The following is a 115,343-nucleotide window of genomic DNA, read 5'->3' as shown; positions in this document are numbered from 1 at the left end:
AGTAAAAATACAAAAACCGTGCCTTTTGCAAGACACGGTTTTATACTATAATAATCAATGTATTATTTCAGCCTTATGTGCAGTTCATCCAGCTGCTTGTCGTCAATAACGCTTGGTGCATCAATCATTACATCGCGGCCGCTGTTGTTTTTAGGGAACGCAATAAAGTCGCGAATGGTTTCCTGACCGCCCAGTATGGCTACAAGCCTGTCGAAACCAAAGGCAAGGCCACCGTGTGGCGGCGCGCCATACTGAAACGCATCCATAAGGAAACCAAACTGCGCCTTAGCCTGCTCTTCGCTAAAGCCAAGGTATTTAAACATAAGCGCCTGAGTGGCCTTGTCGTGTATACGTATAGAACCGCCGCCAATCTCGTTGCCGTTAAGTACAAGGTCGTAAGCATTAGCACGCACGGCAGCCGGGTCGGTCTCCAGCAGGGCAATATCGCCGGGCTTAGGAGAGGTAAACGGGTGGTGCATGGCGTGGAACCTCTGGCTGTCTTCATCCCACTCTAAAAGCGGGAAGTCTACCACCCATAGCGGTGCAAACACCTCTGGGTTGCGCAGGCCGAGGCGTGTAGCCAGCTCCATACGCAGGGCGCTAAGGCGTGTACGGGTTTTATATGCCTCGCCGCTTAGCACCAATATAAGGTCGCCCGGCTGGGCACCGGTAACTTCGGCCCATTTTTTAAGGTCTTCGGCATCATAAAATTTATCTACCGATGATTTAAGCGAACCATCAAGCTCATACTTAACATATACCATTCCGGTAGCGCCTACCTGCGGGCGTTTTACCCACTCAATAAGCTCATCTATCTGCTTACGGGTGTAGGCAGCAGCGCCCGGTACGGCAATACCCACTACAAGCTCGCTGTTGTTAAACACGGCAAATTCTTTGTGCTGTGCAACGGCATTAAGCTCGCCAAACTCCATACCGAAACGGATATCGGGCTTGTCGTTACCGTATTTTTTCATGGCCTCATCATAGATCATACGCGGGAACTTGCCTGTTTCAACACCTTTAAGTTCTTTAAGAAGGTGGCTGGCAAGGCCTTCAAACATTTGTATAATGTCTTCCTGCTCCACAAAGCTCATTTCGCAGTCTATTTGTGTAAACTCCGGCTGGCGGTCGGCACGAAGGTCTTCGTCTCGGAAACACTTTACAATCTGGAAGTATTTATCCATACCGCCCACCATAAGCAGCTGCTTAAAGGTTTGTGGCGATTGCGGCAGGGCATAGAACTGGCCTTCGTTCATGCGGCTTGGCACTACAAAGTCACGCGCACCTTCGGGTGTACTCTTAATAAGCACCGGGGTTTCTACCTCTATAAAGCCATTACCACTAAGGTAGTTGCGTACTTCCATAGCTACTTTATGGCGGAACAGCAGGCTGTTTTTAACCGGGTTGCGGCGAATATCAAGGTAACGGTACTTCATACGGATGTCTTCGCCACCATCAGTCTCATCTTCAATGGTAAACGGAGGCAGCTGTGCCGCATTTAGTATGGTAAGCTCTGTAACAAGAATTTCCACATCGCCGGTAGCCATGTTAGGGTTCTTGCTTTCGCGCTCTATAACGGTGCCTTTAACCTGTATAACAAACTCACGGCCCAGTGTGGCGGCAAGGTCAAACACGGCTTTATCTGTACGGCTTTCGTCAAAAATAAGCTGTGTTATACCATAGCGGTCGCGTAGGTCTACCCATATAAGAAAACCCTTGTTGCGCGATTTTTGCACCCATCCGGCGAGTGTTACTTCCTGGTTAATATGCGAGGCATTAAGCTGCCCGCAGTTATGGCTCCTGTACATTATTATGTTATTTGTAAAATTTTGGTGCTGCAAATGTACAAAAAGAGTTTATAGTTTAGGGCGGTATACCGGTTATGTACAGGCACAAAAAGAACCAAACAATAATCTTAATGTTATTAAGTTTAATACAGTATCTTTACACTAAATAACCATTAAGAGAAAAAATGAAAAAATTACTTCTGCTTTTACTGGCTTCTGCCGGTGCATGGGCACAGGGAACTGCAAAGTTTACCGCCGAAATAAAAAACCCAAACAGCGATGAGCTGACAATAAATTCTGAAGGTATAAAAAACAGCATTAAGGCTACTGCCCCAGGTAAATTTAGCGGTTCTGTTGATGTTAAGGAGGCCGGTTTTTATGAACTAAACGATGGTGCAGAGTATGCCGTGCTGTACCTTAAGGATGGTTTTGACCTTAAAATGACACTGGATGCCAAAGAGTTTGACGAAACCATTACGTTTACAGGCAAAGGCGCTAAAGAAAACAACCTGCTGGCACAAAGGATGATGAGCAACGAGGCGCTGCAAACCTATTTTGACAATATTAAAACAGCCGATGAGGCCACCGCTAAAATAGACGAGTCTTACAAGAAGCTTGTTGCTGCTGCCAACGACCCTGAAGTTGACCCGGGCTTTAAGGACATTATAGTAAAGCAACTTGAGGTTGACAAACAGCAGCTTGCCGCCGTAGCCCAGACTACAGTAGCCGCTAACCAAATGAAAGGCAAGCCATCGCCTAAATTTAACCTTGAAAACCACAAAGGCGGCACTACCAGCCTTGACAGCTTTAAAGGCAAGTATGTTTACATAGATGTATGGGCTACGTGGTGTGGGCCATGCCGCAGGGAAATACCTTTCCTTAAACAGATTGAGGAAAAATACCACGGCAAAAACATTGAGTTTGTAAGCATTAGCATAGACGAGAAAAAAGACCATGAAAAATGGAAGAAATTTGTTGAAACCCAGCAACTGGGCGGTGTGCAGCTTTTTGCCGAAAACGCATGGCAAAGCGCCTTTACACAGGCTTATGGCATAGATTCTATTCCGCGCTTTATACTAATTGACCCTACAGGAAATGTGGTAGACAGCAATGCCAAAAGGCCAAGCGACCCTGCCCTACAGGAACAATTAGACAAATTAGTAAAATAAAAAAGTAAAAAACGGCAAAAAACCGTTTTCGCTTAAAACACCAATAAATCCTGCCCTTGCGCAGGATTTTTTAATTTTCCAATGTTAAGTTTTCATTCAATGTTACCAAATTGTTAAGTCAACGTATCCTTTGTGTAAAATAATCGTTATCTTTGTTTAAGAAGTTTAAGTAACAACCCTAAAAATAGACAGATATGAAAAAGATAATGTTTGCAGCCGCACTGTTGTTTACCGGAGTGATGACTGCACAAAGCGCTAAAGCAAAACACGAAATACAGGACAAAATGGTTAAATCTACCTATTATTATGATAACGGGCAGGTAAAGCAAACCGGGTTTTATAACAACGGCAAGCTGCACGGCACGTGGGTAGGATATAATGCCGATGGCACCAAGCAGTCTATGGGCCAGTATGAAAACGGCCAAAAGGTGGGTAAATGGTTCTTTTGGACCGGCAGCACACTTAGCGAAGTTGACTACAGCAACAGCAAAATCAAAGATGTAAAAACCTGGAACCAGGGCGCTGTAGCCGTTAACAAATAAAATCAGTTATTGTTTTATCCAAAGACAAAACGCCCCAATTGGGGCGTTTTTTTATGTACGTATTTTACTACAGTAACACATAGAAAAGTGCTTAATATTTCACTTTCGGAACTTGGATTCACGGTGTGAAACATAAAAAACAGAACCCCGTCTTCCACCGGGGTTCTGTTTTCTTATTTAGGTGGGTTTAGCACATCAAACCTTGCCTTTATCACTTCCGGCCCGCCGATAGCCATATCGGTACTGTGCAGGTAGGTAATCTCGGTTTTACCGGCCTCAAGGTCATTAAACACGCTGTCTACAAAACCGCTAACCGGCGGAAACTGGCTGTGTATGCCCGTGCCACCAAGGTCGGTATCAAGCGCAGGCGGTATAAGCTCTATTACCTCTATACCCCTGTCCTGAAGCACATAGCGCGTAGTAAGCGTAAACGAGTGCAAAAAGGCTTTGGTAGCGCTGTACACACCTATTTTGCTGGCCGGCACGAAGGCAAGGCCTGATGTTACATTAACAAGTGTTTTAAGGCTTTTTAATTCAGAAAACAAGGCAGTAAGGTGCAGCGGCGCTTCAATATTGGTAACAATCTCGGCTTTTGCACGCTCTATAAAATCAGCATCGTGTATTGACATCCAGTTTTGTATGCCCGCATTGTTGATGAATGCCTCTAAATCAGGATGGTTTTGCTGTACCCAGTTAAACAGCCCCTGGCGGCCTGCGGAGTCAGAGAGGTCGGCCACAAAAGGGATTACGTTATCAAGGCGGGCAGCTACCTGGTTAAGCAGGCTTTCCCTGCGGCCTACAATTATAACGGTGTTACCCTGTTGCACAAAGCGTTCGGTTAAGCCCAGGCCAATGCCGCTGGCGCCGCCGGTTATTAAAATTTTACTGTTTGTAAGTTTCATAATACTATTGTTTTAATACTACAAAGTTATGACAGGTGTAGAGGGCCGGGTTTGCAAACATCAATCCATGATTTGCAAAAAGCAAATCATGTTCGTTTCACAAAACCGCATTTACCACTCATTCACAACACATTACCATTAAAACATCTGTATCTTAAAAATAACTATATTTGATTTTTGCAAGAATATTATGGACACAACATCGCTTGAGGATTTTTACAGCCACAAAACCGATTTTTATAAAGACAGCAATGCCGCGGGGATATTATTGCCTGAAGGCATTAGCAACGAAATAGGCCACTTTAATGTATTTGATGTGGCAAAGGCGCTGGCACAGTACAAAAACAAACCAACCATGCCCTATAACCGCCGGCAGTACTACAAGATAAGCTTTATAAAGGGCCGCAACCGGGCCGAGTATGCCGATAAGCAGATTGAGATAGAAAAGTATGCACTGCTGTTTGCATCGCCGCGTGTACCCTATAACTGGCTACCGCTGGACGAGAACCAGGGTGGGTTCTTTTGCATATTTACTGAGGAGTTCCTGGTAAAAAGCAAAAGCGGCATTGTGCCCGATGAGCTGCCTATATTCAGCCCCGGCAGCTACCCTGTTTTTGAACTGAATGATGCCCAGGCCGCCGAGATTGAACAGCTGTACAAAAAAATGTACACCGAGCTTGAAGGCACGTATGCCTATAAGTATGACCTGCTGCGCAACTACCTGCTGGAACTTATACACTACGGGCAAAAGCTGCAGCCCAGCACTGAGCTGTACACCTCTAACACGTCTTCGGCGCGGATTTCGTCGTTATTTATAGAGCTTTTGGAACGGCAGTTCCCTATAACGGCAAACAACCATAAAATTGCGCTGCGCACCGCGGCCGATTATGCCGGGCGGCTATCAGTACACGTAAACCACCTCAACAAGGCGCTTAAGGAGCACACCGGCAGCACCACAACCGAGCTTATACGCCGCCGCATATTGCAGGAAGCCAAGATATTGCTAAAGCAAACCACCCGCAGCGTAAGCGAAATTGCCTATGCCCTGGGATTTGAAGAGGTTGCCCATTTCTCTAACTTCTTTAAAAAGGAAACAGCACAGTCTCCGCTGGCGTTTAGGGGGTAAGGGTTTTTTATAAAAAAACAGAACCCCGGCTGCCACCGGGGTTCTGAGAGAAAAAACTAACGACTCAACAATTTACTTGCTATTGTTTTACAATTTTTATGTTTTGCGTAACACCGTTTTGCAGTACTACCTTAACTATATACACTCCGCTTTCAAGGCCCATAAGGTTTAGTGTTTTGCCTTTACCGGCAAGTACCCTTTGGCCTAATGTGCTGTATACTTCGGCAAGTGTTACTTCTTCGGTAGCTTCAATGTTCAATACATCTACAACCGGGTTAGGGTAAACACTTATGGCAGCCAGGTTAAAGTCTCCTGTGCCTGCCGCCTCTGTTACTGTAAGCGTGTAGTATTCAGTCTGGCCATACAGGTTGGCATTACAAGGCACTTCGCCCTCGGCACGTTTTTTAACAATGCGCAGTGTAGCGTTGCCCAGTGCAGCCGTTTCCGGTATGGTAATGGCCAGTGTTACCTCAGCAGCATCAGTACCTGTAGAGTTTTGCAGTGTGCCTACCTCAAAGGTTTCGCCTTCGTCTGAGAAGTTCATGTTCTGGTTCCAGTCTATGTAAGCGGTAACGGTGTTGGCAAAATCGCCGTTGGTGTTACCCTTAACAGTAAGTACATATTCTTCGCCCCTTGCAGCAGTACCGGTTACCGAAAGGAAGTTTTCAGTAAACGCACCGCCTATAGCAGCAGCCGACTCATTGTTAATACCCGCAAAGTTTACAAGCGTAACAGGCTCTGTAGCGCCAGGGTTTTGCTCTTCGCACGTAAGCTGGTTGCTTATAACAATGGTTATTTCGTCAAACACTTCAGGGTTAGAAACTGACGTGGCACGTACCACAACAGTACCGTCGCCCGTAGCGGTAACAACACCGTTAGCATTTACAGTTGCATATTCAGCACCCGAAACTATAGTCCACGTTACGTTCTGGTTGGTAGCATTATCAGGCGCAACGGTAGCTACAAGCTGTAGTGTGCCGTCTATTACCGTGATTTCTGCTGCCACGTTGTTTTGTGTGGTAACCTCAACGGTTTGTGCAGGCACAGCCGCCGCAATGTTTACGGTATAGTCTTCCACCTGGCCGTAGTATGCGTTAAGGCAGGCATCAAACTCACCTTCTTCATATATATTCCACTGGTCTTTTATAACCCTTAGCCTTGTGTTTCCGGCAAGTGCCGTGGCAGGGATTTCAATATCAATTGTAGCGGTTACGTTATCAGTACCGGTTGATGGCAGTAGCGAAGCCCAGTAGTACTCGGTTTCCATATCAAACTCAAGGTCCTGGTTCCAGTCTATAAACACACGGATATCGTGTTCAAACTGGCCTACGGTGTTACCTTTTACGGTAATGGTATAGGTTTCGCCCTGAATAACGTTTGCCACCATGCCTGTAAAGTCTTCATAAGCCGGGGTAGCATCTACCACTGCCGAAGTAGCGTTGTTAATGTTGGCAAACTGTACAAGAGATATAGGCTCTACATCATAATCTACCGATACATCGCAGTAGCCCGGAACGTCTACAATAATTTCGATATCGTCAAACTGGGTAGTATCTTCTACCGATGTGGCACGCACGGTAACCGTACCGTTTGCTGTAGCTGTTACAAGGCCTGTAGCGCTTACGGTAGCAGCTGTACCGGCAGTAATGCTCCAGGTTACCTCTTGCGAAGCCTCAGCAGGGTTTACGGTAGCCACAAGCTGTAGTGTGCCGTTTTCGGTTACTATGGTAGCCGGAACGTTGTTTTGTGTAGCCACGGTTACACCGGTAATAGCCACAGGCTCAACAACGGTAAAGGTATAGTCTTCAACCTCACCTATTGAGTTGTAGCCGCACGGGCCTGAACCCTCCCAGCCGTTAACCGCTTTTATACGTATGCGTGTTGCAGTAAGCTCGGCATCTTCAGGAACCGTTACAGCAAACGTTGTTGTACCTGTTGCCTCAGCATTTCCTGTAAAGTATTCCCTTTCATCGTCAGAGAAAATAAAGTCATGGTTCCAGTCAATCCATACCGATAGGTAAGCTGTATTGCCCGAGAAGTTTACGGTAAAGTTAACCGTATCTCCTGCGGCAGCCGTTACTGTTTGCTCGGTAAAGTCACCATAGCCGGTAAGTGAGTTATCATTACTACAGCCTGAAGACAGGTTGCTAATGTTAGTTGTACCACCGGTAGTGCTCACGCCGCTTATGGCAAGGCCTGAACATCCGTTTACAAAGTACGATTCGCAGTAGCCCTCAACCTGGTTGGTTATGGTAATGGTTATTTCGCCGTGCAGTTCAGGGTTTGTAGTGCTGGTAGCCCTTACAATCACGGTGCCGTTAGCCACAGCCGTTACCTTGCCATACATATCTACGGTTGCATGGCCTGTACCGCCTTCAACAATACTCCAGGTAATATCGGCCGTGTAGCTTCCGTTAAGGAAAGCATCAAGCTCCAGTACGCCCGAGTTTGTGGTAATAGTAGCCGGGGCGTTGTTTGTGGTAGCCACGGTAAGTACATCGTCTACCGCCTCGCCTGTTGTTACAGAAAGTATGGCGAAACGTATTTCATTACCATATTCAGCAGTAGAATCTCCTGTAAAGGCAAACGTAATGCCTGTTATAGTCTTGGTTTGGTTAGCCGCTGTTAGCGCTATAGTGTGCTCATACAGCCTTGGGTTTTCTGCATCGCCTTCAAGGTTGTTGTTTGTCCTGTTTACACGGCCTATGCCTTTTATGGCAAAGTTGGTGCCGTTGTACCAGTCTTTTGCATTTAATGATGCCTGCTGGTTTGTGCCGTCGCTAAAGTTTACGGTAGCCGTAAACGGAAGGTTGCTTGAACCACCGCCAGCAGCAGCAGAAAGTATATACACCACCTCGGCGTTTTGTGCCTGGAATGATAGTGTACCCGTGCTTGCCGTGTTAGCCGAACCGGTTACATAAGATGGTGTAAGGTACAGCGCGTTTGGCCCAGTATAGTTAGCCAGCTGGTAGCTAACACCTGCCGAAGCGGCACTGTTTATAACACCGTTTACCGGAAGGCCATACGTAGGCAGTGCGCTGGTAGCTGTAGCCTGGAAATCAAGCGATACAAGCGCCCTTGAGTTAACCTCGTCAAGGCCTATGCCCGATGATTGCGAGGCATTGCCCACACCGTTTGCAATAATATCAAAGTTATAGCCTGTTATACCGTTGCCTGTTGTAGGCGGTATTGGCTCATAATATACATCATCCCAATAAAAACCGGCCCATGATGTGCCCGGGTTCCTTATGGCAAGCCTTGCACCTGCCGGTACTGTTGTAGGTATTGCAATCGTCCTTTCGGCATCTGCACTTGTGTAGGTGCTGTTGCTTATGGTAAGCGCTTCTATAACCACAAATGTGTTTTCGTCTTCAATATCGGTAATATAACCAAAGTCTAACGCGCCGGGGCCGCTGTTAGCCCTTACCTTAAACCTGAACTGGTGTGTACCGGCACTTACATTGCTAAAGTGTGGCAATACTACAATAGCTATTTTGCCCTGGCCATAGCCATTCATATACACGTTGCTGGTGCCCGATGCAGGCGTAGTGCCCGATATAATCTGGTTACTGCCGTTTATCAGGATACTCTCCCAACAATCCGGCACAACGCCTAAATCGCAGCAGGTAAGGGTATCAAAGTTTTCATATAATTCGGTAAGTGACGGGCACTCTCCCGTAGCTGCTATGTTAACCGTAACGGTTATTTCACCAAACTTAGTAGTATCAGCTACTGATGTAGCACGAACCGTTACAGTACCGTTTGCAGCAGCTGTTACAACGCCTGTAGCGCTTACGGTAGCAAATTCGCTGCCTGTTGCAATGCTCCAGGTAACGTTTTGGCTTGCATCGGCCGGGGTAACCGCGGCTGCAAGCTGTAGTGTGCCGCCTGCTGTTGTTATGGTTGCAGGAACGCTGTTTTGTGTAGTAACCGTAACACCGGTAACTGCAACAGGTGTTTGCGGCGTTTCGCAAATACTAACACCTAAAACGGCTGTTGTGGTAGCTGCGTTTGCAGACGTTTCTTTAGCAAAGCTTACAGATGCAATAAGCTTGTTGTGGTTAGCAGCGCTAAGCTCAAACTCTTTTTGGAATAAGTACGTTTGTGTAAGCCCGCTAAAGCTATTTACCGGAGCCCAGCCTGCCGTAGTTATTACAGATACCCTTCCAAGAGGGCCATCGGCCTTAACGGTAGCCTGCGGTGCACCGTCAGACCACCAGTCGTTAGCCTGCTGTGCCGCAAATACCTGAGATGTACCATCGGCAAAGTTTACCGTTACATCTACATTGTTTGTGCCTTCTGCACTAACCCATGCCACATATACCTTTTCGGCTTTCTTTTGCTGTGTAAAGGTAAGTGTTCCGGTATTGGTTAAGCTGTTTCTTAAGATAAGCGCGTTATTAGCTGTATAGTCAGCCAGCTGAAACGTAAGGCCGGCTGTAGCATCGCTGCTTATAGTTCCGTTATTAGGAAGCCCGGCGCCATAGGCCGCCGCACTTGCCCCCGAAGAATGTGGGTTGGCAGGTACAAAATCCTGCGCATAATATCCGTTTGCACCGTCTATTGGTTGTGTAGCTTTGTTGTTAGCGTTGCCGCCTGTACCTTCTGCAATAACATCGGCATTAAAGCCCGTAACAGCTACAGCTGCAAATGAACAGGTTACAGGCACAACCTGGTTGGTAACCGTTACGGTTATTTCGCCAAACTTGGTAGTATCCGCCACACTTGTAGCACGTACGGTTACAGTTCCGTTTGCGGTAGCTGTAACAAGGCCTGTAGCGTTTACAGTAGCAAAATCACTACCTGTTGCAATGCTCCAGGTAACGTTTTGGCTTGCAGTAGTTGGGTTAACCGCTGCTACAAGCTGTAGTGTTCCGCCGTTTGTGGTAATGGTTGCCGGCACACTGTTTTGTGTAGTAACCGTAACCGATTGTATTTGCTGTGCTATTTTAAGGCAACGCACGGCAGCACCCTGTCCGCGCATTGCGCCGGCAGCCGGATTAGCTATGGTTGTACCCACATAAAGATATTTGGCGCCTATGCCTGTAGGCGTAGCGCTCCAGTAATAGCCCCTTTGGCCCACAAAGGTAAAACCACCGTCTGAAGACGACCTGTAGCCGTTTGCCGGAAGCTTAAGGTTACTGGCAAAAGCCGTAGCCGGGTTAGATATATCCTCTGCATCTACAAGGACAGTCCAGTTTTCCTGTGTAGGCATTACCCAGCCTTCGCCAAGTGCCTTACAAGGGTCGCAGCCGTTAATATCGGTAGCATCCTCTGGCGTTGCAGCTGCCCAGGTATCGGTAAGGGCGTTGCCGTTCCACCATCCTGAAGTTATATAAGTAGCCTGCCCTGAACCCAACCCGTCCGGGTTATTAGGGTTAGCTGCAGTACTTGTAGTAGCCGATGTACGTTTCTGGTGCCCGTCTTCCCAGCGTCCCCATTGGTAAAGGTCGCCATAAGCCGTGTCCTGGTCCATTGCCGTGGCTACGCCTTCGGCACCCAGGTTTTGCTGTAGCCACACGTTGCCGTCGGCACCGCGCACGGTAGTGTATGATACGGTTTGCCCGTTGTAGGTAAAGCTCACGCAGCCGGTATCGCCGGGGTTGTTGCCCGGTTCTGTATTGGCACACCCGGTAGAAGGCTCTTCGCCTGCTTCGGTAATGTTAAGGGTATAGTCTTCAACCTGCCCAAAAGTAAACGGGTTGCTGCACGGGTGGTTAGACGGTGCATTGTAATTCTTAACTACACGCATCCTTATAGCGCCTGTAACGGCATCGGTAGGTATAACAATGTTATGCACTACAGACAGGTTGTCAAGCCCGGTGCTGTTAACCAGTGCAGTAAGGTGCTGGTGTTTTTCAGGCTGGTTGGTAAGCACCTGTTGTGCAGCGGCATCATCGGGCGTAGCGTTGCCAAAAGTGCCATCGCCATTCCAGTCAAAATACACGGTAATGTAGTTTATATTATTACCATCTGTATTGCCTTTTACCACAAGGGTATAGGTTTGCCCCTTGGCAACATTCATAGAGGTTGAAGAAAAGTCTTCATACCTTGGTGTGGCCGATGACAACACTTCTGTAGAGGCATTATTAATGCCGTTAACCCCATTTTGCCCCAGCTGTACCAGGGTAATGGGTTCAGTGGGCTCGTTTGCTGCCCAGCCACCCCACGTGGGCACGCAATAGCTGTTCTGGGCCTGAGTGGCATAACCCAGCAAAAGCAGCAGTGCGGCGCACAGTGTTTTGAGTTTTTTGATTGTAAAGAATTTCATATTTGTATTTATTTATATGCGCGTAAGAATTAAGTGTATTTATTTACTTTAATTTTCAATTAAAATAGAATTAGTCTAAATAATAATAGTAATTTTGGCGCAAAAGTAGTACACCACTACAGCCTGTGGTGTTTGCTAAACGGATTTTGAAGTTTGAAAAACGGATAAATACTGATATGGAGACCAATACAATTCCCGAAGCCGTAGTGTGCCGCATAAGGCCCCTGCGCGAAGATACAGGCCCCATAGCCGAAAAAGAACTGGCTTTTGACTATGGTTATGGGCATACCAGCTTTAAGCGCACCGATTTTAGCGGTATGCGCCTGTTGTACAGCAGGGTGTGTTTTGATAAGCCTTTCCCGGTGCAAATGGAAAACACCAGCCCGTATATTGAGCTGTATTTTTCATTGGCCGGAAGCCGCAGTATTGTTTTTGGCCGCGACAGCAAAAACAGCGTGAGCGCCGGCACCCACAACCTGTTTTACATTCCGCAGGGCGAATTTTGGCTGGAGCCCGATGATATTGAGGGGGAAAACATAACCGTACAAATACAGTTTACCACTGCTTATTTTGAGCGCTTTATGCAGCTGGGCCACCCCGCATTTGAAGGGTTTGCCAAAAGCCTGGCGCAGCAACTCCCCGCTGCAATGGCACCCGCACAGCGTATAACTCCTGAGATGTTTGCTGTGCTGGACGACATTGTGCACTGCGAAAAGGAAGGTATTATAAAACAGCTGTTTATAGAAACCTGTGCGCTAAAACTGCTGCAATTGCAATTAGAGCAGTTTATTGCCGCCGCTACCCTGCCGCAACATAAAGTAAGCGATAAAGACACCGGGCGCCTGCACCTGGTGCGTACCCTGATAGACGAAAACCCCGCCGCCCACCACACCCTGGCCAGCCTGAGCCGCCACACCGGCCTTAATGAGTTTAAGCTGAAAAAAGGCTTTAAGGCGCTGTTTGGCAATACGGTTATGGGCTACCTGCACGCACAGCGCATGGCCATTGCCAAACGCCTGCTGTTGGAAACATCATTAACCGTTAGCGATATTGCCGAACAATGCGGCTATGCCTATGCGCAGTCGTTCAGTACGGCGTTTAAAAAGTATTTTGGGGTTACCCCCGAAGGAGTGCGCAGTGGGCAGTAGACAGATGGCATATAAATAAAAAATCCGCACTGTAATGCGGATTTGTGATACTGTAACGGCTACTTAAAACCGGTAACCTATATTAAAATCTCCCCTGAAAGAAGCATCAGGGCCTGTACCCTGCCCAAAGTTGCGGCCTCCACCGGCAAGTATTTCAAACACAAAACCGGCGTGGTTAACCCACTTCCAGCCTATGGCAAGGCCTATAGAGCCTGCGGTGTATTTTTCGTCCCTGTCATAACCATTCCAGTATTCGTTACCATTTTGGTCATAATACACCTCAGTTGTGTATGTATACTCCCGGCCTGCTATAAACTTACCAAAGCCTTCTACAAAAAATCCCTTGGCGCCATACTCCCTTGATTCGGTAAAGTAAAAACGGGCAAAGGGCGTAATAGAGAAGTCTTCCGGATAATCATTATTGGTGTCAAGGTTGCCTAAAATCGAGGCACCGTAAGTAAAGTACGGCGAATTGATGTACTCATACGTACCTTCAATAATTCCGCCGGCAAGCCCTTTAATGGCGCCAATCTTGATTTCGTGTTTCTTTGAGTTAATGCCCGTAGAATCTACCTGGGCATAGGTTGCCGTAACAGCGCCGGTAAGCAGCAGCAACAGCATGATAGGTTTTTTCATAGTGTGTGATTTGTTTTATATAGATACATATTAGCTAAAACGGTTGCGTACAGCTTTTTAGTATTTAATTAACAAATACTGCCTCACAATATTTATTGCACCATCTTAACCCTATACACCCTGAAAGGCCTTTCTACCCTGTCTTTACCGTTATTCCATTTGGGCAGACGGTTTAGCTGTGCACAGCTAAAATATACATAACCGTTGCTCCCTATACCAAAGCTGTCGGGCCATATAATACGGCTGTCTTTAACCAGTGTATGTACCTTACCATTTGGACTTACATATTTTATACTGTGGTTGGGCGAATCGCCAAAATAAATATTACCCTTTGCATCGCACTCCAGCCCGTGGGTAACGCCCACATCAGCCACCGTTTCTACCTTGCTGCCCAACGCTTCCGCAGATAGCGTAGCATCTGCCAGGTATTGCGTTTCAATACGGTACAGGTTGTTGTGGTTTATGGGTTTGTAGTAAAAATATTTATTGTCTTTAGTCAGTGCAATGCCGTTAACATCGCTTTTAAACGGGTTGCCCTTTTCATCTTTCATGTCTACACCGTCAATATTCAGTACATAGCCGGGTGTGGCCGTAGTACTGGCGTGGTTTTGAAGGGCAAGGCGCACCGTGTCGGTAGCCAGATCCAGTACTACAATGGCTTTTTGTGCCGGGTCGCTCAGGTAGGCCAGGTTGCGTTGTGTATCTACCCTTACATCATTTAGGCCGCTTTTAACCTTGTTGAGCCCGCCAAAACGGTACACCTTTTCTACTTTACTGTCAGACAGTTTTATTTTAACCAACTTAAACTTCCCTTCCTCCTGTTTACCGTCATCGCCAAAGACCGATGCCCCGCCAGACGGCTTGCTGTCCAGCACCCACAGGTAGCCCTTGTCATCGGCATACAAATCCTGCACGTTATAAAAATGGGCATCATCGTCGGCTCCGGTGTAATGGTTCCACTTCTCGTCAGGGTACGGTATTTCTATTTTACCCAGCTCTGCAAGCCCGTACTTAAAAGGCTCATTATGCGGAAACGAAACAAAAACGCGGTTCGATTCGGTGTCAACCGCCACACCTATGGGTTGCCTGCCTTCAAAAACACCTACAGCCTCCAGCTTGTTTTGGGCAAAAGCGCTTGTAGTTATAAGGATAGTTAGGATTATATTTTTCATTATCTGTTGATTACATTACTATTTTCAGGATTTGAGTGAAGTTCGGCCTTAAACTTCGTTGCGTTAAGCAAATTATATGTTTTGGCGTTAAGAACGATTTGCTGTTTGAGCGAAGCGAGTTCAAATCGTTTAGCTAAAACATATAATTTGTAGCATAAGAAGTTAGAGCCTTGAATTTTTGGTTCTTTTGTTTCAAGACAAAAGAACATTTACTTCTTAACTTTTATTGACACCGCCACCATAGCCACAACACACCACAACAGCAACTGCCAGGTTACCAGCTGCCACCCGCCGGTGCCCCAGCACTGTATGCCCGTAAAGCTACCCAATGCCCCACCTATAAAATAACTCGTCATATAGGCCGTGTTAATGCGGCTGTGCGCGGTTGCATCGAGCGAATAAATGGTAGCCACATTAGTTACCTGCATAGCCTGCACGCCCACATCAAGCAGCAGTACCGAAACTACAAAACCCGCAACCGAATGCGGAAAAACTTTTATTAAAACAATACTAATTAACACCATGCCGCCCGCCAGCAACTGTGCCCGTGTGGGGTTGCCCTTATCGGCCAGCTTGCCAAAAACGGGCGCCAGCAATGCCCCGCCTATGGCCAGGATGCCAAAAAGGCCTATAACATCGGGCCCGTAATTAAACGGTTCGCCGCTTAGGTGAAAGGTAAGCGTTGTCCAGAACGAGCAAAACACACCAAACATAAAGGCACCGGCTATGGCTACCCTTCTCAGCACCGGGAAACGCTTAAACTGGTGCAGCGATGAGCCCAGCAGCTTGCCATAATTGCCGTCGAAACCGGCTTTCATCCCCGGAAGGCTAAACTGCACCAGGGCCATAGCCACCAGTACAAGCCCCGCCGAAATGCCATATACATAGCGCCAGCCCAGCGCACCGGCTATAAGTCCGCTAAAAATGCGTGCAGAAAGGATCCCGACCAATATCCCTGTAAAGATAATGCCCACAGTACGCCCCCGGTTTACGGGATCCATACTGGCGGCCATGGGCAGTATAACCTGCGCGGCCACACTAAGCAGCCCTGTTAACAGGCTAAAAATGCACAGCCAGAAGAAGCTTTGCACAAAGGTTATACCTATCAACACCGCCACCAAAATGCCCATTAGCGACAGGATAAGCTTTTTGCGGTTTACCTTATCGCCCAGCGGCGTAAGAAAAAAAAGCCCCAGACCGTAGCCCGCCTGCGCAAGTACTGATATGGTTCCGGCCTGTTTTTCGGGCACGTTAAGCGATTGCGATATGTCTTTAAGTATGGGTTGGTTGTAGTAAATGTTTGCTACACAAATGCCTGCGGCCACGCTCATAACGGCAATTTGTGTTTTTGTAATCGATGTTTGCATAGCGCTAATTTCGGGAAAAGTTTGTTTACGGGCTTGCCAATTGAGGACATAAGCTTGTAAAAAGCCAACACAAAATGACGTATTTAATTTGTCAATGAATTGTTAATTGCAATTTAGTTGCAATAATGTAAATTTCTTTTTCTACATTTGCCCTCATGAAAAGAAAGTTCGCATTATTTAACCTGATGCTTATGGCCCTGGTACAGCTTACCATGGCCTACCAGTCTTTTCATTACGTTAAGCACGACCACAAGCACCATCATGAGGAAAAAGCCAAACACTTTGGCCACGCCTCACACGACCATAGCGATGACGATGATTGTGCGGTGTGCGATTTTCACTTCGACTTTTTTGTAGCCCCACAGGAGTTTTGCCTGTCGCTGCATTTTTTACATACCACTATTCCCTACAGCTTTAATGCAGTTGAAAGCACCGCCCACTACAGCGGTAGCCTGTTTGCATTACGCGCCCCGCCTGTATTAGTATAAACAGCCTTGTGCCATACCTTATGTTTTTTTAACACAAAGAACACTAAGGATGCACAAAGTACACCTGGAATTTTACTATTAAAGAACACAAAGCCTTGTGCACTTCAAGGGCTGACTTTGTGACCCTTGTGAAAAAACTTTGTGGACTTTGTGTTAAAAACAACGGCACACCATAGCCCAAAAGGGTATTGTTTACTACTGATTCACGATTTCACATGCGTATTTTTTATTTGCTTATGGCAGTATTTGCCACAAGCTGGTGCGCTTTTTCGCAGCATTCGCTTAGCGGAAAGGTGCTTACCAATACCGGCGTTCCGCTTGACGGCGCGCACATACATATTGAGAACGGTCACGCCCTCAGCCTGCCCGATGGTACTTATACCCTTACCGGAATTGCCACCGGCAGCCACCGCGTGGTTATATCTTATGTGGGCTATAAAAGCCTCGACACTATTGTGGATTTCCATAAAAATGAAGTGCTCAATGCCAACCTTAACCCCGATATTACCCAACTTAACGAAGTAGTACTTACCGAAAAACTGCTAAATAAAGACATTGCACCCATACAAAAACTATCAGTCCAAACGCTGGAAAAATACAGCAGCGGCTCCCTGGGCGATGCCCTTAAGGAACTGCCCGGCGTTAGCGCCCTGAAAACCGGCACTACCATAGTAAAGCCCGTTATAAACGGCCTGCACAGCAGCCGCGTGCCTGTAATTTCTAACAACGTACGGTTAGAAGACCAGCAATGGGGCACCGAACACGCCCCAAACCTCGATGTTAATGCCGCCGGTAAGGTAAGCGTTATAAAAGGCGCATCAGCCCTGCAATATGGGGGCGATGCCGTGGGCGGGCTGGTTGTGGTAGAACCGTTGCGTGTGCAGCAGGATACCCTTTTTGGCAAAACCGTACTAACAGCTGATAGCAACGGGCGCGGCGGCACCATAAGCAGCAGCCTGCACAAAGGCGCTGCACAGGGCTGGGCATGGAATGCGCAGGGCACCTTTAAATACTACGGCGACCGCGAAACCCCTGACTACATACTAAGCAACACCGGCAACCGCGAGGCTAACTTTTCGGGGGATTTTGGGTACATTGGCGAAAGCTATAAACTAACCGGTTTTTACAGCTTTTACAATGCCACAATAGGCATTGCCACTACTACGCACATAGGCAACGTGACCGACCTGGTTCGTGCTATAAACAGTGGGCAGCCCGTGGTTACAAACCCGTTTACCCACAGCATAAACAACCCCAGGCAGGAGGTACAGCACCATTTGGCAAAACTTAATTTTGAAAAAGATTTTGAAGATGGGTCGGCGCTAAATGTACAGTATGCCTTTCAGCAGAATTTGAGGAAAGAGTATGACCTGCGCCGTGGCAGTTTTGCCGATATCCCGGCACTTGACCTTACGCTGGTTACGCATTCGGTAAATGCCGACTGGAAACAGGAGACCGATGCCAACACGTTTAAGGCCGGTGTTAGCGGCGCGGCACAGCATAACGATGCCAGCCCCGATACCGGTGTGCGCCCCCTTATACCCACCTACCATAAGTATGACGCCGGCGCTTATGCCATAGCTTCGCACAGTTTTGGCAACAGCCTTACGGCAGAAGTAGGCGCGCGTTATGACTTTAGCCACATGGATGCCGATAAGTTTTACCAGAAAACCCGCTGGACTGCCCTGGGCTATGACGGCGTGTACGATCATTTCATTACACAGGATTTCGGTACGCAATGGCTAACCAACCCAAAGTTTACCTTCCATAACGTTTCGGCCAGTGCGGGTGTGCGTAAAGATTTCGGCGAAAGCCTGAGCCTGTTGGGCAATGTGGGCCTTGCCGTGCGCAACCCCAACCCTGGCGAGCTTTTTAGCGATGGCCTGCACCACAGCAACGCCACCATAGAACTGGGCAACCTGGGGCTTAAAAAAGAACAGGCGCTTAAGGCATCTGTAACGGTACAGGCTAATGCCAACAGCTTCAGGGCCGAGGTTACGCCTTATATAAACAGCATCCGTGATTTTATGTACCTGCGTCCTACGGGGGTGGAATACACCACGCGCGGGGCATTCCCCGTATACAGCTACAGACAGAATGATGCCCTTTTAGCAGGCGCCGACCTGCATACCGAATGGGATGTTACATCGTACCTAAAACACAGCCTGAACGCCGCCTATGTGCACGGCACAAATACCGATACTGATGAAGCTCTGATTGATATGCCGCCGCTAACCTTTAGCAATACATTCAGGTACACCAATGCAGGCTGGCATGGCTTTTTTGCCGAGGTGCGCAGCGAGGCGGTACTGCACCAAACGCGCTATCCCAACTATGATTTTTATGCCGATGTACCGATTAACGGCGAACTCGTGCCCACGCTGGTTAACATCAGCAGGCCGCCGAAAGGCTACCATTTGGTACACCTTTCTGCCGGAAGGCAGTTTAGCATTGGCAAAACACAGGCAAGTGTAAATGTTTCGGTATACAACCTGTTCAATACAAACTACCGCGATTACCTTAACCGCCAGCGCCTGTATGCCGATGAGGCGGGGCGCAACGTACAGATACAATTAAAGTTCAATTATTAATCATAAAACAATCCCTAAGATGAAGAGATTTAAAGTTTCAGTACTTACACTATTAACCGTTGGCATGCTTGCATCGTGCAGCGATGATGACACCGCTATTGCACCGGTAAACGAAGAAGAAGTAATAACCACCGTAACGGCCAGCTTTAGCCCGGTAGGCGGCGGCAGTGTGGTAACGCTAACCTCGCGCGACCTGGATGGCGACGGCCCTCAGGCACCCGTGGTTACCGTAAGCGGCAACTTTGCAGCAAATACCGTTTATAACGGCGCTATTACCTTTACCAATGAAATGGTAAACCCTGCCGAGGACATTACCGCCGAAATATTTGCTGAAGGCGACCACCACCAGATTTTCTATCAGCAAAACGGCCTTGGCACTTTTAGCTATACTGATGAAGATGAAGACGGCAACCCAATAGGCCTTACCGTAGCCTATACAACGGCAGCTATACCTGCTAACGGCACGCTAACGCTTACACTGGTACACCACCCCGAGAAAACAGCGGCAGGCGTTGCAGAGGGCAACATAGCCAACGCAGGCGGCAGTACCGATGCTCAGGTAAGCTTTCCTGTTATTGTACAGTAATTAATATTTCCCCCCTTAGACACGGCGCCTGAATTGTAAGAACATTCAGGCGCTTTTTTATTGTTAATTTTTTTGCCAAATAATTACAAATAATTTATTAACTTGTGATAAAGTTTATAAAATCATAATCCGTAAACATTTTCGCTTATGAAGTCACAATTTACTCAAATTGTTCGCATTGTTTTAGGCTTAATCCTTATTGCATTCGGAGCCAATAAATTATATTCTTTTATCCCCCTGCCCCAACCCCCTGTTGCCGCCTCAGAATTCATGACATCGCTTGCTGCCAGCGGATACGTATTACAGGTGGTAGCCGTTTTTGAAATCATCATAGGGCTTATGCTGGTCTTCCGCCTGTGGGTGCCGTTTGCACTGGCAGCACTGGTGCCGCTTTCGCTCAACATACTGCTGTTTCACCTGTTTCTTGATGTGCCTGCCATAGGTGCAGCCATTGTGGTTGTGGCGTTAAACGGCATTTTACTGTACAAACACCGCAGTAAATATGCCCCTCTGTTTACCAGCTAAAGCACTTTTCATTACATTTGTGTATTAACCCTACAGGCTATGAAACCAATATCCTTAGCCACAGCTATGCTTATTAGCTTTGGCGCAACTGCACAAATGAAAGACATTAAATACCCCGAAACGCGCAAAGACGCTACTACCGATAGTTATTTTGGCACCACCGTGCCCGACCCATACCGCTGGCTGGAAGACGACCGCTCTGCCGAAACCGCCGCATGGGTAAAAGCCGAGAACGAAGTTACGTTTAACTACCTCGACCAGATTCCGTTTCGCAATACCATAAAGGCACGTATGGAAAAGCTGTGGAATTATGAGCGTATATCAGCACCGTTTAAAGAGGGCGATTTTACCTACTACTACCGCAACAACGGCCTGCAAAACCAAAGCGTTTTATACCGTAAAGACAAAAATGGTAAGGAAGAGGTTTTCCTGGACCCCAACACCTTTAGCAAAGATGGCACTACATCGCTTAGCGGTATAAGCTTCAACAAAAAGGGCAACCTTGTGGCGTACATGATAAGCGAAGGCGGCAGCGACTGGGGCAAAATCATTATTATGGATGCTGTTAGTAAAAAACTTACCGGCGAAGTTATTGAGAATGTAAAATTCAGCGGTATGGCCTGGAGGGGCAGCGAAGGGTTTTACTACAGCACCTACGAAAAGCCCGAAGGCAGCCTGCTGAGTGCCAAGACCGACCACCACAAGCTGTATTTTCATAAACTGGGCACACCCCAGGAAAAAGACGAGGTTATTTACGGAAGGTCAACAGCTAAAAAGTGGCGCTACATAAGTGGTTATTTAACCGAAGACGAGCGTTTCCTTGTTATATCGGCATCTAACACTACATCCGGCAGGGCTTTATATATTATGGACCTGAGCAAACAACACACCGCTGTAGTACCTGTTGTAGACAATACTGATACCAACACCCGTATTATAGACAATAACGGCAGCACCCTATACATTGCAACCGATTATAAAGCGCCCAATAACCGCGTGGTTACGGTAGATGCATCAGCACCCGGGCAGGAAAACTGGAAAGACCTTATACCGGAAACCGATAACGTGCTTTCGGCCGGAACAGGCAGCGGTTATATTTTTGCGAGTTATATTAAAGATGCGGTTTCGGTTGTAAAGCAGTATGATTTTAAAGGCAAGCTGGTGCGCGAAGTACAGCTGCCGGGCATAGGCAGTGCAGGTGGTTTTGGCGGCAAGAAAGACGAAAAAACCATCTATTACTCGTTTACCAACTACATTACCCCCGGCACTATTTATGCGTTTGTCCCTAAGACGGGCGCATCTACACTATACGACAAGCCAAAGATTGACTTTAACAGCGATGATTATGAGTCGAAACAGGTATTTTACATCAGTAAAGACGGCACTAAGATACCCATGATTATTACACACAAAAAAGGCCTGAAGCTTGATGGGCATAACCCAACTATACTGTACGGTTACGGCGGGTTTAACATAAGCCTTACGCCGGCCTTTAGCATTAGCAACCTGGTGTGGATGGAAAACGGCGGTATTTATGCGGTGGCCAACCTGCGTGGCGGCGGCGAATATGGCCGCACCTGGCACGATGCGGGCACACAGCTTAAAAAGCAAAACGTATTTGACGATTTTATTGCCGCCGCAGAATACCTGATTAAAGAAAACTACACATCATCTGACTACCTTGCCGTGCGTGGGGGCAGTAACGGCGGCCTGCTTGTGGGCGCGGTTATGACACAAAGGCCGGAGCTGTTTAAAGTGGCGCTGCCTGCAGTGGGCGTGCTCGATATGCTGCGTTACCATACCTTTACATCAGGCGCAGGATGGGCATATGACTATGGCACCAGCCAGGACAATAAGGAAATGTTTGAGTACCTTAAGGGCTATTCGCCACTGCACAACATTAAAAAAGGCGTAAACTACCCGGCAACGCTTGTTACCACCGGCGACCATGACGACCGTGTTGTACCCGCCCACAGCTTTAAGTTTGCTGCCACACTACAGGAAATGCAAATGGGGCCAAACCCGGTACTGATACGCATAGACGTTAATGCAGGACATGGCGCAGGGAAATCGGTAGCGCAAACCATTAACGAAATTACCGACATACAGGCGTTTACACTGTATAATATGGGCGTGAAGAGTTTGTAATTGACAGCTTACAGTTAACGGTTTACAGTTATGGCAGAATTAACCACACATCAAAAAAGCGGGCTTATAAAATTTACGCATACAGCACTTGCAGTTGAGGCAGTTATTTTACTTGTCCCACTGATTTTGTCGTGGCTTGGCCTGTTTATAGATATTTTTGACTACTACCCTTTTGCCCTGTTTTGTACACTAATGGTCAATTTTATACTGGCTATAGGTTTTATAACAGACAGGCCAAGGTATTACCTGTTGTATTTATTATTAGTAATAGGTATCCCGTTAACCCCGGTAATTGTTGTACTTTCAATAGTAACCCGACAGGGATACTGATTGGTTTTCAGTTGCAGTTTACAGTTATGGCAGAACAAAATAAAAATAAGGCACAGCTTGTAAAATTTACGTGGATAGCACTGGCTATAGAGGTAGTTTTAATAGTGCTGCCTTTTATATTGGCAAATGTTGAGTTCCCGGGAGGCTTTTTCGGGTTTTGGCTTATTGGCACCGTGCTTGTAAACCTGGCGTTGGCCATATCGCATATTGTAACTAAACCTAAACTGTATTGGCTTTATGCTATAGTATTAATAGCCCTACCACTAACGCCCATACTTATACTATTTTCGGCTTTGACCGGAATAGAATGCTAACAGGGTTTGTAGTTTATAGTTTGTGGTTTATAGTTGCTACTCATACGTTTAAAGTGCAGTCAGGAAAACCACAAACTATAAACCATGAACCACAAACCTAAAGAAGATAGCTCAAGTGCAGGCTGCCGTAATAAAACCCTTCAATCACACGGTTTATGGCTTCTTTGCCCCGGTAGTTGAATACAAAACCATACGTCCAGTGGTTTTTGCGGTACTTAATACCTGCCTCACCGTTAAACCGCCAGTGGATGAGCGGCCACGTAACCGGGCTTTTATCGTTAAACATACTGCCTTCTATAGTGCCGTCATAGGCCATGTACTGTATGTTTGGGTTAATGTATAGAAAGAGTTCGCCGCGTTGGGCATATTCCGTTTTATCTTCTTCAAGGGCAGCGCCAAAGTGCATAGACTGGTATATGCTTTGCAATTCGCCTTTAAGGCTGATGCGTGCCATAGGGCCAAAGGTAGCAGAGTTCCAAATTGTACCCACATTGGCTTCTCCCTGCAAGAACATATCAAACCGTTTTGCAGGTGCCTCATAAATACCTTTGGCATAAAAAACGGCAGCCTGTGCGGCAGGTGTAGTGGTAATCTGGTACTGCCAGCCGTGCACCGTAGGCAGGTTGAGCAGCTTGTGCAACCCCTCCTGAAATGGCCGTCCCAAAGCTTCGGGGCCTACCACACCACCCTGGAATTTTAATTTCAGTACACGGTTGCGGGTATAAAATTTACTAAAGCGTGCTTCGGCAAAAAGGTAACCGGCAAACGGCCGGTCGTGCACATTGATGTCTTCGGCACGAACAGACTGTGGGTTATAAATGTATTGCCCGGCACGAAACTCGGTAATGCTTTTCAGTGCCCTTGTTTCTTCGGGGTTATTGAGGTAGCGGTAAAAGAATTCGATACCGTTAGTGTAATACTGGTCGTTTACGAAAGAAGTATAGGAGTCGTTATCAGACACAATGCCAATTTCGGCAGGCCTTTGCCCGAAGCACACAACCGTGCAAAACAACAGCAAAAACCTTAATTGTGGCATTAGTATTCTAATTTAACATGGCGCATGGCCCTTATAATGTTATTCTTGCGCCTTTGTATGTATGATGATGAATTGGCGGCCTTATACTTGCGTGGGTTGGGCAAAATGGCGGCAATACCGGCGGCTTCCATCTTGGTAAGGCTGGCGGCATCTTTTTCATACCAGTGCTGGCAGGCGGCCTGTGCACCATACACGCCATCGCCCATTTCAATACTGTTAAGGTATACCTCCATAATGCGCTCCTTGCTCCACAGCAACTCAATAAGCACGGTAAAATAAGCCTCAAGCCCTTTGCGCAGGTAGCTGCGGCCCTGCCATAAAAACACGTTTTTGGCGGTTTGCTGGCTTATGGTGCTGCCCCCTTTAAGGCGCTTGCCTTTAGCATTGTTTTTATAGGCCTTAAACATGGCGTTGAAGTCAAAGCCGTGGTGCTCAAAAAAAGTGGCATCTTCGCTGGCTATAACCGCTTTTTGAAGGTTTTGCGACAGGTCTTCTATAGGCACCCAGTCGTGCTCCCATTTGGTTTCCTTACCTTCAGCATTTTGCTCAAAATGGCGGGTAAACATTAGCGGCGTACAGGGTACGGGCACAAAACGGAACAACAGTACCGAGAATACCGAAACCACTATAAACCACAGGATAAGTTTGCCGATGAAACCAAATATTTTGCGAAGCATATTACGTAAGTTGACGCGGCGAAATTACGAATTTGTATGGTATGCCGGCCATTAAATTTTTGCTACAAATTAAACCCGCCTTACCGCATATCGCGTAGAGCGCTGCAAAGTGTATTGTAAATTTGGGTAGCTTTACATTAAAACCAAACAAATCCCTTATGAACCGGGAACTATGGCAAAAAATACAGGACTTTGATTTTGACGGCCCCGATGGCGATTACACCTTTACCACCCGCCTGGCAAAAGAAAATAACTGGACACGTCACTTCACGCATCAGGCCCTTTTGGAATACCGAAAGTTTATGTACCTGGCCGCCACATCTAACGTTATGGTGTCGCCATCTGAAATTGTAGATGTGGTATGGCACCAGCACCTTATCTTCTCGCAGTCGTATAACGAATTTTGCACCCTGCTGGCAAAGAACATACAGCACATACCCTCCACACACAGCCGGCAGGAACACGAAAAATTCCATAAGGCTAAGGAAAGTACCACCGTACAATACAATGCCGTATTTGGTAAACAACCTGCTGATATATGGGAATATCAGGATATATCCGGGCCGCTGCACCTGCAAAAGTCGCGCTTTACAACAGGCCACGTTATTATTGCAGCTATAATCGCAGTGTTGACATTATTAGCTCCTGCTTACTACTTGCTTAAGCCACTGTATATGCACATATACAACCCCTGGTTTATAATAGGCTATATAGGGCTGTCGGCAGCGGTATACACAGGGCTGGCACGTTACAACAACCGGAAACTACTGCAAATGCTGCCTGCAAAAGAAACGGCAGGCTTTTTACACCACCTTACACCTTACGAGCTTACCTATGCTAAAAACCAAGGGCTTGACCATGTGGTGCACGGCATTGCAAACGAGCTTATTGTAAACAACGTTATCATAATTAATGAAGATAACTCCGTAACCCTGGCCGAAAATGCCACGCCCGAAAACCGCGAACAGGCACAGGTAATATCTGTTTTAGATGAATTTAAATGGATACCCTACCACAGGCTGGTAAAGCTGTTGGTTAACAAACCTGTGTTCAATTCCATAAGCGGGGCTATGGATGCGCTGCAAAACCATGTGGCGAAGTCGCGGCATTTTGTACGGCTTTTTGCAATAAACGCTGTAGTAATGGCAGTATTGCTTTTAGTGGGCTATGCGCGGTTTTTTACCGGCATATCCGGCAACAGGCCTGTTATGTTTATATTTATTGTGTGCCTGGGTTTTACGGTTTATGCAGGCTACCATTTTTGGAAATTACCCAAATTGCTGCTTAAAGAAGTATTGCCACAATTGTATACCGATTACATCCTTACAAAAGAAGATTTTGACAACAACTGGCAATGGGTGTATTTTGCCGGGGGCACAGCAGTATTATATCCCGCATTTATACCCATTGTAAGGCACAACCCGGATAAAGCCGGTGGTGGCGATGGCGGTTCGGGAGGTTCATCGTGCGGATCTTCGTGCGGGAGCAGCTGTGGCGGAGGATGCGGTGGTTGTGGCGGAGGGGATTAAACCAAATCCCCCAGTTCCTGGCCTATCTTGCTGCCTATGGCAACACCCATACCACCCAGGCGGACGCCGCAGTATATGTGATTAGAGAGGTGCTCTACAATAGGGCGTTTTTGTGCGCCCATACCCATAATACCACTCCAGCGGTGGGCAATGGCAACATCAGTCCCCGGAAGGATAACCTCGCGCAGCAATTGCTCCAGGCGGTTTTGAATCAGGCCGGTTTCGCCGAATTGTGTGGTGGTTTCGCCCTCAAAGTCGAGGTTTCGGCCGCCGCCGAATAAAATCCTGTCGCCATAATTACGGAAGTAGTAATACCCCCTGTCTATATGGAACGTGCCTTTTATGTCAAGGTTAGGGATAGGCTCTGTAATAAGCACCTGTGCACGGGCGGGCTTTACAGCGTTGTTGGTCAGCTGGCCTGCAAAGGCATTGGTGGCAAACAGCAGCTTTTTGGTATGGAACGAAAAATCGGCCAGGGCTACTTCAACCCCGTCGGCTTTTTCGTGGAAAGCGGTAACGGCCTGGCTGTTTAATATAAGTATGTCATTGGCTACAGCCTCTTTCAATAACGCCTGCATCATGGCACCGGTATCTATCTGCCCTTCAAACGGATTAAAGATGAGATACTCCTTAGTGCCGGCAAAACCAAAGCGGTCGGTTTCCCTTGCAAATACATCGGCTTTAAACAACGGGCGCAGCACATCGTTTACAAACGGCAGGCGGCGCAGGCAGTTTTCATAGCCCAGGGTATCATTTTCAAGGAAAAGCTCATACCCGCCGTGCGGACGGAAATCAATTACGGCATCGCCCAGGCGTTTGCGCAGCAATTGAAGGCCTTCCCAACGCTTTTGAATGAGTGCGGTAACCTCTTCTTCGGTATGGTAGTTAAGGTCGTCTATAATTTCGCTCAGGCTGCCAAAACAGGCAAACCCGGCGTTCTTGGTGCTGGCGCCCTGCGGCAGCGGGTCACGTTCTATAACCAATATTTTACTTTGCGGGAAACGTTCGCGCAGGCGCAGGGCCGTGTGCAGCCCTACTATACCGCTGCCCACAATGGTGTAGTCAACGTTAGTAAACCAGCTGTTTATTTCCCACCAGCTAAGCTTCATGCTTATCTTGGGAAGATGTTGGTTTCGTCGTCGTTTGCCTCGTCTATAGCCTCCTGCTCGGTAACCTTGTTGCCTTTAATGGCGTTAAGGATAAGCGGCACAGTAGTAATAAATACTATGGCAAGGATAATGTATTCTATGTAGTGCTTAAGGTCTATGCCAAACTGCTCCCTGAACAGGTTAGAAAGGTAGTGGCCTGCAAGTATTAGTGCAAATGCCCATGCAAAAGAGCTTATTACGTTAAAGAACATAAACTTCTTTTTGTCCATTTTAACCACACCGGCAATAATAGGCGCAAACGTACGGATAACCGGCAGGAAACGCGCAAAGATAATGGCACGCCCACCGTGCTTGTGGAAAAACTCTTCTGATTGTATAAGGTATTTTTTCTTGAACCAGAATGAGTCTTTTCTTTTATACAGGTAGCCACCGCTGCGCGAACCAAACCAGTAGCCAAAGGTATTGCCCACAATACCCGAAAGCGCCACCATAATTGAAAGTGCTATAACATTTACGTGCTCGCTGCCAAAATCGATAACCGTAGCCATAAGTGCCTCGCTGTATATACCGGCAAGGAACAAAAGGCTGTCGCCCGGCAGGAAGAACCCCGCAAAAAGGCCGGTTTCGGCAAAAACAATAAACAGCACCACATAAATGCCAATAGGCACGCCTGCAAGCTGCAGGTTAATATAAAACTCCGGGTTTAAAAGCTGCGTCCAGTGAAACGGTTCGTTCATGATATTTTAAAAATTGCTGATTTGATGATTTAGTTTTTATGTTCCCACTTGTCTATAGCGGTTGTGGCCAATGCGTTGCCCAGGGCATTTGTGGCACTGCGCGCCATATCGCAAAAGTGGTCTATGGGTAAAATTAAGGCTATACCCTCTGCCGGAATATCAAACATGGCGCCCGTAGCCACAATAACTATAAGGGCGGCACGCGGCACACCGGCTATGCCCTTGCTGGTAAGCATAAGCACCAGCAGCATGAGCAGTTGTTTTTCAAGCGGCATATCTATGCCATATACCTGGGCTATAAACAGGCTGGCAAAGGTCATGTACATCATGCTGCCATCCAGGTTAAACGAGTAGCCTAACGGCAGGGTAAACGATACAATCTTCGGGTCGGCGCCAAAGCGTTCCAGTTCTTCTGTAAGTTTAGGGAACACCGCCTCGCTGCTGGTGGTACTAAACGCAATAAGCAGCGGGCTGGCCAGCCTTTTTAGTAACGTAAAAAGCCTGTTGCCAAGTATCATGTAGCCCACTAAAAGCAGCACTACCCAAAGCAATGCTATGCCCAGTATAAAGGCCAGCATATAATTGGCATAAATGCTAAACACATTTGGCCCGTACAGCGCCATAGCGGCCGATACTGCACCAAACACACCCAGAGGGGCTGTCCACATAACGTAAGACACCATTTTAAGTATAACGTGCGATACAGTTTCGAGTGTTTTTACAATGGGTTTTGCATACCTGCCTACAGATGAAAGTGCCACACCAAACAGTACTGAGAACACCACTATTTGCAGTATTTCGTTACCGGCCATGGCCTCAAATATACTTTTGGGTACTAAGTGCGTAATAAAGTTTTCTACAGAAAAACCCCTGTGTGCCTTTTACAAATTCATCAGCCGGTGTTACGGTAGAAAGGTCGAGCCCTGTGGCCTTGCCCGGCTGCAGCCAGTTAACCACCGTCATGCCCAGCAGCAACGATACTAATGACGCCGTTATAAACCACGCCATGGCCTTGCCGCCCACACGGCCCACCATTTTAATATCGCCCATTTTGGCAATGCCCACCACAAGGGTGCTAAATACCAGCGGCGCAATTATCATTTGCACCAGGCGTATAAAAATGGTTCCTAAAAGTTTAATGTTTTTTGCAAAAGCGGGAGCGTCTTCAAAGTAATTTACGTGCACAACATATCCTAATGCTGCACCCAATAAAAGCGCTATTAGTATTGCAATAAATAATTTTGTGTTGCTTTTCAAAACTGCCCGTTTTTAGAGTGGGGCAAATTAGGCATATTTTTTTAAACCGCCGCCCTTTTTATGGCTGGGGTTGGTGTATTTTTTTATACAACCATCCGCTGTTAAAAAATGATTACTTTTAGGGCTTTAAAAAATTCATTCAATAAATGAAACGCATACTAATTTTAACCGTAAGCCTTATGGGATTAACCGCATCGGCGCAAAAAACCATGACACCCGAAATGCTTTGGAACCTGGGCCGTGTAAGCACCCTGGGCATTACTAAAGACAGCAAAAGCATTGTTTACAAAGTGAGCGTGCCCAATATGGCCGAAAACAAATCAGACTCTAAATTTTACACCATTCCCGTTACGGGCGGCAACGCTACCGAAGTAAACGAATACAAGGAGCTGCTGAAGGACAAAAACCTTTCGCCGGACGGCACACTGCTGCTTACCAGCAAAGAAATAAAGGTAGACAAGGTAAACGGCGTAGATTTTTACCCTGAGCTTGACAAAAGCACCGCACAGGTGTACAACGGCCTTGACTACCGCCACTGGGATACCTGGAACGACGGCACACACAACCACGTGGGCTATACCCCGGCAGGTAAGGAAGAACCGTTTACCGATGTTATGCCCGGCGAACCGTTTGACTCGCCACAAAAGCCTTTTGGCGGCGATGAAGACTTTACCTGGAGCCCAGACGGCAAAAGCATTATATATGTAAGCAAGAAACTGGCCGGTACCAAGTATGCCACCAGCACCAATACTGACCTGTATCAATATGACCTTGCCTCTAAAAAGACTACTAACCTTACGCCAAACAACCCAGGGTATGATATGGCGCCGGCTTATTCGCCGCAGGGCGACCTTACCTGGCTGCAAATGAAGCACGACGGTTATGAGGCCGATAAGAACGATATTATTGTGCGCCACAAGGGTGTAGACCTTAACCTTACCGCCGGATGGGATGGTACTGTTGATGCCTTTACCTGGAGTGCAGATGGCAAGAAGGTGTACTTCCTTGCGCCGGTAGACGGTACCAAGCAGCTGTTTGAGGTTAACTTTCCGGGGGTGACAAAGATTGCCGTTACGGTTAAACAGGTAACTAAGGGTGACTGGGACATTAACACCATAGTAGGCTTTAGCGGTAACAATGTGATTGTAGAACGTGTAGACATGAACCACGCTACCGAAATTTACTGCTACGACCTTAAAAAAGCTTCATGGAAACAGCTTACCACCGTTAACGATGCCGTGTTTAAAAACATTGCGCTAAGCAAAACCGAACGCCGCTACGTAACCACTACCGATGGCAAGAAGATGCTGGTATGGGTGGTGCTTCCGCCTAACTTTGACCCGAAAAAAAAATACCCTACCCTTTTATACTGCCAGGGCGGCCCGCAAAGCGCGCTGAGCCAGTTTTACAGCTTCCGCTGGAATTTCCAGGTTATGGCGGCACAGGGCTATATTGTGGTGGCACCAAACCGCCGCGGTATGCCGGGCCATGGCGTGGAGTGGAACGAAGCCATAAGCAAAGACTGGGGCGGCCAGGTTATGGACGACTACCTGAGCGCTATTGACGATGTGGCCAAAGAACCGTATGTAGACCAAAAAAGGCTTGGGGCCGTGGGTGCCAGCTATGGCGGATACAGCGTGTTTTATCTTGCAGGCATACACAACAAAAGGTTTAAAACGTTTATAAGCCACTGCGGGGTGTTTAACCTGCAAAGTATGTATGGCACAACCGAAGAGGTTTTCTTTACCAACTGGGATGCCGGCGGCGCTTACTGGGAGCATGACAATGCAGTGGCACAAAAAACATACAGGGAATTTAACCCGGCCAATATGGTAGCCAAGTGGGATACCCCTATTATGATTATACAGGGTGGCAAGGATTTCCGTGTGCCGATTGGGCAGGGCCAGGAGGCCTTTCAGGCGGCACAGCTAAGGGGCATACAAAGCCGCTTTGTGCTTTTCCCCGATGAAAACCACTGGGTGGTAAAGCCACAAAACGGGCTGGTATGGCAGCGCGAGTTCTTTAAATGGCTATCTGAAACTTTGTAGTTGATGGTTGGGAGTTGGGGGTTGTTTTTAAAGTTGTTTGCTATTTGTTGTTTTGAATACAATTGCAATATATGGAGATATGCTCATCATAAACTGTAAAAACAACCCTCAACTCCCAACTTCTTCAACCAAACCAGTTACAGAATTTTCACAAATTCTTAACTATTTATAAATTTTACTTAATTTAGCAGCGTCGAAACGCTAACTAAACTCAATTTTATGGCACATTTTTCACTACGCCCCTATGTAGCCGCCTCGCTTTTATTAGCGGGTTTTCAGGGAGCACAAGCCCAGGATTACCTGGTAAATTCGCTTAGCAAAAACCAAAGCGCTAACAGTAAAGACTCTTTTGTATTTACTGATGTTATTAATATTGAAAACACTCCGGTAAAAAACCAGGGCTCAAGCGGCACGTGCTGGAGCTACTCGGCTAACTCATTCCTGGAGAGCGAAATGATTCGCCTGGGCAAGCAGCCGGTTGAAATTTCGCAAATTTACACGGCCCGCAACGCTTATATAGAAAAAGGCAAGAACTATGTGCGTATGCACGGTGCCATTACCCTGGGCGACGGCGGTGCACTGCACGATGTTATTAATATGTTCCGCCAGTATGGCGCTATACCGCAAAGCCTGTACACCGGCCTTAACTATGGCACTGCAAACAACAAGTTTGCCGAAATGCAGGAAATGGCTAAAGGTGTGCTTGAAGCCGCCGTTAAAAACCCTAACGGACAGCTTTCGCCTAACTGGATAAAGGCTTACACGGCTATTATAGATACTTACCTGGGCACTGTGCCTCAAAACTTTGAGTGGAAAGGCAAGAAATATACCCCGCAAACTTTTGCTAAAGAGGTGGTGGGCATTAACCCTGACGATTATGTAGAAATATCATCGTTTAAAGACCACCCTTACTACAGCCAGTTTGTGCTTATGGTACCGGATAACTGGAGCCTTGACCTGGTGTATAACGTAAAGATGAACGACCTTACCGATATTATAGACAACGCCCTTAAAAACGGTTATACCGTGGGCTGGGCCGGCGACGTGAGCGAGAAAGGCTTTAGCTGGAAAAACGGTGTGGCTTATGTGCCGGAAAAGGAGTTTGCCGCTATGACACCGCAGGAAAAAGAGGAAATATTTAAAGGCCCTAAAGCCGAAATGCAAATTACCGAAGACCTGCGCCAGGCTGAGTTTGACAACTACAATACTACCGATGACCACGGTATGCACATTGTGGGCCTTAGCAAAGACCAGAACGGTAAAGAATACTACATTATTAAAAACTCTTGGGGTGCTACAAACGACTATAAAGGCTACCTGTACATGACCAAGGCTTTTGTAAAATACAAGTCTACTGCCATATTGCTTAACAAAGGCGGCATACCAAAAGACCTTGCCAAGAAAATGAACATTAAGCAGTAAGTTTTTGAAATAACAAATTTCAAATTTCAAAATACAAAATACAAATATCAAACTCCCGGGGCATTGCTTCGGGAGTTTTTTTATAGTTTTACGCCCGAAACGCAAATCACCTTATGAAAAAATCCCTTACGCTGCTGCTGGGCCTTTTGGCTTTTGCCAATGCTTTTGCCCAGGAACCCGAAACCACAACCCCTGAAAATACTGCCGGAACGGTGGAAAAATCAATTTTTACCGTGCAAACCGGTGCCATAGGCTTTTGGGCCAGTAACGAACTGCGCCTTAGCAACCGCTGGGCACTGCGCACCGAAGCAGGCCTTGACTTGTGGTATTATGATACCTGGTGGGATGGCAGCGGCACGGCACTGGTGCCCAGCATTAGCGTAGAGCCACGCTGGTATTACAATATTGAAAAACGCGCCCGCAAAGGCAAACATACCGAAAATAACAGCGCAAGCTTTGTAACCCTTGCCGTAGAATATTACCCTGACCTGTTTGTGTTGGGCAACGTGCCTTCATACCTTTATGTGCCCGACCAGATAACGTTCATACCGAAGTGGGGTATCCGGAGGGCCATTGCAAAAAGCAATTTTAATTATGAGCTGGGTATAGGTTTAGGCTACCTTCTTGTTATAAACCATGATAATTTTATACAAAGCGCTACCGATGTGGGTGTTGATATACACATAAGGATAGGGTATACGTTTTAATTTTAGCTCAGTCGCAGTCTCAGTTTTCAGGCCGATAGCGCTGACTTTTAATCCGTGCTTAATTGCTTAGTAAGGTGCGGATTAAAAATCCGTACTATCGGGGTCGCAGTTTTCAGTCTGTGCTTATATACCTACAAGGCCTTCAAGACCTTGCAGTAGCTGTTTGCTATCTGAAAACTGAGACTGCGACTGCAAACTATCCTTTCCCGCCCAGTTTTACTTTTACCTTGCCATCATCGCCGTCTTTGGCGTTAAGGTGCACTACTATGCCGCGGTTGCGGCGTTTGGCAAGTTCTTCCTTATCAGTAATTTTACGGTCTTTTTTGGGGTTGCGCAGGGGTACGTCTATGTAAATTTCGGTACCGCGACCAAAGCTGTAGGTGCCTTCCACATCCATATTAAGCACGCTGCTGCTTATTTGCATGGGGTGTATTTTTACCTTTTCGCCCTTAACATCAAGCGTACCCTTAAGGTCATAAAACTCAATATTGCGCACATCGCGAAAGGGGAATGCAAATTTGCCCACATCTACCACCGGCTCAAAATTGAGCAGCTTTCCTTTTTTAAGGTTAAAGGTAACGCGGCCATCCATACTCTTTGGCACCAGCCCGCCGCTGCTGTTTATATAGCCCGATACATTTGCCTGGCTCGAAAAGTAGCCCTTAAGGTTATCTGACTGTAGCTTATCGAGCCCAAAATTATCGAACGCGGCAAAAAAGCGGCTCACGTTTACGTTGTTTATATTGGCATTAATACTGTAGCGGTTGGTGTTGCCCTGCTGCATGGTGCCGGTAAGCTGCACCGTGCCGCCGGCGTGGTTAAGCCCCAGCTTTTTAACCTGCACGCTGTTGTTGAGCAGCAGTATTATAGCGCGGGCATCGGTAGCGTAAAAGCTGTTGTAGTACAGCTTGTCTACCTTCATGCGCATATCAAAATTGGCTTTTTCAAACAGCAGGTCGAGCCCATCGGTAAAATTGCCCTTGTTGCTTTTAGGTATGTTGCGCTTGGCCTTTTGGCGGCTGCCCAGGAATGCCATAAACTCGCCCACGTGAAGCTGCGGGCTGTACATATTCCACTCCAACACCACCTTATCAGGGTTAGTGTAATACAGGTTGAGGAAGTTTTTAACACTACCCTCCATTTTAACGGTGCTCTTGCCTGTTTTCAGCTCTATCTCGCTTATAAAAAGGTCGTCTTTAGTAAAGTTAAGCCCTACCGATACATCTTTAAACTGTAGCTTTCGCGGCACGTAGGTAACCGTGGCATCTTTAATGGCAATTTTACCGTTTACCAGCGGCTTGGCCAGGCGGTAGTTAACCACATCTGCCCGAAAGGTAAGCTTCAGGTCGGCCGTGCCTTTACCAAATTTCAGCAGGTTGTCGTCAACCAGGTTTTTAAGGCGGTCCATTTTAAAGGATGATGAGAAATCGCCGGTGGCAATGGGCTTGTCAAGGTTAAGGATGGCTGCTTTTTTAATGGTAAAAGGCAGCTCAAAATATTCGCCGGTAAAATTAGTAAGCGTTATGGCCGAATTGGCATCGGTATAGCCCTTATCCTTAACGTGTTCGTTAATAAAGTGCCCGTTAAAATTACAGTGCGTAACATCCCCGCCGGGGGTAACCAGCACGTTGTCTTCAACCGTGGCGTGCACATCTATAAGCGGGTCATCGCTGCTGTTAAAGTCGCCATCGAGCAGGCAGGTAACAGCAATAGGCTTTTTGATGTCGAACATCATGAGCTTATCGGTAATGTTTTTAGACAGCAGGTAGGCGGCGTCTTTCCATAAAATATTGTCATTTTCAATATTAATACGGAATTTAGAGTTGGCCCCTACCCCCAGGCGCGCACTTATTATAAACTTTTCCTTGCCTATCATAAGCTTTTCAGGGGCAAAATCCAGTACGCCCTCTTCTTCATTATAGGTAATATCAAAAGTACCGTCGAGTTCTTTATTGCCCATAAAAGTGCCTCGGGTGGTGTTAAAGGCCATGCTTTCGGCCAATGCCTGCAAGCCTACATCTGCCTTAAATCCTGTAGATGTATAGTTGAGTGCCCCTTTAAGGCTGTGCACCTTAAACTTGTAGAGCTTATTCCTCATTTGGTTATCGGCAGTAAAGCTTACGTTATCGAGGCTAAATTTGCGGAGCTCGGGCAGGCTGCTGCCCCCGCCGCTGCCATCGGGCTGTTTGGGTTTCTTCTTAAAAACGGCGGTATTGCTGTATCCGTCTGGCGACACATATATATAAATGGCGGCATTACTTATGCCCACTTTTTTAATTTGCACCGTGCCGCGCAGCAGCGCCAGTACGTTGAGGCTAACCTGTGCATTGCCGGCGGTAAGCAGCGTGCGCTTGTGGGTATTGTACAAACTATCGCGCAATACTACATTTTGCAACTCTACCGATACGCCGGGAAAGCCCCCCAGGAATGTGGTTTCCATATCGCCTATGGAGAGGTTTCCGGTAATGCCCTCGTTAAGGTTTTTGGTAAGCGATGCCAGTACTTCCTCCTTATGGGTGTGCATGTACCAGGCCAGGCCGGTGTAGCCTGCCACTACCAGTATAACCAAAAACAGGAATATGCGCAGGGCAATGCGTTTCCATTTTTTGCGGGGTGGTGCCGGGTTTTCGGGGTTATTTTGGGTGGGTAGTGCCATAAAAAAGTAACGTGATGTTTAAAATTACAAAAGCGCCGGGCCATATTGCGTTTAGGCTATGTTAAATCTGTATTAGCCCCTAATTTACGAAAACGTTTTAGAAATGGTTTTATCGATAAAATGCATAGACAAAACATAGACAAACGCATAGACGGGTTATGGATAGGTTTGTAACGTAGCTAAAAAGAGTACTTTAGCCGTACCAAAAAAACGTCAATACTCTCTCCTCATTTTTATTGGCTCAACTAAAAAAACTATAAAAATGGCAGGGATTACCAACTGGCTAAACTTTCAGTACCACGTTACAAAACGTATGTTGGAAGTAGCGCCCAGGCGCAGCAAAAAGATAAAAATGCTGTATATAGAATATGCAGCACCGGCAGGAAGCGAACGCGTAATTAAGTACCGTTTTCGCAATGCACTGTGGTATACCTTTAACAACGAAGATATACTAAACACCCGTATTCCGTTGCCGGAAAGCAGCGAAGGTAATGAAGTTACCCTTACCGTACACGGATTTTTCAGGAAAAACATATACACGCTGCTTTTAAAGCCCGAGTACATTCATGTTATAAAGATAATACAAGCATAGTTTATCACGTTCTTTTATTTTTGTAGTAACCCACCCCGGCTGTAATCCTTACCGGCATTTTAACCATCGCCGAGCCCAGCGGTAATTATTGTTTATTTTTTGCACTTATAACAATATGCAAAGCCAAAACCTGTATTTTTTAGCTATAATACCAAATGGCAAAACCGCCGGGGAAGTTACTGCCCTTAAAGAACACATGGCCCTGCACTACAACAGCCGCAAAGCCCTTAGGGTAATGCCCCATATAACATTAAAAGCTCCTTTTACTGCTTTACAGGACAAAGTAGTGGGGTGGTTTGAACACCTAAACCTTAAAACCACCCCTTTTTTACAAACCCTTGACGGTTTTGGCGCCTTTGCCAACAAACACAACCCCGTGATTTATGTAAAGCCGGTAGCCTCGGCACATTTAACGGCCCTGCAAGGCGAAATCACGGCAAGCTTTAAACACACCTTCCCCGAGGTGGCACTTCAGCCCACAGAGGAACAATTTAGCCCGCACATGACCATTGGGTACCGCGACCTGAGTTTTGAGATGTTTGAAAAAGCATGGGCCGAATTTGAATCAAAAAACTACCATGCCGAATTTGAAGTAAACGAGGTTTTTTTACTGGAACACGACGGTAAAAAATGGAACAGTATTGCCCAAAAACCACTGCAATAAAAAACGGCCCCAAAATGGAGCCGCTTATATTGAATTTCAAAGTCCGAAAGTGAAATATTAACCCCTTTTTACAGGAACATACCCCCGGATACTTCTATGCGCTGGGCGGTAATCCACCGGGCATCATCGGTGCATAAAAAGGCCACTACCCCGCCAATATCGTCAGGCAGGCCCACACGGCCCAGGGCAGTTTGTGAAGCTATAAAGCTGTTAACCTGATCGTTATCGCGCACCACGCCACCACCAAAATCGGTCTCAATAGCGCCCGGGGCTACAATATTTACACGTATACCATTAGCGCCCAACTCTTTAGCCTGGTACTTGGTAAGGGTTTCCAGCGCGCCCTTCATGCTGGCATAGGCCGCATAGCCAGGGGTACTAAAGCGTGCCAGCCCTGTAGAGATGTTTATGATGCCCCCGCCGTTGTTAAGCAGTGGCAGTGCTTTCTGGGTCATAAAAAAGCCCCCTTTAAAATGTATATCTACCAGATTATCAAACTGTTCTATAGTAGTTTCGGCAAAAGAAGCATGTATGCCAATGCCTGCGTTGTTAACCAGGTAGTCGAATTTATCGGCATTAAACACCTCTTTCAAAACACTGCTAACCTGCTGATAGAAAGCATCAAAGGTAGTGGCATCGCCCACATTAAGCTGCAGGGCGGCGGCTTTTTGGCCCAGGGATTCGATTTCAGCCACAACGGCATCAGCCTCAGCCTTTTGGCTGTTGTAGGTAATAATAACGTTAAGGCCTTTTTTAGCTATGGCAAGCGCCATGTTTTTGCCCAACCCGCGGCTCCCGCCGGTTACAAGGGCTATATTTACTGACATAATGTATTGGTTTTTAAAATTATACTACAAAGTTAAGGCTACACCCCGGCCAAAAAATGGTGTACTCTTCAGAATTGCACTGTAGTGACGCCAACCATACGTTAAATTTTTCTTAATCAGCTACAGCTTCAAACAGAAGCATTACTTTTACCCCCAATCATCAATCAACCCTCTTATGCTTAGGTATTTATGGCTATTGTTGCCGCTGCTTGTATCGTGTTCAGACGAGAAGGAATACACCCCCGTTACCGAAAGCGGCTATGAATACCTGCTTAACCTGCCCCAAACGCCTTATAATTACAGCCTCAACCTGCCGGGCTACTTTACCACAAACGATAACGGCTTCTTGCCCAGCGCTATAAACGGCACAGACAACACACCCGATAACAACCCCATTACTGATTATGGCGCTACCCTGGGCCGTGTGCTGTTTTATGATGTAAACCTGAGCCTAAACCGCACAACCGCCTGTGGTTCCTGCCACCGCACCGAAAGGGCCTATGCCGACAACGGGGCGTTTAGCACCGGGCTGTATGGCGAGTCTACACGCCGCAACAGTATGACGCTGGTTAACAGCCGCTTTTATAAACGCGGGCACTTTTTTTATGATGAAAGGGCCAATACCCTTGAAGACCAGGCGCTTTTACCCATAGTAGATGTAAAGGAAATGGGGCTTACCCTTGACCAGATAAGCCTGCGTGTAGCGGCAGAACCGTATTATGCCAAACTGTTTAAGGATGCCTTTGGCGACAGCCATATAAGCAATATAAGGATTGCCGATGCGCTCTCGCAATTTATAAGGAGTATGGTTACGTATGATGCCAAGTATGACCGGGGAAGGGTTCAGGTGGCGAATATGGCCGATGATTTCCCTAACTTCAGCGCGCAGGAAAACCGGGGCAAGTTCCTGTTCCTGAAGCCTTTTAGCGAAGGTGGCCTGGCCTGCTACGGCTGCCATACTACCGAGGCTTTTGTAAGCCCCAACTCAGGCCCCATAAACAATGGGCTCGACCTTAATACAGCGGCAGACCAGGGTGCGTTTGAGCACTACCCCAACAATATAAACATGAAAGGCGCCTTTAAAATACCCACCCTGCGCAACATACAGCTTACCGGGCCGTATATGCACGACGGGCGTTTCCATACGCTTATGGAGGTTATTGACTTTTATGACAGCGGTGTGCAAAACCACCCGCAGCTATCGCCTTTCCTTAAAGATACAAACGGGCAGCCGCGCCAGCTGCACCTTAGCCAGGAAGACAAGGTGGCGCTGCTGCTGTTTTTAAACACCCTGACAGACCCGGCCATTTTTAGCGACCCCCGCTGGACAGACCCGTTTATCAACCAGCACCTTTAATTATGCCCTTAGCGCGTGCAGGCGTGCTACATACTTGCCCACTACATCAAACTCAAGGTTTACGGTAGTACCGGCTTTAATGGCGTTAAAGTTAGTATGCTCAAAAGTATACGGTATAATAGCTACGCTAAAGCGGTTATCCTGAGAGTTTACTACGGTAAGGCTCACACCGTTAACGCATATAGAACCTTTTTCTATGGTAATGTTGCCCGGGCCTGCTTCATATTCAAAGGTAAAATACCAGCTGCCGCCGGCTTCTTCTACACTTACGCATATGCCGGTCTGGTCTACGTGGCCCTGTACAATGTGCCCGTCGAGCCTGTCGCCCAGCTTCATGGCGCGCTCCAGGTTTACGGTGCCGCCTTCGGCCCAGCCCTTAAGGTTGGTTTTTTCAAGGGTTTCCTTAATGGCGGTTACGGTATAGCTTTCGGCATCTATAGCCACTACGGTAAGGCATACACCATCGTGCGCAAGGCTCTGGTCTATCTTAAGTTCGTGGGTAATAGGGCTTGTAAGGGTGTAGTGTATGTTGTCGTTGTCTTTAACTATTTGCTTTATGGTAGCGGCCGTTTCAATAATTCCTGTAAACATGCTGATTATTTGTGTAAATTTGTATCAACAAAATTAAGCATTAAAACACATCATGACAAAAAAGGCCGAAAATGTAATTGCAGGCATATCTATAGGCGACCTAAACGGCATAGGTGCCGAGGTATTGCTTAAAACTTTTGAAGACAGCCGCATGCTCGAGATGTGCACCCCCGTGATTTTTGCCAACGTAAAAATACTTTCCTTCATAAAAAAACAGCTTGAGCTTAATGAAATAGCCCTGCACGGCATAGACAGCCTTGACCAGATGGTTATTGGCAAGATAAATGTGCTAAACGTGTGGAAAGAAGGCGTAAACCTTGAGTTTGGCACTAACGACCCCGTTGTGGGCCAGTATGCCATAAAATCGTTTACAGCTGCGGTAGAAGCGCTTAAAAACAAGCAGGTAGATGTATTAGTTACTGCACCTATTAATAAGTACAACATACAAAGCGAAGAGTTTAAATTCCCCGGGCATACTGATTACCTTGACCAGCAGCTGGAGGGCGATGCCCTTATGCTTATGGTGCAGGACAAGTTGCGCGTAGGGTTGCTTACTGACCATATACCGGTTAATGAGGTATCGGCACATTTAACCGAAGAGCTTATCCGTAAAAAGATACTCACTATTAATAAGACGCTTAAGCAGGATTTCCGTATTACTAAACCAAAAATTGCCATACTGGGCGTAAACCCGCACAGCGGAGACAACGGCGTTATAGGCCATGAAGACGATGATGTGGTTAAACCCGCGCTTAAAACCCTTTTTGAAGAAGGCGTGCACGTTTTTGGCCCGTTTAGCGCCGACAGCTTTTTTGGCAGCGGCCAGTATGAAAAGTATGATGCCATTATAGCGGCCTATCATGACCAGGGGCTTATACCGTTTAAAACCCTGTCTTTTGGCAATGGCGTAAACTACACGGCAGGGCTTGACCGCATACGCACCAGCCCAGACCATGGCACGGCTTATGAAATAGCCGGCAAGGGCGTGGCCGACAACAACTCGTTTAAAGAAGCATTATACCTGGCGCTGGACGTGTTCCATAACCGGGCAGAATATAAAGAACTGACTAAGAATCCGCTAAAAATCAGGGAAAAGCAGGAAGAATCAAAAAAATTTCACTAACGGTTTTGGAATTGCAATAATTTTATATCTTTGCACGCTCAAAACTGTTGTGCTGAAACCACTTGCGGAAACATTAGCCACAAAAAGAAGTAAAAACAACAGCTAAAAACTGGATCATGAAAGCGAATAAGGATTATTTAATCCCGTTTGTGGGGTTAAAGTTAGGAAAGCACCAGTTTGAATTTGATATAAACAAGGCGTTCTTTGACGGCTTTAGCTTTGACGAATATAACAACGTTGATGTTAAAGTACAACTTACACTGGAAAAGAAAAGCACCCACATGGAGCTTGGCTTTAAGCACAAAGGCACTGTTAACGTTCCGTGCGATTTGAGCAATGAGGATTTTGACCTGCCTATAAAAGGAAAGCTTAACCTGATTGTAAAATTTGGCGACGAGTTTAACAATGACAATGACGAGATGCTTATTTTGCCCCACGGCGAATACCAGGTAGACGTAGCGCAGTATATATATGAAATGATTGTGCTTTCGGTACCCACAAAAAGGGTACACCCCGGCATAAAAGACGGCACGCTTGATGCAGGCATACTCAACAAACTTGAGGAACTGGCACCAAAAGCGCCCAAAAAAGAAGAAAAGAAACAAGAACAAGATACCGACCCGCGATGGGACGGCCTGAAGAAACTATTAACGGATAATAAATAATATTGTAAAATGGCACATCCTAAGAGAAAAACCTCGAAAACAAGAAGAGATAAAAGGAGGACGCACTATAAGGCATCTGTACCTCAAATCGCTACATGCGCAGTAACCGGTGAGGCTCACCTTTACCACAGGGCATACTGGCATGAAGGTAAAATGTACTACAGGGGCCAGGTTGTTATAGACAAGACTGAAGCTGTAGCTTAATTACTAAAAAGTATAGGGTAAAAAACTCTCACTACGTGGGAGTTTTTTTGTTAAATACCTTTTTTTAAATTTAGCAGCCCCGCAGGTACTGCCATATTATAATTTTTTTGTAATTTCCACCGCTTTTTCGGGCTATAATTGACCGAAACAGGTGATTATTAATAGACTATGACTAAAATAACAGCCGCCATTACCGCAATAGGTGCTTACGTTCCGGATTTTGTACTTTCTAACCAGGTGCTTGAAACAATGGTAGATACAAACGATGAATGGATTACCACCCGTACCGGAATAAAGGAAAGGCGTATATTGAAAGAAGAAGGCCAGGGCACTTCTTTTCTTGCTATTAAGGCAGCCGAAAACCTTCTTGCCAAATCTGGCACAAACCCCGCAGAAATAGACATGGTTATTGTGGCCACCGCCACACCCGATATGCCCGTTGCAGCCACTGCCGTTTATGTTGCCACGCAAATAGGCGCTGTAAACGCTTTTGGTTATGACCTGCAGGCGGCATGTTCAAGCTTTTTATATGGCATGAGCACCGCGGCAGCCTACATTCAAAGCGGACGTTATAAAAAGGTGTTGCTTATTGGGGCAGATAAAATGTCTTCTATTATAGATTATACTGACAGGGCTACCTGCATTATCTTTGGCGATGGTGCAGGTGCCGCGCTTTTTGAGCCTAACCATGAGGGCCTTGGCGTGCAGGACGAAATACTAAGGAGCGACGGCATAGGCCGCGAATACCTTAAGATTGATGCAGGCGGATCTATACTGCCGGCCAGCCACGAAACGGTAGACAACAAACAGCATTATGTGTTTCAGGATGGTAAAACCGTATTTAAATATGCGGTAAGCAACATGGCAGATGTTAGCGAAAAAATCATGAAACAAAACAACCTTACGCACGATGATGTAAACTGGCTTGTAGCCCACCAGGCTAACCGCCGCATTATAGACGCTACTGCGCAGCGCATGGGGGTAGACGAGAGCAAGGTGCTGGTAAACATACAAAGGTATGGCAACACCACATCGGCCACGCTGCCACTTGTACTGCACGACTTTGAACACCTGCTTAAAAAGGGAGACAACATAATCTTCGCATCATTTGGCGGAGGCTTTACATGGGGCTCTATTTATCTTAAGTGGGCATACGACAAAAACTAAAACAAAGACACACACAAATAACAAATAAGGAAAACTATGGATATCAGAGAAATTCAAAACCTAATCAAGTTTGTAGCCAAATCTGGCGCTACTGAGGTAAAGCTGGAGATGGATGATTTTAAGATCACCATAAAAACAACTACCGAAGGTGCTGCTGAAGCTGCTACTGCTTTTGTACAACACATTCCTGTACAACAGGCTGCCCCTGTGGCTGCCGCCCCGGTTGCCGCTGCTCCCGTAGCCGCTGCCCCTGCTGCTGCAGATGAAAACGCTAAATACATAACTATAAAGTCGCCAATTATAGGCACTCTATACAGGAAACCATCTCCGGATAAAGCTGCATTTGTAGAAGTAGGCAGCACTATATCTAAAGGTGATGTGGTATGTGTTATTGAGGCTATGAAGCTGTTTAACGAAATTGAGTCTGAAATATCGGGCAAAATTGTTAAGGTGCTTGTAGACGACGCATCTCCTGTAGAGTTTGACCAGCCGCTATTCCTGGTAGACCCGTCTTAATTATTTTAAATTTTGAATTTTAAATGCTGAATGATTTTCAGTGTTTAAAGAATTTAAAATTTACCATTTAAAATTTAAAATAAGAGAGCGCGATGTTTAAAAAAGTATTAATAGCAAACAGGGGCGAAATTGCACTTCGTGTAATAAGGACCTGTAAAGAGATGGGCATTAAGACCGTGGCCGTATACAGTACTGCCGACGCCGAGAGCCTTCACGTAAAATTTGCCGATGAGGCTGTATGTATAGGTCCGCCGCCAAGCAACCTGTCATACCTTAAAATATCTAACATTATAGCTGCGGCAGAAATTACAAATGCCGATGCTATTCACCCGGGCTATGGTTTCCTTAGCGAAAACGCACGTTTTAGCCGCATATGCCGCGAGCACGGTATTAAATTTATTGGTGCTTCGCCGGATATGATTGATAAAATGGGCGACAAGGCTACTGCAAAAGCTACCATGAAGGCAGCCGGTGTACCTTGTGTGCCGGGTTCTGACGGTATTATAGATTCTTATGAAACTGCCGAAGTACTGGCTGAAGAAGTAGGCTACCCTGTAATGCTTAAGGCTACCGCCGGTGGTGGTGGTAAAGGTATGCGTGCCGTTTGGAAAAAAGACGACCTGCTAAAAGCATGGGAAAGCGCCAAACAGGAAGCTGCCGCATCATTTGGTAACGACGGTATGTATATGGAAAAGCTTATTGAAGAGCCGCGCCATATTGAAATACAAATAGTAGGCGACTCTTTTGGTAAAGCCTGCCACCTTAGCGAGCGCGACTGTTCGGTACAGCGCCGCCACCAGAAGCTTACCGAAGAAACGCCATCGCCATTTATGACCGATGAGCTGCGCCACAAAATGGGCGAGGCTGCCATTAAAGCGGCCGAGTTTATTGCTTATGAAGGCGCCGGTACAGTAGAGTTCCTGGTAGACAAGCACCGCAACTTTTACTTTATGGAAATGAACACACGTATTCAGGTAGAGCACCCTATTACCGAGCAGGTAATAGACTATGACCTGATTCGTGAGCAAATACTTGTAGCAGCAGGTGTGCCTATCAGCGGTAAAAACTACCTGCCTGAGCTGCACTCTATAGAATGCCGTATTAATGCCGAAGACCCGTATAATGATTTCCGTCCGTCTCCGGGCAAAATCACCACCCTGCACATGCCGGGCGGCCACGGTGTAAGGCTTGATACCCACGTATACAGCGGCTATACAATTCCGCCAAACTACGACTCTATGATTGCCAAGCTTATAACAACGGCACAAACCCGTGAAGAGGCCATCAATAAAATGAAGCGCGCGCTTGATGAGTTTATCATTGAGGGTATTAAAACCACAATACCATTTCACCGCCAGCTTATGGACGAACCGGATTATGTAGCCGGTAACTATACTACAAAATTCATGGAATCTTTTAAAATGAAAGATCCTGCATAATACAAAAAAGGGCTGCTTACTTAAGCAGCCCTTTTTATTTAGCTGTAAATCAGCATGAAAATCCTACAAAAAACCTCTAAATATACTTTTACTAAACCGATAGAAATTATCAATGAGATAATTGTTAACGTTTATTAATATTTTGTTAAAGTTATCATAAAATTATTTAGCTTTGCATTGTAAACATCTAATTACTATGCTACTAAATTCAGACATCCTGATTGCTACAGGTGTAGTCCTATCCCCCCTGGGCTACATATTAGCACGCCATTTACTTGGCAAGATGCTGTTCATTAAAAAAGAACAGGTCATTACTAAACACGGCAAACTCCGCCAGCAGTCGCTGCATCTTATGGAATCGGTAAGCCAGCGCATGGTTAACAGCCATGATGACAGCGAAACCATTGGCAATGAGGTAACCTATGCCGATTTTTACAGGCAGCTTAAGGCAAACCACGTTTCTAACCTTTCAGACAAGCTTATTGTAAGGGTAAAAAGGAGCAACAACCCGCTAAAACTGGAAAAGGCAGCCCACAGGCTGGAACAACAGGAGCTAAGGCTTAAAGAAGCAGAAATGATGCTGCACTACGCCAGGGTATAAAGTTTGATTAATTGCCCCCATTGACAAACTAATTTAACAGCCCGGGTATACTACAGTAGAAATTATCGTATATTTTTGCAATAAGGCATAAGCCCCTAACCGCATAAAACAAAATTAGAGATGAAAAATTTTACTAATGCCTCTAAGGCATTTTTAGGCACCCTTGTGCTGTTCCTTATGTTTACTGTAAATGCTGCTGCGCAGGACAAGCTTAGCGAAGGCGCAAAGGCCGTAACCGCGCAAATGAAAACCCAATTGGGGCTTAACGATGGCCAGTACACAAAAGTGCTTGACATAAACAAAACCTTTTTAACCAAGGCTGTTGAGGCTAACAAAGCAGTAAACGCTACAGATAAGGCCAAAAAGCTTAAAACCCTTAACGACGAAAAGGAAGCCAAATTAAAATCTGTACTAACAGCAGACCAGTATAAAAAATTTGCCGCTTACCGCAATACCTACAGCAAGAAGCTTAAAGAGTATTATGAAGCTAAATAAGATACAAAACCACGCTTAGGCGTGGTTTTTTTATACAACCAAAATAACTAAAAAATACGCACAAAAAATTTTATAACATTTTCTTAAAATTTCGTTAATTTGAAATCTCCTCATTAGATTAATTTACGGGCTACTTTTGTCTCCCTTTAATTCAAAATGAGATGGTTAAAAAAATTACTATTTGTTTTTTCGTGTTTTTTGCTTTATGCTGTTATAACAGTTATTCACAGGCCTGTACCAACACGTTTATAACATCAGTCTTTCCTGTTAGCGGCCCGGCCAATACAGTTGTAACCCTTACCGGCACCGGCTTTGAATCCGGCAGCGGGGTAAGCGCAGTGTATTTTGACGGCCACCTGGCAGATTTTACCATCGTATCAGATACTAACATCAGTGCAGTAGTGCCCGAAGACGCTACTACAGGCACTGTGACCGTAACGGCAAACGGAGGCTGTACGGCAACATCTGCCACTACATTTACACCCCTTATAAGCGCGTGCGGGTATACCGAAATTTATATTTCTGAGGTATATGATGCCCAGGCATTGACGCCGGGTGCAATAGAGCTATACAACCCAAGCGGAAACACCGTAACCTTTAACGGAGAATATGTGCTGGAACGTTATGGCACCTACACCGATGCAAACCCTACATCCGGATATGTTTTAACATTACCTGGCTCTATAGCCCCATATTCTACCTACCTTGTAAGGAGTGGAACAGCACCCTGCGGTATAACCCCAGATGCGGTACTTAGTAATGGTATAAATGCACAGGATGCTATTAAGCTCAGAAAAAACGGTGCTATTATAGATGTGGTACATGCCCCTAACGAAGTGGGCTACTCCATTATCCGTAAACCGGAAGTAATAGCACCTGCTGCAACGTATGCAGCAGCCGACTGGAATACCTACAGCCAAGAGAGCTGCGATAACCTGGGTATACACACCGCTAACCCACCCTCTTTACCTACCCCATCTGTACTGAACCCTGACCCGGTTGAAATTTGCGCAGGCCAGGAAGCCGTGTTTTCAAGTGGCGTAAGCGGCTCCGGCTTTACCTACCAGTGGAAGACCTTTAATACATTGGGCACAGTTGTAAACGTTACCAACGGCGGTATATATGCCGGTGGCACTACCGATACTTTTGTAATAAGCAGCGCACCACAAACGTTAGACGGCGCACAATATTTTTGCGTAATTACATCGCCCACCTGCACGCTGTACAGCTATAGTGCACAGTTAACCATAGGCACGCTTGATGACCCTGAGAATATCGTTACCCAGCCTACCTGTACTACACCGGGTGTTATAACAATAACCGAGCCTGTTGGAACCGATTATGAATACAGTATAGACGGTGGCGACACCTGGCAAACCGGACCCGAGTTTGAAGTAGCCAGCGGCACATATACAATCATAGTCCAAAACAGTACAGGATGCAGCGCAGAGACTGACCCTATAGTTGTAGACCCGGTTCCGGGGGCACCGGCTGTAGCCAATACTATTGTTGGCCACCCTGACTGTGATACCGCTACAGGTATCATTACCATAAACAGCCCTACCGGGGCAGGCTACCAATACAGCATAGATGGCGGCGATACATGGCAAACCGAAACGGTATTTGAAGTACCGGCCGGAACGTATGTTGTTACTACACAAAACGCCGACGGGTGTACATCGGTTACACCAAATATTGTGGTAAACCCGCAACCCGCACAGCCTGATGTTGCCATTGTGCAAACCACCGACCCGGATTGTACCAACCCTAACGGCACCCTGACTGTAACCAGCCCTGTGGGTGCAGAATATCAATACAGTATAGATAATGGCGATACCTGGCAGACTGAAACAGTGTTTGAAGTAACGGTTGGCTTTTACACTCTTGTTACCAAAAATGCTGCCGGATGCACATCGGTTACATCAAATATTGTAGTAGCCCCGCAGCCGGGCGCACCGGCTCCCGCAACTGCTTTTGCAAGCCATCCTGACTGCGATAACACTAACGGCACTATTACCGTAACGGCACCTGTAGGCACAGGCTACCAATACAGCATAGACAATGGCGATACCTGGCAAACTGAAACGGTTTTTGAAGTACCTGCCGGAACCTATACCATTATAACCCAAAACGCAGACGGATGTACATCAATCAGTGCGAACATTGTGGTAAACCCACAACCTGTAACTCCTGCTGTTGCTACAACTAATGTAACCGACCCTGATTGTGATAACGTTAACGGTACTATTACTATAGAGGCCCCTACAGGTGCCGGATACCAGTACAGCATTAACGGCGGCGACACCTGGCAAACCACACCGGTATTTAACGTACCGGGCGGAACGTATGTTATTACCACCCAAAACGCGGGCGGGTGTACATCGGTTACACCGGATATTGTGGTGAACCCACAACCGGCGGTACCTGCCGTAGCAATTACATCAGTAAACCACCCCGACTGTGATAACGCAAACGGCACTATTAGCATAATATCGCCTACAGGCACAGGCTACCAATATAGCATAGACAATGGCGATACCTGGCAAACCGCAACCGAATTTGATGTTTTGGCAGGAACGTATGTTATTACCACGCAAAATGCTAACGGATGTACATCAGTTACCGGAAACATTGTGGTAAACCCACAGCCTACCGCACCGGCAGCACCTGCACTTAACTATACCCCTGCTACCTGCACTACCGCAGCAACCGTTACGGTAACTGCACCAACAGGAACAGGCTTTACCTACAGCAGCAACGGTACTACTTATGTGGCATCAGCTACGTTTACCCTTACCGAAGGCACCTATAACATAACCGTTAAAAACGCCGCCGGATGTATATCACCGGCTACAGAGCGGGTTGTTGGCGCTGCCCCACCGGTACCGGCTACACCGCAGGCCATAGTACAAAATCCCGGCTGTACTGATACTACCGGAACCATAACCGTAACAGCCCCAACAGGCACGGGCATTACCTATTCGGTTAACGGAACAGATTACCAGGCATCGCCTGTATTTACACTAACGCCGGGCACCTACCCTGTAACCGCCATGAATGTAGAAGGGTGTGTTTCTACCGTAAGCGTAAGGACCATAAATGCAGTACCTGCTGCCCCGGCCACGCCACAACTCACGGCACAGCAGCCGCTTTGCGGGCAAACCACGGGCAGTATAACCGTATCATTACCTACAGGTTCAGGGTTAACCTACAGTATAAACAATGGCCTTAACTGGCAGCCGGGCACTACCTTTGGCAACCTTGCCCCGGGCAGTTACTCCATAATTGTACGGAATGCCGCCGGATGTATTTCTGCGGCAGCAACACAGGTTGTAAACCAGCCACCGGCGGCAGTTCCGGCAGTAGTGCTTTCACACACCCAACCCGACTGTACTACAGCATTTGGCACCATAACCGTTACCGCACCTACCGGGACGGGCTACACCTATAGCATAGACAATGGGCCTGTGCAAACATCAGCCATATTTACTCCGGTGGCACAGGGCAACCACACCATAACGGTATTTAACAGCGGTGGCTGCCAGGCAGTAGCACAACAAATTATAAATGCTGCACCTGCACAGCCTGTTGTACCTGTAGCTAACATACAGCAGCCGGATTGCGACACCGCCACAGCAACCGTTACCGTTACAGCCCCCCTTGGCATGGGCCATACCTACAGCCTTGACGGGGTAAGCTTCCAGGGGTCGCCGGTATTTTTAAATGTAGCGCCGGGACCGTATACCCTAACGGTAAGGAACAACCCGGGCTGTACCAATACGCTTGCCATAACCGTTAACCCACAGCCTGCCCCTGCACCATCGCCGGGTGTTATCACAGGCAATAACGTGGTGTGTATAGACGATACCCTTCAGCTTGCCAATACCGCAACAGGCGGCACATGGGCCAGCAGCAATACCAACGTTGCCACGGTAGATGCCACCGGCCTTGTAACCCCGGTAAACCCCGGCAGCGTAACCATTAGCTACACCGTGGGGACTGTTTGTACTGATGTGGCAACTATGGCTATAGTGGTAACCCCGCTGCCCAACCCTGCTCCACCCGCAAAACTGTACCTTTGCGAAGACCTTACAGACGGCACTTACAGCCCTGCTATTATAGACAGCAACCTGCCCGATAACGGCACCTATACTTTTGCATGGGAAAAAGACGGCGATGCACTGCCCGATACCTCAGCGTTTATTACCGTTAACGAGCCGGGTACGTATACCGTTACGGCTACCAATGCCGCGAGCGGTTGCAGCAGCAGCGCGTCTACAACGGTAGGTACCTCATCACTGGCTATAGCCACAGCCGAAGTGGGCCAGGATTTTCATACCAACCAGACGATTAGCATAACCGTTACCGGCGGCAGTGGCGATTATGAATACAGCCTTGAGGGCGGCCCTTACCAGGATGAACCTTATTTTAGCGGTATTACCGATGGCTTTTATACCGTTACCGTGCGCGATAAAAACGGCTGTGGTGTTATAGAGCTTGAAGTGTTTGCGCTTAACTACCCGCATTATTTTACCCCTAACCACGACGGCACTAAAGACGTTTGGAACATAAAAGGGCTTATAGGCCAGTACAACGCCCGCGTGTTTATTTATGACCGCTACGGCAAGCTTATTTCTGCCTTCAGGCCGGGTGCCGGAGGGTGGGATGGTACTTATAACGGCTATGACCTGCCGGCTACCGATTACTGGTTTACGGTGTCATACCGCGCTACAAACGGACAAAACAGGGAGTTTAAGGCGCACTTTTCTTTAATACGATAAGCCATGAAAAAGCTATATGCACTGCTGTTTGTTCCGTTTTGTGCTTTTGCCCAGCTGCCTGACTATTTTGAGTATTATGAGGGCGTAGACCTTACCCTTACCGGCAATGCCCTTAAAGAGCAGCTGGCAACGCTTGTTACGCAAACGCATACCACCGAGCTTACCTACACGCCAGACGTTTGGACTGCCCTTGAGGCAGCCGACCTTGACCCCGATAACCCGGAAAATGTGTTCCTGATTTATGGGTATGATGATACCGATGCCGATACCAATAACGACCGTACACGCGATAAGGACGACAATTGCCACACACTGTCTTGCAGCGGGCTGTGGGTTAGGGAACACGTGTTCCCCAGGTCTTTGGGTAACCCTAATTTAGAATATGCAGGCCCGGGGGCCGATGCCCACCACCTGCGCGCCATAGATGCCAACATGAACAGCAGCCGCAGCAACCGCCGTTTTGCCGACGGCAGCGGGCATGCCACCACCATTACCGGTGGCTTTTTTTATCCGGGGGATGAGTGGCGCGGCGATATTGCCCGTATGATGATGTATATGTATGTGCGCTACGGCACACAATGCGAGGCCAATGTGGTGGGCAGCGGCAGCAGCTCTTACAGCCCCATGACCGATATGCCTAATATTTTCCTGGAGTGGAACCAGGAAGACCCGGTGAGCCAGTATGAAAAAAACCGCAACACCATACTACAGGATATGCAGGGCAACCGCAACCCTTTTATAGACAACCCCTACCTGGCAACCCTGATTTGGAACGGCCCCGCAGCAGAGGATACGTGGCAGGAATTGGGTCTTAACATTAAAGAAACATCACAAATTGTTATATATCCAACAATAAATACAGGCATTGTTAGTATTCAAAATGCAAATATTGAATATTCCATACGCGTTGTAAACCCTTTAGGGCAGCGGGTTTCACACAAATTGCAGGATAATGTTATAGATATAACAGGCAACGCACCGGGCATTTATCTAATAGAATTATCTGACAAGGCTCATATTGAGGTATTTAAGGTAATTTTACAGTAAACACTACATTTTTGCAACATTTTGTTAAAAAAACACAGGATATCTATGTTTTTTTTGACTATAATTAGCAAATAACCTCATCCTGAATGTGTTAACACAATCATAATAGTCTATTGATTGTATAGAGAACATTAGTTAATATTTGATTTCAAAATTTGTATCCATTTGAATGTCAAGTACTAAAATTCTTTATAAATCAATTTACTAATCAACTATTATGATGAAACTACTACATCAGAGAGTATTGAGGAGCCTCGCCCTACTGGCCCTCTTTTTAACAGCCTCCGTCTCCCAGGGGCAGCAATTGTTAATGTATGAATTTGAAGGTAATGCAACTGCATCAGATGTTGTAACCGGCATTACAGCATCATCAGTCAGTGTTTCGGCAAACAGCATTGCATACCAAAACGGAAATGACGGCGGTGGATCTTCTATAGGAAATGCATCTACCTGGAACACCGGAAACTTTTCTACTTCCGGCAAATACCTACAGTATACCATAACCCCTTCTACAGGTAAACAGGTATCCTATTCGTCACTGGTTTTCCGTTTAGGAAGAAGCGGTGCGGGCCCTACAAGGGTTACCATACAAATAAGTACAAACGGCTTTTCATCAGCCGGTACAACGGTAATAAGCAACCAGACTATTTCAAGTGAAAGTACCGGAAGCCTTGATTCATTTACGGCAAGCACAGGGCTTCCTTCAAACCTTACAGGTGCACTTACTGTAAGGATTTGGGGACACAATGCAAGCAGCACCGGAAACCTTAGATTTAATAACTTCCAGGTAAACGGTACGGTAAGTAGCACATCTGTAGCCCCAACACTTGGTGGCAGCAGCACCAGTGCAACCGTTACACACGGAACCGCAACCAGCCTGCCATTTACCTCAACAGGCACCCCTACACCTACATTCTCTCTTTCGGCAAATGCACCCACAACTGCCGTGCCTGCAGGCATAACTATAAGCTCTGGTGCTGTTGCAATAGCAAACACTACCCCGGCAGGAACATACAACCTTAAAATAACGGCAACTAATACTGCCGGAAGTGCAACACGTAATGTTATCATTACTGTAAACCCTAAAACAATCACACTTACAAACATAAACACCACAAAGGTGTATGACGGTACTAATACAGCCTCTTTAGGCACACCAACATTTGGCGGCCTTGTAACCGGCAGTACAAATGTAGCCCTTGGCGCTTATACCGCAACATATAACAATGCCGATGCTGCAACTAACAAGCCTGTAACCCTTGATGCCCCCCTTACGCTAACGGGTACACACGCAGCAAACTATACACTTACACAGCCTGCTAACCTTGCAGGTGCTATTACCCCTAAGCCTCTTACCCTAAGCGGCGGTACTGCAAACGGTAAGATATATGACGGCTCTACCATTGCAACCCTTAGTGCAGACCCTACCTTTACGGGCCTTGTAGAAGGCGACGCTACCACACTTAGCGGCACCCCCCAGGCTGCTTTTGCATCGGCTAATGCCGGTACACAACAGGTTATTATAAACGGTGGCTATAGTGTAGATAATACTAACTATACTATTGCATACCCGCAAAGCCCTGCCGGCCTTACAGCCGAAATTACGGCTGCCCCGCTAACCGTTAGCGGTATTAGCGCTGCCAACAAAGTATATGACGGTAACACTACTGCCGCCATAAGCGGCACTCCACAGCTTAACGGCCTTGTGTCGGGTGATGATGTAACGGTTTCGGGTACCCCTGTGGGTACTTTTGAAAATGCCGAAATAGGCGGTGGCAAAATTGTTACCGTTGCAGGCTACACACTTTCAGGTGCACAGGCCGCCAACTATACGCTGGCTCCTGTTACGGTATTTGCCGATATTACCGACCCGGCTAAAGAAGACCAGGTTATAACTTTTGCAGGCCCTGCCACATTTACTTATGGCGATGCGCCTTATGGCCTTACCGGATATGCCACCTCTAACAGCGGGCTTGCCATGACCAGCTACTATGTAACTGAGGCAGAGCAGGCTATTGCCAATGTGGTAAACAACACCCTTGAACTTTACAGCGCAGGTACTTTTACACTGTATGCTTACCAGGAAGGCGATGCCGACTACAACGGCGCTACACAAAGCGTGATTGTAACGGTAAACCCTAAAACCATTACCATTGTTAACGTAGTGGTAGATACCAAAGTGTATGACGGTACAGACAGCGCCGTTGCAACGGGCCAGCTTGATGGCGTTATAGCCGGGGATGAAGTGGTTCTTGTAACCGAGAATTCGGTTTTTGAAGCAGTTAATGCAGGTGAGGAAGTAGGAGTGGTAGCCGAGTTTATTTTAACCGGTAACAATGCTGCCAACTATGTACTTGCCGAAGATGCCATACTTACTACAGGTACTATTACGCCTAAGCCTATAACGGCAAGTGGCGCAACAGCAGCCAACAAGATATATGACGGTGCTACAACAGCAACCGTATCGGGCGGAAGCCTTAGCGGCGTTATTGCCCCGGATGCAGTTACGGTAAGCGCTACAGGTGTTTTTGAAACCCCTGCTGCAGGTAACGAAAAAACAGTTAACCTTACCTATACGCTGGGTGGTGCACAGGCCGGCAACTATATGCTACAGCCTGCAACAGGTACTGCTACTGCAAACATTACCCCCCTTGCCCTTACCATTACCGGTGTAACGGCTAACGATAAGGTTTATGACCGAAACGATACTGCCACATTAAGCGGCACAGCTACACTTAACGGCCTTATAGAAGGTGATGCTGTTGCCCCTGATGCTACAAATGCTACTGCGGTATTTAATAATGCTACTGCGGCTACAGGCAAACCGGTAACCGTTTCAGGCTTTGCACTTACAGGTGATGACGCGGCTAACTATACTGTGAGCCAGCCAACAGGTGTTACAGCTACTATAAGCCCTAAAACCATTACGGCTACAATTGCCGGTGTAAACCCTGCTAAAGTATATAACGGCAACACTACCGCTACCTTTACAGGTGTAGTGCTTGACGGTGTTATAGCTCCTGATGCGGTAACGGCAACAAGCGGTACATATGCTACCAGGAACGCAGGCGAAGGCAATGCCATAACCATAACCCTTGGCGGTGCGCAGGCGGCTAACTATACCCTTACACAACCGGGCCTTACCGGTGTTATTACCCCTAAAAACATTACGGCTACAGCCGATGCGGTTATAGGTACTGCTGCTGTAGATCCGTTTAATGTGAATATAGGTGCAGGACTACCTACATCATACACCATTAGGTATGACGGTATTGTGGGCAGCGATGCTACTGCACCGGGCACAGGCGCTACCTTTACAGCCCCTACGGCTACTACAACCGCTACAAGTACAGCTTCGGCAGGTGCTTACCCGGTAAACCTTAGCGGCGGAGAGGCCACAAACTATACGTTTACAGCACTAAATTCAGGCTGGCTTGTAGTGGGCAACCCTCCATCCGGAGAGACTGATGTTGTATACTGGAACACTGATGGCCAGTCTGACTTTGGTACTACTACATTTGCACCAGCATTTACCCATGCCAACATTGACAACGTAGCTGTACAAATGGTACGTGGCTCAAACATTTCGGGCTCTAACGGTACTCAGGCGGCCGCCAACTCATGGGGTGGCTCAGGAGGCTGGAGCACCGGTAACTCTACAGACAACAACAGTTTTACTTTTACTATTACTGTAGACACAGGGAACAACCTTAGCCTTACAACAATAAGCACCAACACAAGGAGGTCTAACAGCGGCCCTCAGAGCTACAGGTTGTCTTATTCTGTAAACGGTGGAGCTTTTGCTGAAATAGGCACGGCAAATACCGGAAGTACAAATACTACAGGTTCTGCCAACAGCCATAGTCTTTCCGGTATTACTGCACTTCAAAACCTAACCGGAGGCACTACTATTAAATTCAGGATGCAGCCTATAGGAGATGGCGGCAACTATTACCTTAACGGAAGTGAAAATGCATTCCGCGTTAAGGGTATGTTTGGCACGCCTACACAGGCCCCTGCTATAACCAGCGCTACTACAGACAACAGTATGCTTGGCGCTACAGACGAATATGTAATTACAGCTACGGGTACGCCGCAGCTTACCTACAGCGCTACTAACCTTCCGGCAGGTGCAACGTATGATGCGCCTAACCGCAAGATTGTTTTTGACGGCACAACCCCGGTTGGCGTGTACAACATTACACTTAATGTATCGAGCTACTACAGCCCATCGGGCGATACTAAAACGCTTGTATATACGGTAAGGAACTTTACCGTTGCGCCATCGCCGGTAACAGGGCTTCATGCTTATGCGGGCCAGGCTGCCACTAACCAGCCGGTACAGCTGCAAAGCATAGTGGGTGAAAACCTTACCAATGCTACTAACGGCAACATAACTGTTACGGCAAGCACAGGTTTCAGGATTAGTACTAACAACCAGGTTTCTTATGGCACAAGCGGCAGCATAAGCTACTCGGGTACTACAATAAACCTTGAAAACCCTAACATTTTTGTAAAACTTGCCGATGGCCTTGCCATAGGCGAATACAACGGTACGCTTACCTTTACAGGCGGCGGCATTACTAAAGTGGTAAACATTAACGGTGTGGTAGAAACCGCCCCAAGCGTTATCACTACAGCTGCGGCTTATGGTCCTTACTGCGCCGGTACTGCAAACGGCATTTCGGTAGCGTTTACTACAGAAGGCAACTTTGGTGCGGGTAACTTCTACGTGCAGCATTCTGATGCGGCGGGTGTGTTCCCAACGCTATTTGAAAACATAATAAGCAATGCCAGTACTACAAGCCCAATTGCCGCTACCCTGCCAAATACATTTGCAGCAGGCAACTACAGGGTAAGGGTTATACACCTTTCTTCGGGACTTGTAATTACCGGAAGCACTAACGATAACGGCAGCGATATTGTTATCAACGCCATACCTACTCTTACGGGTGTTAGCACCTCAGCGGTGTGTACAGATGGTACTGCTGAAATAATCCTTTCGGGACTTACGGCCAATACTGCCTTTACGGTAGATTATACTGTAAACGGCGGCGCTGCACAACAGGCGGCTGTTACGGCCAATGAAACCGGAAACGCCAGCTTTACACTACCGGTTACTTTTGCTAACAACGGCCAGCAGGTGGTGGTTACCGCCCTTACAAGGAGCGTAGCCCCTGCATGTGCCCAAACCTTTAGCACTAACAACAGTGCTACACTACAGGTTAACCCTGCCCCTACGGCGGTTATTGCGGGTACTCCTGCAACGGTATGCCAGGGTGGTGCATCTGTAATAAGCCTTGAAGGTATGATTGCCAACAGCTCGGCAAACGTTAGCTATACTATAGACGGCAATGAAGACATTGTGGTTGCCGTAACTGCCGATGCCGATGGTAAAGGCTCTTTCACAGTAACACTACCGGCAGGCAGCCACCTGCTTGAAATTATAACCATGGTACGTACAGATGTTACCCCTGCCTGTATGGGCGCGGTTAATGCCAGCACTACAGTAGTGGTTAACGAGGCACCTACTGCGGTTATATCTGCAACTGATGCAGCTATATGCTATGGCGCTACAACACAGGTTAGCATTGCCCTTACCGGCGCACAACCGTGGAATATTACCTACAACAACGGTACCGAAGACGTAGTGGTAAACAACGTTACCGCCAGCACTTATACTTTTGATGTTACACCACAGGCTAACGTTACCTACACCCTTGTGGCTGTAGAAGACGCTACCTGCCAGGCTGTACCTGCCGGCCTTACCGGTACTGCTGCCATAACCGTAAACCAAAACACCTGGACCGGCGCTGCCAATAACAACAACTGGAACGATGCCGGCAACTGGTCTTGCGGTGGTGTGCCTACTGCTGCTACCCCGGCTACAATAGGCGCATCTGCTTTTAACCCGCAGGTTACTACAACAAATGCACAGGCGCTTAGCCTTACGGTTGCTACCGGTGCGGTGCTTACCGTTAAAACGGGCGCTACGCTAACCGTGCAAAACGAAGTGGCTGCCAACGGTACCCTTACCGTAGAAAACAACGCCGCCCTTATACAGGTAAACGATGTGGCCAACACAGGCAGCGCAACAGTACTGCGCAACAGCAATGAGCTTTTCAGGCTTGATTATACACTATGGGGTTCGCCGGTGCACAACCAGATGCTGCTTGACTTTAGCCCTGAAACGGCACCAACCCGTTTTTATACATACGGACTTAACGCTGAAGGCGAAGAAAACTACCTTGCTGTAGAAAGCCCTGCCACTACACCATTTGCAGCCGGTACAGGATACCTTATCCGTATGCCGAATGACCTGCCTGATGTAAACGGCTACAACACCGGCGATACGGCTATTCCGTACAACGGTATATTTAACGGCGTGCTGAACAACGGTACTGTAGGCGTAGCCGCAGGCGAACTTGTAAACCATTACATAGCTGTGGCCAACCCTTATGCATCGCCCATAAGCGTTATAAACTTCTTTGACCAGAACAACGGCGTGCTTGAGGCCGGCGAAGGTATTTACTTCTGGAGGAAGAAAAATAACGCGCTTGAAACCAGCTATGCCCACCTTACCATGGCAGGCTTTACCGAAAACCAGGCCGAAGGCGGAGACATGGGCGGTGCTAACGACGGTGCTTTCTATTACGGTGGTAACGATGAAAACAGCGAAGACTTTAACGAGAACTGGATTATATCTCCGGGACAGGGCTTTGTGGTAAAACTGCGCGGCGATGTTAGCCCTGCTACCGAAATACAGTTTACCAACGCCATGAGGAAACCGGCCCCGGCTGCTAACGGCCAGCCGTTTTTCAGGACGCAGAACAACAACAATGCCCCGGCCGTATCGCGCTGGTGGATAAACCTTACCGGTACAGCTGCCTTTAGCCAGGCGCTGGTTAGCTACATGCCACAGGGCACAACAGGCCTTGACTATGGTTATGATGCACGCGCCTTTGCCGATGGTACTGCTACACTATACAGCAAGGCCGGACAGGACAACCTTAACATTCAGGCCAAACCTGTGTTTGATGTTACAGATGTGGTGCCTATGGGCTTTAGCGTTACAAACGCAGGCCAGTACACCCTTAGCCTTGACCATGTAGACGGTGCATTTGCACAGGTGGCCCAAAACATTTACCTGAAAGACAACCTTACAGGTACTGTACACAACCTTAAACAATCAGGTTACAGCTTTACAAGCGGCGCAGGTACTTTTGACACCAGGTTTGAAGTATTATACGAAACCGATGCCCTGGGTACTGATAAGCCGGAGCTTGACAACGCCATACTGGTGTACCGTGAAAACGGCGCCATAAACATTACATCGGGTGCAATAGAAATGACCGGCGTAACCCTTTATGACGTTCGCGGCACCAAGATTTATGAGCAGGGCAACATTAATGCCACGGAGGCTTCTATAAGCCGCCTGAGCGTTGCCCAGCAGGTTTTGATTGTAGAGATTGAAACCGTAAAAGGAACCGTTACAAAACGTATCGTTTACTAACGAACAGCCCCCCAAATTCAACAGAAACCCACGCAAAAGCGTGGGTTTTTTTATTGTTTTTACCCATAAGACCCTCATTTTTAATTTTTTGCATTTTGTCGATAAAAGAGCGAATTACAACGATAGAAATTTTAATTGGCTTTTTCTAAACGCCCGTCCCTAAGAATTTTGCTCTGATAAACAAAAATCGCATAAAGAATGAGAGCAAAATTCCCCCTAAAAATGACGTTGTTATTCTGCGTGTTCTGGCTGTCTGCCCAGGCACAGTTAACAACCGTAAGACCTGCAAGCGTTCAGTCGTCATCTGCATCAGTTACTGACGGAGCAAACGCTTTTGACGCATCAACAACCACAAAGGCAACCTTAGGATCTGTGTCTGGCACGCTGGTTAAATTCCTTGAAGTTCAATTTGCCAGTGATGTACCGGTTAACACCCCTCTGTACATTCAACTGGAAGCAGACCCCAGTACTAACTTTTTGGGCGGCCTTTTGGGCGGTGCACTGGGCAACTTCCTTAACGGTGTTATAAACTTTGCTACTATTGGTACCCAGACTGTTGGTGTACAGGCAAAGACCGACACAGGCACCAATGTTTACAACGCTACCGCATCGAGCAGTTATGGTACTGACGAATTAAGGGTAGTAACCAATGGACAGGGCAAGCATTTTATAAGGCTGACCCTTAACAACACTTACAGGCGCCTGAGAATTACCAACACTGTAACAACCGGCGTACTTGGCGGAGGTGCTGCAAAACTGCTTGACGTGTATGACATTCATTATGTTACAGGCGCCACTACCGGCTGTAGCACCGCGGCATTTACATCTTACGATGCATACAACGTGTTAGGCCTTGCCAACACTACTTTAGCAAACCCCCAAAATGCTATAGACAACAACCTTACAACCTATTCTAACCTTTCACTTGGCACATTAACTGTAGGAGAGTGGGTAGAGCAAACTATTTATTTTCAAGGCACTGCATCTGTAACAGATAAGTTTAACCTTAGGGTACAGGTACCACCTGCACTACTTGCCGCTAACCTTATACAAGGCATAACGGTTACCACTTATGGTGTAAACGGTGCTGCTACCTACACTACTAACTTAAATACATTACTGGGGCTTCCGGTTAATGCACAGGTACTTGGCCTGTTGCAAAACAACCAGATTGCTACACTGCAAATTGCGCCTAATGCCATAGTTAACAGGATTACCATAAGGTTTAATGCCCTTGTAGCCCTTAGCACCGCACCGGCACTAAGAATATATGAAGTAAACAAAAGTAATTTTGACCTGGCTGCAACCGGTGCAGGCACTTACTATGTGGGTAGTACTCCAACCCTTGGCACTACTATAACAAATACAACCTGTACAGGCTCAACGTACAGCTATGCATGGACACTTGATGGTGGCGATGGTACTGTTTTAGGCACCGGCGCTACTTTTACCCCACCTACAACCACTACGGGTACTTTTACCTACAACGTTACTGCAATTGACAATACCTGGGGCACCAGAAAAATGGCAAGCGTACAAATAATAGTGGTAGCGGTACCACCTACAGCAGGCTCGCTAAACAACATTGTGATTGAGTGTACAGATGTACCTGTAACCAACCTTACCCTTACAGGTAATGTAGGAGGTGTGGTACGTTGGGAAAAAGCAGATAACCCTGCATTTACTAACAAGACCAATATTAACGTTACCACAACGTTCTTAACCCCTGCACAAATGAATATTACCACAACACCTGCATACTTTAGGGCTGTGGTTACACAAAACGGGTATCCTGAAGTTGTTACTACAACAGGTGGTGTAGTATCTAAAAAAGAAACCACATGGGATGGTAGTGCATGGAGCAACGGCACGCCTGATATAGGTACTACAATTTACTTTACGGGCAACTACAGCGTGGCCGCCAACCTAAACGGATGCCGTGCCTATGTAAGTAACAATGCCGTGGTAACCATACCATCGGGCCACACACTGCACCTTAACAAATCGCTACACGTAGCGGCAGGCAGCAGCTTTAGCCTTGAAAACGAGGCACACCTGCTACAGGACACATCTGCCGAGGCTAACACCGGTAACATAACCGTAACACGCGCCAGCAGCAACCTTTTCAGGCTTGACTATACACTATGGTCGTCTCCGGTAACGGGCCAGAACCTTAAAGCGTTTTCACCCCTTACAGTTAACGACAGGTTTTATGAATATGGGTTTAACGCTACGGCTAACGAAGAGCAATACCTGCCTATAAACCCGCTAACTACCAGCTTTGCAAATGCAAAAGGCTACCTTATAAGGATGCCAAACGACCTGCCTGGCGTAACCGGCTATAACACCGGCACCGGCACAACACAACACATAGGTGTGTTTACCGGCGCAGTACACAACGGTACTGTTACCACCCCGCTAAGCACTATAAGCGAGCGCTATACAGCTGTGGGTAACCCATTCCCATCGGCTATAAACGTACACGACTTCTTTACGGCTAACTCAAGCGTAATACAAAGTGGTTCGGCACTGTACTTCTGGAGGAAGAAAAACAACTGGAACGCTACCAGCTATGCCACCCTTACATGGGATACCTATACCTACAACCACGCGCTTAACGGCAACGCCGGCGAGGAACAGTATGGCGGTATGCAGTGGGACAGCTATTTTAACGATAGCGATGAGGCCAACTGGACCATTAACATAGGCCAGGGATTCCTGATACAAACCAGTACCACCGCAGGTGCTAACCCTGTTGCAACCTTTAACACTGCCATGAGAAGAGGCAATGTGCACAACAACCAGTTCTTTAGGACTGCCCAGGACGAAGACCAGAAATCAAGGATATGGCTAAGCCTACAAGGTGCCGGCATGGCAACACAGGCAGCCCTTGTATACAGCAGCACTGCTACCATGGATATTGACTATGGCCGCGATGCCAGGGCCCTACTGGGCGGCACCAGCAACCTGTGGTCTATTCTTGGCGAAGAAAAACTTGTAGTACAGGCAAGGCCATCGTTTGTTAATACTGATGTAGTGCCTATGGGCTACAATGTAGATGCAGCCGGCGAATACAGCATTGTGCTGCACAACGCAGATGGTGTGTTTGAGCAAGGCCAGGAAATCTTTATAAAAGACAACCTGCTGGGCACTATTACAAGCATTAGCGAAGGCGAAGGTTATACCTTTACCTCTCCTGCGGGTGAATTTACTTCTCGCTTTGAGGTAGTATATGTTACCGATGCACTGGGCACTAACCAGCCTGAACTGGCCAATATGGTTATGGTGTACCAAAATAACGGTGCCATAAACATTACCAGCGGTACTGCTACCATGAACGGTGTAACCATTTATGATGTTCGCGGCAGGAAACTGTATGAGCAAACCGGCATTAACGCCACCCAAACCTCAATTAACAACCTTAACGCTGCACAGCAGGTACTGATTGTAGAAATTGACACTGTAAACGGAAAAGTAAGCAAGAAGATTGTTTATTAATTGATAGCCCTCATTTTCAACAAAAACCCCTCCCGCTACGGAGGGGTTTTTAGTTTGGCCTAAAGTCAAAAGAAGGAAAGTCATAAAGTCGAAAGGATGAAAGTCATAAAGTCGAAAGAGAAAAAGTCATAAAGTCGAAAGAGAAAAAGTCATAAAGTCGAAAGGATGAAAGTTGAAGGTCAAAAGTTTTGAAGCCTTCACGACTTTTGACCTTCGACTTTTTCTCTTTTGACTTTTACCCTTTTGACTAAAATTCACGATATATCGTGAATTTTTTTTTGATGGGTAGTTTGAACTTTTTCCCTGATAATATTTATGGGCATATAAAAATACCTAACAATAAAAAATTGGCACCAAAGTGCTGTTTTATGACTTTACATCTTTTGACTACAGACTGAATATTGAAATCCAAAAGTGAAATATTAGCCCTTTTTTGACAGATGATTGTAGGTTTTTACTGCGATTTAACCGGCCAGGAATTACAGGTAGAAAACACCGCCCGGATGCAAAAAAAAGACCCCCGCAATGCAGGGGCCTGATATAAAACTGAGTTAGCTTAATTTAGTGCGGGTTGTGGGCAGCGTCGTCTACTGCGTTGATTTTCTCTACTTTATCTTTCCAGAACTGCATCATAGCAAACGAAACTATGGCACATGCGGCAAGGCCTTCTATAAATAAACCTATACCAAACTGGTACGGCGAGGGTTCCCATCCGCCAAAGATGTAATCAGAGGCATAATTTTTAAGGTACTCCTCCCCACCTTGGTATTCGGCATACAGCATAAAGCTTAACAAACTGATTACCAGGCTTACAAATGCTGTTGCAAAGGCAGCGCCAAGGTTAGTAAAGTAACCGCTTATACCCTCATGAAAGTTGGATTTAATGGTTTTGTTAACGCCGTATATCACAAAAATGAAGTTTACAAGCCTCAGATAAATGATGTGGGTAAGGTTTAAGGCATCCATAATAAGGAAAAACACCCCTATACAGACGTAAATAATGAGTGCATTGATAAAAATTCTTGAAGCTTTCATAGTTTTTGCTTTATTGAAATTGGTATTTCCGTTACATATTCCTGTCGCTTTTGCAGCAAATTTGTCCTATCGAATTTAGCCATAAAATCGCAGAGCATAATATGAATTAATAAAATTTTAATACAATAAATACAATTAAATAAATGATTTGTTAAAAATGTTTGATTTTTTGTTAAAAATTCAAAACTGTATTTTGTACTACTTTTCACAAGCATTTGCATTGCCCGATAGTAATTTCGTTACATTTGCAGTAAATACCCTCCTTTTCTATGGGCAAAATCCTGATAATAGACGACGAAGAAAAACTACGCTCGCTCATGGCGCGCATTATTACCCTTGAAGGTTTTGAGGTTTTACAGGCACAAGACTGTAAATCAGGCCTTAAAAAACTAACCCCTGACATTGATGTAGTACTTTGCGATGTAAAATTGCCCGATGGCAATGGCGTTGAGCTTGTTACAGCCCTAAAAGAAAAGTGGCCTGCGGTTGAAGTAATACTGCTTACCGCATACGGCAATATACCTGATGGTGTACAGGCCATTAAAAACGGCGCTTTTGATTATATAGTAAAAGGCGATGACAACAACAAGATTATCCCACTCATACACAGAGCTATAGAAAAAGGAAACCTGAGCAAACAGGTAGCCAGCCTTGAGGCACGGCTCGACAAAAAGTATTCGTTTGAAGGAATTTTAGGTACATCTAAGGCCATTCGTGAAGCCGTAAGCCTTGCCGAACGCGTGTCGCCTACCGATGCTACCGTGCTGCTTACGGGCGAAACGGGCACGGGTAAAGAGGTGTTTGCCAATGCTATACACCAAAACAGCCCGCGCCGCAGCAAGAATTTTGTGGCTATAAACTGTTCGGCATTTAGCCATGATTTACTTGAAAGTGAGATGTTTGGCCATATAGCCGGTGCCTTTACCGGTGCCATGAAAGACAAGAAAGGCTTGTTTGAAGAGGCCAACGGCGGCACCATTTTTCTGGATGAACTGGGCGAAATGGCCCTTGATTTACAGGCTAAACTACTGAGAGTGTTAGAGAATGGCGAATTTATTAAAGTAGGCGAAAGCAAGGTTACCAAGGTAAACGTGCGGGTTATTGCCGCTACCAACCGCAACCTGCTAAAGGAAATTGAAGAGGGCCATTTTAGGCAGGATTTATATTACCGCCTGTCTATTTTTGAGATTAACCTGCCCTCACTTCGACAGCGAACCACTGATATTGAAACACTTGCAAGCTTCTTCATCAAAACCTTTAATGCTAAAACAGGCAGTAAAATAACAGGTATGGAAAACGCCTACCTGCAAATGCTAAAGCTGCATCCGTGGCCGGGAAACATTCGCGAACTTAAGAATGTTATTGAACGCAGCGTGATTCTTGAAACCGGCAATACCCTGAACATCAATACCCTGCCATTTGATATGCGGTCGGCTGAAGAGGCTACACCAACCGACAAAACGCTGTCGGCCTTCTCATTAGCTGCCGCCGAAAAGATCCAGATTCAGAAAGTACTCAATTATACCGGGGGCAACAAGGCCGAGGCCGCACGGCTGCTGGTTATTGGCATTGCAACGCTGTACCGGAAGATTGAGGAGTATGCTATTAAGTCGTAAAGTCGAAAAAATGGAAAGTGCCAATCTTGCTTAGTAGCTCAGTAGTTTTTTTCTCATAATAATACCAAAACCTTATCAAAATGATAAGGTTTTTTGTTTTGGCACAATCCCAAAACAAATACAACACACTGAAAACAAAAACCATACACCATTAAATTAAAAACAGGCATCTATTTTGGCATTACCGTAAAAAACAAATACCAAAATGAGACACCATGTAAAGACCGCTGCCATTAAAGCGGTTCAGTTTGCCGAGATAACCAAAGCCTGCATCAGGCAGGGGCACATTACCCGTGCTAAAAAATGCCTTGATATTGCCGAACTACTGTTTACTACCGGCAGTAACGAAACCAAAAATGCCATAGGCAACATTTATGTGTACTCGGTTTCCACATTTATGGAAGTGCGCAACTGCACCGTGGCAAAGCTGTTCCCCCCGCAACTTAAAAGGGAGTATGTTTCACAAATCAATGCTTCAGGCGTATAAACCCTTAGTTATGACCCTACTCTTTATAGTAGCCCTGCTGGTTTTTGCCTATATGTGCTACGTTCTTGTAAAACCCGAAAAATTTTAAACCATGAGCAGCGAAATCATTGGCATAATAGTAATGTATGCGCTGGTATTGCTCATGGCAATACCTTTAGGCCGCTACATAGGCAAACTTTTTAATTATGAAAATACCTGGCTGGACAGGGCTTTTAACCCCATAGACCAGATTTTCTACAAAATGGGCGGCATAGATCCCTACAGGCAAATGGGGTGGAAAGAGCACCTTGCCGCCCTGCTTACCATAAACGCGGTGTGGTTTATAATCTCCATGTTTGTACTGCTCAATATGGAGTGGCTGCCCCTAAACCCCGATGGCAACCCGTCTATGAGCGGCGACCTGGCCTTTAACACCACTGTAAGCTTTATAACCAATACCAACCTGCAGCACTACAGCGGCGAAACCGGATTATCGTATCTGGGACAGCTTACGCTAATGCTGTGGCAGTTTATAAGCGCGGCGTGCGGCATGGCGGTGTGTGGCGTGGTGTTTACAGCCATGAAAGAAAAAACCACCACCCAACTGGGCAACTTCTACAGCTTTTTTGTACGCTCGGCAACCCGTGTGCTGCTGCCTATATGCTTTGTAGCAGCTGTAATACTGGTGTTTAACGGCACACCTATGACCTTTGAGGGTAAAGACACCATTACTACCCTTGAAGGTAAGGAACAGCAGGTAAGCCGCGGCCCTGTGGCGGCATTTGTAGCCATTAAACAACTGGGCACCAATGGCGGCGGATTTTACGGCCCCAACAGCGCCAACCCTATGGAAAACCCCAACTACATTACCAATATAGTAGAGAACATAAGCATTGTACTGATACCAATAGCCCTCGTGTTTGCGCTGGGCTATGTACTAAAGCGCCGCAAACTGGCGTGGACGGTTTTTGGCGTAATGACCCTGGGTTTTTTACTGCTGCTTATCCCTACCATTACAGGCGAAACCGGCGGTAACCCGGCCCTCGAAAAGATGGGTATTTCACAAACGGCAGGCAACCTTGAGGGTAAGGAAATGCGTTTTGGGGCAGCGGCGTCGGCCAATTGGGCCACTTATACCACCTGCACCAGCAACGGTTCGGTTAATGCTATGCACGACAGCTTTACGCCCATGGGTGGGCTTACCACCCTGCTGGGCATGATGGTAAACTGCTTTTACGGCGGCATAGGCGTAGGCTTCCTTAACTTTTACATCTTTATCATACTCGCGGTGTTCATCAGCGGGTTAATGGTGGGCCGCACGCCGGAATTCCTCGGCAAGAAAATAGAAGCCCGGGAAATGAAAATAGCCATGATGGTGGCGCTGCTTCACCCACTTTTAATTTTGGCAGGTACTGCACTGGCAAGCCACCTGTATGCAGGCAACCCTGAAGCTTATGCATCATGGCTGGCCAACCCCGGTTACCACGGCTTTAGCGAAATGTTGTATGAGTTTACCTCATCAAGCGCCAATAACGGCAGCGGCTTTGAAGGCCTGGGCGACAACACCGTCTTCTGGAACATTGCTACAGGTATTGTTATGCTGCTGGCGCGCTACCTGCCTATTATTGGCCCTGTAGCCATTGCAGGCATTCTTGCCGCTAAAAAGTATGTACCTGAAAGTTCGGGCACGCTTAAGACCGATACCCCAACGTTTGGCTTTATGGTGTTTGCCGTGATCTTTATTGTGGCCGCGCTGAGTTTCTTCCCGGCGCTAACCCTGGGGCCCATAGCCGAATATTTTTCACTCTATTAAATCCAAAAGATGAAATCCAGTACTACAACCCTGTTTCAGCCTGAGCTGGTAAAACAGGCCTTAAAACAGTCTTTTATAAAGCTTAACCCGGCATCGCTCATTAAAAACCCGGTAATGTTTACAGTAGAAATAAGCACCACCATTATGCTGTGCGTATGCGTGTGGACAGCTACCGGGGCAACCGGCCAGGGCAGCTTTGCTTACAATTTCGTTGTTTTTTTAATTCTGTTGTTCACACTGCTCTTTGCCAACTTTGCCGAGGCTATTGCCGAGGCACGGGGCAAGGCGCAGGCGGACAGCCTTAGAAAAACACGCGAGGAAACCCCCGCAAAAAAAATTGAGCCTGTAGGCGAAATGTATGTAGATGAAGTACAAATTGTGCCGTCATCATCCCTTAAAAAGGGCGATGTGTTTATTTGCGAACCCGGCGATATTATACCTACCGACGGTGAAATTATTGAGGGGCTTGCCACTATTGACGAAAGCGCCATAACCGGCGAAAGCGCCCCGGTAATACGCGAGGCGGGCGGCGATAAAAGCTCGGTTACGGGCGGCACAAAGGTACTGTCTGACAAGATAAAAGTCCAGGTTACTACCAATGCCGGCGAGAGTTTTCTTGATAAGATGATTGCCCTTGTAGAGGGCGCCAGCCGCCAGAAAACCCCTAACGAAATTGCGCTTACCATACTGCTGGCGGGTTTTACGCTGGTATTTATAATAGTGTGTGTTACCCTAAAGCCTTTTGCCGATTATGCTAATGTACCCATAACTATAGCGGCGTTCATTTCCTTATTCGTCTGTCTCATACCTACCACTATAGGGGGGCTGCTTTCGGCAATTGGCATTGCGGGTATGGACAGGGCGCTGCGTGCCAATGTAATAACCAAATCAGGCAAGGCCGTAGAAACCGCAGGCGATATAGACGTGCTGCTGCTGGACAAAACCGGCACCATAACCATAGGCAACCGCAAGGCTACGCATTTTCACCTGGCTCCCGGTGTGGCGGGTAACGACTTCATACAGGCGGCTGTGCTGAGTTCAATTGCCGATGAAACCCCCGAGGGCAAATCCATCATAGAGCTGGCGGGTAAAGACCCAAAAAGCTTTGATATCCCTACTCCGCGGTTTATAAAATTCACTGCAGAAACCCGCAGTTCGGGTATTGACTTTGCCGATGTGCGCATCCGTAAAGGGGCTTATGATGCCATTAAAAACCTGGTAGAGAAGGCAGGCAACCCTTTCCCGGAAGCGATTACCCAGAAGGTAAAAGAGGTATCGGGCAACGGGGGTACGCCACTTGTAGTGACTAAAAATGAGCAGGTACTGGGCGTGGTAGAGCTTCAGGACATTATAAAAACAGGCATATCGGAAAGGTTTGACCGTCTGCGCAAAATGGGCGTTAAAACCGTAATGGTTACCGGCGATAACCCGCTTACCGCGAAATACATTGCCGAAAAGGCCGGTGTAGACGATTTTATTGCCGAGGCCAAACCCGAAGATAAAATGAACTATATAAAAGCCGAACAGGCCAAAGGCAAGCTGGTAGCCATGATGGGCGACGGCACTAACGATGCCCCTGCCCTTGCCCAGGCCGATGTGGGCGTGGCCATGAACAGCGGCACACAGGCCGCCAAGGAAGCCGGCAACATGGTAGACCTTGATAACGACCCCACCAAACTTATTGAAATTGTAGAGATTGGCAAGCAATTACTTATGACCCGCGGCACGCTTACCACCTTTAGTATTGCTAACGACGTAGCCAAGTATTTTGCCATAATACCGGCGCTGTTTATTACTGCCATACCGGCCTTGCAGGGGCTCAACATTATGCAGCTGCACAGCCCGGAGAGCGCCATACTTTCTGCTGTAATATTTAATGCTATTATTATACCGTTCCTTATACCGCTTGCGCTGAAAGGCGTGGCCTACAAGCCTATTGGCGCCTCTGCCCTGCTACGCCGCAACCTGTTTATTTATGGGCTGGGCGGGGTTATTGTTCCCTTCATCGGGATTAAGGTAATTGATATGCTGGTGGGGGTATTTTTTTAGTAACAGACCGCGGTTTGTCATTCCGACGAAGGAGGAATCTCTCTCAAATAAAAAAGATTCCTCCATTCCGCTGCGCTTCAGTCGGAATGACAAAAATGCTGTCAAAATCAAAAACAATAAAAATGAAAAAACACATCATTCCCGCTATAAGGCTTACGGTGTTTTGCGCCGTGTTCTTTTCGGGTATATACACCCTGTCCATACTGGGTGTGGCACAACTCGCCCCAAATCAGGGCAACGGCTTTATAACAGAGGTTAACGGCAAGCGCTACCATACCAATGTAGCCCAAGGTTTTACGCAAAACAAACACTTCTGGCCCCGTCCAAGCGCTGTAGATTATAACGGCGCTGGTTCGGGCGGCAGTAACAAGGGTCCGTCTAACCCTGATTACCTGGCGCTGGTGCAAACGCGTATCGACTCGTTCCTCATCAAAAACCCGGGTGTTGAAAGGAAAGACATCCCAGCCGAGATGGTAACCGCAAGCGGTAGCGGCCTCGACCCGCACATATCGCCACAGGCGGCGGCAGTGCAGGTAAAACGTGTGGCAAAAGCCCGCAACCTGAGCGAAGCCTTCGTACAGAAAAAAGTGGCCGAACTTACACAAAAACCATTGCTGGGCACTGAGGTAATTAATGTGCTGGAACTGAATCTGGCGCTGGATGGGCTTTCTTCACTAAAATAAAACGAGCTATACCACAGAGATTGCTGGTGTTCATTGCTTTCTTCACGCGCCGTCATTGCGAGCGGAGCCTGCGGAGCTCGGCAATCTTGCCTTTGACAAAGCTCAGGCTGACAAAAAAGATTGCTTCGTCGTGCCTCCTCGCAATGACGGCGCGTGAAGAAAGCAATAAAAAAAAAACTGAGGATCAGCACAGTACCTTACTCATAATCAAAAAAAATTAGAAAACATCAAACAAAATGAAAACCATACATTTAATAGCACCGTTGCTATTTGCCTCTATTGCTACTGCCCAAACCGATACGGTAACCAAAAAAGTACCTTTTGACGGTATGGACCTGGGCTGGATTAACGGCCAGAACAGGCAGACTAACTTTCCGCTTACTTTACAGGACAAAGACGGCGAAACCATACTGACCGGTGTAGCTTATGTAGATGCCTACTACAACTATGATTTCAGCAAGCCTAAAGACAATACGCACACTATCTCCTCAACCATAGGGCGCAGTAATGAGTTTACTATTAACATGGCAAGTATTGGCATAGAAAGCTATTACAAAAACATTATAGGCCGCCTGTGGTTGCAATATGGCCAGATGGCAAGTATTGTACAAGATTTAGATGGCACAGTAAACCACGGCCGCAACACCAGCCTTAACAACCTTAAATACATTCGCGAGGCGGCGGCAGGTTACCACTTTAATGCGTGGCTCGGTATTAATGTAGAGATGGGTATTTTTATGAGCTACATAGGCCTTGAAAGCTATGTGGTTAACGAAAACTGGAACTACCAGCGCAGCATGGTGTGTGATTTTACACCGTTTTATTTTCAGGGGGCACGGGTACAAATGTATCCTTCTAAAAACTTTAAGCAGGAAATATGGTTCCTTAACGGATGGCAAACCTACAACGGCTGGAACCAGGCACTTGGGTTGGGCTCATCAAGCTACTACCGCCCTAACGAAAACCTTCAATTAGTGGCAAACTTTTACCTTAACGGAAAAGACACCAGGGGCAATGCACAGGTAAGCCGTTTCCATCATGATAACAGTGTTGTGGCGCGTTATTTTAAGGACAAGGAAAGCACCGGCATCTCTCAGGCGGCTTTTAGCCTTAACACGCACTACGGCTTCCAGACGGGCGGCGGTATAAAGGCATCGGAAAATTATATGTTTGGCACATCACTGGCTAACCGTGTGTGGTTCAACAAAAACAAGATGGCAATCACGCTAAGGGGCGATTATGTTACCAACCCCGGGGCTTACCTGGCCTTCTCTCCATCGCCGGTGGCCGATAACGCTTTTAACGATGCATTAGCCGAAGGAAAAGACTTAAAAATGTTTCAGGCTACAGCTACCTTTGATGTTATGCCCAGCGATTTTGTAACCTTCAGGCTGGAGTATGGCTTCAGGAGCAGCAACGTGCCCTACTTTGCCGGCCAGGGCGGCACCACAAGCCCTGACGGATGGATAGACACCTCTACAGATGGCTGGAGGCCCGACCTAAAAAAATCAGAAAACAGGATAACACTTGCTGCCAGCTTCAGGTTATAATGGTGAATAGTGAAAAAGAAAATAATGTGAAGCATTTTCTCGACCTGATACAAAAGTCGAGAAAGGGCAAGTTTAAAGTCTACATCGGCATGAGTGCCGGTGTAGGCAAAACCTATCGTATGCTACAAGAGGCACACAGCCTTTTGCGCAACGGCATTGATGTAAAAATAGGCTTTATAGAAACCCACAACCGTAAAGAAACCCACGACCTGCTGGAAGGGCTGCCCATAATACCCAAACGGTCTATTTTTTACAAAGGCAAGTACCTTGAAGAGCTCGACGTGCAGGCCATAATCAACCTGCGGCCCGAAGTAGTTGTTGTAGACGAGCTGGCACACACCAACATAGAGGGCAGCAAGAACACCAAACGCTGGCAGGATGTAATGGATATTATAGATGCCGGCATAAATGTGATTAGCGCCGTAAACATTCAGCATATTGAGAGCCTTAATGATGATATTAAAGAAATTACCGGCATTGAGGTTAAAGAGCGCATACCCGACAGCGTACTGAAAGCGGCAGACGAGGTAGTGAATATAGACCTTACGGCCGAGGAGCTGATTACCCGCCTGAAACAGGGAAAGATATACACGGCAGACAAGATACCCAATGCGCTCAACAATTTCTTTAAGCCCGAACACATACTGCAACTGCGCGAGCTGGCATTAAAAGAAGTGGCCAGCCAGGTAGAGCGCAAGGTAGAAACCGAGGTTACCGGCATTAAAAACCTGAAACAGGAGCGCTTTATGGCGTGTATAAGCAGTAACCATACTACGGCAAAAACGGTTATCCGTAAAACAGCCAGGCTGGCCAACTACTACCACAGCAAGTGGTTTTTGCTGTACGTAGAACTGCCTAAAGAAAGCGCCGATAAAATTGCCCTGGATAAGCAGCGCCACCTTATAAACAACTTTAAGCTGGCCACAGAGCTGGGCGCCGAAATTATACGTGTGCAGCACACCCGGGTGGCAACCGCCATTATGGAGCAGGCTGAAGCACGCAAAATAACAACTATATGCATTGGCAAGCCGCACCTAACGTTATTTAAGGTAATTTTATCGACTAATATATTTAATGCGCTGCTTAACAAGCTGTCGGCCGGGGAGACCGACCTAATTATTTTGAGCTGAAATGAAAATAAAAACCAAGCTTACCGTAGCCCTTACGCTGCTTTTTGCTCTTATTGTAATGCTGGCTGCCCTTGCCGTGCGGCAGGTAAACCTGCTGGCCGAAGACGCGGGCAACATACTCACGGCAAATTACCAGTCGCTTGATTATTCGCGCACTATGTACAAACTGCTGGATAATATAAGCCGGGAGCCCAAAACCCCTGAAAAATTTCAGGAAAGCCTTGACCTGCAAAAAAGCAACATTACCGAAGTAGGCGAAAAAGAACTTACTACCGACCTGCAGGAAGATTTTGATGCCTTATTGAAAGACAGCGCCAATACCACCCTGGTGGCTAAAGTGCGTATGGACATTAACAGCATCATGAAGCTGAATATGGATGCCATAAAGCGCAAGAGTAACATAGCCGGCGATACAGCAAAAAACTCCATACTGTGGATATCAATAACCAGTTCGTTTTGCCTTATCATTGGCTTTACGCTGATTATTAACCTGCCGGGGTATATAGCCAACCCCATTCGCGACCTTACGGAGAGCATCCGCCAGATAGCGGCTAAAAACTATGCCCAGCGCCTGCACTTTAAGGGGCATGATGAGTTTTCGGCCTTAGCCAAATCATTCAACACCATGGCCCAGAAACTACAGGAATACAGCGATACCGACCTGGCAAGGGTTATGACAGAAAAAAGGCGTGTAGAAACGCTTATCAACAACCTGCACGACCCCGTTATTGGCCTTGATGAAAAGAACAGGATCCTGTTTATAAACGAGGAAGCCCTTAAAATATCGGGGCTTAAAAAAGAAACCACCATAGGCAAACCCGCGGCAGACGTAGCCCTGCATAATGACCTGCTAAGGCTGCTGCTGCAACAAATTAGCACTGCACCCACAAAAGAAGAACCTTTAAAAATTTATGCCGATAACAAAGAAAGCTACTTTGAAAAAAGGCTGGTGCCTATAAGTATAATCCCTACCGGGGAAAGTGAAGCAAAGGCTATAGGTTCGTTTATTATCCTGCAAAACATAACGCCTTACAAAGAGCTTGATGTGGCCAAAACCAGTTTCATAGCCACGGTATCGCACGAGTTTAAAACGCCCATTGCCAGCATGAAAATGAGCCTGCAACTGCTGGAAAACGAGCGTACCGGCACCCTTAACGATGAGCAGAAAAACCTCATCAGCAGCATAAAAGACGACATCACCCGCCTGTTGCGCACCACCGGCGAGCTGCTTAATATTACCCAGGTAGAAACAGGAAAGGCACAACTGCACCCTGAACCCTGCAATGTTAACGGTATTATACACGATGCCGTGGCTGCCACCTATAAAATTGCAGAGGCAAAAAACATAGCGGTAGAAATTAAAATTGAGGAAAACCTTCTACCCGTTACAGTTGATAAAGAAAAGGCAACCTGGATAGTAAGCAACCTGGTGTCTAACGCCATACGATATTCTTATGAGCAGTCAAAGGTTGTGGTTTCGGCGTTTAGACATGAGGGTAATATAATAATTGCCGTACAAGACACCGGCATAGGCATAGAGGCCGGATACCAGCAACGCATATTTGATAAATACTTCCGCGTGCCGGGCAATGAGAAGGAAGGCACAGGGCTTGGCCTTGCCATAAGTAAAGAGTTTATCACATCAATGAACGGTACTATATGGGTAGACAGCGCCATAGGCAGGGGCAGTACCTTTAGCATTTCGCTGCCGGTTTCTGTATAATTTCATCTGAAAATGAAATCTTTTTTGCCTTACACAGGATTATTATAGCAAAACCGGGTATTAAATGTTAAAATTGGCAAGGTTTATGATAGGGAATGCGTAATATTGTACCCTGCTAATATTGAATATACCCTGTGAACGTACACCCTGTACATATAAAACACCGTATTTTATGGATGCTTATGGCACTCCATATATTCAACTTTAGTATAGATAACCCGCACACGTTAACCGAGTTTAGCCGCGTTGACGAAGACTTTGAAGAAGTAGACAGCTTTGTAGAGCTTGTACTGGAAGAAGTACTTATGATAGACGACGCTATACCCGAGCACCACTCTAAAACCCCTATTTCCCATAAAATGTTCCAGAAAAAGGCCACCTGGTTTTTTGGCGAACAGTATGACTTTGTTTTTGAGGCCCCGGTAGCCGAAAACTATAAAATTATCCTTGCCGATACTTTTTATAAAGATACCCCCTACCTATCTCCATATCTTGCGTTATTTTCTCCGCCTCCGGAGGTTTAAATACTATACAAATACCATTTACTGCGCACGCCTGTACAGGTAGTGCCCTGTTGCCGTATTATTTACAGCGGCCGCAACTGGTATGCACATAGTGCAACATTTCCCTTTTTATAGTATTTAAAAAATAAAAAATGGCATTAAAAAAATTAATGCCCTGCATGGCATTGCTGCTGTGCTGGGCCGGTATGGCTGCACAATCTGCACAGGTGCTGCCGCTTACCATTAAGCAGGCCGAAGCGCTTTTCTTTAAAAACAACTTTCAGCTACTGGCCGCACAATATGGTATTGATAAGGCCGGTGCAGACATCATTCAGAGCAAGGCCTACCCTAACCCGGAGGTAAGTGTTGATGTAATAGCCTATGAAGGTCAAAACAACCTGTATTTCCCACAGGGTAATAACAATAACCTTGCTGTAGGCATAGAGCAGCTTATTATTTTGGGCGGAAAGCGCAAAAACCAGATAGCCCTTGCCAAAAAAGATAAAGAGCTTGCAAGCGCTGACCTGGCCGAACTTACCCGCAACCTGCAATTTGAAATATGGCAGTCGTTCTATACGCTTCACAACCAGGAAAAAATCATAGAAAAATATGATAACCTGCTCAATAAGCTACAGGAACTTATAACGGGCTATGAGGTTCAGGTGGCTAAAAACAACGTGGCGCTGAAAGACCTTGTGCGCCTAAAATCGGTTTACGTAAAAATAAACAACGACAAATCTGAAGAAACCAAGACCCTGATAGAAGTACAGCAAAAGCTTAATGTACTGCTGGGCACTACCGCATTAATTAAAACCGAATATACCGAACAGGATGCCGATGCCTATGCCGCGCGCACTTTTGTGTATGACGAGGTTTTAAGCAAATCACTACAAAACCGCGCCGACCTTAACCAGGCAAAACTGGCTAATGATGCGGCAGATATTAACCTTAAGCTGCAACGCAGCCTGGCCATACCCGATGTTACACTGCGCGGCGGCTACAACCAGCAGGGCGATGCCTTTAACAACCAGTACAATGTGGGGGTTGCCATATCGTTGCCTTTTTTTGACCGCAACAGGGGTAACATACAAAAGGCAAAAACAGGCCGGCTGGAAAGCACTAAGGGTGTTGAATATAAAGAGCTTGAAATTAACACCGAAGTACTTGCCGCCTACCAGAACTTTACCCGCAGCGTAGACGAATACAAGCGCATAGGCATACTGGTAAACAATGATTTTGATGCCGTGTTTAACGGGCTTAACAGCAACTTCCAGAAAGGCAACGTGTCTATGATTGAGTTTACTGACTTTTTTGAAGCCTATAACGAGGCGCAAACCGAAGTAGAGCGTGTAAAGACGCAGCTGGCCATTGCCGCCGCCGAAATCAATTTTGTAACAGGTACTAACAACTTCTAAACCATGAAAAAATCTAAATATATAATGCTTTTAAGCACTGCCGCGCTTTTTACAGTAGCCGCATGCTCTAAAAAAGAGGAAAAAGCCGTAGCCGAAACCCCTGAAAAATTTGTAATGACCGACCAGATGTATAGTACAAGTACGTTTGCCGATGCTACCGAAGAAGTGGCGCAAAACGAAATTCGCCTGTTTGGTAAGGTAAGCGCCGAAAACAACAATATAAGCCAGGTTTTTCCGGCGGTGGGCGGTAATGTAATAGCCATTAAGGCCGAGCTGGGCGACTATGTACAACAGGGACAGCTATTGGCAAGCGTGCGCAGTAGCGAGATTGCCGGTTTCCAGAGCCAGGCCAGCGATGCAGAAGCTAACCTGAGCATTGCAGAGCGCAACCTGCAAAGTGTAAAAGATATGTATGACGGCAAGCTTGCCAGCGAAAAAGAACTGGTAATGGCCCAGAAAGAGCTGGATAAGGCTAAGGCTGAACAGCGCAGGATGGGCGAGGTAAACCAGATTTACAAGCTTAAAGGCGGCTCTGTATACAACCTGTATGCGCCAATAAGCGGCTACATAGTATCTAAAGACATTAGCCCTAACGAAATGCTGAGCAGCAACCGCGATGAGGCCGTGTTTACCATAGCCAAGTTAGACCGTGTGTGGGTACTGGCAAACGTAAACGAAGGCGACCTCAACAAAATTAAGGTGGGCCAGGAAGTAGGCATACGCACCATTGCTTACCCTGACAGGGATATTACCGGCAAAATAGACAAGATATTTAACGTAATAGACCCCGATACCCGTGCGGCAAAAGCGCTGATAAGCGTACCGAATGCCGATGTGGCCCTGAAGCCCGAAATGAACGCCACCGTTACCGTGCACTTTGCCGATGACAAGAAGTTTGTAACCGTACCCAGCGAGGCTGTGGTGTTTGACAAGAGCAAGAATTTTGTAATGGTATACAAGGGTAAAGACAATATTGAAACCCGCGAGGTTACCGTATACCGCGCTTTAGACAAAAAAACCTACATAGCCACGGGCTTACAGGCGGGCGAAAAAGTGATTGTAAAAAACAACCTGCTCATTTATGATGCCATAAACGATTAATTGTACAGCTATGGTAAAAATGATAAAAAACATAATAGGGTTTTCCCTACGCAATAAGCTATTCACTTTTTTTTGGGTGGCTATTGTGGTGATAGCAGGTGTTATCAGTTATAAAAATATACCGGTAGAAGCTTTCCCGGATGTTACCAATACCCAGATCGTTATTGTTACGCAATGGCCGGGCCGCAGCGCCGAAGAGGTAGAGCGCTTTGTAACATCGCCCATAGAAATATCTATGAACTCGCTGCAAAAAAAGACCAACGTGCGCAGTATAACCATGTTTGGTCTTTCGGTAATCAAGATAATTTTTGATGATGATGTAGAAGACTTTTTTGCGCGGCAGCAGGTAAACAACCTGTTGGGGAATGTAGAACTTCCTGAAGGCATAGACCCCGAAGTACAGCCGCCTTACGGCCCTACGGGCGAGATTTTCCGCTACACGCTGGAAAGCCCTGATAAAGATACCCGCGAGCTGCTTACGCTTCAAAACTGGGTTATAGACCGCCAGTTGCGTGCTGTGCCGGGCGTAGCCGATGTAGCGGTTTTTGGCGGGCGTGAAAAAACATACGAAGTAGAGGCCGACCCTACCCTGCTCCAAAAATATGAGCTTACATCGCCAGAGGTATTTGAGGCTATAAGCAAGGCTAACCTTAACGTGGGCGGCGATGTTATTGAGAAAAACGGGCAGGCTTATGTGGTGCGCGGCGTGGGGCTATTAGACAACATTGCCGATATAGAAAACACCATTGTAGCCCAGTATAACGGCAACCCTATCCTTATTAAAGATATAGGCAAGGTGGTTGAAAGCAATGTGCCGCGTGTGGGCCAGGTGGGCCTTAACGATAAAGATGATGTGGTAGAGGGTATTGTGATTATGCGAAAGGGCGAAAACCCATCTATAGTACTAAAAGCCGTTAAAGAAAAAATAGCCTATGTACAGGAAAACGTAATACCAAAAGATGTGAAAATGGTTACGTTTTATGACCGCGATAACCTGATGGAATTCTGTACCAAGACGGTAACCCACAACCTTGTAGAGGGTATTATACTGGTAACGGTTATTGTACTGCTCTTTATGGCCGACTGGCGCACAACGGTTATTGTGGCCATTATAATTCCGCTGGCACTGCTGTTTGCGTTTTTATGTTTAAGGCTTAAAGGCATGAGCGCCAACCTGCTTTCGCTGGGTGCGGTAGACTTTGGTATTATTATAGATGGTGCCGTGGTAATGGTTGAAGGGCTTTTTGTAACGCTTGACCACCTGCGGCGAAAGGAAGGCGACGAGCGCTTTAACAAACTGGCTAAAATGGGGCTTATCCGTAAAACGGGGTCTAAGCTGGGTGTGGCTATTTTCTTCAGTAAGCTGATTATCATTTCGGCACTGCTGCCTATTTTCTCATTCGAAAAGGTAGAAGGCAAAATGTTCTCTCCCCTTGCCTGGACACTGGGTTTTGCGTTACTGGGTGCACTTATCTTTACCCTTACGCTGGTGCCGGTGCTGTGCTCTATACTACTCAACAAAAACGTGCGCGAAAAGCACAACCCGTTTGTGGAGTTCTTTAACAACATAGTTGCCAAAGGACTTGCGGTAAGCTTTAAGCACAAAAAAATATCCATGCTTATATCTTTTGCAATACTGGGGCTTACCATGTTTTCTGCACGGTTTATGGGCACCGAATTCCTCCCGCCGCTTAACGAGGGCGCGCTGTGGGTAACGGCAGAGCTGCCCATTAGCAACTCGCTTACCGAGAGCGTAAAGATGGCGGGCATTATCCGTAAAGAGCTTAAGTCTTTTGAAGAGGTAGACGATGTAATGAGCCAAACCGGCCGCAGTAACGACGGTACCGACCCTAACGGTTTTGGCTTCCTGCAATTTCAGGTAGACCTGAAGCCAAAGGAAGAGTGGAAACACAAAATAACCATGGATGAGCTGGTAGAGCAAATGAACCAAAAGCTGAGTGTATACCAGGGTATAACCTGGAACTACTCTCAGCCGGTTATAGACAACGTGGCCGAGGCGGTGGCAGGCTTTAAGGCCAGTAATGCCGTTAAAATTTATGGCGATGACCTGCAGGTGTTAGACAAGCTTGCCAACCAGGTTATGGCTAAAATTGAGAATATAGACGGCGTTAAAGACGTAGGCGTGCTGCGCAACCTGGGCCAGCCAGCTATGAGCGTTAAGTTTGACGAGCAAAAAATGGCACTTTACGGCGTGCAGAAAAGCGATGCCCAAAGCATTATAGAAATGGCTGTGGGCGGTAAAACCGCTACCGAGAAATATGAAGGCGAAAAGAAGTTTGACATCAGGCTGCGCTACCGTAAGGAATACCGCCAGAATGAGGAGGATATCATGAACCTTATGGTGCCTACACTGCGTGGCGGCAAGGTTCCGCTTAAGGAAATTGCCACGCTTACTACCGAAACGGGTCCGTCATTCGTGTACCGCGATAATGCCAAGCGTTTTATTGGGGTTAAATTCTCAGTGCGCGACCGCGACCTGGGCGGTACTATTGCCGAAGCTCAGGCCAAGGTTAAAGAAATAAAACTGCCTGATGGCTACACCGTGGGCTGGACCGGCGAATATGAAAACCAGATACGCGCCAGCGCCAAGCTTGCACAGGTGGTTCCGGTATCGCTGGTGCTCATATTTGTGCTGCTGTTTATAATGTTTGGCAATATTAAAGACTCGCTGCTGGTACTGGTAAACGTGCCGTTTGCCATTATAGGCGGCATACTTGCCCTGCAGCTAACTGGCATAAACTTTGGTATTTCGGCCGGGGTGGGCTTTATAGCGCTGCTGGGTATTTGTATACAAAACGGGGTAATACTCGTCTCGGAGTTCCACAGCAACCTCAAGAATAAAATGAGCCTGGCATCATCTGTAATAGAAGGGGTAAAAAGCCGCACCCGCCCTGTGGTAATGACGGCGCTTATGGCCGCCATTGGGCTTATGCCTGCCGCGCTTTCAACCGGTATTGGGTCTGAATCGCAAAAACCGCTGGCCGTATCTATAATAGGAGGCCTGATTACTGCAACGGTATTTACGCTGCTGGTATTCCCTAACTTCTTTTACTGGGCCATGAAAAATAAGCATGAAAAGTTAGAGAACTAAAAAATTTAGTGTTTAGTCAAGTTGTTTTTTTTGCCGCCCGGTGTGTAGTGACCCGGGCGGCTTTTTTTTGTTCCCCTGGCTGAAGCCAGGGGCAAATCATAATAAAAAGGCTTTAGCCATGGAGAATAAAAAAAGGCCCTCAGTTATGAGAGCCTTTTAAAAGTACCTGGAGTGGGAATCGAACCCACACACCGTAGTACACGAGTTTGAGTCGTGCGCGTCTACCAATTCCGCCATCCAGGCAAAAAACAAATGTGTAAATTTGTGGCTGCAAATGTAGAAAAATTTATTGAAACGCGTTAAAAATACCCAACAAATTAGCTTGCAGGTAAAATTAAATTTCTAAATTTGCACCCTGTTTATAACACGCAACACTAACTAACTACTAAACAGCAAATTAAAATGTCATATTTTGAGCCCGAAGCCAAGATATTTTCGTGTACTAACAGTACGTACCTGGCCGAAAAGATAGCTGCCAGCTATGGTATACCGTTAGGCAAAACTACATTCTCTACTTACAGCGATGGTGAATTTCAGCCTTCGTTTGAAGAGTCGATAAGGGGATTAAGGGTGTTTTTAGTATGCTCTACCTTCCCTACATCAGATAACCTGATGGAACTTTTATTAATGATTGATGCAGCCAAAAGGGCATCGGCAAGGCATATAACTGCTGTTATACCTTACTTTGGCTGGGCAAGGCAAGACAGGAAAGACAAGCCGCGTGTGCCAATAGGCGCCAAGCTTGTTGCCAAGCTTTTAGAAGCGGCCGGTGCAACCAGGATTATGACCATGGACCTGCATGCCGACCAGATTCAGGGCTTTTTTGAGAAGCCGGTAGACCACCTTTTTGCTTCTACCATTTTTGTACCTTATATAAAGAGCCTTAACCTTGATAACCTTACCATAGCCTCTCCGGATATGGGCGGTAGTAAAAGGGCTTATGCATACAGCAAGTTTTTGGGCAGCGACGTGGTAATATGCTACAAGCAGCGCAAAGAAGCTAACAAAATTGAAACCATGGAGCTTATAGGCGATGTTACAGGCCGTAACATTATACTTGTAGACGACATGATAGACACGGGCGGTACGCTTGCAAAAGCAGCCGACCTTATGATGGAAAAAGGGGCACTTAGCGTTCGCGCTATATGTACACACCCTATATTAAGCGGTGGCGCTTATGAAAAAATTGAGCAAAGCCAGCTGAAGGAACTTATTGTTACAGACAGTATCCCACTAAAAAAGGAAACGTCTAAAATTAAGGTGGTAACCTGTGCCGACCTTTTTGCAGAGGTAATGCACATGGTGCAGAACAATACCTCTATAAGCGGCAAGTTCCTGCAATAACGTATTTTATTTATTAACTATATTTTAATTATTTCAAATGAAATCAATTACGATCAAAGGATCTGAAAGAGAAAGCGTGGGTAAAGCGGCAACGCGTGCGGCACGTAATGCTGGAATGGTTCCTTGCGTGCTATACGGAGGAGATCAACCAGTACACTTTATTGCTGAAGACATGGCGTTTAAAAACCTTGTTTACACTCCAAACGTACACACTGTAGTAATTGACCTTGAAGGCGGTAAGCAATTTAACGCAATTCTTCAGGACATACAGTTTCACCCTGTAAGCGACAAAATCCTTCACATTGACTTCTACCAGCTACACGCTGAAAAAGAAATCACTATGGAAGTTCCTGTAAAAGTTGTAGGTAACTCTAAAGGTGTTATGGCCGGTGGTGTTCTTCGCCTTAACCAGCGTAAACTTAAAGTGCGTGCACTTCCTGCTAACCTTCCTGACTTTATCGAGGCAGACATTACTGAACTTGAAATGGGTAACAAGCTTTACATTACTAAGCTTTCTCAGGATGGTTACAAACTGCTTCAGCCAGACAACACTGTAATTGCCCAGGTACGTATTTCTCGTGCTGCAATGAAGGCTGCCCAGGAAGCTGCAAAAGCTGCAAAAGCTCCTGCAAAAGGAAAGAAAAAGTAAAATTTATCTATCCGTTATATTACAAAGGGCGCTCCGGTTTCGGGGCGCTTTTTTTATGCCTGCAATTTAAATGAGCCTCTAACACCCCCAGCAACAGGCAACTACAAACCCCAACGCAGGTATTTAGCAATTAGCGCCAAATTCCCGAAAAAAAGCCGTATATTTGCAGTATAACATCGCGGGATAGAGCAGTAGGCAGCTCGTCGGGCTCATAACCCGAAGGTCACAGGTTCGAGTCCTGTTCCCGCTACTAAGCCTCTCTGAAAAGGGAGGCTTTTTTTATGGGTATAATTTACCGAAATGTATTGCCTACGGCAAAATGGCATGCCGGCCTGTGCTTTGCTACCGAAATTAAATCGCTACGCGATAGCACGCTTTCCTGTTAGGGAAATAATTTCGGCAGCAAAAAAGGATAGCATACAGGATTTTCCCGTAGGGAATTGATTTGCTGATCTGGTTGCTTATTTTAAACACAAAGGGCACCAGGTTTTTCACTAAGAACACAAAGGGTTTACCTTTTAAGGTCACAATGCATTATATCGTTGTTGATTAGAAAACCGGCTAAACAAATAAGGCCATCTTTTCAGACAGCCTTTTTATATAGTATTTTGAAGTTACGGGACTTTTGACTTTCGACCCTTAAACTTTCGACTCAATTAAACGTTTGCCTGTATTCCAGCGGAGAAACGCGTGCCTTCTTTTTAAACAGCTTGTTGAACGACTGCGGGCGTTCAAAGCCCAGCTGGTAGGCTATTTGCGCTACCGACAGCGTAGTGGCCGCCAGGTATTGCTTTGCCTTTTCCATAAGTTTTTCGTGTATGTGCTGCTGGGCGCTAAGGCCCGTAAGCGAGCGCAGCATATCGCTAAGGTAGCGGGGCGAAAGGCTTAGCTGCCCTGCCAGGTACTCTACCGTGGGCAGGCCGTGGTTAAGGGTGTCTTCGTTGCCAAAGTAGCTTTCCAAAAGTTGGTCCATACGCGTAAGTAAATCGTGGCTCACGGTTTTGTGGGTTATAAACTGGCGCCTGTAAAAGCGGTTGCTGTAATTGAGCAGCAGCTCTATGTAAGACAGCAGCACGTCCTGGCTAAAATCGTCTATATTGGCGGCAAGCTCATGCTTTATGTTTTCCATTACACCCAGCATTATGGTTTTTTCGCTTTCAGAAAGGAAAAGCGACTCGTGGGTTTCATAAGAAAAGAAGCCGTACTTTTTTATTTGCTGGCCCAGCGGCGAGTTACGGATGAAATCGGCATGAAACAGCAGTGAGGCCCCGTCATATTCGGCATCATCTGCCACATATATAATTTGCCCGGGGGCGGTAAACACCAGGCCACCCTCGTTAAAGTCATAAAACCCCTGGCCATAGCCCATGCGCCCACTTACCGACTTTTTGTAGGATATCTTATAGAAATCAAATATATAGTGGCCTACCAGGTTGTTACGTGCTATGTTCATTTCGGCATTGTCTACCAGGCTGACCAATGGGTGACGCGGCCCGGGCATGCCCAGCAACTGGTGCAGCTGCGGTATGGCGCTTATTTTAACGGGAGGGGTATCCTGCTTTTTCATAAGGCTAAAGTACTTAATTTTGAAATATGTTGTGGCCCATTTCCTGCCTAAAAACCTCATTGCCAACTTCGTTTCGCCTGGCGTAGAGCGCTTTGGCATCTTCGCCGGCAACATAGCGTACCTGGTCTTTGCCATCGGTAGCGGCTTCATACACCACATCGGCAATTTGCTGTGCTGTGCTAAAAGTATCGCCGTCAAACAGCGCCATAAGCTTGTCCATGCCCTCATTATAAGCAGGGTGCGATGCAGGTTGCAGCGAACGCGTCATAAAATCGGTCACAATGCCGCCGGGTGCAATGGTCTTAATGCCTATGTTGTGCAGCCCAAGCTCAAAAGACATGCTTTCGGCCCAGCCCTCAAGCGCCCACTTGGTAGCGTGGTATACAGAGCTTAACGGGAATGATACCAACCCGCCTATAGAAGTGGTAATCAGTATAAGCCCATACCCCTGTGTGCGAAGGTGGGATATAAAGGCACGGCTAACACGCATAACGCCCATGAGGTTGGTGTCTATCTGCGCAGCCAATTGTTCATCTGTAATGGCCTCCATGGGGCCTACAAGTCCGTAGCCGGCGTTGTTAAACACCACATCTATAGCGCCGGTGGCAACGGCCTGCTGCACGGTGGCTTCAATTTGCGCGGGGTTGGTAACATCAAGCGGAAGTAGGGTTACGTTGTCAAGGCTTGTGAGTTCGGTTTCGTTTTGCGGGTTGCGCATGGTGGCAATTACCCTCCACCCTTTAGACTGGAATAAAAATGCGGTTGCCCTGCCCAGGCCTGTTGATGCCCCTGTAATAAATATTGTTTTCATGATTGAAATGTTGTTTATGATTTACAGGACAAAGTTGCGGCAGGATGGTTTTTAAGATGTATCCAAAATGAGTTATGTTGTGTCCTGATTTACGAAGAAGATTTTTGTTTCAAGTTTCAGGTTGTGGATGGGAGTGATGAAACCTGAAACTTGAAAACGGCTTTAGCCAATATTGAAATCCGAAAGTGAAAAATTAAGCACTTTTGGCGCTATAGCTCCATTGTCTACCTTTTTGCAACAGAAGTGCCACTGCCTGTGGTAAAAAATCTTAAGAAAAGCATAAAAGTTTGAAGAATTTTTGCTTTTTTTGACATAACGCTGAAACTAATTTTGTTTGTAGAGGTATAACTTACAAAAAATGCTTCAGGGCTAACCAATACTACTAAAAAATGCAACTTAAAAAAATTTACTTCGCCGCATTCATTGCGTTGGTAGGTTTTGTTGATGCTTTTGCACAGCAGGACCCGCACTACACGCAGTATATGTATAACATGAACGTAATTAACCCGGCTTACGCGGGCTCGAAGGAAAACTTATCATTCGGGTTACTCTACCGCAAGCAGTGGGTAGACATTGAAGACTCACCAAGTACAGGCACGTTTTCGGGCCACAGCCCTGTAGGCAAAAACGTAGGGCTTGGGCTATCGGCCATTGTTGACGAGATAGGCCCTGTAAAAGAAACCAACGTATATGCCGACTTTAGCTATACCCTTAAACTGGGTGGCCAGCACAGGCTTGCCCTGGGTATTAAAGCAGGTGTAACGTTCCACGATGTGGGCTTGTTCAGCGAAGTGTACAACAACGTACCCGATGATAGCGACCCTGCATTTGCCGAAAACATAAACAACACCTATTTTAACGTGGGTACCGGTGCATTTTACTACACCGATAACTACTACCTGGCGTTTTCAGTGCCCAACATGCTAAAGAGCAAGCACCTTGACTACAGGCAGAACGGCACCGGCACAGCCTATAGGTTTGGTTCAGAGGTTTCGCACTACTTTTTAACGGGTGGTTATGTATTCCAGATCAACGACAACTTTAAGCTGAAGCCCTCATTTATGCTGAAATCAGCCTTTGGTATCGACCCATCGATAGACGGCTCTTTGAACGCGTTGTTCTTTGACCGCTTTGAGATAGGCGCTACCTACAGGTTAGACGACTCTTTTGGCGGTATGGTAAACTTTGCCATTACGCCTAATTTGAGGATAGGCTATGCGTATGACCATATTGTGAGCGACCTTAACGTTACCACACCGGCATCGCACGAAATCATGCTGTTGTTTGATTTGAACTTCCCGAAAAAAGTATCACGTTCACCACGTTATTTCTAACCTGAATAAATATGAAAAACTTATATATATCCCTTGGATTTTTAATTGCAACGACTTCGCTTTCAGCGCAAAGCAAAGAAACCGAGCAGGCCGATAAGCTTTTTGGCCGTTTTGAGTATGTAGATGCAGCCAAAGAATACCTGAAGCTGGCCAAAAAAGGCAAAGACCCTTATGTGTACAAGCAGCTGGCAGAGAGCTACTTTAATGTATACAACAGCAAAGAGGCTGCCGTATGGTATAAAAAAGCCATAGATGCCAAGCAGCAGGATGCCGAAACCTACTACAGGTATGCCCAGATGCTTAAGGCTAACGGCAATTATGAAGAATATAACGCCCAAATGAAGGTATTTGCCAAGATGACGCCTAAAGACTCACGTGCTGTGGCTTTTAACGAAGACCCGGACTACCTGCCTAAGCTAAAGAGCCAGACCAAGATGTTTGACGAGAAAATTCTCGATATAAACGATAAGGAATACGGCTCGTTTGGGGCAGTGCTAGCTAACGACGGTACACTGTATTTTACCAGTAACCGCAACACATCGCGCAAAACTTATGGCCGCGATGAGCAGCCTTACCTTGATATTTATACCGCTACCTATAATGCCGATGGCAGCATAAGCGAACCCACTACCCTGGGCAGCCTTAACACGCAATACCACGATGGCCCTGTGGCCCTTAGCGCCGACGGCAACACCATGTATTTTGCCAGCGAAAGCTTTAGGGAAGGCGATGCCGAACGCGGCAAAGGCCAGAAAACCAGCCTTATTTACCTGTACAAAGCCACTAAAGAAAACGGCAAGTGGGGCAATGTGTTGGCGCTTCCGTTTAATAATAAGGCGTGGAGCACCAACTGCCCAAGCATTAGCAAAGACGGCAAATGGCTGTATTTTTCATCGGACAGGAAAGGCACTGTGGGCGGCAGCGACATCTGGAAAGTAGAGATAAAAGGCGGCAACAGCTATGGTGAACCCATAAACCTGGGCAAAAAAATAAACACCCCGGGCAGGGAGGCTTTCCCTTTTATAACCGATGATAACAAGCTGTTCTTTTCGTCTGACGGGCACAAAGGCCTGGGCGGGCTTGATGTTTTTTATGCCGACCTTACCAAAGAGGGCAGCGATGCCGTAAACGTGGGCCCACCGGTAAACTCAGCTGCCGATGATTTTTCGTTCAGCCTGAACCAGCAAAAGAACATAGGCTTTTTTAGCAGCAACAGGGCCGGTAAAAAAGGCGACCAGATGGGCAATGTAGACAATATGTACAAAGCAATACCCATTTGTGGTGTAGATGCCGTGGTTACCGTTAAAGACAAAAAAACAGGCCAGGTTATAAAGGCGGCAAGCGTTGCCATTCTTGACGAAAAAAACAACGTGATTGAAACCCGCACTACCGATAATAACGGTGTGGTTAGCTATAGCGTAGACTGCAACAAAGGCTATGCGCTTGTAGCCACTGCAGCTGATTATGAAAAGAATACCTTTGCCCTGCCGGCACAAAACGGCGGCAAGAAAGATATTGTGGCCGAGCTTGTTCCGCTGGAAAGCATGATTGTGGGCGACAGGATTGTGCTCAAGGATATTTACTTTGATTTTGACAAGAGCAACATTACCCAAAAAGCCGCCGAAGAGCTTGACAAGCTGGTGCAGCTTATGAAGAGCAAGCCAAACCTTGTTATTATGGTTAAGGCCCATACCGATACTAAAGGCAGCGCCGAGTATAACATGAGGCTGAGTAACGAGCGTGCCATTAGCGCGGTGCAGTATGTACTGAGCAACGGCATTGCAAAAGAACGCATAAGCGGCCAGGGTTATGGCAAGAGCGAACCGCGCATAGTGTGCGAACCGTGTACTGCAGAGCAGGATGCCGAAAACCGCAGGATTGAATTCATCATCGTAAAAGGCTTATAAACAAAACACGAACAGCCGGAAGCCTGCCCTTTGTGGCAGGCTTTTTTATTTAGAGGCGTTACAAATAAGTGTTAAAACAGGCACTCCCCTCTTTAAAGATTCTGTATATTTGGGTGCTTTTTGGCTCATGGCTTTAGGATTAATAATGAGAAGTTTATGGGCTTTTTTAAAGCCATTAAGAATGTACACGTAAAATTTTACGATACATTTTTTACATTTTAATAACGCTTTATTAATTTTGCTGTTGCTAAACAGCTACACATTATGCCATTACATCTGACTGAAATTGAGCGCGTAAAGACAATTTCCAAAGAAGATTTCTATAATAATTATGTAAAGAAGCAAAAGCCGGTAGTAATTGAAAAATTAACCGAAGACTGGCCCGCTTATACCAAGTGGAAGCTTGAATATATTAAGGATATAGCCGGCGATAAAACGGTTCCGTTGTATGATGACAGGCCTGTATCGCACAAAGACGGTTTTAATGAGGCCCATGCCACCATGAAAATGGCCGACTATATTGACCTCCTTAAAAAAGAGCCCACCAACTACCGCATCTTTTTGTACAACCTTATGAAAGAGGTGCCACAGCTTAAGGAAGATTTCCGCTGGCCGGATATAGGCCTGAAGTTGGTAAAGCAGTTGCCCATGCTGTTCTTTGGCGGCGAAAACAGCAAGGTATTTATACACTATGATATAGACTTTAGCAACATACTGCATTTTCACTTCCACGGTAAAAAAAGGTGTATTTTGTTTGAACCCAACCAAACTCCTTACCTGTATAAAGTGCCGCACGCGCTTATAAGCCGTGAAGACATAGACTTTGACAACCCTGATTTTGAAAAGTGGCCTGCACTTAAACACGCACAGGGCCTGGTGGCCGACCTTGAGCATGGTGAAATGCTGTACATGCCCGAAGGCTACTGGCATTATATGAAGTATGTTACGCCCGGTTTCAGTATGAGTTTAAGGGCTTTCCCCAGAAACCCGGTTAACCTTATGAAGGCGGCCTATAATGTTACCATAATGAGAGGCTTTGACAACCTTATGCGCAAATACCGCGGCCAGAAATGGATAGACTATAAAAATGAGCAGGCGGTAATACGCACGCACAAAAACCTGGGACTACCCGTTTAACCTTTTAATCACCAATATTAGAAGGGTTTAAATACTTTACACCAAGATATTTACATCCTGATAAGCTCCGGAGGAGCGGCATATTTATAGCAGAATACAGTGCGTTTTAGGGTTTGAGTCCCGGAGGGACGGCATATAATCAACGTTTATATGCCGCTCCTCCGGAGCTCAGCTACTCCCTCTAAACTTATTTCTATAAATATGCCGCCCCTCCGGGGCTCTCGAATTATGATTTTAGGCTTATAAATGGCTTTGCCTTAAGATACCATCGCAGTAAAGGATTCTTTTTATCTTTACAGTATGGAAAAAGGCTATAAAACCTATACGGTAGAAGAGGCTAAACGCAAAATGGAACAGTTTTGTGCCTACCAGGAGCGCTGCCATGAAGAGGTGGTGCAAAAGCTGCGGGGCATGCGCATGATTCCGGAGGCGATAGATGCCGTTATGGGCCACCTTATAGAACACAAGTTTATAAACGAAGAGCGTTTTGCACGCAGCTTTGCCCGGGGTAAGTTCAGGATAAAGCAGTGGGGCAAAAAACGCATTGTGCTGGAGCTAAAAGCCAGGGGTATTTCAAAATATAATATAGACAGTGCCCTTCAGGAAATAAACCCGGATGAGTACCTTGAAACCTTTTATGCCCTTGCGCAAAAACAGTGGGAGGCCACCCGCGAAGCAAATTTGCAGAAGAAGAAAAAAAAGGTAGGAGATTTCCTGCTACGAAAAGGCTTTGAATCTAACCTGGTGTTTGATGAACTTGCCCGTATTGCTTCAAATTGAGAAATATTTATTTTGTGCATAAACATTTCTAAAAAAATGTTAAATTGGCTGTGGATTTCTGTTTTTATAGTAAAAACCGAAAACATGGTGATATGCTTAGGATACTGACTACTATCCTGCTGTTAGCCACTACGGTGGCGTTTTCGCAGCGGGGTGCTTATGATTTTAACAAAGCCGAAAAAGAAACCAGGAAGCTGATATTTTCGGCTCCTGATAAAGGCCTTGCGCTTATAAAGCAAACCCTGAAGCAACCCAACCTGCACGATTCCATATTGGGTAAAACCTATAATTTATATGGCATGTACTTTGGCGTAACCGGCAGGCCCGATTCGCTCATCCGGTATATGGATAAATCTTTGGGCTACCTGAAAAACTACCCAGAGCTTAGGGTTAAAACCCTCATGAACCTTTCTATAGGCTACCGAAACAAGTCAGAATTAAGCAAGGCGCTCGACATTATTAACCAGGCGCTGGTAATCTATCAAAAAAACAAAGACAATGTGGGCATTGCAACGGCTTATGGCGAAATGGCCAGCAACTACAGCTATATGCAAAACTACAAGCTGGCGGTAGACTACCTGCTAAAGTCGATATCCATATTAAAGGCAGAAAAAAATACCGATAAGCTTCCGGCAGTGCAGCAAAAACTGGCCAATACCTATATGGCTATGGGCAACCATGAGTTTGCCATTGACCTGAACCGCGAGAGTGCTGCCGCATTTAAAAAAGCCGGGGATACCAACAATTACTACCATACGCTGATTAACCTGGGCGAATCACTGGGCAGGACGGGTAAGTATGCGGAAGCCGAAAAGGTGCTTACCGAAGCACTGAACGGCCTTAACACCTATGGCGATAAAGAGCTTACCGGTATTACGCAATCGCACCTGGGGGTACTAAAGGGCCTTCAGGGTAATGATAAACAGGCGCTGGAGTGGTATGCCAAAGCCATGGGCAACCTGTATGCATCTAAATCCGGCTGGGCGGCGGGCATTGCCGGCGAATACATAGCGCTGCTCAATACCAATAAAGAGTACGAAAGGGCTTTAGAAGTTACAGAGCAGATAAAAACCCTGAAGCTTAACGAAAAAGGCAATACCGAAAACCAGCTTAAATTTACCGAAGCTGCCGCTGCAACTTATAATGCGCTGGGCATGACCAACGATGCCGTTAAAGCCTACCAGCACACGCTCTCATTAATGGACACCCTTAACAAGATTAAGAAAATAGGGGCTATTGAAGAAATACAGGCCAAGTACCAGACTGATATCCAACGGGAGAAAAATGCACGCCTTGAGGCTAATAATAAAATACTCACCCATGATATAAACGCAGCCGAAACCCGTATGTGGATTTATATAGGGGCAGGTGTCCTTATTATACTGTTTGTGCTTTTACTGCTAAGGGGCTACCTGCTTAAAAACAGGCTGCAAACCGAAGAGCTTAAAAGCATTGAGGCAGAACGCAGTGTTATTGAGCAGCAGCACGTGCACGAACAGGAGCTTATTGCCGCACAAAAGGATATTATTGGCGAAAAGCAACGCGAGCTAACCAGCACCGCCCTGCGCATGGCAAACTACCAGGACAGTATCCGTACACTTATAGAACGTTGCGACAATAACGAGATTACACAGGTTAACGATGCAAAACGCGAACTGCAAAACCTGGTTAAGCAGCAGGATTACTGGAAACAGTTTGAAACCCGGTTTAATACCCTTCACCCTGAGTTTGGCACTACCCTAATCCGCCGTTTTGACAAGCTTACTAAAAATGATATTGAGTTTTGCTCGCTACTAAAGCTAAACCTTAGTAATAAAGAAATAGCATCGCTGCTGCAAATAAGCCACGAAAGCGTTATTACAAAAAAATACCGCATCAAGAAAAAAATGGAAATAGGCAGCGACGAAGAATTTGAAAACCTGATAATGGATATATGATGATGGCACGACTGTATATTTTGGCATTACTGCTCCTGGCCCCGCTTTTTGTAAAGGCGCAGGACAAGCCTTTTAATTACCGTGAGTTTGAAGGCAAGGTTAAAAAACACATTAACTCTAAGCCCGACAGTGTTAAGATACTGGTGCAGCAAGCCCTGAAACGCAAAGACCTTAACGATACCATAAGGGGCAGCCTGTATAATATATATGCCATATACTACAATACGCTGGGCAAAGAAGACTCGGCCATAACAAACTTTAAAAAAGCCATTGTGCTTTTTAAAGGATACCCCCGCCTGGCCATGCGCCCGCTCATGAATATTTCTACTGCATACCGCAGCAAGGGCCAGTTTGATGATTCTTTTAAATACCTGGGGCAGGCACTGGATATTGCCAGGGCCAATAAAAACAAACTGTTTGAGGGTATGATTTATGGCAATTATGCCAGCAATTATAATGTAATGAAGGAGTATGACAAATCGGTTGAGTATTGCCTTAAAAGCATTGAGCTGCTAAAGAAAGAAAACGAGCCCCTGCAGCTTATTACCGCACAGCAAAAGCTGGCAAACAATTATATGCAGATGTATAATTTTGAGTTTGCTGCCGATATGTATCGTGATTGTATGGCCGGATACAAAAAGCTGGGCGACAAAAACAACTATTATAACACCCTTATTAATTATGCCGAGTGCCTTAAGTACCTCGACAGGCACGACCAGGCCCTGAAAGCCCTTGATGAGGCCATTGCCGGGCTTAAAAAAATGAAAAACGTGCTTAACCTGGCCATAGCCTATACTAAGGTAGGCAATATATCGGCTACAAAAAAGCAGTATAAGAGAGCCGTAGACAACTATGCGCGTGGTTATGGCATATTAGAAGAAAGCAACTCAGTGTATGTGGCTATTATTGCGGCGGAGTCGGCGGAGTTGTTTAACAAGCTGGGCAGGTACAACGAATCTATTAAAATAGCCGAACGCACCAAAAAGCTGTCGGTTTACCCCAATACCCCTGCCGAAGACCGCAACCGCCTTGATATTGCCGTTGCAGCCGCACACGCCAAGACCGATAATGATGCCGCTGCCATTATTGGCCTGCAAAAAGCCATTGCCACTAAAGACTCGCTAAACCGCGTAACAAACGAAGACCATGCCCGCGAGGTTCAGGCTAAGTTTCAGGCAGAGGTGCAGCGCGAAAAAAACCTGTCGCTGGAGGCTAACAATAAAGTACTGGAGCAGGATGCCCGCGACCGTAATACTAAAATTACCATTTATATAAGTGCTGCCCTGGCCATTGTTATACTTATACTGTTGTTTATGCGCAGTATAATATTAAAAACCAGGCTGCAAAAACAACAGCTAAGCACTGCCGGGGCCGATATTACCCTATTGCAGGAACGCCACAGGCACGAGCAGCAACTAAGCGATGCACAGCGCGACATGATTGACGAAAAGCAGCGCGAGCTAACCAGCACAGCACTGCGCATGGCCAGTTTCCAGAATTCTATCAATGATATTATAGAAAAGGCAGAGGCCACCGTTACCGGATCTGTAGCTGAAGTTAAAAAAGAGCTTAAGATGCTTGTAAAACAGCAGGATTACTGGAAACAGTTTGAAACCCGCTTTAACAGCCTGCACCCTGATTTTGGCACCAACCTGCAACACCGCTTTACAAAGCTTACTAAAAACGATGTTGAATTCTGCTCGCTTTTAAAGCTTAACCTGAGTAATAAGGAAATAGCCTCGCTGCTGCAAATAAGCCACGAGAGCGCCATTACAAAAAAATACCGCATTAAGAAAAAGATGGAAATAAGCAGCGACGAGGAGTTTGACCATCTTTTGGCGGCGATATAAAAGCCCCCTAACCCCCAAAGGGGAACTGCTACCCTGGTGTTCCCGTTTAATGAAGCTGCTCCCCTTTGGGGCCGGGGGCTTTACTGCCTTTGGTATACCCTTATATAATCTATATAGGTAGCGCACGGAAAAACCGCTTCGGGCACTATGGCACCGCCGTAGGTCATATTATCATTGCCCCCTACACCGGCCGATAGTATCAGGTAAAAATTGTGGCTAAAGGGGTGCCATTCATCAAAATGGTGCGAATATTCTGATTTAAACACCGTTTTGCCGTTAACCTGTACTTTGGCATCGGCATCTTCACCATCGGGGGCTGTACCAAATGCACCGCCATCATTAAAGTAGTTAATGTGGTATACGTTTTGGTCTACACTAAACTCCATGCGGTCTGCATACCAGTCTATACGGTATAAATGGTAGCCCCCGCTGCCGGCATGGGGGTTATTATCGGTTGCAGGCCACTGCCCATACTGTGGGTTTACAGCCGGCACCTGCTGCTGCTCATAATTATAGTAGCCGCCTTTGTGGCCGTGGTTCCAGTCTACATACTCGTTGTTCATCCAAAACCAGGCATAGTGCACACTGCCCAGGTTAGCATAAGGTATGGCGCCCACATATTCCATAATATCTACCTCGCCGCCCTGTGGCCACATAAGGTGGGGCTGGCCGGCGGGTATTTCGGCAGGCATCATCCAGAAGGCAAAGCCCTGGCCTTTAAATTTAACATCGCGCGCCCACACGCGGGCTTCTATACGGCTGCCGGGGCCTACGCTAAATTTATCTTTGGTATTAAGCCTGCCGCTGGTATAATTACGGTCTACATACCATTCTTTGCGGGTGGTAATGTTTAGCAGGCCCTGGTTTGTGGCATCGCCGGTTTCAATTTTTACGTTCTCGGGCCTGTCGGTAGCGCGGTCAAGCTGCCCGGTGCCAAAGTTTCCGTTAATGCCGGTTCCGGTTTCATAATTCCATTTAGAGGTATCGAGCGTAGTGCCGGTAAATTCATCATTCCATAAAAGGGTGTAGCCCTCATATTGGGTAGGCACGGGTGGGCCGGGTTGCTGTGGCTCTTCCGGCTCCTGGGGCGGGGTGGGAATAATTACCGATTCGTCGGTTGGGGTGTCGTCTTCAGAGCACGAAGAAAATGCTGCCATAACGGCAAGCATAAAGATCATTTTTTTCATAAAATCAAATAACGAAAAGTGGATAAATAGATGTTTTGGTCTAACAAATATATAAATTTTGTTAACGATTAAACACCCATTTCTTAAAATGCGCTTACAGTTTAGGTATCGATATGTTTTTTTTCTGAAAAAAATATTGACCTGAGTGTTTCAAAATTTATATTTTAAATATTTTACAATCAACACATTAACATCTGTCTATAAAAAAACTTTATGGTTGTCTATGTTTTGTCTATCATACTTTCATGGTAATTGCGCGAAGATGTAGCACATTTGCAGTGTTAAAATAATGTGAAATACTGTTAATGGTCGTTGCAAAATGCATTTGGGCGATTTTTCAAAAAAAGCCTTGCCAAAAAGCAGTAAAAAACAGGTTAACGCAACTAAAAAAATAGACACTAAAAATTACTAAAGCAAAATGAAACAGACATCCCACAATTTTTGTAAGGCAAAATGGACCTGAATTTGTTAAGAATATAACAAAAAAAGTTGGCTTTTACAGGTATGATTTTAACTGCTAAACCCTAAAATATAGCAGAATAGACCCGACTAAAACGTTATAGTAATATTTCTTAAAAAAATCTTAAAATTTTAATTGAAAATATTTTTTTGTTAACAGATTTTTGTAATACATTTGCCCCCGCAACCAAAAAATAGTTAAGCCCCCCTTAACTACCTAAAATTTAAATAATTACTAAGATGAAAAAAGCATTATTTCTAATTTTGCTACTGCCTTTTATTGGCCTGTCGCAAAATGCTTCTTACAACGCTAACGAGCTGCTTGTGAGATGGGAAGGTTCAAGAATCGACTGGGCTCTTCCTTCAACTGACCCCATGTATTATTACAACAACACCAGTGGTACAATAAGTGCCCCTTCTGCTTCTTTTACTGCTGCAAACATTAGCGGTAACGGAATTAACTTTAACACCAGTAACATATACAATGGTTATTTTGGCAGTAACTGGCCAACTAATTCATCTCCTAACAATACTTTTGATTATGGTAAGTATTATGAAGTAAAGCTAACGGCTGCTGCAAACAAACAGGTAGAGCTTAAAAACTTCCGCTTTAAGTATGGCAGTAACGTAAATGCTTACACTATTATTTACCAAAAATCTTCAACAGGCACACCTACAGATATTAGTTTTTCAACAAGCGGTACTGTACTAGCCACTAACACTAATGCCGGTTCTGTTTCTAACCAGTACCTTAGCTATGCTTTCCCTTCTGGGTTTAGTGTTTTAGCCGGAGAAACTGTTTATGTAAGGATATATGTTTACCAGGTTAATCAAAATGACAACCAGGTGCTTTTAGTACATAATGGCGCACAGTATTACAATACAAACGGCGGTACCGGAAACTCTGGTTCAACCGGCCCTGCACTTTATGGTACTGTTTCAGCATACAGCCCTGTGCTTCTTGCCACTGATGATGCTGTTAGCACTAACCTTAATACTGCTAAAATAATAAATGTTCTTGCTAACGACGTTCAGGGCTCATCTGTAACATCGGTTACAATTACACAGGCTCCAGAACACGGCACTGCTGTAGTTAATGGCGACAAAACAATTACTTATACACCTGCTACCAATTATACAGGTACAGATACTTTTAAGTATAAAGCAGCTGATGCTACCCAAAACTCTATTGCATCGGTAAATATAACCGTACAGGGTACTACCCCTGCAGGAGCACTTAGCGGTGTTTATTACGTAGGTTCTTATGGCCACTTCGCTACCATTACTGCTGCGGTTAACCACCTTAACCAGTATGGTGTATCTGGCGCTGTAACGTTCCTTCTTTCAAATAACGTAAGCCAAAAAGTATACAACGTAACTAACGGCGAAACGTTCCCTATTACTGTTACTGCTTTTAACAACCCTAACGGCAACTCTGTAACCTTTAAGCCTGCCCCCGGCAAAAATGTTAAGATTGAAGCCCCAAGGCCTTATGTAGCTCAAGGGTCTGGTAATGGCGACTCATGGGCTGTGCCTGCTGTGTTTAAACTATTTGGCGCAAGCAACATAATTATAGACGGCAGCAACACTGCTAACGGTACTACAAGGAACCTACAGATTGTTAACAGCAGCTATGCCGGTAACATTATACACGGCAGCAACTCTAACGACTACACTGACAGGGGTGTTATATGGATTGCCCCTAACGGTGCCACACAAAGCAACATTACAGTTAAGTATACTGTTATAAAGCAGCTTTACAAAAACCTTTCAGACAACTTCTGTATGGGTATCTTTGCAGGAAGCAACTATACATTTGACAGCAACGAGATTTCTCATGACCCTGCAAATGCACTTATAAGCAACATAAACATTGCTAACAACGACTTTGTAAACGTTAAAGAAGCCATCTTTATAAACGGTAAAGCCGATAACGCTGCCCAAACCGTAAAAATATATGATAACGACCTGGGTTCTGAAACCAACAGCGAATCAGTTATCCTTCCGGTAAGCCTTAACAACGTAAACGGTTTTGATGTATACCAAAACTACATCTACAAACTGTACAGGGATACTAATGCTGCGAGCCTGCCTACAGGTGGTATAAACATTACAGGTAACTCACGCAACGGTAACATCTATAAAAACGACATTAAAGACCTTAAGAGGATTACTGAAAACGACCAGATATTTGCAGGTATAGTTCTTGCTTCTACTTACACAGGTGGCGAAATGAACATTAAAGTGTACAATAACTTTGTACTTGATGTACAGGCCAAAGGTAACGGCGGCGGCTACAGCAACGGTTATGGTATAGTAGTAGACAAAGGTTTTGGCTACAAAATTTACCACAACACTGTAGTACTTACACCAGCAAGTAACCAGCCAAACGGTGGCTATTCGGCAGCGTTTTATGTAAACGAAAACGTAACCGGCCTTGACGTAAGGAACAACATATTTGTAAACACACAATCGCAGTCTACTACAAGGAGGACAGCCATATCGGTTAAAAACACTTCTGCTAATATAAACAGCGTGTTTACCCACCTTGACTATAACAACTATTACAGCTCAGACAGGCTTGCTTACATAGGTGTAAACAACAACGTAAACATTACATGGCCGGGCGAACCGGGTAACGAAAACCCTGGCTACCTTTGGACACTTGACGGATGGAAATCTGCAATAGGCAGCACTGCAAACAACAAAGATGTACACACGCTAAACGTTAACCCGTCTTTTGTATCTGCAACTAACCTGCACATTAATGCATACTCTGCCGCTAACAACGGTATTGTTGACGCCGGTACAAACGCTATATACAGCATAGTACCTAAAGATATAGACGGACAAAAAAGGAAAGCTACAACTCCTGATATGGGTGCAGATGAATTTGGCCCGGTAGCTATGCCTACAGCCGGAGACCCTACAGGTATTTACTGCGACAGCGCTACTACCTGGAACGGTACAAGCTGGAGCCACGGTGAACCAACACTTGGAAAAGACGTTATCTTTAACGGTACTTTCGAAAAAGTAGGCGGTACTTTTAATGCCTGTTCAATATATGTACTTGATGGTGCTAATGTAACCTTTAGGGGTAACGCAATAGTAACGGTTAACCACGCTATAAACATAGCTACAACCGGTAACCTTACAATAGAGCACGGTACTAACCTTATACAGCTTGAAGACGAGCAAAACACCGGTATTGCAAAAGTAAAACGCAAAACCGGCCTGCTAAAAAGGCTTGACTATACACTATGGAGCGCCCCTGTAACGGATTACCGCGAAGGCACTGCCGACTACCAGTCGCTGCTTGAGTTCTCTCCGCTAACATCTACAAGCCCAAGCCGTTTCTACTTTTATGATACAGCTGCAGATGTGTATACTGCTTACACTTCGCCACAAACTGAAAAATTTGTAACCGGTAAGTCTGCCCTTATCCGTATGCCTAACAGCTTGCCAAACATTTCAGGCTACAACGAAGGTACTGCACGCACACAATATGAGCACACTTTTGAAGGTACACTTAACAACGGTACTATAAGGGTGCCGCTAAGCAACGCAGGTAATGCATACAACGGCGTGGGTAACCCTTACCCTTCTCCAATAAACATTACTGCATTCCTTGTAGAAAACGCTCTTAACAGGGAAGCGATAGACGGTACAATATGGCTGTGGAGGAAAACCAATAACGCTGCTGTAATAAGCTATGCTACCTGTACAATAACCGGTTATGTAGCCAACACTGCAACACTTAATGCTGATGGTACCGGTGGTAACACTAACGCCGGAAACACTATAGCTACAGACCCTTGGCAAGCTGCTGAAGGTGGTATACTAAACGTAGGTCAAGGTTTTGTAGTACACGCTACCGGTGCAAACAAAGAGCTTGTATTTAAAAACAACCTGCGCCAGAACACCCTTACATCATCGTTCTTCAGGACACAAAACGATGGTACACCGGAAGTTGCACAAAACGGTAAAGTATGGCTTAATGTACAAGGTGGCGACAACTTTGCCCAGATTCTTGTAGCTTATGAGCCGGTAACTACCCTTGGTTATGACAAAGCTTATGACGGTGAGGCACTAACAGGCGGTAACCTGAATATGTACTCTCTAATGACTGAACAGGACACTGTAAAACAACTTGCCATACAGTCAAGAGGTAACTTTGAAGATACAGATACAGTAGCACTTGGCTTTAACGCCGCTGCTGCCGGAACATACGAAATTGAAATAGACCGTGCACAGGGTGTGTTTGCTCAAGGCCAGAAAGTATATCTTAAAGATAACCAACTGGGCATAACCCACAACCTGAACAATGGCAGCTATGAGTTTACAAGCGGTGCAGGTACTTTTAACGACCGTTTTGTAGTAGTGTATGTATCTCAGGATGAACTTGGTACTACAACTCCGGTAGTTGATGCTAAAGATGTAATAGTATACCGCGATGCACAACAGGTTAAAGTTACTGCTACCGAAAACATAAGCGCTGTAACCGTTTATGATATGCTTGGCAGGACACTGTTTACGCAAAACAATATAGACAACACTGAGTTTGCAAGCGCTAACCTTGCCGTTGCCCAACAAGTGGTTATTGTAAATGTAACCCTTAGCAACAACCAGGTTGTATCTAAAAAGATTATGATGAACTAATCATAATAGTTTAGTAATTTTTTAGTTGGATGTAGGCCCCCCGAGGCTTTTGTTAAAGGGGGTCTTTTTTAAAACAGGATTACAAAACTATACACAAGTTAAATTTGATGTCCCCCCACATGAGAAAAGAAATTATAATGTTTTACATTATAATGTTTTAGTAATTTTTTAGTTGGATGTAGGAACCCCCACCGTTAAAAGTGGGGGTTTTTTATTAACAGTATTTGTTAATTTTTTCTTAAAATTTATTAACGTTTTACTCCATTAGTTATTTAGACTTTAACTAATCTTCCTTTTATGTGAATTATTGATAATAATGCTACTCAAACACCTTAAAACGCTTATTATCAATATATTTGCAATACCCAAAAATATCTTTGATATGAATAATTTTACTTTCAACCCCCTAAGTAAAAGAAGTAGTATTATAACTACCGTTTTTACAGCTGCCCTTCTGTTTTTTAACAGTTCGGCACAGGCACAATGCCCGGATAACCCGGCAGGAGACCAAACCACTTATGGCCAGGACGAATGGATAGGCTATGTTTATTCCGGCTACGAAACCGGCAACCCACCCGCAAGCCCGTTTACCGGAACCTACCGTGGCTTTGTTACAGAAGCTGCCACGTTTGACCACGACTATGGCGGAAATGCAATGGAAGGCGATAACATTTGCGGCTACTATTTTGATGATTTTGCCGTGCGCTACAAAATGCAGAAAACGTATGCTCCGGGATACTACAGGTTTACTGTAGGCGGAGACGATGGTGTAAGGCTAAGCCTTGATGGCGGCAATACTTTTGTTACCCCGGCAGACTCGTGGACCAACCACGGCTATGTTGCGTATAACTATGATATTACAATTGAGGAAGAAACAACCCTTAACATTATTGTAGAATTTTATGAGGCCGGCGGCGGTGCCCGCGTTAGCTTTAACAGCAGCCTGCTTACCTGCAATGCCACAGCCCCTACAGAGGTTACCGGCAATGTGATTTACAGCTGCAACGGCTACACCACACTTTATGCACAGGGCGGTACAGAAAACGGCGCCACTTACCAGTGGGGCTATGGCAGCGTTGTAGGCACAAACCCTGCAAGCGGTTTTAACACCCCTACCTGGAGCAACGTTACCCAACCGGGCACATACTGGGTAAGGCGCGTGCTGGCAAGCCCCTGCAACGGACATACCGACGGTATTGTGTTTAACGTTACCACAAGTGCAAACACACCAGGAAACCCGGCTGAGTATGGCGATAACCAGTGGAACGTGTATACATCGCACATAAATACCAACACTAACCCGCACACCTACACTTATAAAGGATATTATACTGATAGCGCCCTGACTGTTAATTCAGAAAATATGTGGGCCAGCGGTGCAAGCCCCTCGGCTGCTGCCACCTGGACAGGCTGCGCGGTAGAAAACGACTATTTTGGGTTTGTGTACAAGCGTAAGGGCTTTACCTGCGGCGAATACAACCTGACGCTTCAAAAATGGGACGACCATATTAAAATTTACATAGACGGCACACAGGTTAACTTTGCCAACTACACATTAGGCAATGGCGGTGCCATTAACCCTAACGGCTGGGAACCCGGCCCGGCTAACGCTAACCTGGGCAACTATCACTTTGGTGCAGATACTACAATAGAAATTGTTATAGACGAGTATCAGGGTGGCGCTAACGTGAAGTTAGACATTACCCCGGTTTACCAACAACCTACGTCTATTACATCATCTAACACCGGCGCTGTATGCCCGGGTACTGATGTTACCCTTACCGCTGTGGGCGGTATGCTTAAGGCAGGCCAAACCTACCAGTGGGGAACCGGCACTACAGGCCAGAACATAATTAGCGGCGCTACAGATGTTACGGCAACCGTTGCGGCACAGGCAGGCACAACCTACTGGGTCAGGATAGTGCCAAACGAGTGCGACGGCACGGGCGAAGGCGCTGCTACAACTATTAGCGTGCTAAACAGCTGGGCAGGCGCTGTAGACAGCAACTGGCATAATGGTGCCAACTGGTGTGGCGGTGTGCCTACCATAGACCAGGACGTGGTTATTGATACTACCATGCACAACCCTGAAGTAACCCTTGCCACAGCTGCTGCAAAAAGCATTACCATTACAACAGGCGCTTCGGTAACGGTTAAAACCGGCGGTACGCTAACGGTGCAAAATGCCGTGGTTACTAACGGTGCACTTACCATAGAAAACAACGCTGCCCTTGTGCAGGTAAATAATGTGGCCAATACCGGTGCTGCTAGCGTATGGCGCAACAGCAACGAGCTGTACAGGCTTGACTATACACTGTGGGGCTCTCCGGTGCAAAACCAGGTGCTGTTTGACTTTAGCCCCGAAACTGCCATTGGCCGTTTTTATACCTACGGGCTTAACAGCAACGGCGACGAAAACTACCTTCAGGTGGCCGACCCTACTACTACTGAGTTTGCTAACGGCACGGGCTACCTTATCCGTATGCCAAACGACCTTCCGGCTATACCGGGCTACAATGGCGGTACAACCAAAATACCGTTTTACGGCAACTTTAACGGCGTACCAAACAACGGAGACATAACGGTACCTGCCGGAAACCTTGTAAATCATTACATTGCCGTGGCAAACCCTTATGCATCGCCTATAAGCGTAACGGAGTTCTTTAACCAGAACAGCAGTGTGCTTGAAGCCGGTGAGGGTATTTATTTCTGGAGGAAACGCAACAATGCACTTGAAACCAGCTACGCACACCTTACCATGGCCGGCTTTACTGCCAATGAGGCCGATGGTGGCGATATGGATGGCGATAACGGCGACTTTTACTATGCTGCCGCAGAAGAGGGCGAGTTTAACGCCAACTGGATTATATCTCCGGGGCAGGGCTTTATTGTAAAGCTACGTAATGACATTACCGCTGCACACCAGGTTACATTCAGCAACAGCATGAGGGAAGGCGCTCCGGTTGCTAACGGCCAGCCGTTCTTCAGGACACAAAATACAAACAACGCCCCTGCCGTATCAAGGTGGTGGATAAACCTTAACGGGGCTTCGGCATTTAGCCAGGCACTGGTTAGCTACATGCCACAGGGCACAGCCGGCCTTGACTATGGTTATGATGCACGTTCTTTTGCCGATGGTACTGCTGCACTTTACAGCAAGGCAGGCCAGGACAACCTTGCCATACAGGCCAGGCCGCAGTTTGAGGTGACTGATGTGGTGCCTTTGGGCTTTAACGCTACCGTTGCCGGCGAATATACCCTGAGCCTTGACCGTGTAGACGGGCTGTTTGCACAAGGGCAGGCCATTTTTGTAAAAGACAACCTTACCGGTACAACGTACAACCTTCAGGAGGGTGCTTACACCTTTACTACAGGTGCCGGTGCTTTTGACACAAGGTTTGAAGTATATTATGAAACAGATGCGCTGGGCATCGATCAGCCGGAACTTGCCAATATGGTACTGATATACCAGCAAAACGGCGCTATAAACATTACATCGGGTGCGGTAGAGATGACCGCCGTTACCCTGTATGACATCCGCGGCAGGAAGCTGTATGAGCAAAACGGCATTAACGCCACTACTGCTACTGTAAGCAACCTTAACGCAGGCAACCAAGTAATTATAGTCGAAATTGAAACTGTAAAGGGCAAAGTGACTAAGAAGATAGTTTATTAATTTTTGTCCCCCACAAATACAATCAACTGAACCCCCGGCCAGCCCGGGGGTTTTCTTTTACCCCGCCCCGAGATCATTTTTCACGATATATCGTGAATTTTTTCTGTTGCCTGTCATCAAATAAAGCACCTGAAAAGTGTAAAGGAGCTAAACCACCCCCTGAAAAAAAATTCACGATATATCGTGAATTTTGCGCTTAACACCTCCCCCAGGTATATCCGACAGGTAAAAAATGTGCTCCGGTCTGGTTAAAAATGACCTCCATTTTTGGTCTGCAGCATCACTTTTACGGCGCACTCAAAAACAAGGTAAAACCGGTGCATTTTACCCCTCAAAACTGATGGTTTTAAAACCCAATCTCAACATCCAAAAGTGAAAAATTAAGCACTTTTTACCCCTTTTTGCGCACTTTTTATTTTTTAACGATTTATTATTTTATGCCTAATCAATTTTTGGGAATTAAATCAAAAAGCAAGCCTACGGAACGGCTAAATTGCTATATTCGTGAACTTTAAACTAACTCAAACAAGCATTTATGAAATTACGATTACTTTTTTATGCCGCACTGCTCGCCACGGGCTACTCGCACGCCCAGGCATGGCAAAAAGAGCAGCCCGGCGCCCTGGCCGGTACCCAGCTGCTGGAAAGGGGGTCTACACCACAGGCATTCACCGCCTTTTCACTTGATTTAGAAGCACTTAAACAACAGATAGCCAATGCACCGTTGCGTTCAGCACATACGGTTTCCACAGTAACAGCCTCATTTCCAGATGCAAATGGCAACCTGCAAAACTACCGCATTTACTATGCACCTGTTATGCAGCCGGGGCTTGCTGCCCTGCACCCCGGTATACGCTCATATTCAGGCGTTAACGTTAACAACCCTGCCGAAACCATTAGGTTCAGCATTACGCAATACGGCCTGCACAACATGACGTTTGCCCCGGGTCAGGCATCGTATACCGACCCTTATACTACTGATTACAAGTACTATATAGTCTATAAAAAACAGGATGTTACCACGGCGCGCACGTTTCATTGCGACACACAGGAAAATGCGCACAACAACCACAAGAGCGCTGCCAAAACCCTTGATATACAGAGCACTGACGGTACCATGAGGGTGTATCGCCTGGCTATGGCCTGCACGGTTGAGTATGCTGCCTTCCACATAAACGAGGCAGGGCTTAATGAGGGTACCCTGGCCGAGAAGAAAGAAGCCGTGCTGGCAGCCATGAACGTAACCATGACAAGGGTTAACGGCGTGTATGAGAGGGACTTCGCTATAACCATGCAGCTGATTGACACCAACGAAGACATTATTTTTATAGACTTAGACGAGTTTGACAACAGCAATACCGATAACGCCTTACTTGGTGCAAGCCAGGAAGTTATAGATGCGCACGTGGGGTTTGACAGCTATGATATAGGCCACGTGGTGAGCACCGGCGGTGGTGGCGTGGCACAGCTGTGGTCACCGTGTTCAGGGAGCAAGGCACGCGGCATTACCGGGCTTGGCTCACCGGTGGGCGACCCGTTTGACATTGACTATGTAGCCCACGAAATGGGACACCAATTTGGTGGAAATCACAGCTTTAACAACGAGTGCGGCGGCAACCGCAACAACGCTACAGCATACGAACCGGGCAGCGGCACCACCATTATGGCCTATGCCGGCGTGTGCGACCCTAACGTTGAGTGGCACAGCGATGCGCAGTTCCATGCACAAAGCATAGCCGAAATGTCCTGGTTTATAGCCAATGGCGGCAATTGCGGCGCCAATACACTAACCGGGAACATACCCCCTGTGGCTGAGGCCGGTAAGAACTATACCATACCAAAAAGCACGGCCTTTATACTGGAGGGCAGCGCTACCGATGCCAATAACGATAACCTGACCTATTGCTGGGAACAGTTTGATAATGAGATATCTGTACAGCCGCCACAGGCAGGTTCTAACGTGGGGCCTAACTTCCGTTCGCTGCCCATAAAAGAGAGCCCGCAGCGCTTTATGCCTGATATTGAAGACGTTCTGGCAAACAACCTCTACCCTACCTGGGAGGTAATTAGTGATGTGGCACGCAGTTTTACCTTTGCTTTTACCGTTAGGGATAACAATATACTTGGCGGACAGACCGTTACCGACTATATGGAGGTTCATGTATCGGGTACAGCAGGGCCGTTTTTGGTTACATCACCCAATACCAATGTAAGCTGGCAGGCAGGCACCAACCAAAATGTAACCTGGGATGTGGCCGGAACAACCGCCAATGGCGTTTATACTCCGTATGTTGACATATTTTTATCTGTAGACGGCGGTTATACCTACCCTACCATCCTGGCAGCAAAAGTACCTAACGACGGCAGCGAGGTGGTTACCATACCTAATGTTACCGGTGGCAATAAGCGAATTATGGTTAAAGGCTACAAAAACCTGTTCTATGACCTTGGCGATACTAATTTTAGCATTACAGCGCCCGCAACTACTATGGCCATTGCCGTAACCGGCGACCAGAATATATCGGCCTGTAAGGGTAACGATGTGGTTTACAGCCTGCAATACAACGCTTATGCGGGTTTTAGCGGCACTACAACCTATGCCATTACAGGCAACCCAATGGGCTCTACCGTAACGTTTACGCCAAACAGCACATCGGCTAATGGCATTGTAAATGTGACGGTTAGCAATACAGATGGCGCTGCTGTGGGCTTCTACAGCATGACGGTAACCGCCACATCGGGCTCTGAAACCAAAATAGTACACATTTACCTTGACCTGTTTGATACCGGCTTTGGCCCGGTAGTGCCTGTAAGCCCGGCAGATGGCGCTACAGCCGTAGATAACAACGTTACACTTGAGTGGCAAACTGTGGCAAATGCATCGGCTTATGTAGTGCAGATAGCTACAGATGAATCATTTACAGAAATTATATCTGAAACAAACCTTGACAGCGAATCATATACCGCGCTTCTTGAAGAAAGTACTGAATACTTCTGGAGGCTAGCCCCGGCAAATGAAGGCTGTGCCGGAGATTATAGCGAAACCTTTAGTTTTGTTACCGGATACAGCCTTTGCCAGGATGTTACTTCTGCCGATGTGCCGGTGGTTATTTCTGATAGTGAAGCGGTTACTGTTACATCATCGCTTTTAATAGAAGATAACACCCCTATACAGTCGTTAACTGTGAGTATGTATATTACCCACACCTGGGTAGGCGACCTTACCGCTACGCTTATAAGCCCAATGGGTACTGAGGTACAACTGTTTAGCCAGGATTGTGGGGACAGGCACGATGTAAACGCTACCTTTAGCGATGCCGGCGAAACATCAGCCTGTGATGATGCGCCAAATGCCACGCTTAACGGCCTGATACTGCCTGATGAAGCGCTTTCTGCCTTTGCAGGCGAATCTCCGGAAGGCGAATGGACACTACAGGTTTTTGATGAATTTGGGGCAGATGGCGGCACACTAAACAGCTGGAGCCTAAATATTTGCACCCTACAGGAATTCCTAAATGTACAGGAAAATGCCTTTGCAGGTTTTGCACTATACCCTAACCCTAATATGGGAGTATTTACTGTACGTTTTAACGCATCAGGCAATGATAATGTGCAGGTTAACGTGTTTGATATGCGTGGTCGCAAAATAGCCGGTAAAAACTATGGCAATACCGGTGGGGTATTTGAACAGCAAATAGCCTTTGAAGCACAACAGGGCGTATATCTTGTCCAAGTGCAGGAAGGCGCGCGAAGTATTACCAAAAAGATTGTAATACAATAAGTTATACAAGCAGAAGGGCAGCCAAATGGCTGCCCTCTTTATTTTCCGTTAAACGTGCTCATGGCATTGGCTATGCCGCCCAGGGCAAATTCCTTTATGGCATCGACTGATTTATCGAGCCTTTCGCCCAGTTTGGCTTTCTCATTTTCATCCCATTCGCCCAGCACATAGTTTACCTGCTGGCCTTTTTTAAACTCATCGCTTATACCAAACCTAAAGCGCGGGTAATCAGCCGAATTCAACGTTTGCTGTATGCTCTTAAGCCCGTTGTGGCCGCCATCGCTGCCCTTGCCCTTAAGGCGTATCGTCCCGAAAGGGATATTAAGGTCATCTGTAACCACAAGCAGGTTCTCAACCGGTATATTTTCTTTGTCAAGCCAGTATTTAATGGCCTTTCCACTAAGGTTCATATAAGTATTGGGCTTTAGCAGAAACAGGGTGCGGCCTTTAAGCTTATACTCTGCAACGGCGCCCAGCTTGGCGGTTTCAAAGCTTATGCTTTCCTGCTGTGCCAGCCTGTCGAGCACTTTAAAGCCTATGTTGTGGCGTGTATTTACATATTCGGCACCGGGGTTGCCCAGCCCGGCAATAAGGTATTTTTTCATGGGGTCTACAGGTTCTTTTACTTCTTTGGGTGCAAAAAGGTTTGTCAGCCATTTCATGGCGCAAAGATACTACTATTAAACTATTGGTTTTAGCCAATTATTCAGTTAAAATTTTAACAGTATTGGCATAGGTTTTGATATTTAACATGTAACTTTTTATTAAAAATCAATCTATGAAGAAAATTACATTGCTCCTCGCCATGGCGCTGGGCACATTTGCTGCTAATGCCCAAAACGACTACACTTTTACCGTACAAACCGGCCAGACTTACACTAACCTTGAAGGTGCTACCTCTATAAACAATGGAGACGTGTGGGACTATGATTATTTTGGCGAATTTACGATGCCGTTTAGTTTTGGTATTGCCGGCCAGGCAGTTGACCGTTTTTATTTTGACGACGATTATTTTGGCCTGCTTGCGCCGGGCGCAACTGCCGATGAAGAAGAAGGCGTGTTTCTGTTTGTGGTGAACAACCTGTTTGTACAGGATATTGCCTATGACAGCGGCAATTCTAACTCGCCGTTAAGCTACAAGGTTGAAGGGACAACCGGTAACCGTATACTGAAACTTGAAATGAAAAATGCCGGCCTTGAGGATATTGAGCTAAGCGTTGCTACAAATGGGCTGTACCTTAATTTTCAGGTATGGCTGTATGAAAGCGATAAAAGTATTGAAATACACTATGGCGACAGTAATGTAACAACTGCGTATATAAACGCTTTTATTAATGAAGGAGAGCAGGTCTTTACAACGGCTATTGCCGGTATAGAAAACGTTTACCTTTTAACCGGAAACAGCGCAAACCCTACCTATGGGGAATATACAGAGAACACTTTGCCGGCCAGCCCTAACCTTAGCGGCTATCCTGCAAGCGGCACTGTATACAGGTTTGCACCCGCAGGCACTACCAATGCGCCTGTGTTTGCCAGAAACAACTTTAGCCTGTACCCTAACCCGGCTTCAACCGTGGTTAATATAAGGGCTAACGATGTTGCCGAAGGCCAATATGCCGTTTACAATATGCTGGGCGCAGTAGTAGCCCAAGGTAGCCTTACGGGTACTGATACTGCCATTAACACTGCAAGCCTACAGGAAGGTGTGTATGTTATAAAGGTTGACAACCAAAACCTTAAGTTTATTAAAAAATAATTACGCCATTACACTATTATATGCCGAAGCCATCTGAAAAGGTGGCTTTTTTGTAGTGTAAAACATCATTATTAAACTATTAAGCATAACCATCCCTGTTAAAAATTAACTATATTGGCAAACGATTCACTATTATACACACAATTTATTATTTAAATCAATCTATGAAGAAAATTACGCTTTTCCTCGCTATGGCACTGGGCAGCCTTAGTATGAATGCCCAAAATGACTACATATTTAGTGCACTAAACGGACAAACTTACACTGAACTCACCGGAGACACCTCCATTAACAACGGCCAAACATGGGATTGGGACTATTTTGGCGAATTTACCATCCCTTTTACCTTTACCATAGCCGGGCAGCCGGTAGACCGTTTTGCATTTGATGACGATTATTTCCTGTTTCTGGAGCCGGGCGCCGACCCTGACATAGATGAGGGATTATTTGCCATTATCCCAACAAACATTTATTTACAGGACAGGACATATAACACCGGCACATCGAGCTCGCCGCTGAGCTACAAGGTAGAAGGCGAAGCCCCTAACCGCATACTGAAAATACAGGCCAAAAACGTGGGTGCTGAAAACGCTGCCGACATTGGCTTTACTGCCGACCAGTTTTATATGAATTTCCAGATATGGCTGCATGAGAGCGATAAAGCTATAGAAATGAGATATGGCGCAAATAACATTACCAATGAGTTCCTGGAAGCATTTACCAATGAAATAGACGACAACTTAGTGGCTATATTCAGCCTCAACAAAGCCTATCTTGCATATGGATCGCCTGCAAACCCCACTTATGGCGAATATACCGAAGAGAACATGATAGGCGATCCAAGCATGTATGGTTACCCTGCAAACGGCACTGTGTACAGGTTTGCACCCGCAGGCACTACCAATGCTCCTGTGTTTGCTAAAAACACCTTTAGCCTGTACCCTAACCCGGCATCAACCGTGGTTAATATAAGGGCTAACGATGTTACCGAAGGCCCGTATGCCGTTTACAATATGCTTGGCGCAGTAGTAGCACAAGGCAGCCTTACCGGTATGGATACTGCCATTAACACTGCAAACCTACAGGAAGGTGTGTATGTTATAAAGGTTGACAATCAAAACCTTAAGTTTATTAAAAAGTAATTACGCCATTACACTATTATATGCCGAAGCCATCTGAAAAGGTGGCTCTTTTTGTAATTTTATGTTTATACACAATTCATGCTGAGCGAATCTTACAGAACCGGAGCATTTTAAACACTTAAAAACAGAACTTTAAGAGATTCCTCAACTCCGCAAGCTCCGTTCGGAATGACAAACACCAGAGGTATAGCTTAGTGGCTCAGCACCTAAGCCCCTCAATAAAGCAACACCCACTCACTATGCCAAAAATAATCCCACGGCACGGCGGCTAAGTCTACATTGCTGTCAATAAGGTCTTTATAGGGCGCGCCGTTAATAGAAACGCGGGTGTGGGCATATACGGCAACATCTTTACCCTCTTTGGCAAAATGCTGCTTAATGCGCTGTGCGGTTTGCCAAATCATATCGGGGCGGGTACCCATACCGGCGCGCTGCTTAGGGGTAAGCTCGGTAAAAATGTTGTAAAATACCTGTTGCTTTGTAGCCTTGTCAATCACGGTAAAATCAGTATTGCCGTTGCGGGTGCGCAGCATCATGCGCCAGCTCAGGCGGTGGCCTTCTTCTGTCCAAAGTACATCGCCTTTAATAAAATGGTGGCGCAGCGGCAGCAAGAACTGTATAATAAGGAAAGGCACAAAAAACCAATAGAATATGTTTTTAGCCTCGGGTGTATAGCTCAGCACTTCTGCAACCGGCTTTTTCCTGAAAAATATTTTGCGGATGGTATCCGGCGGGTAAAAGAACACCGCAAAGCTCAGCGCAAAAAACGGAAAGATGCCTATTTGCAGCGTTATAGAATTAAAGATATGGAAAATAAGCGATGCCACAAACGCCCAGGTACGCGTACGTTTAAACAGCAGCAGGGGCACCACCAGCATATCAAACGCAATACCGGCATAGGCTATAAACAGGTAAAACCACTCTTGCGTCATAATATTGCGCAGGGTGGGGTTGGTTACCGTACCATAAAACAGGTTTCGGGTAAAGGTGCCGTTTAGCCAGTCCGGATAAAACTTGGCCACCGTGGCATAAAAATATACAATGCTCACCTGGAGTATCATAACCCACGAACACCAAGCAGGCATGGTAAGGCTACGTATTTCAGGGTTTTGCTTCGCATCGATTGATGCATAACGATGTGCCGGTAAAAAGCACATCATGAGGCATATAAGTACCAGCAGGTAGTAGTGGTTGTTGTAGCTGGTTTTTTGCATAAAGTACACCCCGCTCCACATAAGTGTGTAGGCAGCTATGGTAAAGCGGTATTTGTAGCCCACCATAAACAACAGGCCAAAGGTGCCCATAATTATAAAATACCAGTACATACCGCTGCCGGGCAGGGGTTGCAGCCATTCCATACCAATAAACGAAAACGTGAATTTAGGTGTAATAAAATTGCCCTTAACCCATCCGGTAAGTATGGCCCCAAAGCTTTCGCAGGCTACTAAAAACCCCAGGAAAATCCTGAACAGGGCCAGCGGTGCGTTGTCTATGGGTGCAAACAGGCGTTCTTTCATAAACCTGTTTCCTTAAAATATTGTTTAGAAGCCTCCCGATCCAGCTCCAGCTGCTGTTTCAGGGCGTCTACACCGCTAAACTTTTGCTCAAAACGCAGGCGGTGGTGCAGGTTTATGCGCAGCTGTGCGCCATAAATATCCTGGTTAAAATCAAAGAAATGCACCTCTATGGTTTCGGTAGTGCCATCTACAGTAGGGCGTGTACCTATGTTCATCATGCCCAAAACGGTAGTGCCGTTTATTTGTGCACTTGCGGCATACACACCGTGTGCAGGCACCAGCTTGTAGTCTTCGGTAAGCTTAATATTGGCGGTGGGGAAACCTATGGTGCGGCCCAGCTGCTTGCCGGTTGTTACCTGCCCGGTTATAAAATACGGGTAGCCCAGGTAGCGGTTGGCCTTGCTTATAAGCCCCTCGTTAAGCGCATTGCGAATCTTGGTACTGCTTACCGAAACCTCCTCTACCTCAAGGGCAGAGATTTGCTCTACCTCAAAACCGTACTCAGCGCCATAGCGGATAAGGTCGTTTATATCGGCTGTGCGGTTGCGGCCAAAACGGTGGTCGTAACCTATAATGATTTTTTTGGTGTTGAGGCGGCCTACCAGTACATCTTTCACAAACTCTTCTGCCGTAAGGCGGCTAAACTCTTTGCTAAAAGGGTGTATGATAAGGTTATCGATACCGAAAAGCTCCAGCAGGTGGGCTTTTTCGTCCATGGTATTGAGCAGTTTAAGGCCGTCTGCCTGTTGCAGCACCATGCGCGGGTGCGGAAAAAAGGTAAGCACCACGCTCTGGCAGCCTGTTTCTTTACTGCTGTTCTTGAGTTTTTCCAAAATGCTTTTGTGGCCTTTGTGTACGCCGTCAAAAGTGCCCAGGGTTACAATGGTTTGCCTTGGGGTGGAAAACTCCTGTATAGAATTAAAAATTTTCAAACGTCATTGTATATACACGCAAATTTAAATTATTTATAATGAATATGCATAAAGTATTTGTAAATATGAACTTTGGATAATGATTTGCAAATATTTTGTAGCTTTATACCAAACCTCACGACATGAAAAATTTGCTACGTTTCTTAGGCATTATTGTCGCCATAATTGCCCTGATGTATCAGGCCATGCGCTTTGTTTTTGACTTTTTTACCCTTCGCGCACACGATACCCGCAATTATACCTGGCCCATGGCTGTAAGTATAGCCGTAATGGTGGCCACGCTGGCGTTTGGGGTATACTGCTTTTATGGGCTGGTAGCCAAAAAACCAACAACTAATAAAATTGACCATGAAGGCATTGACAGATAATGGTATAGCGGTGGTAAATTTTAATTATTATGAAGATAAAATCAATCCTCATTTTCATTCTCCTTTGTGTTGCCTGTAGCAAACCACAAACCGAATTTGAACAACTTCTCATGAATCCAAATAAAAAGTGGGTTTATGTACAGGATGCAACCTTAAAACACCCTTATAGTGCTACCATGTATATGAAGTTCGATAAAGAAACCTGCGAGAATGTCTTTTTGGAAAGTGGCTATACATGGACTAAAATTGACGGGCCAGAAGAGCCTGATAACTGGAAATATGATGCATCAAAGAACACGCTTGATATGTACGGGCAGTTCTTATTTACAATTACAAAGTTTTCTGCCGACACAATTTACATGGTAAACCAAAAAAACAGGCAAAAAGCTTATTTCATCAATTTTAATGTAAAATCCCAACCTGCCACAGCAATAACCATAGACCCTGAGCCTTTAATCATCAAAGCAACGTACCCGTTTACCTTTAAGAACGCTAATATAAATGATCCCCAAAACTTTATAAGCGTTAACGACGGTATTAATGCCAAAATAAATGAAGTGGTGCGCTCAGGTTGCAACAGCCCTAAATACAACCCCGAACAACACATTGCAGCCTTTCAATTGCGGGACAGCCTTTACACACTATATGTGGTAACTACAAACGGCTGTCCAACCGGGGAACTTTCGGCACAGGTGCTGTTCTACAACAACATTACCAAAACCTTTATAGACAACAGTTATCAATACAAGCTGTTTGCCAATTATGAGTATGCAAACAACCGGTTTAAGCCGTCAGATTTACGCAAGCGCTATAAAATAAACGGGCCTGATATCGAAAAACTGGACTACAACCACGATGGGGTAACCGACTATAAATTTACCCGCCTATGGCATAACGGCACGTTTAACGCCCTAAGCACAACCGTACTCTCGGTAGCAAAAGGGCAAATAGACACTCTTTACAGTAAGGAAGTACCTTATCCCGTTACCGAATA

The 115,343-nt window shown here is 46.3% G+C and carries 78 protein-coding genes, 2 tRNA genes and 1 pseudogene (1 of these 81 running past the window's edge); 59 read left to right on the top strand and 22 right to left on the bottom strand.

The window, feature by feature from the left end:
- Positions 1 to 62: 62 nt before the first annotated feature.
- A complete protein-coding gene (gene aspS / locus AM279_RS15945) occupies positions 63 to 1,808 on the bottom strand; it encodes an aspartate--tRNA ligase (RefSeq protein WP_054410370.1) in 1,746 nt (581 codons plus the stop codon).
- Positions 1,809 to 1,972: 164 nt separating this feature from the next.
- Here aspS and AM279_RS15940 point away from each other — a divergent pair, with 164 nt between their 5' ends.
- Positions 1,973 to 2,956, top strand: a complete 984-nt coding sequence (locus AM279_RS15940; RefSeq protein ID WP_054409018.1) for a TlpA family protein disulfide reductase — start codon at positions 1,973 to 1,975, stop codon at positions 2,954 to 2,956.
- A 194-nt stretch (positions 2,957 to 3,150) separates the two neighbouring features.
- Positions 3,151 to 3,498, top strand: a complete 348-nt coding sequence (locus AM279_RS15935) for a toxin-antitoxin system YwqK family antitoxin (RefSeq protein WP_054409017.1) — start codon at positions 3,151 to 3,153, stop codon at positions 3,496 to 3,498.
- A gap of 173 nt (positions 3,499 to 3,671) precedes the next feature.
- On the opposite strand, the gene AM279_RS15930 is transcribed toward AM279_RS15935, so the two are convergent.
- Entirely contained in the window at positions 3,672 to 4,400 is a 729-nt protein-coding gene (locus AM279_RS15930) for an SDR family oxidoreductase (protein ID WP_054409016.1), read from the bottom strand.
- Positions 4,401 to 4,590: 190 nt separating this feature from the next.
- On the opposite strand from AM279_RS15930, the gene AM279_RS15925 reads away from it, so the two are divergent.
- Entirely contained in the window at positions 4,591 to 5,526 is a 936-nt protein-coding gene (locus AM279_RS15925; RefSeq protein ID WP_054409015.1) for a helix-turn-helix domain-containing protein, read from the top strand.
- A 79-nt stretch (positions 5,527 to 5,605) separates the two neighbouring features.
- Here AM279_RS15925 and AM279_RS15920 read toward each other — a convergent pair whose 3' ends face one another.
- A complete protein-coding gene (locus AM279_RS15920; RefSeq protein ID WP_054409014.1) occupies positions 5,606 to 11,797 on the bottom strand; it encodes a GEVED domain-containing protein in 6,192 nt (2,063 codons plus the stop codon).
- 176 nt (positions 11,798 to 11,973) lie between these two features.
- Between AM279_RS15920 and AM279_RS15915 the strand changes: the two genes are divergently transcribed.
- Positions 11,974 to 12,945, top strand: a complete 972-nt coding sequence (locus tag AM279_RS15915; RefSeq protein ID WP_054409013.1) for a helix-turn-helix transcriptional regulator — start codon at positions 11,974 to 11,976, stop codon at positions 12,943 to 12,945.
- A 63-nt stretch (positions 12,946 to 13,008) separates the two neighbouring features.
- Here the strand turns inward: AM279_RS15915 and AM279_RS15910 are convergent, their stop codons facing one another.
- From AM279_RS15910 to AM279_RS15895, 3 genes are all read right to left on the bottom strand, one after another.
- The gene (locus tag AM279_RS15910; RefSeq protein ID WP_054409012.1) at positions 13,009 to 13,581 is read right to left on the bottom strand and encodes a hypothetical protein; all 573 of its coding nucleotides are present in this window, start codon (positions 13,579 to 13,581) and stop codon (positions 13,009 to 13,011) included.
- 92 nt (positions 13,582 to 13,673) lie between these two features.
- Positions 13,674 to 14,753, bottom strand: coding sequence for an L-dopachrome tautomerase-related protein (locus AM279_RS15905; protein WP_054409011.1), 1,080 nt, complete (start codon positions 14,751 to 14,753; stop codon positions 13,674 to 13,676).
- A 209-nt stretch (positions 14,754 to 14,962) separates the two neighbouring features.
- Positions 14,963 to 16,120: an MFS transporter gene (locus AM279_RS15895; protein WP_054409009.1), complete on the bottom strand. Its 1,158-nt coding sequence runs from the start codon at positions 16,118 to 16,120 to the stop codon at positions 14,963 to 14,965.
- A gap of 155 nt (positions 16,121 to 16,275) precedes the next feature.
- Here AM279_RS15895 and AM279_RS15890 point away from each other — a divergent pair, with 155 nt between their 5' ends.
- From AM279_RS15890 to AM279_RS15860, 7 genes are all read left to right on the top strand, one after another.
- Positions 16,276 to 16,608, top strand: a complete 333-nt coding sequence (locus AM279_RS15890) for a DUF2946 family protein (RefSeq protein WP_054409008.1) — start codon at positions 16,276 to 16,278, stop codon at positions 16,606 to 16,608.
- Between the two features lie 215 nt (positions 16,609 to 16,823).
- On the top strand, positions 16,824 to 19,199 hold the full coding sequence (locus tag AM279_RS15885; protein ID WP_054409007.1) for a TonB-dependent receptor: 2,376 nt from the start codon (positions 16,824 to 16,826) through the stop codon (positions 19,197 to 19,199).
- 19 nt (positions 19,200 to 19,218) lie between these two features.
- Positions 19,219 to 19,785 carry a hypothetical protein gene (locus tag AM279_RS15880; protein ID WP_054409006.1) on the top strand — a complete coding sequence of 189 codons (567 nt, stop codon included), beginning with the start codon at positions 19,219 to 19,221 and terminating at the stop codon, positions 19,783 to 19,785.
- Between the two features lie 147 nt (positions 19,786 to 19,932).
- Entirely contained in the window at positions 19,933 to 20,310 is a 378-nt protein-coding gene (locus AM279_RS15875) for a DoxX family membrane protein (RefSeq protein ID WP_054409005.1), read from the top strand.
- Positions 20,311 to 20,349: 39 nt separating this feature from the next.
- Positions 20,350 to 22,458 (top strand): prolyl oligopeptidase family serine peptidase, encoded by a 2,109-nt coding sequence (locus AM279_RS15870; protein WP_054409004.1) that lies wholly within the window; start codon positions 20,350 to 20,352, stop codon positions 22,456 to 22,458.
- A gap of 30 nt (positions 22,459 to 22,488) precedes the next feature.
- Positions 22,489 to 22,788 (top strand): hypothetical protein, encoded by a 300-nt coding sequence (locus AM279_RS15865; RefSeq protein ID WP_054409003.1) that lies wholly within the window; start codon positions 22,489 to 22,491, stop codon positions 22,786 to 22,788.
- A 26-nt stretch (positions 22,789 to 22,814) separates the two neighbouring features.
- Positions 22,815 to 23,102, top strand: a complete 288-nt coding sequence (locus tag AM279_RS15860; RefSeq protein WP_054409002.1) for a hypothetical protein — start codon at positions 22,815 to 22,817, stop codon at positions 23,100 to 23,102.
- A gap of 97 nt (positions 23,103 to 23,199) precedes the next feature.
- Here the strand turns inward: AM279_RS15860 and AM279_RS15855 are convergent, their stop codons facing one another.
- Both AM279_RS15855 and mtgA read right to left on the bottom strand, forming a co-directional pair.
- Complete coding sequence (locus AM279_RS15855) at positions 23,200 to 24,138, bottom strand: lipid A deacylase LpxR family protein (RefSeq protein ID WP_054409001.1); 939 nt, start codon at positions 24,136 to 24,138, stop codon at positions 23,200 to 23,202.
- Positions 24,138 to 24,815, bottom strand: a complete 678-nt coding sequence (gene mtgA / locus AM279_RS15850) for a monofunctional biosynthetic peptidoglycan transglycosylase (protein WP_054409000.1) — start codon at positions 24,813 to 24,815, stop codon at positions 24,138 to 24,140. Before mtgA ends, AM279_RS15855 begins: the two co-directional genes overlap by 1 nt.
- Before the next feature lie 158 nt (positions 24,816 to 24,973).
- Here mtgA and AM279_RS15845 point away from each other — a divergent pair, with 158 nt between their 5' ends.
- Positions 24,974 to 26,344, top strand: coding sequence for a glycine-rich domain-containing protein (locus AM279_RS15845; RefSeq protein ID WP_054408999.1), 1,371 nt, complete (start codon positions 24,974 to 24,976; stop codon positions 26,342 to 26,344).
- Here AM279_RS15845 and AM279_RS15840 read toward each other — a convergent pair.
- From AM279_RS15840 to AM279_RS15830, 3 genes and pseudogenes are all read right to left on the bottom strand, one after another.
- Positions 26,341 to 27,453: an NAD(P)/FAD-dependent oxidoreductase gene (locus AM279_RS15840; protein WP_054408998.1), complete on the bottom strand. Its 1,113-nt coding sequence runs from the start codon at positions 27,451 to 27,453 to the stop codon at positions 26,341 to 26,343. The two genes, AM279_RS15845 and AM279_RS15840, sit on opposite strands and share 4 nt — an antisense overlap.
- Before the next feature lie 2 nt (positions 27,454 to 27,455).
- Positions 27,456 to 28,190, bottom strand: coding sequence for a DedA family protein (locus AM279_RS15835; protein ID WP_054408997.1), 735 nt, complete (start codon positions 28,188 to 28,190; stop codon positions 27,456 to 27,458).
- A 29-nt stretch (positions 28,191 to 28,219) separates the two neighbouring features.
- A pseudogene (locus AM279_RS15830) lies at positions 28,220 to 29,447 on the bottom strand (dicarboxylate/amino acid:cation symporter).
- A gap of 146 nt (positions 29,448 to 29,593) precedes the next feature.
- Between AM279_RS15830 and AM279_RS15825 the strand changes: the two are divergent.
- The 3 genes from AM279_RS15825 (at position 29,594) to AM279_RS15815 (ending at position 33,624) form a co-directional block, all read left to right on the top strand.
- Positions 29,594 to 31,495, top strand: coding sequence for a S9 family peptidase (locus tag AM279_RS15825; protein WP_054408996.1), 1,902 nt, complete (start codon positions 29,594 to 29,596; stop codon positions 31,493 to 31,495).
- A gap of 219 nt (positions 31,496 to 31,714) precedes the next feature.
- Positions 31,715 to 32,917 (top strand): C1 family peptidase, encoded by a 1,203-nt coding sequence (locus AM279_RS15820; protein ID WP_054408995.1) that lies wholly within the window; start codon positions 31,715 to 31,717, stop codon positions 32,915 to 32,917.
- 113 nt (positions 32,918 to 33,030) lie between these two features.
- Complete coding sequence (locus AM279_RS15815) at positions 33,031 to 33,624, top strand: hypothetical protein (RefSeq protein ID WP_054408994.1); 594 nt, start codon at positions 33,031 to 33,033, stop codon at positions 33,622 to 33,624.
- Positions 33,625 to 33,820: 196 nt separating this feature from the next.
- On the opposite strand, the gene AM279_RS15810 is transcribed toward AM279_RS15815, so the two are convergent.
- Complete coding sequence (locus tag AM279_RS15810; RefSeq protein WP_054408993.1) at positions 33,821 to 36,280, bottom strand: AsmA-like C-terminal region-containing protein; 2,460 nt, start codon at positions 36,278 to 36,280, stop codon at positions 33,821 to 33,823.
- A 262-nt stretch (positions 36,281 to 36,542) separates the two neighbouring features.
- Between AM279_RS15810 and AM279_RS15805 the strand changes: the two genes are divergently transcribed.
- Together AM279_RS15805 and AM279_RS15800 are read left to right on the top strand one after the other, a co-directional pair.
- Positions 36,543 to 36,872: a hypothetical protein gene (locus AM279_RS15805; RefSeq protein ID WP_054408992.1), complete on the top strand. Its 330-nt coding sequence runs from the start codon at positions 36,543 to 36,545 to the stop codon at positions 36,870 to 36,872.
- Between the two features lie 115 nt (positions 36,873 to 36,987).
- A complete protein-coding gene (locus AM279_RS15800) occupies positions 36,988 to 37,536 on the top strand; it encodes a 2'-5' RNA ligase family protein (RefSeq protein WP_054408991.1) in 549 nt (182 codons plus the stop codon).
- A 68-nt stretch (positions 37,537 to 37,604) separates the two neighbouring features.
- Here the strand turns inward: AM279_RS15800 and AM279_RS15795 are convergent, their stop codons facing one another.
- A complete protein-coding gene (locus tag AM279_RS15795) occupies positions 37,605 to 38,363 on the bottom strand; it encodes an SDR family NAD(P)-dependent oxidoreductase (RefSeq protein ID WP_054408990.1) in 759 nt (252 codons plus the stop codon).
- 175 nt (positions 38,364 to 38,538) lie between these two features.
- On the opposite strand from AM279_RS15795, the gene AM279_RS15790 reads away from it, so the two are divergent.
- Positions 38,539 to 39,720: a cytochrome-c peroxidase gene (locus AM279_RS15790; RefSeq protein ID WP_054408989.1), complete on the top strand. Its 1,182-nt coding sequence runs from the start codon at positions 38,539 to 38,541 to the stop codon at positions 39,718 to 39,720.
- Here AM279_RS15790 and AM279_RS15785 read toward each other — a convergent pair whose 3' ends face one another.
- Positions 39,721 to 40,311, bottom strand: a complete 591-nt coding sequence (locus AM279_RS15785) for a riboflavin synthase (RefSeq protein ID WP_054408988.1) — start codon at positions 40,309 to 40,311, stop codon at positions 39,721 to 39,723.
- A gap of 52 nt (positions 40,312 to 40,363) precedes the next feature.
- Here AM279_RS15785 and pdxA point away from each other — a divergent pair, with 52 nt between their 5' ends.
- From pdxA to AM279_RS15725, 12 genes are all read left to right on the top strand, one after another.
- Entirely contained in the window at positions 40,364 to 41,434 is a 1,071-nt protein-coding gene (gene pdxA / locus AM279_RS15780) for a 4-hydroxythreonine-4-phosphate dehydrogenase PdxA (protein ID WP_054408987.1), read from the top strand.
- A gap of 116 nt (positions 41,435 to 41,550) precedes the next feature.
- Positions 41,551 to 42,099 carry a YceD family protein gene (locus AM279_RS15775; protein WP_054408986.1) on the top strand — a complete coding sequence of 183 codons (549 nt, stop codon included), beginning with the start codon at positions 41,551 to 41,553 and terminating at the stop codon, positions 42,097 to 42,099.
- Positions 42,100 to 42,108: 9 nt separating this feature from the next.
- A complete protein-coding gene (gene rpmF, locus AM279_RS15770; protein WP_054408985.1) occupies positions 42,109 to 42,303 on the top strand; it encodes a 50S ribosomal protein L32 in 195 nt (64 codons plus the stop codon).
- Between the two features lie 168 nt (positions 42,304 to 42,471).
- Positions 42,472 to 43,470 carry a beta-ketoacyl-ACP synthase III gene (locus tag AM279_RS15765; protein ID WP_054408984.1) on the top strand — a complete coding sequence of 333 codons (999 nt, stop codon included), beginning with the start codon at positions 42,472 to 42,474 and terminating at the stop codon, positions 43,468 to 43,470.
- Between the two features lie 36 nt (positions 43,471 to 43,506).
- The gene (gene accB / locus AM279_RS15760; RefSeq protein ID WP_054408983.1) at positions 43,507 to 43,986 is read left to right on the top strand and encodes an acetyl-CoA carboxylase biotin carboxyl carrier protein; all 480 of its coding nucleotides are present in this window, start codon (positions 43,507 to 43,509) and stop codon (positions 43,984 to 43,986) included.
- Positions 43,987 to 44,078: 92 nt separating this feature from the next.
- Entirely contained in the window at positions 44,079 to 45,425 is a 1,347-nt protein-coding gene (gene accC / locus AM279_RS15755) for an acetyl-CoA carboxylase biotin carboxylase subunit (RefSeq protein WP_054408982.1), read from the top strand.
- A gap of 196 nt (positions 45,426 to 45,621) precedes the next feature.
- On the top strand, positions 45,622 to 46,026 hold the full coding sequence (locus tag AM279_RS15750; protein ID WP_054408981.1) for a hypothetical protein: 405 nt from the start codon (positions 45,622 to 45,624) through the stop codon (positions 46,024 to 46,026).
- 120 nt (positions 46,027 to 46,146) lie between these two features.
- Entirely contained in the window at positions 46,147 to 46,521 is a 375-nt protein-coding gene (locus tag AM279_RS15745; protein WP_054408980.1) for a hypothetical protein, read from the top strand.
- A gap of 161 nt (positions 46,522 to 46,682) precedes the next feature.
- Complete coding sequence (locus AM279_RS15740) at positions 46,683 to 51,302, top strand: T9SS type B sorting domain-containing protein (RefSeq protein ID WP_054408979.1); 4,620 nt, start codon at positions 46,683 to 46,685, stop codon at positions 51,300 to 51,302.
- 3 nt (positions 51,303 to 51,305) lie between these two features.
- The gene (locus AM279_RS15735) at positions 51,306 to 52,349 is read left to right on the top strand and encodes an endonuclease (protein WP_054408978.1); all 1,044 of its coding nucleotides are present in this window, start codon (positions 51,306 to 51,308) and stop codon (positions 52,347 to 52,349) included.
- Between the two features lie 217 nt (positions 52,350 to 52,566).
- Positions 52,567 to 59,862 (top strand): YDG domain-containing protein, encoded by a 7,296-nt coding sequence (locus AM279_RS15730; RefSeq protein WP_143090365.1) that lies wholly within the window; start codon positions 52,567 to 52,569, stop codon positions 59,860 to 59,862.
- Between the two features lie 198 nt (positions 59,863 to 60,060).
- Positions 60,061 to 63,360 (top strand): T9SS sorting signal type C domain-containing protein, encoded by a 3,300-nt coding sequence (locus AM279_RS15725; protein WP_054408976.1) that lies wholly within the window; start codon positions 60,061 to 60,063, stop codon positions 63,358 to 63,360.
- 561 nt (positions 63,361 to 63,921) lie between these two features.
- Here AM279_RS15725 and AM279_RS15720 read toward each other — a convergent pair.
- Positions 63,922 to 64,395 carry a hypothetical protein gene (locus AM279_RS15720; RefSeq protein ID WP_074961511.1) on the bottom strand — a complete coding sequence of 158 codons (474 nt, stop codon included), beginning with the start codon at positions 64,393 to 64,395 and terminating at the stop codon, positions 63,922 to 63,924.
- A gap of 269 nt (positions 64,396 to 64,664) precedes the next feature.
- Here AM279_RS15720 and AM279_RS15710 point away from each other — a divergent pair, with 269 nt between their 5' ends.
- The 13 genes from AM279_RS15710 (at position 64,665) to AM279_RS15650 (ending at position 81,556) form a co-directional block, all read left to right on the top strand.
- Positions 64,665 to 66,011 carry a sigma-54-dependent transcriptional regulator gene (locus AM279_RS15710; RefSeq protein ID WP_054408973.1) on the top strand — a complete coding sequence of 449 codons (1,347 nt, stop codon included), beginning with the start codon at positions 64,665 to 64,667 and terminating at the stop codon, positions 66,009 to 66,011.
- A 205-nt stretch (positions 66,012 to 66,216) separates the two neighbouring features.
- A complete protein-coding gene (locus tag AM279_RS15705; RefSeq protein ID WP_054408972.1) occupies positions 66,217 to 66,498 on the top strand; it encodes a DUF7674 family protein in 282 nt (93 codons plus the stop codon).
- On the top strand, positions 66,467 to 66,586 hold the full coding sequence (locus tag AM279_RS21070; protein WP_394331217.1) for a potassium-transporting ATPase subunit F: 120 nt from the start codon (positions 66,467 to 66,469) through the stop codon (positions 66,584 to 66,586). Before AM279_RS15705 ends, AM279_RS21070 begins: the two co-directional genes overlap by 32 nt.
- A gap of 3 nt (positions 66,587 to 66,589) precedes the next feature.
- Entirely contained in the window at positions 66,590 to 68,290 is a 1,701-nt protein-coding gene (gene kdpA, locus AM279_RS15695; protein ID WP_054408971.1) for a potassium-transporting ATPase subunit KdpA, read from the top strand.
- Between the two features lie 9 nt (positions 68,291 to 68,299).
- Positions 68,300 to 70,339, top strand: a complete 2,040-nt coding sequence (gene kdpB / locus AM279_RS15690) for a potassium-transporting ATPase subunit KdpB (RefSeq protein ID WP_054408970.1) — start codon at positions 68,300 to 68,302, stop codon at positions 70,337 to 70,339.
- A 122-nt stretch (positions 70,340 to 70,461) separates the two neighbouring features.
- Positions 70,462 to 71,022 (top strand): K(+)-transporting ATPase subunit C, encoded by a 561-nt coding sequence (locus AM279_RS15685; protein WP_054410368.1) that lies wholly within the window; start codon positions 70,462 to 70,464, stop codon positions 71,020 to 71,022.
- A gap of 236 nt (positions 71,023 to 71,258) precedes the next feature.
- On the top strand, positions 71,259 to 72,572 hold the full coding sequence (locus AM279_RS15680; protein ID WP_054408969.1) for an outer membrane beta-barrel protein: 1,314 nt from the start codon (positions 71,259 to 71,261) through the stop codon (positions 72,570 to 72,572).
- Positions 72,572 to 73,702 (top strand): sensor protein KdpD, encoded by a 1,131-nt coding sequence (locus AM279_RS15675; protein ID WP_054408968.1) that lies wholly within the window; start codon positions 72,572 to 72,574, stop codon positions 73,700 to 73,702. The genes AM279_RS15680 and AM279_RS15675 overlap by 1 nt, the downstream gene beginning before the upstream one ends.
- 1 nt (position 73,703) lies before the next feature.
- Entirely contained in the window at positions 73,704 to 75,425 is a 1,722-nt protein-coding gene (locus AM279_RS15670; RefSeq protein ID WP_054408967.1) for an ATP-binding protein, read from the top strand.
- A 176-nt stretch (positions 75,426 to 75,601) separates the two neighbouring features.
- Positions 75,602 to 75,949 (top strand): hypothetical protein, encoded by a 348-nt coding sequence (locus tag AM279_RS15665; protein ID WP_054408966.1) that lies wholly within the window; start codon positions 75,602 to 75,604, stop codon positions 75,947 to 75,949.
- A gap of 131 nt (positions 75,950 to 76,080) precedes the next feature.
- On the top strand, positions 76,081 to 77,343 hold the full coding sequence (locus AM279_RS15660) for a TolC family protein (RefSeq protein WP_082344244.1): 1,263 nt from the start codon (positions 76,081 to 76,083) through the stop codon (positions 77,341 to 77,343).
- A 3-nt stretch (positions 77,344 to 77,346) separates the two neighbouring features.
- The gene (locus AM279_RS15655; protein WP_054408964.1) at positions 77,347 to 78,444 is read left to right on the top strand and encodes an efflux RND transporter periplasmic adaptor subunit; all 1,098 of its coding nucleotides are present in this window, start codon (positions 77,347 to 77,349) and stop codon (positions 78,442 to 78,444) included.
- 10 nt (positions 78,445 to 78,454) lie between these two features.
- Positions 78,455 to 81,556 carry an efflux RND transporter permease subunit gene (locus tag AM279_RS15650; RefSeq protein WP_054408963.1) on the top strand — a complete coding sequence of 1,034 codons (3,102 nt, stop codon included), beginning with the start codon at positions 78,455 to 78,457 and terminating at the stop codon, positions 81,554 to 81,556.
- A gap of 163 nt (positions 81,557 to 81,719) precedes the next feature.
- On the opposite strand, the gene AM279_RS15645 is transcribed toward AM279_RS15650, so the two are convergent.
- A tRNA-Leu gene (locus AM279_RS15645) sits at positions 81,720 to 81,799 on the bottom strand.
- 159 nt (positions 81,800 to 81,958) lie between these two features.
- On the opposite strand from AM279_RS15645, the gene AM279_RS15640 reads away from it, so the two are divergent.
- The 3 genes from AM279_RS15640 to AM279_RS15630 all read left to right on the top strand — a co-directional run bounded on the left by AM279_RS15640 (position 81,959) and on the right by AM279_RS15630 (position 83,799).
- Positions 81,959 to 82,900 carry a ribose-phosphate pyrophosphokinase gene (locus tag AM279_RS15640; protein WP_054408962.1) on the top strand — a complete coding sequence of 314 codons (942 nt, stop codon included), beginning with the start codon at positions 81,959 to 81,961 and terminating at the stop codon, positions 82,898 to 82,900.
- Positions 82,901 to 82,937: 37 nt separating this feature from the next.
- A complete protein-coding gene (locus AM279_RS15635) occupies positions 82,938 to 83,549 on the top strand; it encodes a 50S ribosomal protein L25/general stress protein Ctc (RefSeq protein WP_054408961.1) in 612 nt (203 codons plus the stop codon).
- Positions 83,550 to 83,726: 177 nt separating this feature from the next.
- Positions 83,727 to 83,799, top strand: a tRNA-Met gene (locus AM279_RS15630).
- A 402-nt stretch (positions 83,800 to 84,201) separates the two neighbouring features.
- Here AM279_RS15630 and AM279_RS15625 read toward each other — a convergent pair.
- Both AM279_RS15625 and AM279_RS15620 read right to left on the bottom strand, forming a co-directional pair.
- A complete protein-coding gene (locus AM279_RS15625; protein WP_054408960.1) occupies positions 84,202 to 85,116 on the bottom strand; it encodes a helix-turn-helix domain-containing protein in 915 nt (304 codons plus the stop codon).
- A 13-nt stretch (positions 85,117 to 85,129) separates the two neighbouring features.
- Positions 85,130 to 85,927 (bottom strand): SDR family oxidoreductase, encoded by a 798-nt coding sequence (locus AM279_RS15620; protein WP_054408959.1) that lies wholly within the window; start codon positions 85,925 to 85,927, stop codon positions 85,130 to 85,132.
- A 389-nt stretch (positions 85,928 to 86,316) separates the two neighbouring features.
- Here AM279_RS15620 and AM279_RS15615 point away from each other — a divergent pair, with 389 nt between their 5' ends.
- The 6 genes from AM279_RS15615 (at position 86,317) to AM279_RS15590 (ending at position 94,872) form a co-directional block, all read left to right on the top strand.
- The gene (locus tag AM279_RS15615) at positions 86,317 to 87,261 is read left to right on the top strand and encodes a PorP/SprF family type IX secretion system membrane protein (RefSeq protein WP_054408958.1); all 945 of its coding nucleotides are present in this window, start codon (positions 86,317 to 86,319) and stop codon (positions 87,259 to 87,261) included.
- Between the two features lie 11 nt (positions 87,262 to 87,272).
- Positions 87,273 to 89,168 (top strand): OmpA family protein, encoded by a 1,896-nt coding sequence (locus tag AM279_RS15610; protein ID WP_054408957.1) that lies wholly within the window; start codon positions 87,273 to 87,275, stop codon positions 89,166 to 89,168.
- Between the two features lie 264 nt (positions 89,169 to 89,432).
- Positions 89,433 to 90,305, top strand: a complete 873-nt coding sequence (locus AM279_RS15605; protein WP_054408956.1) for a cupin-like domain-containing protein — start codon at positions 89,433 to 89,435, stop codon at positions 90,303 to 90,305.
- 300 nt (positions 90,306 to 90,605) lie between these two features.
- Positions 90,606 to 91,085, top strand: coding sequence for a regulatory protein RecX (locus AM279_RS15600; protein ID WP_054408955.1), 480 nt, complete (start codon positions 90,606 to 90,608; stop codon positions 91,083 to 91,085).
- A 92-nt stretch (positions 91,086 to 91,177) separates the two neighbouring features.
- The gene (locus AM279_RS15595; protein WP_054408954.1) at positions 91,178 to 93,022 is read left to right on the top strand and encodes a tetratricopeptide repeat protein; all 1,845 of its coding nucleotides are present in this window, start codon (positions 91,178 to 91,180) and stop codon (positions 93,020 to 93,022) included.
- Complete coding sequence (locus tag AM279_RS15590; RefSeq protein ID WP_143090363.1) at positions 93,019 to 94,872, top strand: tetratricopeptide repeat protein; 1,854 nt, start codon at positions 93,019 to 93,021, stop codon at positions 94,870 to 94,872. Before AM279_RS15595 ends, AM279_RS15590 begins: the two co-directional genes overlap by 4 nt.
- 80 nt (positions 94,873 to 94,952) lie before the next feature.
- Here the strand turns inward: AM279_RS15590 and AM279_RS15585 are convergent, their stop codons facing one another.
- Positions 94,953 to 96,059 carry a glycoside hydrolase family 16 protein gene (locus tag AM279_RS15585; protein WP_054408952.1) on the bottom strand — a complete coding sequence of 369 codons (1,107 nt, stop codon included), beginning with the start codon at positions 96,057 to 96,059 and terminating at the stop codon, positions 94,953 to 94,955.
- Between the two features lie 699 nt (positions 96,060 to 96,758).
- On the opposite strand from AM279_RS15585, the gene AM279_RS15580 reads away from it, so the two are divergent.
- The 3 genes from AM279_RS15580 to AM279_RS15570 all read left to right on the top strand — a co-directional run bounded on the left by AM279_RS15580 (position 96,759) and on the right by AM279_RS15570 (position 108,634).
- A complete protein-coding gene (locus AM279_RS15580) occupies positions 96,759 to 101,177 on the top strand; it encodes a T9SS sorting signal type C domain-containing protein (protein WP_054408951.1) in 4,419 nt (1,472 codons plus the stop codon).
- 382 nt (positions 101,178 to 101,559) lie between these two features.
- Complete coding sequence (locus AM279_RS15575; RefSeq protein WP_160316458.1) at positions 101,560 to 104,853, top strand: T9SS sorting signal type C domain-containing protein; 3,294 nt, start codon at positions 101,560 to 101,562, stop codon at positions 104,851 to 104,853.
- Between the two features lie 535 nt (positions 104,854 to 105,388).
- On the top strand, positions 105,389 to 108,634 hold the full coding sequence (locus AM279_RS15570) for a reprolysin-like metallopeptidase (RefSeq protein WP_054408949.1): 3,246 nt from the start codon (positions 105,389 to 105,391) through the stop codon (positions 108,632 to 108,634).
- A 38-nt stretch (positions 108,635 to 108,672) separates the two neighbouring features.
- On the opposite strand, the gene pth is transcribed toward AM279_RS15570, so the two are convergent.
- Positions 108,673 to 109,296, bottom strand: a complete 624-nt coding sequence (gene pth / locus AM279_RS15565) for an aminoacyl-tRNA hydrolase (protein ID WP_143090362.1) — start codon at positions 109,294 to 109,296, stop codon at positions 108,673 to 108,675.
- 116 nt (positions 109,297 to 109,412) lie between these two features.
- Here pth and AM279_RS15560 point away from each other — a divergent pair, with 116 nt between their 5' ends.
- The gene (locus tag AM279_RS15560) at positions 109,413 to 110,390 is read left to right on the top strand and encodes a T9SS type A sorting domain-containing protein (protein ID WP_054408948.1); all 978 of its coding nucleotides are present in this window, start codon (positions 109,413 to 109,415) and stop codon (positions 110,388 to 110,390) included.
- Positions 110,391 to 110,554: 164 nt separating this feature from the next.
- Positions 110,555 to 111,532, top strand: coding sequence for a T9SS type A sorting domain-containing protein (locus tag AM279_RS15555; RefSeq protein WP_054408947.1), 978 nt, complete (start codon positions 110,555 to 110,557; stop codon positions 111,530 to 111,532).
- Between the two features lie 215 nt (positions 111,533 to 111,747).
- Here the strand turns inward: AM279_RS15555 and AM279_RS15550 are convergent, their stop codons facing one another.
- Together AM279_RS15550 and AM279_RS15545 are read right to left on the bottom strand one after the other, a co-directional pair.
- Complete coding sequence (locus AM279_RS15550; RefSeq protein ID WP_054408946.1) at positions 111,748 to 113,049, bottom strand: HTTM domain-containing protein; 1,302 nt, start codon at positions 113,047 to 113,049, stop codon at positions 111,748 to 111,750.
- Positions 113,046 to 113,981: a bifunctional riboflavin kinase/FAD synthetase gene (locus AM279_RS15545; protein WP_054408945.1), complete on the bottom strand. Its 936-nt coding sequence runs from the start codon at positions 113,979 to 113,981 to the stop codon at positions 113,046 to 113,048. The genes AM279_RS15550 and AM279_RS15545 overlap by 4 nt, the downstream gene beginning before the upstream one ends.
- 122 nt (positions 113,982 to 114,103) lie before the next feature.
- On the opposite strand from AM279_RS15545, the gene AM279_RS15540 reads away from it, so the two are divergent.
- Both AM279_RS15540 and AM279_RS15535 read left to right on the top strand, forming a co-directional pair.
- Positions 114,104 to 114,349 (top strand): hypothetical protein, encoded by a 246-nt coding sequence (locus AM279_RS15540; RefSeq protein WP_054408944.1) that lies wholly within the window; start codon positions 114,104 to 114,106, stop codon positions 114,347 to 114,349.
- 110 nt (positions 114,350 to 114,459) lie between these two features.
- Positions 114,460 to 115,343 carry the 5' portion of a hypothetical protein gene (locus AM279_RS15535; protein WP_054408943.1) on the top strand. 1 nt of this gene lie beyond the right edge of the window, so 884 of the gene's 885 nt are visible here — the first part of the coding sequence; its start codon is at positions 114,460 to 114,462; only part of the stop codon is in view: it crosses the right edge, with 2 bases visible at positions 115,342 to 115,343.

The organism is Flavobacterium akiainvivens (assembly GCF_001278115.1).
In the GTDB taxonomy this organism is placed as follows: Bacteria; Bacteroidota; Bacteroidia; order Flavobacteriales; family Flavobacteriaceae; genus Flavobacterium; species Flavobacterium akiainvivens.
The sequence above is the reverse complement of the archived record's forward strand: the minus strand, read 5'-3'. Positions and strand labels throughout refer to the sequence as shown.

Coding starts and splice junctions, on each gene's coding strand:
- aspS (WP_054410370.1), bottom strand. CDS start 1,808: ATGTACAGGAGCCATAACTGCGGGCAGCTTAATGCCTCGCATATTAAC.
- AM279_RS15940 (WP_054409018.1), top strand. CDS start 1,973: ATGAAAAAATTACTTCTGCTTTTACTGGCTTCTGCCGGTGCATGGGCA.
- AM279_RS15935 (WP_054409017.1), top strand. CDS start 3,151: ATGAAAAAGATAATGTTTGCAGCCGCACTGTTGTTTACCGGAGTGATG.
- AM279_RS15930 (WP_054409016.1), bottom strand. CDS start 4,400: ATGAAACTTACAAACAGTAAAATTTTAATAACCGGCGGCGCCAGCGGC.
- AM279_RS15925 (WP_054409015.1), top strand. CDS start 4,591: ATGGACACAACATCGCTTGAGGATTTTTACAGCCACAAAACCGATTTT.
- AM279_RS15920 (WP_054409014.1), bottom strand. CDS start 11,797: ATGAAATTCTTTACAATCAAAAAACTCAAAACACTGTGCGCCGCACTG.
- AM279_RS15915 (WP_054409013.1), top strand. CDS start 11,974: ATGGAGACCAATACAATTCCCGAAGCCGTAGTGTGCCGCATAAGGCCC.
- AM279_RS15910 (WP_054409012.1), bottom strand. CDS start 13,581: ATGAAAAAACCTATCATGCTGTTGCTGCTGCTTACCGGCGCTGTTACG.
- AM279_RS15905 (WP_054409011.1), bottom strand. CDS start 14,753: ATGAAAAATATAATCCTAACTATCCTTATAACTACAAGCGCTTTTGCC.
- AM279_RS15895 (WP_054409009.1), bottom strand. CDS start 16,120: ATGCAAACATCGATTACAAAAACACAAATTGCCGTTATGAGCGTGGCC.
- AM279_RS15890 (WP_054409008.1), top strand. CDS start 16,276: ATGAAAAGAAAGTTCGCATTATTTAACCTGATGCTTATGGCCCTGGTA.
- AM279_RS15885 (WP_054409007.1), top strand. CDS start 16,824: ATGCGTATTTTTTATTTGCTTATGGCAGTATTTGCCACAAGCTGGTGC.
- AM279_RS15880 (WP_054409006.1), top strand. CDS start 19,219: ATGAAGAGATTTAAAGTTTCAGTACTTACACTATTAACCGTTGGCATG.
- AM279_RS15875 (WP_054409005.1), top strand. CDS start 19,933: ATGAAGTCACAATTTACTCAAATTGTTCGCATTGTTTTAGGCTTAATC.
- AM279_RS15870 (WP_054409004.1), top strand. CDS start 20,350: ATGAAACCAATATCCTTAGCCACAGCTATGCTTATTAGCTTTGGCGCA.
- AM279_RS15865 (WP_054409003.1), top strand. CDS start 22,489: ATGGCAGAATTAACCACACATCAAAAAAGCGGGCTTATAAAATTTACG.
- AM279_RS15860 (WP_054409002.1), top strand. CDS start 22,815: ATGGCAGAACAAAATAAAAATAAGGCACAGCTTGTAAAATTTACGTGG.
- AM279_RS15855 (WP_054409001.1), bottom strand. CDS start 24,138: ATGCCACAATTAAGGTTTTTGCTGTTGTTTTGCACGGTTGTGTGCTTC.
- mtgA (WP_054409000.1), bottom strand. CDS start 24,815: ATGCTTCGCAAAATATTTGGTTTCATCGGCAAACTTATCCTGTGGTTT.
- AM279_RS15845 (WP_054408999.1), top strand. CDS start 24,974: ATGAACCGGGAACTATGGCAAAAAATACAGGACTTTGATTTTGACGGC.
- AM279_RS15840 (WP_054408998.1), bottom strand. CDS start 27,453: ATGAAGCTTAGCTGGTGGGAAATAAACAGCTGGTTTACTAACGTTGAC.
- AM279_RS15835 (WP_054408997.1), bottom strand. CDS start 28,190: ATGAACGAACCGTTTCACTGGACGCAGCTTTTAAACCCGGAGTTTTAT.
- AM279_RS15825 (WP_054408996.1), top strand. CDS start 29,594: ATGAAACGCATACTAATTTTAACCGTAAGCCTTATGGGATTAACCGCA.
- AM279_RS15820 (WP_054408995.1), top strand. CDS start 31,715: ATGGCACATTTTTCACTACGCCCCTATGTAGCCGCCTCGCTTTTATTA.
- AM279_RS15815 (WP_054408994.1), top strand. CDS start 33,031: ATGAAAAAATCCCTTACGCTGCTGCTGGGCCTTTTGGCTTTTGCCAAT.
- AM279_RS15810 (WP_054408993.1), bottom strand. CDS start 36,280: ATGGCACTACCCACCCAAAATAACCCCGAAAACCCGGCACCACCCCGC.
- AM279_RS15805 (WP_054408992.1), top strand. CDS start 36,543: ATGGCAGGGATTACCAACTGGCTAAACTTTCAGTACCACGTTACAAAA.
- AM279_RS15800 (WP_054408991.1), top strand. CDS start 36,988: ATGCAAAGCCAAAACCTGTATTTTTTAGCTATAATACCAAATGGCAAA.
- AM279_RS15795 (WP_054408990.1), bottom strand. CDS start 38,363: ATGTCAGTAAATATAGCCCTTGTAACCGGCGGGAGCCGCGGGTTGGGC.
- AM279_RS15790 (WP_054408989.1), top strand. CDS start 38,539: ATGCTTAGGTATTTATGGCTATTGTTGCCGCTGCTTGTATCGTGTTCA.
- AM279_RS15785 (WP_054408988.1), bottom strand. CDS start 40,311: ATGTTTACAGGAATTATTGAAACGGCCGCTACCATAAAGCAAATAGTT.
- pdxA (WP_054408987.1), top strand. CDS start 40,364: ATGACAAAAAAGGCCGAAAATGTAATTGCAGGCATATCTATAGGCGAC.
- AM279_RS15775 (WP_054408986.1), top strand. CDS start 41,551: ATGAAAGCGAATAAGGATTATTTAATCCCGTTTGTGGGGTTAAAGTTA.
- rpmF (WP_054408985.1), top strand. CDS start 42,109: ATGGCACATCCTAAGAGAAAAACCTCGAAAACAAGAAGAGATAAAAGG.
- AM279_RS15765 (WP_054408984.1), top strand. CDS start 42,472: ATGACTAAAATAACAGCCGCCATTACCGCAATAGGTGCTTACGTTCCG.
- accB (WP_054408983.1), top strand. CDS start 43,507: ATGGATATCAGAGAAATTCAAAACCTAATCAAGTTTGTAGCCAAATCT.
- accC (WP_054408982.1), top strand. CDS start 44,079: ATGTTTAAAAAAGTATTAATAGCAAACAGGGGCGAAATTGCACTTCGT.
- AM279_RS15750 (WP_054408981.1), top strand. CDS start 45,622: ATGCTACTAAATTCAGACATCCTGATTGCTACAGGTGTAGTCCTATCC.
- AM279_RS15745 (WP_054408980.1), top strand. CDS start 46,147: ATGAAAAATTTTACTAATGCCTCTAAGGCATTTTTAGGCACCCTTGTG.
- AM279_RS15740 (WP_054408979.1), top strand. CDS start 46,683: ATGGTTAAAAAAATTACTATTTGTTTTTTCGTGTTTTTTGCTTTATGC.
- AM279_RS15735 (WP_054408978.1), top strand. CDS start 51,306: ATGAAAAAGCTATATGCACTGCTGTTTGTTCCGTTTTGTGCTTTTGCC.
- AM279_RS15730 (WP_143090365.1), top strand. CDS start 52,567: ATGATGAAACTACTACATCAGAGAGTATTGAGGAGCCTCGCCCTACTG.
- AM279_RS15725 (WP_054408976.1), top strand. CDS start 60,061: ATGAGAGCAAAATTCCCCCTAAAAATGACGTTGTTATTCTGCGTGTTC.
- AM279_RS15720 (WP_074961511.1), bottom strand. CDS start 64,395: ATGAAAGCTTCAAGAATTTTTATCAATGCACTCATTATTTACGTCTGT.
- AM279_RS15710 (WP_054408973.1), top strand. CDS start 64,665: ATGGGCAAAATCCTGATAATAGACGACGAAGAAAAACTACGCTCGCTC.
- AM279_RS15705 (WP_054408972.1), top strand. CDS start 66,217: ATGAGACACCATGTAAAGACCGCTGCCATTAAAGCGGTTCAGTTTGCC.
- AM279_RS21070 (WP_394331217.1), top strand. CDS start 66,467: ATGTTTCACAAATCAATGCTTCAGGCGTATAAACCCTTAGTTATGACC.
- kdpA (WP_054408971.1), top strand. CDS start 66,590: ATGAGCAGCGAAATCATTGGCATAATAGTAATGTATGCGCTGGTATTG.
- kdpB (WP_054408970.1), top strand. CDS start 68,300: ATGAAATCCAGTACTACAACCCTGTTTCAGCCTGAGCTGGTAAAACAG.
- AM279_RS15685 (WP_054410368.1), top strand. CDS start 70,462: ATGAAAAAACACATCATTCCCGCTATAAGGCTTACGGTGTTTTGCGCC.
- AM279_RS15680 (WP_054408969.1), top strand. CDS start 71,259: ATGAAAACCATACATTTAATAGCACCGTTGCTATTTGCCTCTATTGCT.
- AM279_RS15675 (WP_054408968.1), top strand. CDS start 72,572: ATGGTGAATAGTGAAAAAGAAAATAATGTGAAGCATTTTCTCGACCTG.
- AM279_RS15670 (WP_054408967.1), top strand. CDS start 73,704: ATGAAAATAAAAACCAAGCTTACCGTAGCCCTTACGCTGCTTTTTGCT.
- AM279_RS15665 (WP_054408966.1), top strand. CDS start 75,602: ATGCTTATGGCACTCCATATATTCAACTTTAGTATAGATAACCCGCAC.
- AM279_RS15660 (WP_082344244.1), top strand. CDS start 76,081: ATGGCATTAAAAAAATTAATGCCCTGCATGGCATTGCTGCTGTGCTGG.
- AM279_RS15655 (WP_054408964.1), top strand. CDS start 77,347: ATGAAAAAATCTAAATATATAATGCTTTTAAGCACTGCCGCGCTTTTT.
- AM279_RS15650 (WP_054408963.1), top strand. CDS start 78,455: ATGGTAAAAATGATAAAAAACATAATAGGGTTTTCCCTACGCAATAAG.
- AM279_RS15640 (WP_054408962.1), top strand. CDS start 81,959: ATGTCATATTTTGAGCCCGAAGCCAAGATATTTTCGTGTACTAACAGT.
- AM279_RS15635 (WP_054408961.1), top strand. CDS start 82,938: ATGAAATCAATTACGATCAAAGGATCTGAAAGAGAAAGCGTGGGTAAA.
- AM279_RS15625 (WP_054408960.1), bottom strand. CDS start 85,116: ATGAAAAAGCAGGATACCCCTCCCGTTAAAATAAGCGCCATACCGCAG.
- AM279_RS15620 (WP_054408959.1), bottom strand. CDS start 85,927: ATGAAAACAATATTTATTACAGGGGCATCAACAGGCCTGGGCAGGGCA.
- AM279_RS15615 (WP_054408958.1), top strand. CDS start 86,317: ATGCAACTTAAAAAAATTTACTTCGCCGCATTCATTGCGTTGGTAGGT.
- AM279_RS15610 (WP_054408957.1), top strand. CDS start 87,273: ATGAAAAACTTATATATATCCCTTGGATTTTTAATTGCAACGACTTCG.
- AM279_RS15605 (WP_054408956.1), top strand. CDS start 89,433: ATGCCATTACATCTGACTGAAATTGAGCGCGTAAAGACAATTTCCAAA.
- AM279_RS15600 (WP_054408955.1), top strand. CDS start 90,606: ATGGAAAAAGGCTATAAAACCTATACGGTAGAAGAGGCTAAACGCAAA.
- AM279_RS15595 (WP_054408954.1), top strand. CDS start 91,178: ATGCTTAGGATACTGACTACTATCCTGCTGTTAGCCACTACGGTGGCG.
- AM279_RS15590 (WP_143090363.1), top strand. CDS start 93,019: ATGATGATGGCACGACTGTATATTTTGGCATTACTGCTCCTGGCCCCG.
- AM279_RS15585 (WP_054408952.1), bottom strand. CDS start 96,059: ATGAAAAAAATGATCTTTATGCTTGCCGTTATGGCAGCATTTTCTTCG.
- AM279_RS15580 (WP_054408951.1), top strand. CDS start 96,759: ATGAAAAAAGCATTATTTCTAATTTTGCTACTGCCTTTTATTGGCCTG.
- AM279_RS15575 (WP_160316458.1), top strand. CDS start 101,560: ATGAATAATTTTACTTTCAACCCCCTAAGTAAAAGAAGTAGTATTATA.
- AM279_RS15570 (WP_054408949.1), top strand. CDS start 105,389: ATGAAATTACGATTACTTTTTTATGCCGCACTGCTCGCCACGGGCTAC.
- pth (WP_143090362.1), bottom strand. CDS start 109,296: ATGAAATGGCTGACAAACCTTTTTGCACCCAAAGAAGTAAAAGAACCT.
- AM279_RS15560 (WP_054408948.1), top strand. CDS start 109,413: ATGAAGAAAATTACATTGCTCCTCGCCATGGCGCTGGGCACATTTGCT.
- AM279_RS15555 (WP_054408947.1), top strand. CDS start 110,555: ATGAAGAAAATTACGCTTTTCCTCGCTATGGCACTGGGCAGCCTTAGT.
- AM279_RS15550 (WP_054408946.1), bottom strand. CDS start 113,049: ATGAAAGAACGCCTGTTTGCACCCATAGACAACGCACCGCTGGCCCTG.
- AM279_RS15540 (WP_054408944.1), top strand. CDS start 114,104: ATGAAAAATTTGCTACGTTTCTTAGGCATTATTGTCGCCATAATTGCC.